Genomic DNA, 115,343 nt, shown 5'->3' on the forward strand with positions numbered 1-115,343 from the left:
TTTAAGAGCTTCTTCAAGTTCAGTGACCTTTTTTTGACTCAATTCTTTCGACTCATCTAGCTTTTGAATCTCTTGGTGGGTTTTGGTCTTTGTGGTTTGCAATAGCTGCTTTAAAGCACCTGTTTCTGACTCGATTTGATCTTTCAAACTCTTGATTTCATGTTGATATACAACCGAGCGTATGAGTGTACTTTCTGAATCAGCAACAATGTTCTTGCGCTCAGACTCAGACAAAACGCTTGTTAAGTCAGTTAAACGCTCGACTGTATTTTCATCTACTGAAAGAAGAAATGGATTGTTTTTGATTACCCTTTGCCTTGGGGAAGCTAAAACTAGCTGGCACGCTACCATGACCTTTTTGTCATTTCCCAAGAAGGCTTTGGCCATCGCAGGGTTTAAAAAAACACCGGATTGCAATTCATTTGAACCCGACAATGGGTACTCTATTCTTTGATTGCCTTGAAGTGTTTTTGCATTACGAAGCCCGGCCCAAGAACCCATATCATTAATGTTTAGCTCACCCCACACATCAATCTTACGGTCGGTTATTCCCCAACTTTCATAGAGCTTTTGATATAACTCATCATCCGTTAAATCCTTAACAACGCCGATACTATATACAGTATTCACATCAACCACGATTACACCGCCTGCTCAACAATAGCGTCAGTGAGGTGAAGTTGAGTTGTTTGAGAGTCTTTTAAGCGAACTTTAAGGGCATCGCACACGGAAAACAGCTCATCAACTTTTGTTATAATTCGATTTTGTTCCTCTAAAGGAGGAAGAGGGGTCGGATAGCCTTTGATAACATTAACGTTGACCCTTGGAGCTGCTCCACCAGTTGTATTATGTCGAGCTATTTCATTAACCAGAGGAGAATTTAGAACCAGTTCCAGAAACCTTGAAGTAATTAACCGTGAAGGACGAATAACTATCATTCTTTGTCCCAAGCAAAGTTCAACACCTGAAGGTACTCTGCACGCAACACCAAGTATTCCCCCTTCACGGCTATATAAAACATCATCACTTTCGGGTTTAAGTCTTTCTATTCTCTTCAGATATGTATCAGAGCTAACGTAACGGCTGGTAGATAAATCTAATGAGAATGGCGCCATTTGTGTAGTCCTAACACAAATTTCACCATTATCCGTCCATTTAGGCGTTGAGTGCGGACAATCAACAACCGCTAATACGATTTCTGCTAATGGATGAACAGTCCAGTTGCTTGGAAGTGCAAGTTTCTCTGAAAAGAATTCGAATGTATTTAGGTCAACTTTCCCAGTGTTCTTAGCTAAAGATGATATTGTCCTCTGCTTTTTAACAACAGTAACTAAATCATTTGGTTGCAGCTCATCGTTTGGATCTTGTGGGACAAGCTTACCCATTACCGCCAGTTGCAAGATGGTTTGTTTCAGTTGGTCGATGCTCTCTTCTGTAGTGAACAGGGTATCGAAGTGCTCCGCAACCATTTGCCAGTTTTGCATTAACTCTTCAGCGTTTGCAGAGTTGGTGAGCGTGTCTAACAGCGTTGTCACCAACACTTGATGTGCCGCAATGCTGGCTTCGGTTTGTTGCTCTAGTTGGTCGCAGAGTGTCATTAGTTCATCGACTTTTGCGACAATGCGGTGTTGATGAGTCATTGGGGGGACAATTGTAACTAACTCACTTAAATCACCTAAAGACACATTTGGCATTGCACCACCTCTAGCTTTATCCCTTGTTTTTTTTGAAACAAAAGATCCAAGCTGAAGTAGTAAAAACTTCGGTGTAAAAACGGTTGAAGTGCCTTTAATAATAGCTAAAGCTTGATTGGTATTTGCTGGCAAATCAGACTTTTTAACTAAACATGTTTTCCCAATAGTACCTGCAATCGAGAAAAGAATATCCCCTTCATCTAAGCTAGATCGGGCTAATGCATCATTAGTTTCATATGAGATATATTGGCTAATCGCACTATTAGTGATGCTTTCTCTATCAATATTTTCAACTTTTACAAAGTTTACCCCTGACGAAGTAAAGTCATAACCTACAGATGTAGGCGTAGTACCTTTTGTAATAACATAGGATAGGTTCGCTAGTTGAGAAAACGCCCACCCATCGGGCAATTCAAATGGACAATCTTCTTTCGTCAAAGATGGTAACTTCTTCAGTTTCTTAATCTTCTTATCTTTCACCAACTGCGCTTTCTCGTTCGCAATTCGTTCTAGTAAAACAGAAGCAGGGTCATCCGTTGGATCTTGTGGTACTAGCTTACCGCGCACCGCCAATTCTAAAATCAGCTCACGCAGTTTCTTAACGCCATACAGCTCTAGCTTTTTGCTGCTGCCACGCCCTGTGGTTGCTTTGGTTTTTACTGTTGAAGTCCAAGTATCGATATTGTCTGTAATCAATTGATTGATAGGTGCTTGGTCAAGGCTCATCATTCACCCTCACCTACAGATGATTTCAGTGCATCACCAAGAATGCCTTTCAGCTTGTTACGCAGCTCTGTAATCTCTTGTTGCTGCTGTTGATAGCCTTCTAGTAACTCTTGCGGATCATGACTTACCACTTCTTCTTGATATGGATTCTTAATATCTAGGTTGAAATTGCGCTCGATGATCTCTTCAATCGAGACTTTCCATGCGTGGTTGTTCTCTACACGGCTTGCAAAACCGTCTTCTTCATTGCCCCACCAATCAATCTCTTGTTGGAACTCTTCAAACTTCATTGGTTTGGTTTTGCTGTAGTTCTTCACACCTTCTGGGTATGGGTGCTCGTAGAACCATACTTCTTTTGTTGGCTTACCTTTGGTAAAGAACAGAATATTGGTTTTGATACCTGTGTATGGGTTAAACACGCCATTCGGTAAGCGAACGATAGTGTGCAGGTTACACTCTTCAGTCAGCATTTTTTTGATTTTGGTTTTAACGCCTTCACCAAATAAGGTGCCATCTGGCAATACCACGCCTGCTCGACCGTTGTTTTCATCAAGCACTTCAATAATAAGCTGTAAGAACAGGTCAGCAGTTTCACGAGTTTGCATCTCTGCAGGAAAGTTTTTCTCGATTCCATCTTCTTCTGTACCACCAAACGGAGGGTTGGTCGCAATCACATTGATGTTACTGTCCCAACTTGAAAGCGGCTTGTTCAGCGTATTACCGTGTTTGATTTGCACTGGAACTTCAATACCGTGCAGCATCATGTTGGTGATACACAGTAGATGCGGAAGCTGTTTCTTCTCTACACCGTGGATTTGCTTTTGCAGCGTTTGATGGTCAGCCGCCGTTTTCACGTAGTTGTTTTTAACGTGATCGAATGAACAAGCAAGGAAGCCACCCGTACCCGTTGCTGGGTCCATAATAGATTCGCCAAGCTTCGGATCTAAGCGGTCTACAATAAAACGAGTTACCGCGCGAGGGGTGTAGAATTCACCTGCATTGCCTGCGCTTTGGAGGTCTTTCAGGATTTGCTCGTAGATATCCCCAAACAAGTGACGTTCATCAGAGTCGGTAAAGTCAATTTCATTAAGCTTGTTGATGACTTGGCGTAGCAACGTACCGTTCTTCATGTAGTTGAACGCGTCGCTGAACGCTTCTTTTACCACAAAGCCACGCGGGTTCTTATCTACCGGCGCCGTCATGTTCTTTAGATGAAAAAACAGGTCATCGTTTACAAATTCCAGCAGTTTGTCGCCCGTAATACCTTCTGCATCTTCTGCCCAATTACGCCACAGATATTTTTCATCAATCGGTGTTTTGTAGTCATCCATTTCCAGCTCTAGCTCTTCTTCCTGAGCATCGAATACTTTTAGGAATAAAAGCCATGACATTTGACCAAGGCGTTGAGCATCACCATCAACACCTGCGTCTTTACGCATAATGTCTTGAATGGATTTAATTACAGAACTGATAGACATATTTTACTACTTTAGCTAACTGAAAATTGGGGCGAATTATAGCAGAACATCGCTCGAAAAAATCGATTTATGTCTATGAATGTAGGCGTATAATCACGCTAGAATTATAGATTCAATAAATACTTATAAGTCAATCATGTTAGTTGCTAATGAAAATAGAATGCCCCCATTGCCAAGCCGATAATGACATCGAGTTTGCTGAGAATATCTCCTGTAAAGAGTGCGAGAAGAGTTTTAAAGGCTTTAGCTTTAGTAAGCGAAGATGGGTATCAGCAAGTACCACATTGCTTATTGGTGCTTTTGGTGGTTACCAAGTGAATAATGCTTTCGATGAAGAACGCTATCCTCTGGAAGTGGAGTACGCGATCATAGATACCTGCGTGAATTCTTCCCAAAATATGGTCGATGTAAGCTGGTATGAAAACAAGCGAGATACTTGTTTATGTGCGATGAGTAAAACTGAAAAAGCCATCCCGTATTCGGAATATAAAGCTGACAACAAGCCGTTTATCGCAGCATTCATCCACAACTCTAAAAGCTGTTGAGTAAATAAACGAAAAAGAGGCGCTAGTGCGCCTCTGGGTATGTACAGCTATTTGTTTTTAGGGGTATTTCCTCGACCACCGCTCGATGGTTTGCCCGTCGTGCTTGGGTAATTTGGATTCGGCTTAGCACCACCTTTTGGTGTACTTGAAGCTGGTTTATTCATGATGAACTCCTATTTCCCTTGTTTTTGGTTGTGAGCAGCCGCGCGTTGAGCTCGGCCAGCAAAGTCACCTTTAGGAACTTGCCCACCATTTTGTTTTGCGGCATTACCTTGGATGCGAGCAGCGGCTTCTGGTGTCATTGGTGTTTTATTTTTAGACATGTTGTTTTCCTTTTTAACGTTTATTTGAGGTGTCTTCGCTAAGACAAAATCAGACTATCAACACCAGTGGGGACATATGGGGACAAAGCAACAACAAATTCAAAATGCACTCAATACGCTTGGTTGGAGCCATGCAAAATTTGCCGATGTACTTTATGAAGAGCTTTATGGCAGCGATGACTTTAAAGAAACAGATCATCAAGAAATCAATAAATTAGCACAAAAGCTTAAAAAACAACTTCAGCGTTCATCGACAAATGAAGCGATACTCGACCGGTACCTTCGTACACTCTCAGAACACCCAGACTATCAGGCGCTCAATTTAGGAATGATTCAGCCACAGTACGTGCCTCATCATTGTCTTGATGAGAATATGATGGCTCAATTGCGGGAAGTATCCATAGAGCTGGATGAGGAACAAACTTAAATTTCGGTAGCAACTACCTGAGCTGAAGAGAGCGCACGAGCTTTAGATATATCAAGCTCATATGCTTTGAGGTTGTCGTAGTATCTAGCATGAGATATGGCCAACTGAATGTTTCCGAAATAGACTTCATCGAGGCGCCCATTGGCATATTGAATCACCATAAGATCATCAACCTTATCAAGCGTCTTTTCTGAAATACGAACAAAGCCACTCTTCTGAGCTGTCGTTTTGACACTAATTCGTCTTCCATCTTGCGCCAAAACATCGAAACCATGTTGATTCACAACGTGAGAGATGGTGCCGTTCACTGTGAGAGCACAATAAAACTCTCCCAAACGACCAATCAGATGCCTTGCCTCAGTCGGCTTTACACCTAATTGCTCGACCTCGAACTTGATCAGTTCTAAGTACTTATCATGCAGATCTTTTACATTTTCTAGACTTAGGCCACCTGAAGCACTACTTACCTCGGTGTAAGACTCCGACAACCAAGGCTTACATGATGCGCACTCTTGGGAGAACTGCCCGGAGCTTTCGCCCTCAGCACGAGTCCAAGCCCTTAGAGAGTCAATTGTTGGTGCGCATATTTTGATATAGTCCCTAGAGGTAAACGCCCCATCACCTTGCCAGCTCTGTCTGGTTGTGACGTGTCGACAGGACGCTTTATGTAGGACGCGATACGCTTTACGTTTGGTACGAGTTGTATTGACAACAAACCCAGTTTCATTGAGCTCTACCCACTTCAAATACTCAGCATCATTATCGATAAATACTTTGTAATCCATCACAAATATCCACTATGCAGAGCGATAGATAGCTTCTTCTAGCTCCTTAACGGCGGCAAGATATTTAGGTTTACCACCAAAGCCTTTCTTGATGATTTCAATCGGTCGACCCATTTCATCGAAAGGTTTTACTTTCAATACATGAATATTTTCAATCTCTTGAACGCCTTCATCCGCGTACTTATCCAGTAGATTATTCAGTACCTGCTGTGCTGTTTCACCGTACTTAGTGAAGTAGTTGCGCTTTTTCACGTTCTCCGCTCGCTCTTTTCGAGTCAATGGCGGTTGGTCATATACAACGTGACAAATCATATCAAATGGGTCCATGTCTTTGCCCACTTCTTGCTCCAACGCTTCCCATATAATGCCGAGCTCAGCAAGTTCATCAATAATGGCTTGCTTGCGATCTGCATCATTCCATTTCTTGGTGAAATCATCCATTGACGCAAACTGCGTTGCCATTGCTTTGCGGGTATAGTCTTTAAATGATTCCGTTACCAATTTACCGTCACTGTCATAGTACTGGACACGCTCCGCGACCTTAGTTACCGAAACACCAGACACATAAAACTTGCGCACTTCTTCTTGAATCGGTTCATCTCCACCTTCAGAGGTGTTACCTCCATCCGTTGGGGTATCTGTTGGCGTCGTCGGTTTAGAAATTGTAGTGGGGTCTATATCATCCTCGAAAGACGAGTCATCTGCCCCTTTATCACCTGTACCATCGACAATATCGTTGAGATCATCTGGGTTTTCAAAATCTTCTGGTTTAGTAACTTTTACCCTTTCTGGTGTACCGTCAAAACGTTCATCTGCAAAGAGTTCTGTCGCCTTTTTGAAGTCAAGAATAGAGAACCACAGCTTACCAAATCGGTCATCAATACGCGTGCCCCGACCAATGATCTGCTTGAATTTGGTCATGGATTTGATCGTCGAATCAAGTACAACCAATTTACATGTCTTTGCGTCGACCCCCGTCGTCATCAATTCAGATGTTGTTGCAATCACCGGATATGCTTTTTTCGGGTTAATGAAGTTATCAAGCTGAGCTTTGCCGATTTCATCATCCCCTGTAATCTTCATTACGTATTTTTCGTTTTTCGCCATTTGCTCTGGGTTGCAGTTAGCAATGGCACGTCGCATACGCTCTGCATGGTCGACGTCGTTACAAAATACGATGGTTTTCGCCATCGGATCTGTACGTTTTAAATATTTAGTAATGGTTTGAGCAACTAATGCTGTTCGCTCATCTATCACCATTGTTCGGTCGAAATCTTTTTGGTTGTAGATGCGATCAGTGATGGTTTCCCCATGCTTGTCTTTCTGACCTTTGGTTGGACGCCAACCTTGTAAGTCTACATCGAGATCGACACGAACCACTTTGTAAGGAGCGAGGAATCCATCTTCGATCCCTTGCTTTAGAGAATAGGTATAAGCAGGCTCACCAAAATATTCAATATTAGAAACTTCGTCTGTTTCTTTTGGCGTAGCAGTCAAACCAATTTGAGTAGCGGAACTAAAATATTCCAGAATTTCTCGCCAAGCGCTGTCTTCAGACGCACTACCGCGATGACACTCGTCAACAACAATTAAGTCAAAGAAGTCAGGGCTCACGTTCTTAAAGATTTTCTTCTGCTCTTCCTGCCCCGTCATCGCTTGGTAGAGACCTAGGTGAATTTCAAAAGCAGGATCGATATTGCGGTTTCCAATTTTGGTCATGGCAGTACCAAATGGCTGGAAATCGTTGTTCTTCGTTTGGTCAACTAAGATATTGCGATCTGCCAAAAACAAAATGCGCTTTTTCGCACCGGACTTCCATAAACGCCAAATGATCTGAAATGCTGTGTAGGTTTTCCCCGTGCCCGTTGCCATCACCAGCAACACTCTGTTCTTTCCTTCAGAGACAGCTTCAATGGTTTTGTTAATCGCATTTAATTGGTAGTAACGCGGAGATTTACCGCTTCCATCATCGTAGTAAGCTTGTGTAATTAGCGGCAGTTGCTCGTCTGAGTAACCTTTCCATTGGCAGTATTTTTCCCACAACATTTGAGGGGATGGGAAGTCTTCGAGTCTGATTTCTGTTTCTAGTTGCGCAGGGTTCGTTTTGTCATGAAATACAAACCCATCACCATTACTAGCAAACACAAACGGAACATCCAGTAGTGACGCATAATCCAAGCCTTGCTGCATTCCCTTACCAATTTCGTGCTTGTTCGCTTTCGCTTCCACTACAGCAAGCGGCATACTTGGTTTGTGATACAGCACAATATCAGCAGACTTCACTTTCTTACGTGCGGCAATCTGACCACGAACCACAACTTTACCGTCACGCAGTTTTACTTCTTGGCGGATTTGGTTCATGTCATCCCAGCCATTTTCTTTAATAGCGGGAAGAATGAACTTGGAGATGATGTCGGCTTCAGACAGCTGAGACTTGGAGAACTTTTCGACCATACGACTTTGATTCCATACTGAATTGCGACGGATTATATAACAAAGTTCATATGGGTGAAGAATAAGAACGCAACAATAGTATGGTTAATGGGTAATCCGATCACAAATTGTAGGCTTGGGAGATTAAACATAGTCAAAAGCCGCTATCACTCGCTCTCGAAAGGCCCCTAACTTGATACGTTCTGATTCTTCAAAGGCTAAAAAATCACTATTCGTACTTTCAATAAAAGTACCTGTAGCCCACTCAAGTTTTCGAAAATCGTTTTTTCGTGATTCATACGTTGTGCCAGCCTCTTCCGAAGATGAGTTTGCACAACGTGGAATTACTGAGTTTTCAATACCAACAAACATACAAGACTCTGGGATATCTTCTTCTACACGTTCTGCGAACTTGACCAAGCTTTCTTCAGCAAAGGTATATAACCATGCTTCTTGGTTAGGTGAGTCATTAACTCTCAATATTCTCCCAAGGACTTGTCTAAAATAGAGTTCCGTTTTGACCGAACTCATATGGCAACAAACCTGCAGCCGAGGGATATCCGTTCCTTCACTTATCATTCCAACACTAACTATCCATTGAACATTCGAGTGACGAAAAGACTCAATTTCATTCAACGGATTATCATGATGATAAGTCACGATGCATGCCGATTGATTAAAGTGTTCAACAAGCCGCGTTTGAATATCTTTCGCGTGCTTGATAGAAGCAGCCACCACCAACCCGCCTGCGTTTGGCGAAATTTCCCTGATCTGCGCTAGCTTTTTACAGGCACTATTCAAGATGTAATCCATTGCCTCTTCATTGTGAATTACGCTTTGATAAGAAACATCGGATTCTTTAAGGCATTCCAAAATGGAAGCAAAATTCTGATTACTATTACCAATCTGGATACTCAAATGCTCGTTGTCTATCAAGGCAATTTTAGGTTGGCGACATACACCATCAAAAACTGCCTGTTGCAAGCCGTATTGATAATCGCAAACAAGCATGCCTTCTGGATCAGAATACTCAGCCATAACAATCGGTAAACGGTCAGAGCGCCAAGGAGTACCCGATAGAGCCAGAGTATAACGAGCAAAGCTTTGTATTTTTGACACAATCTCTAGCCCCCATGAATTTGACCGCCCCTCATAATCAAACGAGCAGTGGTGGATCTCATCAAATACGACTAATACCCGATATTTACTAACGGTGCTCCAGAAGTTTTCATCTAAAAAACGGATGGATTGATAGGTGTAAGAGCCCCCAAGAGACCCCAAGCCTCCATTAAAGGAACATTCCAATTTCCATGAAAAGGTGTTTTTCATCCCTTCGGCAACCGAAAGCGACGGTGAAAAACAGAGAACTAAGTCAATCATACCTTCTTGAAAAAGACGCTTAGCAACCTCTGCTGCCATGACCGTTTTACCCGCACCAGGAGTGGCTTGACAGAAAAAATGTGGGCGTCGATTTGATGAAAACTTATTGATAGCCTGATCTACGCACTCAGCTTGCCATGTTCTCAACATCTTTGGGCATTACCTTGCACCACTTGCATCCAGTTCGTTAGTGCATTAATTCTGCCCAATAGCTTAGCTGAGCGCTCTCTTGCCGAATTAAATAGTGGTTGTATCTCTTGCTTGTTGTTTGGAAAGCGCACTAGTAACGATTGATACTCTTCTATTTCCCCCAGAGTAATCGCTAGCTCACCTTCATGTTGTTTTTTCTCTTGCTCCAGTGTATTTAGGGAAGAATCGAGAATTTGACCAGACACTGATTCCTTAGTGGCCTTTCTTTTGCAGGGCGTTCTCGGCTCGATTATGAGTGCTTTGAAGTCGTTAGTTTGATGGTAGCGCTTGTCCCTGCGAGTCCCAGTGACAGAAAGCCAGCCTTTCTCCTCAAATGATAAAAGTTGCTTGTAAACATACTTTCGAGCGTCGTCCCTACTCGAAAAGGCTGAAGTACCGTTTAACAAGGCATCCCTAGCATCTATAACAGAGAAGTCATCCATCCCTTTTTCAATCAATAGGTTAAACATATCAGGGTTAATTCTGGTTACTTTCTTCATGTGACTCTTGCACGCAATAAAAACTTAGGATTGCTAAGTATACAAAAATCAGTAAAACTTAGACAATCTAAGTTATCTAAAGGTTGAAAAGAAATGTGTAAGTGCAGAAAGACAACCCAATCCCAGCGAGGCTCAAAGCTGCGCGTAAAAAAGCCAAGATCACCCAAAAAGATTTAGGGGTGAAAATTGGTATGGAACCAAGTTCTGCTAGTGGGCGAATGAACCATTATGAGAAAGGTAGACACGTACCAGATATTGGTACACTCGAACGTATGGCTGAAGAGTTAGATGTTCCCTTGAACTACTTTTTCTGTAGGAACGAGTTGAGCGCTGAATTGGCGTGTGCCATTGATAAGATGACTGATGAAGAGAAGGCAGCGTTGCTGACGAATCTAAAGAGCGAGGGTTAATAGTTAAGCTTTAAGTCCATTTTTGGTCAATAACATGCTCAGCGGAATTGCATCCGTAAATCGTGGAGCAAGTATCTTATCTTCCAAAGCAATGGCATTTACGTTGTAAGACGATCCAGAGTCAATTTGATGAAAACAAAGATCCTCTACAGGACAATTGAAGGGATTATCCAAATAGGGAAACTTAAATGAAAACGTACGCGACAATAACGCTTTATCTATCGTATCGACGTTCTCATTGAAACTCATAAGTAGTGCATCTTTCAAGAAGTGCTTCAACGCTCGGCACTCCCCTCGGCACATAACGAACAAAGGAAATAACACTTCGTTTTTTGTAAGCAATGGCGGCTCATCAAAGCCCATTCTCGCACTCAAGCCCGCGACAAATTTGGCAAAATGTTTTTTTTGCTCCAAGTCAAAGCCATAAGGTCCCGATCCACTCAAATGGCTGTTAGCTTTCAACAGCTTAAAATAATGAATCTTTCGTCTCCAACTTAATCGTGAATTCCATTGTGGCTCTGTCGCTATGACATCAGCATATGGCATACCGACCAACACAAACGAGACTTTTGCTTCTTCACTTATATATTTGAACGTATTAGCAATAGCTTGCCTTTCTTCTGCTGTAGAAAATTCCACAAGCTCTTGAATTTCATTGACGATAATCAGCTCAACAGATTTACGTTTAAGTTGTGTTACGACAGCCTCACCAAGGGCAATTTCATTAAGTCGACGGGTACCTCTTCCGCCGGACTTTCCATTTAAATCGACTAAAAACTGCGTAAGCGTACTCTGTTCATTTATACGACTCGGCACTCTGGTGCTAAGAACAGGTTGTTTGCTCCAAGTTGAACTCGCCGGAAAGCGTGATAAGTAGTTGTTAATCAGCGCGGTCTTTCCACTGCCGGTCTCACCTGTTAACAAGAAAGACTCAGGTTCACCACCAAGAGAGTGGTTAAAACGAAGTTGATCGAAAATAGAGTAGATTTCAGCAATTGCAGGGTATTCAATAAAGCAGGTTTCAAAGGATCTTAGCTGTTCAAACTGCCTAGATGTTAAGTTCAAATTAATACCCCTCAATATCTTCAAAATCATCATCAGATAACCGCTCTGAGACATCGAACACTACAGTGGTTTCTTGTTTAACTGGAGTCGTATTGATTGAGCTTGGCCCCTCTGACCCCACATCATTAAACTTTGCTAATTTCGAAGTGTTACCCGTTTTAGGCAAGCTAGACTTATTACTTTTTGCACTGTGGAGCCTATCGGTTTCTTCCTGAATACGTTTTTTCAGATATAGGAATGTATCCGCCAGTCCTTCATCATCAGCAAGCTGCTTAGTATTGAGCCTGCGTACTTTTTGTATTCGCTCATGTTCAAAAAGCGACAGCCCTTTTGTATATCCGCTGTTGTCTACCGCTGGAACTTTTATGTACCTCTTTTCCGATTCTAGATAAACATGAATATAGCTGATATCAGAAGGGTCTGTTTTGGTCTTAACAAACAGCTTTTTGCCATTGTTGGACGCCCAATATTTACGGTACTCAATAAGTTCTGAGGACTGATAGCGTAGGTTATGAAGCCTGATCCCTGCCACTCCAATGGTTCTGTGTCTAAGCAAACCTAGCTCAACTCTCAACTGCTCCTTCTCAGCACCACTGTAGTAAGAGGGAGTCCATTCCGATTGATTCCACTTGTGGTATGGAATGTCACGTTCTCTTGAATCAGGTGCCATATGGTAATAGTCGACAATCCACTTATGAAGTAGCTCAAGAAACACGGAAACTCTAACCACCGCATCCTTTTTAGGATTGTAATCTTGAAGTTGAGTAGGATTGGTGAATGTTTTTCCAGGGAGTGCGTTCACTAACCCTTTGTTCATCTGATCAAACAGCTTTTCTATCCCAGACTTTCGCCAAGGCTTAGCTGCTTGACTATATTGGATGTCAGACACTAGAGGCCGTAAAGAATCTTCCAAGCTTTGACTCCAAAATTCGGCACCATTATCGACAACTAAACAGTCAATCTTACCGTGGCAAGGCCATTCATTATCAATACATGGATATCTTTGCTTTACCCAACTCTTATCTAGTAGCGAGTTCAATAGTGCCTTCCTGACAGAGTCAAAACTAGGCTCTCTAAAGTTGATACTGCACCCTACGATACATTTACTGAAGCGGTCATATAGCATCGTCAGGTAGGGTCGCCCTAAAGGAATATCTAGCTCGTCATCAATCAAAATCACTGGAACTGGGGTGTGGTCAATTTCGACATATTCCATAGGTTTGGTCGCAGCGACTTGCTGACCAACCGAGCGAAACTCTCGGTCTGCGTATCGTTTGCCAAACCTTGCGATCGCTACCTCATAAGGAGGTAGGTCGTGTATTCGATTATAAAAAGCACGCTCTGAAATTGGCTTGATTTTTCCCTCGACAATCCCACGATTTATTTGAATCACACGACTCTTATAATATCGGTATGCATCTGCGACACTTAGCCGCTCACGTGTCAGGTATACGTTCTGAATTGCCTCGTCAATCAAGGATTGCGAATCCATTTCTTTTTGGCGGTTGCCCTTAAACGCATGCTTCGGAATAAGTGCACATGGGTCTTTACCCGCTTCAAAGTAGGACTTTTTCCATGTTGCTAAAGTTCGCCAACTCGGGGGAGTGAGCTGCAATTCCGATTCCACGAGACTTAAGATAGGGTTCAAGTTTTTCTCGATCCATCCACCTTTTAAACGCTTCTCCACGAAAGCGATGATTTTGATACGACGGATGACTTCTTGTTGTATCCTTTCCGGCTGACTGTCTAGGGTCGATAAGATTTCAACGGGCTCTTGAAATAGCTCTATTGGAAGCGATTGAGACTCTCCCTGTGAGACTTCAAACTCATCAAAGAACCCAAATATGTTATTGGAGTCCGATGACATAGTTAACACCAAACGTAGGTTTCGAGACCAAAGTTAATGCCGTTTAGGTCTGTTTTAACTTGTCCCGAAGAGATCCAAGGTAGAGTAGAGATAAGTGTGTCCTGCTCCGATAAACCGAAATACAAAGACACCTCTTGTAACTTCACCATTTGTTTACATTGAATAAACGCCAACACTAACTTTTGAAACTCAGTCACGGTTCGCAATCCAGAGTAACGGTGTAGTAGCTTGAAGTTATCTAAAGTTGGTCCCACTCTAATTTGCTTCTCAGTAACTAAGACTAAGCGTCTGTTAAAGTCATTCAATGCAACTCGTTGTTTCTCTTTAAATCGGTCCCTGAAGTCAGGTTTGAGAATCTGGCTAGAGTGTTTTACTTCGAAGAAAGTTGAATGGTCATCGTGATCTGTCGCCAAAAAGTCGGGGGTATATCGGCACTTTCGATTATTGAATTGATAGTGGAAGCCAAAAGGTTGGGAGGTGAAGCTTTTGATGTCTGCGTTGTATTCAAGGTGAAAACAGAAATCAAACTCTAAAATGGACAGAGTGCGAACGACAGCATCATTCTTCAAGCTCATGAACTTACAGATGTTGTGCACGTGGGATGACTTTTTGGTTTGGTCGAACATAGCAAAATGACTTTTGTTGTAAACCTACAACAAAAAATAGACTATGAAGACTTATGGTGCAAATATGAAGACTTATGATGCAGAAATGAAGAAAGCCTGCAATTTATGCGAACATATATTGCAGGCTTCATAAAGGGTGGGACCCCAGCCACATCCCGGCACACAAGTCACCCGCTGCGGCTGCTTCCTTCCGGACCTGACCGAGTTCACGAGCTATTGTTGCGAGAGGACCAGGGCCCCATAATTCTGTTTTGAGAGCGTGTCTCAAATGATGTGAGGATTATTCAGTATCGCCTCTCAGATTGCAAGGGCTAAAGCGACGAATTTAACCATTTCACTTCTGTTTGCACAAAACTCGGTCAATTCAGCCTATTAGGCCCCCGCCGGACAGGAATTTCCGTCACAACAATCACGCGACGCCTGCTTACTGGAGTACATGTTCTCATCAGCCAAATGCATGGCTTGCTCCAGACTCACGCTACGCTCACGTTTAGCTGAAACCCCGACAGAGATAGTCACTTCACTCAGTCCATTTAAAGCCTCATCTTTGACATCCAACTGACTGAGCTCCTCCATTGCTCTTTGCAATTGAACTTCGGTTGGGTATCCAAGCAAAATAAATTCATCCCCTCCGATTCGGTAGCTCCTACCCGCCCACACTCGATGTACTTTGAGAGACAGCAATTGCAGTACGCGATCACCAGCTCGGTGTCCGTAGGTATCGTTGATTTGCTTAAACTGATTAATGTCTAAATAAAGAATCGCTAAGTCTTTTGGTACACCTTGGCGGTACTTCACATGCAGAGCGCGACGATTTCTCAATCCGGTTAAGTTATCGGTATTAGACTGACGATATAAATACAATGTCACCCCAAGTACAAACACCAACACAAAGATAAACACTGCTTGAGTTTGTGTGGCCAAACGTACTTCGTATTCCAATGCAGTTCGCCAATCTGGCCTTAAATCGTATTGCGCGACAATTTTTTCAAGATCGAGCATAGAAATCGCGCGACTGAAATACGGCGCAAGAATTGCTCCGCGCTCGTTCGCCGCCAGCCCAACCGACAGCTCTGATTGGTAGAATTCACCAATCGCATCATCTTGCTCAATGGGGATAAGTTCGCTCAAGCGTAAGAAGTGGTTGAGCATCGCGGTATCCATTGCGATGTAATCAATCTCTCTTGCTAGCAGTGCTTCGAGCATCGCTTGCTGTGAATCAAAACGATTAAGCTCTTTTAACGGCAGCATTTGCGTCAAAATTTGATCGAAGAAATCGTCTTTCACTACGCCAATACGTTCGGAGATCAGCTGAGAGACATGAGAATAAACGTTGGGTTTGTAGCCAAGACGCTTAACCATCACGGACGTCGGAGAGTAATGAGGCTGCGGGAAATAACTGAATGCTCGTCTTTCTCGGCTGATCGTCAAAGGAGCAAGCATATCAAACTCACCCCGAATAAATTGATGATACATGGATTCCCAACTTTCACTTGGCTGACCAACAATCACGCAATTCAGATCCAGAATATCGCAGCTCTTAAGCACAACATCTGCCGTCATCCCCTCTACCGAGCCATCCTCGTTATAGACAACGTAGGGAAAAATAGACTCCAGTTTGATCCTAAACGGCTCATTTAAATCGATAGGAAGCTGTTTTAACGACTCTCGTAACGCGGTCTGACGCAACTCAAATTGGTACAGTGCTACTTGCTCTCGTAACAGCTTTTGCACCGATTCGCTATGAATGAAATCAGCAAAGCGATCAAGCTCGTCCAGATGGGTACCTTTCGCACTTACAATTGATACAGGCTTTATTGATATGTGATCGTTGAGCAGTTTGGCATCAAAGCCTTCAAGCAGCATAGGCTTGAGTTGGTTGATGGCATCAACAACGCCATCAACTCGATTTGCTCGTAGCAGCGTCAACGCTTCTTCATACCCTTGATAGGGAACCTGAATGACTTCGGGATAGTTTTGTTTGATCAGGTCTTGATAAATAGTGTCTTGGGGAACACCAACAACAGCGGTGTCTTTTAAACTAGTATCACTCACCCCATAGAGGTAAGTGTATTCAATATTGGTCGGACGCGAATAGCTAAACCGCGCTGCTCTCTCATCGGTGTAGGTAATGTTGGCGGCGAAATCACTTTCACCTGTCGCTACCGAATCAAGAATGGCATCGAAACTGGAGTAGTTTACGTATTGGATCGAGACATCAAAGTTTTCTGCTACTGCATCAAACAGGACTCGAGTAACGACATCATCCGCTTCTGTCGCAACTTTATAATAAGAGGGTGTTACAGGCTCTGCTTTGAGACTCAGGCTCAGTAAAAAACAAGCAAAAACCAACAGCCTTTGAACAACTTTAACCATGACTAACGTTTCTAAAATGCCTCTATATCCATAGAGATTAAGATTGAATTTTTATTTTTAAATACACAATAAATATGAAAGGCCGAACATATAACATCCGGCCTATTATTTCATAATCAGATCAGGAGTCTGCCGCACGGGTCACTATTTAGTCAGCGCGCTTACAACTATTTTATAACTCGGCCTGCTCATCACTACTACGTAAGATGTAGTCTGTCATCCATGCTGTACCAAGTAAGCATATCCAAACCACGAAAACAGGGTTTGGCACTTCAATATTCGGACTGACTACCAAAGCGGCAAAACCTACTGTCGGTAACGTCCAACACAGTAATTTACCCCAGCGTATTGAATTTTTAATCTTAGTCAGCGCTTCCATGGACGCTAAAATACCTGTGATACCTAATGCCAAAAGTACCGCATAAGGTAGGCCAGCTATCCACAATGGCAGCAACAATAACAACGACCACCAGCTGTGTTTTTCGGAAGGTCTCCAACTTCTCGCGGCCCACCACATCACCACAACGGACAGAGTCTGCAAAACAGTAAGCCATGGTGAACCATCTAACTTACCTGCTTGCTGCGTTACCATAATGCCAACTTGAAGTGTCAATACGATCAAACCTGCGGTGAGCAACACGCCCAATGAGCTGCGTCGAGAAAAAACCACCATGAGCAACGGAAACAGCACTAAGGTACCAATGGATAAAGCGATCGGCTGCATAGACAACGTAACACCATAGACAGTCATCGCACCCAGTAACACTAGGCCAGCGAAGCCCCCTTGCGGCAAGATCCACAGTGCAGGAATCATCAAAGCAATAACAGGAATGTCACCCTCACTTAAACTAATGGCACGCGCGCACACCACAGCAAGTATAGTCGTAACAAGAAATTGAAGTGTCGAAAAAATCATAGCGCCTCCTGGCTTCCCCAACCAACTTGGTAATTCAACGGCCAACCTCTTTCGGTTATAACGTCATTGAACGGGTCTAGATTCAAGCTAAGCTTGAGCTTATTTTTGCATTGCTAACCTACTCTTTGAGATCAATGTACAGCTCAGAAAAAAAGGGAACGTAAACGGTGTTATTTTGTGAGCAGTAAGTGATGTTAAGGAGCAAGAACTGATAGCGAAATACAAGTCTTGTGTATTACCATTCCTTGGTAAACAACAATGGACACTGTCAGTATGGACCAATTTTTAATGCAAATCTTTGCTGTAATTCACCAAATTCCCACAGGGCGAGTGTCGACCTACGGTGAAATTGCCAAAATGGCAGGCTATCCGGGCTATGCAAGGCACGTCGGTAAAGCGCTGGGTAACCTACCAGAAGGCAGCAAATTACCTTGGTTCCGAGTCATTAATAGCCAAGGAAAGATTTCGTTAAAAGGCCGAGATCTTGAACGACAAAAGAGCAAGCTAGAGGCAGAAGGCATCGAAGTGTCTGAAGTCGGAAAAGTATCCCTTAGAAAATATAAATGGCAGCCTTAAGCTGCCATTTTTTATTCGTTTTGTTTGAAGGTAGCGATTAACGCGTACCAACAAGGCGAATGTTCGCTTCGTGCGTTTGTTCTGCATCCGTGATAACTGGAATGCTAGTATCATTAATAAAGCGCAGCTTACCATCAACTTCGATACGAGCACGTAGGCTATAACGATGGTTAGGTTTAATATCGTTGCTGTTGTAGCTCAGTTCAAACGCTAGAGGCACTTGTTTACCTTCTGTTTCGAACGTTTGTTTCGCTAGAACTTTCGCAGGAGCATCCGCTAAAGAAACATCTTCAAGTGCTACCGTTACTACTGCGTGTGGAGGCAGTGCAATACGCTCGCGGTAAGCCACTGTACCTGTAATTGTCTTCATAGACGCCTCAGCCGATTCCATTTCTGTTGTTTGAGAAGTTTGGCAACCCACTAGTGCAGCACCGAATAGTAAAGAAGTAACAAGTAGTAGTGTTTTTTTCATAGTTTCCTCAACGGGTGTATCGATTCGCGCTAAGTATAGAGGGAGAATATTAAACTGTCTGCGTTAAATGGATTCATTTGACAATAGTTTGACTAAGTTAGAAATTACCAAACAGTTGATTTTGTTTCATAATTGAAGCAGTAATAAAAACAAGGTGAGGAGACATCATGAGTAAACCATTAAGAGAATTGCTCAGCCTACTACAACTCGAAAAACTAGAAGAAGGCTTGTTCCGTGGTCAAAGCGAGAACCTAGGTTTACCTCAAGTTTATGGTGGTCAGGTTATTGGACAAGCGTTATCCGCAGCACGTTACACCGTAGAAGAAGCCCGTACGGTGCATTCATTCCACAGCTATTTCCTTTATCCAGGCGATCCAGAAAAACCAATCATCTACGATGTTGAAAACCTGCGCGATGGCCGCAGCTTTAGTACTCGTCGAGTGAAAGCGATTCAAAATGGTCGCCCTATTTTCTACCTTACGGCCTCTTACCATGGGGATACACCTGGGTTTGACCATCAAAACGCGATGCCCGACATTCCGGGGCCAGAGAACTTTCCATCCGAATCGGAACTCGCAAGCCATATTGCTGAGTTTTTGCCAGAAAGACTGCGTAAAACATTCTGTGGAGAGAAGTCGATAGAGACTCGCCCAGTGAACATCGTCAATCCTCTCAAGCCTAAAAAGACAGAACCGAAGCAGTATCTATGGATTCGTGCTAACGGTGAGATGCCAGACAACCAGCTCATTCATCAATATCTATTGGCTTATGCTTCTGATTGGGGCTTTTTAACCACAGCACTGCACCCGCATGAAGTATCGCTGATGACGCAAAACTTCCAAGTGGCGACCATCGACCACTCAATCTGGTTCCACCGCCCTTTTAAGATGGACGAATGGTTGCTATACGCTATTGAAAGTCCAACCGCGAGCAATACGCGCGGTTTGGTTCGCGGTGAGATCTACAACCAACAAGGCCACCTTGTTGCTACCGCAGTTCAAGAAGGCGTAATGCGTTATACCAAGTAGCTTGTTGTAAATTGCAACGAAAGAAGGAGTGCCGAAGCGCTCCTTCCTAATATTCCCAATTACCTTAAATCAGATCACTTAACCGCCGTAAATAGGCAACTCCGTCGTGTACTTTATCGGTTCCATTGCAAAAGTTGATGTCACGTTCGACAAACCTTTTACGCTGTTGACGAGCCGCTTGTAAAACTCGTCAAAACACTTCATGTCTTTAACCAATACCTTCATCATATAGTCGTATTCACCCGCCATACGATAAAACTCCATCACTTCAGGGAAATCACTCACGGTGGTAACAAAATGGTGATACCAATCTTCAGAGTGATCACTGGTCTTTAATTGGACAAAAGCGATGAATGACAAATCAAGTTTTTCTGCATTCAGCAACGCGACTCGCTTTTCTATGTAACCTTCATCTTCTAGCTTCTTCATCCGCTTCCAACAAGGTGTTGTGGTTAAATTCACCCGCTCAGCTAAGTCGTTCAAAGACAAGGTGCCATCGGTTTGAAGTAAAGAAAGTAACGTTTTGTCGATTTTATCTAAGCTCATTCCTATAAAAACCTTACAAAGTAGAATTTTTTTCTATCATTAGTGAATATCAAAACAATAATAGCAAAGTTTTTCTCTACATTTATAGGTAGATTATTCCTATAGACAAAAACAACTACCCTACAAAATTCCGAGGAGACACGTTATGTGTACTGACCACAACTGGATCAACAACGCAGTGCGTAAGATTGAAGCTGATTTCCAACGCTCAGCAGACACTCATCTTTTCAAACTTGATCTTCCTTCTCTTGAAGGCATCGACATTTATTTGAAAGATGAAAGCACGCACCCTACAGGTTCATTAAAGCACCGTTTAGCGCGTTCGCTATTCCTTTATGCAATTTGTAACGGCTGGGTTGGTCCAGAAACCACGGTGATTGAAGCATCATCAGGCAGTACAGCGGTTTCTGAAGCTTATTTCGCGCGTCTCCTTGGTTTGCCATTTATTGCGGTAATGCCAAAAACCACAGCACGTAAGAAAATTGAACAAATCGAATTCTACGGCGGCAAAGCGCACCTTGTTGACCGTTCAGACCAAATTTATGATGAATCTCGTCGCTTAGCAAAAGAGCTAAACGGTCACTATATGGACCAATTTACCTATGCTGAACGTGCAACGGACTGGCGTGGTAACAACAACATCGCGAACTCTATCTTTAGCCAAATGGAGCTAGAAGATCACCCAATCCCTAGCTGGGTGGTGATGAGCCCAGGCACTGGCGGTACTTCTGCCACTATCGGCCGCTTTATCCGTTACCAAAAATACGACACAAAACTGTGTGTTGTTGACCCTGAGAACTCAGTATTCTTTGACTACTTCCAGTCTGGTAATGCCGATATCAAAGGTGAAAACGGTAGCAAAATCGAAGGTATCGGCCGTCCACGTGTTGAGCCGAGCTTCATTGCTGGCGTCGTAGACGAAATGCGTAAAATCCCTGATGCAGCAAGCGTGGCGACAGCACATTGGCTATCAGGTCTGATTGGTCGTAAAGTTGGCGCATCAACAGGTACCAACCTGTACGGCGTGTTACAGCTTGCATGTGAGATGAAAAAGCGTGGTGAAAACGGCTCTATCGTTACTTTGCTTTGTGACTCTGGAGAACGCTACCTAGATACTTACTACAATGCTGATTGGGTAAAAGAGAACATCGGTGATATCCAACCGTATCTTGCTCAACTTGAGATTATTCAAGCAGAAGGCTGTGTGGAACCCGCATGTTGCGGCCCAATCACTGAGTGATTTTCGCTGAGAATAAAGAAACAGCCCGCTGAAATGAGCGGGCTGTTTTGTATCTGCTTAAATGGTGTCTATTACTTTTTCTGACGCGCTTCAAATGCCGCCAACTGTTCTGGTGTCGCTTTTGGCTGGTGGTTTTGTTTCCACTCATCGTAAGTCATACCATAAACGCGCTCACGAGCATCATCGATGTCGATATCCACACCAAGATCTTCCGCTTCTGCCTTGTACCATTTGCTGAAACAGTTACGACAGAAACCAGCAAGTATCATAAGGTCGATGTTTTGCACGTCTTTGTTTGCATCTAAATGTGCAAGAAGACGACGAAATGTTGCCGCGTCCAGCTTGTCTTGTTCTTCTTGAGTTAGATTTTTGTATTTGAATTCAGCCACTTTACTTTCCTTTTATTTATCTCACAGCTCATAGCAGAGAAATGAGCGAGTTTGATCTGCTTAAAACTTGCGCCATCACAACAAATTTTCGCTCAACATCGCATACTCACCCAAAAGACTGATATGATAAATGCCACTTATCTTATTGATTAAATTAATACTAATTCTAAAAACAGTTCTTCACAAAGGTTATCGCCAAGTTATGAAAAACGCCATTCTAATATTATCGGCACTGACCCTGAGTCTGCCAACTTTCGCAGCTCAAGAGCAAACTCACCAATCCTACTTATACCTAGGCACAGGTAATGTTGGTTTTGACACTCCGAATTTTGGTTCTGATCGCGACAGTGGCTGGTCGACACCTCACATTACGGTTGGCTGGGGTTACCATGTAAACCAATACCTCGCATTTGAAGGGGTACTGCGTTATTCACAAAATGAACTTAAGAATGATGCTCTAAAAACTGACTTAGACCTTCACTATTACCAAGCAGGTATGTCTGCTGTTGTAACGAGTGATAACTTAGGCGATACGCCACTGTCACTATTTGGCCGCGTAACCGCGCTTGGCACTCAAGCTGAAATGTATGTTCCAAACGAACAAAAAGTCACAGACGATTCTGGTGCACTATTCAACATTGGTGCAGGTGTCCATTGGGATATGAGTAAAGATATTTGGCTACGTGCAGAATACATCTACAACGTTGCAGACATGGGCTTTGATGACTTCTACGACAGCTATGAAGGCGTGCAAGTGAGCTTGGGTAAACGCTTCTAATCGAACGCTCCAAGCTGGTTTTAAAACCCAAAATTGGAGACAAAGAAAAGCCGAGGTCATTGCCTCGGCTTTTGTGTTTTAGAGTTTGGTTAAGGGTGCGCGATACGTCCCTTCGTATCATGGCTAAGCGCTTTATTCAGCTCAGCTTCAACATAACCAGGGGAACGCGTCTTCGCAGAGATCAATCGATACATCGCAGGGATAACAAACAGTGTAACTAACGTCGCAAACCCCATACCGAAGAAGATAACGGTACCGACGGCCACACGGCTTTCATAACCTGCTCCTGTTGACATGATCAAAGGAATAGCACCAGCTAGCGTCGTAAATGCCGTCATCATGATAGGACGCAGACGGCGAGCTGCCGCATCAGTGATCGCTTTTTCAAACTCGATACCACGGTCACGTAGCTGGTTAGCAAACTCAACGATCAAAATACCGTTTTTGGTTACCATACCGATCAACATAATCATGCCGATTTGGCTGTAGATGTTCATTCCTTGACTCATGACGACCAACCCAAGGAAGCCACCAAATACGCCCATAGGCACGGTGAACATTACCACCAGTGGGTTGACGAAGCTTTCAAACTGCGCTGCCAATACTAGGTATGCAACAAGTAATGCCAAGGCAAATACAACGGCAACACTGGCTTGGTTTTCTTTAAAGTCTTTCGACTCACCAGAGTAACTGACCGAAATATCACCCGGCAGGTTATCAATCGCTTCTTGATCTAAGAAATCTAGCGCCTCACCTAGGGTGTAACCTTCCGATAGGTTAGCAGTAATGGTGATCGACTTCTGTTTGTTGTAGTGGGACAGACGAATTGATGCCGCCACTTCTTCGACTTTAGTAACCGTATCTAGGGTCACTAGCTCACCGCTGTTGGTGCGTAAGTAAATCTGGCTCAAATCAGCAGCATTGTTGAAGCTGTTTTCATCACCACGTAAATACACATCGTATTCTTCACCGCGATCAACGTACGTGGTCTCACTCTTACCACCTAGCATGATCTCTAAGGTATCCGAGATATCTTGAACACTGACACCAAGTTCTGCGGCACGACGTTTATCAACAGACACCAACAGCTCAGGCGTTTTCTCAGAGTAATCGATCTCCGCACCTTCCATCATTGGAGATTCTTCGGCTTTGTTCTTGAGCATTTCCGCCCAGACCAATAGTTCATCATAATCCGAACCACCAAGAACAAATTGAACCGGTTCACTCGAGCCACCACGGAAGCCTGGCATGAATGGGAACACACGAACGTCAGGTATCCCCCCTAATGACTTACGAACTTGGTTGAGCGCTTCTTGCGCCGTCACATCACGCTCATTCCAGTCTTCTAAAATCATGATAACGAAGCCCGTTTGGTCACCGGCTTGACCACCAAATGCTGGAGTTTGAATGCTGAATGACTTCAGGAAACCTTCACCCAACATTGGCATTAGACGATCTTCTACAATGTCCATGTTCGCAGACATACGGTTGTAGGAGGTCGCATCCGCACCGCGAACAAAAGCAAAGATGACCCCACGGTCTTCTTGTGGCGTTAGCTGCGCTGGCACTTGATTCATCAAGAAGTAACTGCCGCCCATACACGCCAAGATAACTACTGGAGCAGCCCAACGTACTTTTAGTGCGCCTTTCAGGGCATTGCGGTAACCAGACTCCAGCTTGGCAAACAACTTATCTACCGCTTGGTTGAAACGATTTGGCTTCACGTTTGCTTTTAGGATCTGGCTTCCTAATACTGGCGTTAGAGTCAGAGCGATCAAAGATGAGAAGATCACAGACATTGCCAGTAAGACTGAGAACTCGGTAAACAGCAAACCAACCATGCCATCCATGAACGAAATCGGCAGGAATACCATCACCAGAACCAAGGTGGTAGCAACAACAGCAAACCCTACTTCACGGGTTCCTTTATATGCCGCCAATAAAGGAGATTCACCTCGTTCAATATGGTGGAAGATGTTCTCTACCACTACGATGGCATCATCCACAACCAGACCAATAGACAGAATCAAAGCCATCAAGGTAATCAGGTTGATTGAGAAGCCAAAGTAATAAGCCGCAATGAATGAAGAAATCAGAGAAACCGGTACGGTTACCGCTGGAATAAGTGTGGCACGAGCCTGACCAATAAAGATGTACAGCACTAAGATTACGAGGCCACCTGTAATAAATAGTGTGCTATAAACCTCTTCAATTGAACGTTCGATAAAAACAGTCGCATCGTAGTCGATCGCAAGACGAGTACCATCTGGCAAGAATTGCTGGATTTCATCCACTTCTGAGCGCACGGACTTCGCCACTTCTAACGGGTTAGCATCTGATTGCGGAATCACACCCAAGCTTATGTTAACGATACCATCACTTTTAAAGGTCGAGTTTTCGTTTTCAGCACCGATGAACACGTCCGCAACGTCTTTTAGATAAATAGGTGTGTTATCGCTCGCTCGCTTAACGACCAAGTATTGAAAGTCTTCTGGTGTATTGTATGTACGCGCAGTACGAACAGACATCACGGTTGAATCGTTACGGACTTCACCACCCGGACTTTCTAAGTTCTCACTACGTAATGCAGCCGTGATATCAGAAGCCGTCACCGAGCGGCCAGCCATCAGGTCTGGCTTGAGCTTCACATACATTACCTTGTACAGACCACCCGAAAGGTCGATCGAGCTCACACCCGAGATCAAACTGAAGCGGTCCATCAACACACGCTCAGCGTAGTCGGTTAGCTGGGTACGATCCATCTCTGAAGAACTGAGGTTGATATATAACGAGGCTTCACCAGAACCATTGTTCTTGTAAACAACGGGATCGTCAGCTTCATCAGGCAAGGAGCGTTGAGCACGAGCTACCGCATCACGAACATCACTCACACCGGTATTTAAGTCATAACCTAACTCAAAAGTAATGGTGATACGTGACATGCTGTTGCGCGTCGTCGAGCTAATTTCATCAATGCCACTAATACCAGAAAGCTGATCTTCCAACACAGACGTTATCTGGCTTTCAATAATGGTGGCAGAAGCCCCTTCGTAACGCGTGCTAATCGAAACCACAGGGCTTTCGATATCTGGCATTTCACGCACTGCAAGCTTAGTAAACGACACAAAGCCGAATACACACAGCAGCATACTCAATACCAGTGCAGCGACGGGGCGCTTTACGGAAACGTCAGAGAGTAACATTAATTCGCTTCCTTAGCCGCTTTGCCTTTTGCATCTGGAGCATTCACGGTCTTCGATTGAGTTGGCGCAACAATTTCTGTTACTTCAACACCATCACGCATGTTTACGATACCTTGAACGACAATCTTATCGCCGATTTCGACGCCCGATTCGATCACCACTTCATTATCAACACGCGCACCAAGGAAGACTTCCTGACGCATTGCTTTGTTGTCTTCATCAATCACGTATACAAAACGCTTAGTACCTGAGTATTCCAGAGCTTGAACCGGAATGATTGGCGCTTCAATAGCCGGGAATACCAAAGAGGCATTCATTAACATGCCTGGCTTTAGGTGATTTTCTGGGTTATCAAACTCGATACGAACACGCAAGTTGAGGGTTTCAGCACTGATTCGAGTATCAATACCTGTAACCTTGCCGACAAATTCTTGATTGTTCCAAGCACTGGTTGTGGCATGCACTTCCATACCGACCGACAACATAGATAAGTAACGCTCCGGAACTTGAAGGTCCAACTCCATAACCGAAAGATCATCCAGAGTCAGTAACTCTGTGCCCGCACTGACCATCTTACCTTTACTAAAATCGATGAAACCTACTGTACCGGCAAAAGGCGCACTGATATGGAGATCCGCTAAGTTGGCTTTGGCTGCATCTAGGCGCGCTTCTGCAATTTCAACACTCGCCTTTTGCCCATCAATTTCAGTTTGAGTAATCGCGTTACGTTTTACCAAACGCTGAAACTCTTTTAACTTACGCTGCTCATCTTTTAGGTATGCTTTTGCCTCTATTAATGCAGCTTGTGCTTTATCATCATTAAGTTGAATCAAAAGCTGGTTTTGCTGAACGTTTTGATTGGCGTTAACGGCGATTTGTTTCACCTTGCCAGAAACCTCAGACGCAACAACCACAGACTTGGCTGATTCTAATTTGCCGATCAGTGACAAAGATTGGTTAATTTCATGCGTTTCTACTTGCTCAGTTACCACCGTAACTGTTGATGGACCACGTTTGGCAGCAAAAGCTGCTGGTGAAACCATTAAAATAGAAAGCGTTAAAACAGATAAAGTGGCTCTCATACTCATAATCTTGACTATTAATCGAATAAACTTATGTCATTAAACTGAATACAGTTTATCAGTAGATACGTCTACTAACGTCAAGTAGTGTAAATTCAAGTAAAAAGTAGGTTTTCCTTTTGTATAAACGACATACAAAACGCTGACTTTCTACCATCTTTGCCCAAAAAGGCAGCATTCAACGTAAAAACGTAAGAAAAACGCTTTACAGCCGGAGCGAGTTTGCTATGATGCGCTCCGCACTTGAGAGATGTGTTGGGAAAACAAACTTAAGTATAAAAATACCCTGGAGGGGTTCCCGAGTGGCCAAAGGGAGCAGACTGTAAATCTGCCGGCACTGCCTTCGATGGTTCGAATCCGTCCCCCTCCACCATATTCTTTCTTATGTTTTTCCTTTAAACGTGAGAACAACTTGGAAGCTAGGTTGGGAAACTAACTTTTAAGTATAAAAACACCCTGGAGGGGTTCCCGAGTGGCCAAAGGGAGCAGACTGTAAATCTGCCGGCACTGCCTTCGATGGTTCGAATCCGTCCCCCTCCACCATATTCTTTCTTATGTTTTTCTTTTAAACGTGAGAACAACTTGGAAGCTAGGTTGGGAAACTAATTTTCAAGTATAAAACACCCTGGAGGGGTTCCCGAGTGGCCAAAGGGAGCAGACTGTAAATCTGCCGGCACTGCCTTCGATGGTTCGAATCCGTCCCCCTCCACCATATTCTTTCTTATGTTTTTCCTTTAAACGTGAGAACAACTTGGAAGCTAGGTTGGGAAACTAACTTTTAAGTATAAAAACACCCTGGAGGGGTTCCCGAGTGGCCAAAGGGAGCAGACTGTAAATCTGCCGGCACTGCCTTCGATGGTTCGAATCCGTCCCCCTCCACCATATTCTTTCTTATGTTTTTCCTTTAAACATGAGAACAACTTGGAAGCTAGGTTGGGAAACTAACTTTCAAGTATAAAACACCCTGGAGGGGTTCCCGAGTGGCCAAAGGGAGCAGACTGTAAATCTGCCGGCACTGCCTTCGATGGTTCGAATCCGTCCCCCTCCACCATATTCTTTCTTGTGTTTTTCCTTTAAACATAAGAACAACTTGAAAAGCGTGTTGGGAAAACACTTTTTAAGTATAAAACACCCTGGAGGGGTTCCCGAGTGGCCAAAGGGAGCAGACTGTAAATCTGCCGGCACTGCCTTCGATGGTTCGAATCCGTCCCCCTCCACCATATTGAAAAAGCCAGCTCATTGAGCTGGCTTTTTTCGTTCTATAGCTATAGCTTTTCAATGGCTTACCTAACTATTTGGCTAAATCTAGCCTCACTCAACGCGCGATTCTTAGTGATCTTTCGTTAAGTAGTACGACACCTAGGTACTTTTAACTAGCTCTGCTTGAGAGCGAATCCAAGTGTTAGTTGGTTTATTTAGGTCAATGGAATCAAGCCATTGATCATCTCCGTTAGCTTTATCTTCACCATTCCTTACTGTGCGACTCATCGAACCCTATTAAAGTCGACTTCAACCACTCGTCCTGTCTCGATAGATTTAGAGTCTCTGATCTTCAGGCATAAAAAATCCCGCACGAAAGCGGGATTTTATTAAGACTAAATTGAATACTTAAGATAATTAACCTTGAATACCGACGATCAACCACGGTGCATTTGGCACAGTTAGGTCACGCTCTAGGTGCCAGATATCTTCGATTTCTTCTTCGACACCTTCTTCAGCATCACGGTAACGACCACTGAACTGTAAGCTGAGCTGTGCCTTACTTGCATCATAATCTGCACGAACAATTTCAGCATCAACGTACATCACATCTGTGTGCTGCTCACCATCTAACTTCGCACGTTCTGCTTTCAAGTCTTCAAACAGGCTTGCCGAAACGTATTCTTCAATCGTGTGCAGCTGATTGTGGTTCCAAGCACCTTGCAGAATTCGGTAATGCTCACGAGAGCCATTAATGAACGCTGCTTGGTCAAAGCCCGGTGGGTAGTTGTGCGGAATATCAGTTTGGGAGCCGAAACCACCAAAGCCGCCAGCATTTGTGTTTGGTTGTTGTTCAAAATTCTGCATGTTTGGCTGCTCGAACTTCGTGTTGTTACCACCAAAGGCTGGCTGCTGACGATGCTGATTCATACTGCCCTGCTTAGCACCAAGCATGCCTCGCATCAGTTTGAAGATAACGAATGCGATCAAACCAATGATTAGGATATCCATAAACTGGATACCTTCAAACGCACCACCAAAGAATGCTGCCAGAAGACCACCAGCAAGAAGACCACCAAGTAAGCCGCCCATCAAACCTTTTTTGCTTGATGATTTAGCACCTTGTTCTTTACCAATGGTGTTTGTGTTTTGTTGCTGCTGTTTAGGAGCAGGCGCGGTTTTGTAACTCTTACCAAAAGACTTACCACCACCAAATTTCTTCGCTTCTGCGATAGGCGTTACGGCAACAGTAAACATCAGTAGGGCGACAATCGAAAATAAACGTTTCATCGTTATCCTTAAAATTGACGATATGTACTTAATCATGCTGATTGATGATGAAGCAAACAAGCATCCATATCAGTAGCACGCTAAATATGAGATGTGACCATCATACTCCGTCAGATACAACAATGAAACATTCCATAATAGAAGACATGTATCAGAATATTGCCAAGCAATAGGTTTCTGACTGGTTTGTGTTATTGACGGTGATTCAGTAGCTGTCTATCATATTGAACGTTGTTCAATAAGTAGTTTTAGATTATGGCGCGCAGAAACGATCACACCAGAGAAGAGTTAGTCAACTTGACCCTTACTACGGTCAAAGACTTTTTAGACGAAAACTCTTACCACGAGCTCAGTCTTCGTAAGATTGCTAACATGATTGGTTACGTGCCAAGCACTTTAGTAAACATTTTCGGCAACTATAACTTGTTGCTTTTACACGCGGTTGCTCAAACGTTAGATGAGCTACAACAAAATGCAGTGAAAGCGACCAAGAACAGTAAAGATGCCCACCAGGCCTTATTTGAACTGGCTTATTGTTATCACGATTTCGCGCAAAAACACCCACATCGTTGGCAGTTAGTTTTTGAGCACAATATGAATGGCGCAGAACTTCCTGAATGGCATGCAAAACGCATCGACGGTATGACTGGCATGCTAGAATCCTTGCTTGCTCAAATCGCACCGCACCGTACTGAGTCTGAAGTACTTCAAGCGAGTCGCGTATTGTGGTCCGGTGTACATGGAATCACGCTACTAAGCGTTGATGATAAGTTTTTCTCTAGTGAACCTATTGATGGTAAAGAGCTTATTGATAACCTGATTTCAAACTATCTGATCAGCTGGTAATAAAGGATTATTCATGTCATCAGACAGCCAGTCGTCCTTGCTTAGGCAACGAAAGTTCCTTCCCTATTTTATTACCCAGTTTTTTGGTGCTTTCAACGACAATATCTTCAAAAATGTGCTGTTGCTGTTTGTCGCCTTTGCGGGGTCTAGTGCACTGCCCGTTTCTAGCAACTTATTTATCAACTTAGCTGCTGGCTTGTTCATCCTCCCGTTCTTTCTATTTTCCGCATCAGCAGGGGTGCTGGCCGATAAGTATGAAAAATCTTGGTTTATCCGTAAGGTAAAACTGTTCGAGATTGGCATAATGTTGCTTGGGGCTGTAGGTTTCATTACCGAGAGCTACGGTATTTTACTCCTACTGTTATTCCTGATGGGCACGCAGTCAGCATTCTTCGGCCCAGTCAAATATGCATTGCTACCACAACAACTTAACGAGAAAGAACTCGTTCCGGGCAATGCACTAGTAGAAGCTGGTACCTTTATTGCTATTTTGATCGGTACACTAGGCGCAGGGCTGATTGCTTCCGCAGATAACGCTAAATACCTTGCTGCATTTTGTGTGGTTATCTTTGCCCTTCTTGGCTACTTATCAAGCCGTTCAATTCCCTTTGCTTCCGCTAGCGCTCCCGATATTCAATTTAAATGGCAGCCATACAAACAAACCAAACACACGCTTTCTATTGCCAAGTCTGACCGCATCGTCTTCCAATGCATCATGGCAATCAGCTGGTTCTGGTTCTTAGGCGCGGCTTACCTCACCCAGTTCCCTAATTTCACGAAAGAGTATTTGAATGGTACAGAGAGCGCGGTTTCATTTCTGTTAGCTTTGTTCTCGGTCGGTATTGCTGTTGGCTCAATGGCCTGTAACTGGCTCTCAAACCACAGAATTGAAGTAGGAATCGTACCGATTGGTGCTCTAGGTATCACCATATTCGGCTTCTTGATGGCGACATCTATTCCTACAGACTTACCTCGATTTCATACCTTTGTTGAGTTTGTAAGCTTCGACGCTTTTTGGCCGCTGTTCTTCTATCTACTAATGATCGGAATCTCTGGCGGCTTGTTCATCGTACCGCTGTACGCGCTTATGCAACACAGAGCAAAAGAGACAGAGCGAGCACAAGTCATTGCGGGGCTAAACATCTTTAACTCGTTGTTTATGGTGGGTAGCGCAATATTGGGTATCGTCTGCCTAAGCGTGCTTGAAATGACCATCCCTCAATTGTTCGCTCTATTGGCTGTTTTAAATTTCTTAGTTGCGGCATACATTTTCCTGCAAATCCCAATTTTCGTTGTGCGCTTTGCTATGTGGGTAGTCACTCACACGATTTACCGCGTAAAACACAAGAATTTGCACCACCTTCCTGAGCATGGTGGTGCATTAATCGTATGTAATCATGTGAGTTATATGGACTCGCTACTATTAAGTGCGGTTTGCCCACGCTTGATTCGCTTTGTGATGGAAGAAGATTACGCCAACCTTCCACCTCTACGACGTTTTCTTCGCCGAGCTGGCGTGATTCCGATCTCGGCCAGCAATCGCACTTCTATTCGTCGTGCATTCAGTGATGTTGAGGCGGCACTAAGTGAGGGGCATATTGTGTGTATTTTCCCTGAAGGTCGTTTGACATCAGATGGTGAGATGAACGAGTTTATGCGCGGTATAGACATCATCCTTCGTCGTAGCCCTGTTCCAGTGATACCAATGGCGTTGAAAGGCTTATGGGGCAGCTACTTCAGTCGCGCAAAAGGCCGAGCATGTAAGGGCTTACCAACGCGTTTCTGGTCTAGACTGGAAATCGAAGCTGGTGCACCTGTCGATCCAAAACATGCCACAGCACAAGCTATGTTTGAGAAAGTAAAAGCACTTCGCGGCGACTGGCGCTAAACTCAAACAGAACAATTCTTAATTTTTGAACATGCGTTTAGCTTTTCTGAACGCACGTTCAATTCATTAAGACTTTCTGACCATAGGCGTTACGATATACTCTGCGCTTTAACTCACTACAACGAAGACACCCTTGAATACAAAGAATATCCCCTTTGGATTGGCACTGCTGTTTTGTTTAACCCCTTTTGTGTCCTCTCCTATCGCGCTTGTGATCGGTTTTCTTTTGGCGAGTTTTAGCCTAGTACCGACAGAGCTTCCTATTGCTTCATTTACCAAGAAGCTGCTTTCTTATTCCATTATTGGTTTGGGCTTTGGGATTCACTTTGACCAAGCTCTCGCGGTCACGTCTGATGGAATAGGTCTAATCATCGCGACCATCCTTGGCACACTTGTGATCGGCATGATGATTGCCAAAGCAATAAAACTTGAACGCACAACGGCATATTTGATTGCTTCTGGTACTGCCATTTGTGGTGGTAGTGCGATTGCTGCTGTCGCTCCAGCGATCAAAGCAAAGGACGAACAAATCGGTCTTGCACTTGCCACGGTTTTCGTTCTGAACTCACTGGCGCTGTTTATCTTCCCTGTAATTGGTCACGCTATTGGTTTGGATCAGCATACGTTCGGAACGTGGGCTGCGATTGCAATTCACGATACCTCTTCCGTTGTGGGTGCGGCATCTGCTTACGGTGAAGAAGCATTGACTACCGCAACCACATTGAAGCTTGCTCGCGCATTGTGGATCATTCCTGTCGCACTGATCAGTGCCGTGATCTTTTCTCGTGGAAACGGTAAAGAAGGTAAAAGCAAGTTAGTAATTCCTTACTTCATTTTCTGGTACTGCGCTGCTATTGCATTCAGCGACTTCTTCCCGCAATTTGAAGTGGTGTATCAAGGCATCTTTGCTATTGCTAAGCAAGCGCTTGTGGTGTGTCTGTTCTTGATTGGTTGCAGTATTTCAGTATCGAAGCTGAAGTCGGCAGGGGCAAAACCATTATTGTTTGGTGTCACACTGTGGGTGCTGATTTCTACAACATCACTCGGTTGGCTACTGCTGAGCTAAACCTTAATTAACTTTCTGTGGCTGGGTGAGCTCTGCTTTTTTCGCGCTCTGGTTTTTGTGTACCAACACTAAAGCTATCGCGACCAGAAAGGCGGTTAGCTCAGCCAATGAGCGCGTTAGTCCCTCAGTGCTCATCGCAAGGCCAATTTGTAGCAACACCGCTGCCACCAAAGCTAATTTGATCATCCTGAACCTTATTCTTTATTTCTTAATCTTTAAGCATAATTATGATTCAGAGTTATAAGGATTCGAAATTCCCTTTTCGACTAATTCATTGCTAAATCAACTAAGTTGGCTCTCCACCCATGAAATGAAAGTCTTCACTTTAGGGCGGTGCTCATATCCAGATGGACAGATCATATCCTAATTGAGTGTCCATCGCCGGGTAAGGGCTAACGAGCTCCCCCTATCTAAACGAATCTATATCGCCCCATCGCCACACCAACGTTGTTTCTTGCCGCTAACACCGCCATATCTCGATGGCTAACACAGTAGAAGTGTTGGAATGCATCTACCTCCAACGACATGTGTGAAACCCAACGTTGCCAAACATCAGAACCTAAGGCATTAGCGTTCTTCAGTGGAAAACGCCTAGTTCCGATCCTAACTTCTATTGCTGGTATGGCATTGGCCTTCGTTCTGCTTTACGTTTGGCCTGTGATTTACGATGCACTGATCATTTTCGGCACTAAGTTGGAAGCAATGGGCGCTGTCGGTGCCGGTCTTTTTGGTTTCTTCAACCGCCTGATGCTGACCATCGGCATGCACCATGCGCTTTACCCAGTGTTCTGGTTTGATGTAGTTGGGATTAATGACATTCCAAACTTCCTCGGTGGTGCACAATCTATTGCGAATGGCACTGGGGTTGTTGGCCAAACTGGTATGTACCAAGCAGGCTTCTTCCCTATCATGATGTTTGGCCTGCCGGGCGCTGCGCTTGCGATGTACCACTGCGCAGATAAAGAGAACAAAAACAAAGTATTTTCTATCATGCTTGCCGCTGCAATGGCGTCTTTCTTCACAGGCATCACCGAACCACTAGAGTTCAGCTTTATGTTCCTAGCGCCTGTGCTTTACCTAATCCACGCAGTACTAACGGGCATTTCTATGTACATTGCTGCAAGCATGCAATGGATGGCAGGCTTCGGTTTCTCCGCTGGGTTCGTAGACTTTGTGCTTTCAAGCCAAAATCCACTAGCAACCAAATGGTACATGTTGATCCCACAAGGTTTAGCGTTCTTCGCTCTGTACTACACGATATTCCGCTTCGCGATCGTTAAGTTCAACCTGCGCACTCCGGGTCGTGGCGAAGACATGGAGAAGGAAGTAACAGAAAACGTTGGTGAACTTGCAAAAGATTACATTGCCGCTATCGGTGGTGCAGATAACATCCTAGAGGTAGACAACTGTATTACCCGCCTACGCTTAACCGTAAAAGATTCCTCACTGGCTGACGAAGCAAAACTAAAACAGCTCGGCGCAGCAGGTGTAGTTTGTATTGGTAAAGGTGGCCTGCAAGTCATCATCGGCCTAGGTAAAGTAGATAAAGTAGCGGAGCAAATGAAAGTCGCCCTCGCTAACTAAAGAATTGTGGTGACTCACCATCACCACATCCCCCTGAAGTGCAATAACGCTTAGTCACCGTTTTGCACTTCATTTTTTAACCAGTCTTTTACCGCTTTGCGCGATACTTTAATTCCTCCAGCCAATAAGGTTTGAGGCATTACATAATACGCGACCGGCCATTTGAATTTTTCTAGCTTAGTTTGCAGGTGTTGCTCGTATTGAGCATTGTCCAATAATGAATCCGTCTGCATCACTGCTACTGGTCGATGTCCAAATTCCACATCTTCTACCGGTACAACGATACTCTGCGAAACACTCTCTATTTGGTTCAGTGTCGCTTCTATCTCTTCACAATGAACGTTTTCTCCACCAGAGATAAATTGGTTATCTGCTCGACCAATGATCTTGAGTTCATCCCCTTGCCATTCACCTAAGTCTTTGCTGTCGAACCAACCACTTTCATTCAGGAAAGAAGTAATATTACCTTGATGAAAATAGCCTGCTGCCAGCGTCTTGCCGCCGATATAAATACGTTGTTCCACCAGCTTAATATCGCGGTTTTGCAACAGATGCCCCGCATTGCTGATGCTATCGATTCGCTTAGCTGTTACGGTAGACGCAGCTTCTGTCATGCCATAACCTAACCAAGTTTCAATGCCTTGCTTTGTTGCTCGCAGTGCCAACTCATGGGCAACATGACTGCCGCCGAGTAAGACATGCGTGAGAGACAATTCGACTTGTTCATCCAGTAAACGCTTAAGCTGCGTCGCAACGAGAGAGGCATGAGAGACACCAAGAATATCATCAGCAAGATTCCCGTTTCCTACTTTGAGCGTTGCGCCTGCAAACAACCAACGATAAACGATCGCAAGGCCAGATACATGGTAGAGCGGCAGTGACAACAACCAAGTATTTCGTTGAGTAAATCGAAACTCCTCTAACAAACCTTGTGCTGAAGCAAAGTGCTGTAGATGGTTGTGAGCTACTGCTTTGGGCGTTCCCGTTGAACCGGAAGTAAATACGATAGTAGCGAGTACATCACGCGCATAGCCGTCAGTTGGAGTAACGACATCCGCGTTTATCATGTTCTGAATGGAAATAAACGTCGCATCGAGTTGTGACAACTGACGCCCTGAATAAGCATTCGCTAGGCTATCAGCAAACCAAACAAAACGTTGTTGATGAGTTTTGTAAAGTGTCTTGAGCTTGCCATGCAATGCGTCCAAAGGCTGCGGCATCGTCAACGCTACAATAGCGCCCAATTGCTGGGCAGCAAGGGAAAGCAACAATGCATCGACTTGATTCTTGCCGACTAAAGTCAAGACATCACCATTTGCCAGTCCCTGCTGCTGCAAATAATGCGCATATCGGTCAACGCGAGATGCTAATTGCTGCCAATTTATAGACTCTTTGGTTGTTTCCAGCGCAATAGAAAAAGGGCTCATTTGAGCCCAATATTTCCATGGTGCAATCGCAATCGTCTCTATGCTGAATGCCACACTAACTCCTGCTCTGATAGCGGAATAATTGGAAGTTCACATTTAGGCCACCCCTGTTCCAATTGCGCTTTGTACAAGCCAATTGTATCCAAGCCAGGGATTTCATTCGGCAGTTGCCATTGAGCTAAACGTGCTAACTGGTTCAGACCCAAGCTGGATTCAATACTTGAGCTTATCACAGCTTTGATACCCAGAGTTTTAGCCTTCTCAATCAGCTTAATACAAAACTCAACCGAGCCGATCAACGTTGGCTTAATAATGATGGTCTTCACACCGGTAAGATCTTCTAGGCAGAAGTCTTCACGACGAACCGCATCCTGTAGCGTTTCATCCCACGCGATAGCAATCCCCGTATTGATAGCAAACGACAGACTGTCACCCGGAGAGCGGCATGGTTCTTCCAAGAAGGTGATACGCTGACGCAGTGATGGGGCAATGTACTTAGCAAACTGCTGCGCTTTTTCTGGCGTCCAAGCACGGTTTGCATCAAGGCGAAGTGTCAGCTGCGGTATCGACTCAAGAAATAAGTTCACTAGCATACCGTCGCGAATCGGTTCGTATAGACCCACTTTTACCTTCGCAACTTTCTCGCCTTCCATTTCGTTCAGTTTAGGAATCAGCTCATCAGGGTCACCATTACACAGGGGCGCAGCTTGATACTGCCCTTGTGCCGGTAGACCGCCTTCTAGCTCAAGTTGAGCCATCGATAAGCCAAACGCCACAGACGGATACATGTGGTTGTAATCCACGGGTAAATCCGCTACCCAACGCTCCGCTTGAGCTTGCAGTTGAACACCCGCTTCCTCAGTGCCTTCAAGGCTAAAGCCCGTTAAAGGTGCAACTTCACCAAGACCAATTTTGTCGCCGTCAGTTAATTCAAGAATGAAGCCAACACGCTCAGTCAGTTTGTTGTCACGTAATATAACGCCACTGTCCATTGGTAGAGAGTAACGATAAATCTTCGCTTTACGCATAATTCGAATCCTATGTAATATCATATATTCTGAACTTTTTAGCGAGATAACCCGCTAGCCTCCCAGAGGGCGAGGCGCTCAGGACGAAAAACGAAACAGAGGAGCACAAAGGCTCCTCTTTCTTTACGGATTATGGGTTACGAGGGAACTTGTCGAAGTCTGGGCGACGTTTCTCGTTGAATGCGTTGCGGCCTTCTTGGCCTTCATCTGTCATGTAGAACATCATGGTTGCGTTACCAGCCAGTTCTTGCAAGCCAGCTTGACCATCACAGTCCGCGTTCAATGCGGCTTTCAAGCAACGCAATGCCATTGGGCTGTGCTGTAGAACTTCACGACACCAACGAACGGTTTCTTTCTCTAAGTCTTCTAGTGGTACAACCGTGTTTACTAGACCCATGTCTACCGCTTCTTGAGCGTTGTAGAAACGACATAGGAACCAGATTTCGCGAGCTTTCTTCTGACCTACGATACGAGCCATGTAAGACGCGCCCCAACCGCCATCAAAAGAGCCCACCTTAGGACCAGTTTGACCAAATTGTGCATTCTCCGCCGCAATCGTCAGGTCACACATCATGTGCAACACGTGACCACCACCGACAGCCCAACCTGCGACCGATGCGATCACTGGTTTTGGACAAGTACGAATATCGCGTTGGAAGTCTAATACGTTTAGGTGGTGCGTACCTTGGTCGTCTTTGTAGCCGCCGTAGTCGCCACGGATCTTCTGGTCACCGCCAGAACAGAACGCATCTTCACCTAGACCTGTCAGGATGATCACACCAACAGTCGAGTCATAACGCGCATCTGCCAGTGCATCAATCATCTCTTTTACAGTTTGAGGACGGAAAGCATTACGTACCTGTGGACGTGCAATGGTAATTTTCGCGATACCATCAACAGACTTGTGATAGTGGATATCCTCGTATTTCTCGCTGCAATCTTTCCATTGAACCGGAGCGTAAAGTTCTTCTTCAGAAATGCCTACTGTTTTAGCCATGGTGATTCCCATTGTTCTCGTTGCTCTCACTGAAAGTGAGAATGAATTATTTGATTAATCTGTATCGCAAACTTCTGGGGTTGCTCTTGATGAGCGTTATGCCCTGCTCCCTCAATTTGTCGATATGCCAACCCGCTCATTTCTGCCAGTTGACTGAATTTTTTGTCTTTAGCACCGCACACGTAATACAGCGGAACCGCTTGTTGTTGCAGTGCTGGTAGCAAATAACCTTGCTTAGCCAAAGAAGTCGCAAGCAACATATCTGCGACTGACGAGCCAAGATTAGCACTTCGTTTTGTCACCAAGGTTTGTCTTTGCTCATGGTTTAGTGAAGAAAAGACCAACTGTTGGTACCAATCGTTCAAAACACAAGCAAGAGGCTCAATTTTGAAACGCTTTGCCCAGCGAGTGTCATTCTTTAATCTGGCCTGCTTATCTGACTCGTTTTGTAGACCGAAGCTTCCTCCTTCAACAATGGCACCACAAATATTGAGATCTGAAAAACACTGGTGCGCAAGGCCATGCATAGCAATGCGTCCACCCATTGAGTAACCAATCAAAATAAGCGGTTGTTGTGAAGGAAATAGTAAAGATAGTGTGGAATTGAGCAATTTGCAGCAATCATCTAGATCACTGCAAAAAATAGATTGGCTTTGACCATGACCAGGAAGGTCAATCGTCACACGTTCGAATTGAGGTAACGCGTTTGAGCATAGATGCCAATCCGCTCCGCTACCTAACAAGCCATGCAAAAACACCAGAGTAGGCAAAGTGCTACCTTGGTGCTTTTCCGTTGCTGGAAAGTGCTCAGAATAGAGCATGCAAATTCTTATTGAACGATTTTAAATGCTCAACAGCTTGGTTAGACGGCGTTTGCACTTCAATCACCAATGCGCCTTGCCCTGAAGCAAAATGCTCAGAAACCATAGATTGGTATTCTGCTAATGAGCTTGGTTGACGATACTCTAAACCAAACTGCTTCGCGGCGTGCTCAAAGTCGTAACCATGAGGCATTTGGTAGAACGACTCACGATGTTCCTGCGGCACCGGCAGCAAATCAAAAATCGCGCCGCCATCATTGTTCGTAATCACCAACACGGACGGTAACTTACTGTGCGTAAACAACGCCAGTGAGTTCAACCCATACAATGCCGACGTATCGCCAATGAACATCAACATAGGATTGTTGCGTGCACGTTGAACACCACTTGCGGTAGCAAACAAGCCATCAATGCCTGAAGCACCACGGTTGGTAAACACTTCAGTATTGTCGAGCTTACCAAACATATCAATTAAGCGAACAAACAAGCTGTTACCCACAAACAGGTCAACACCTTTTGCGCGTTCTGCAACGTCAATGGCTAATGCAATCTCGCTTAGCTCACTCTTAGGATCAGAAACGAACAAACCTTTTGCATGCTGAGTCACTTGCTTAATGTCAGTCGCAAGGTCGTCTGCCCAACCAGTATATTCCGATTCAAACTCTGTGGTACGTTCTACCCAAGAGCTCGGTTGTTCAGCCCAATGCCATTGTGGCAAGTGGCTTTGATTATCACGGTCTAAACGTGGAGAAACATACCAGTATTGAATATCTCTACCATGTTGGCTACGCGAAACATGTTTATCGAGCCAATGGTTAAAACGCTTGGAGATGATTCGGCTACCAAATTGAACCACTAAATCACAGCTATCTAACTGGCTCGCCAATCTTGGATGCTGCAACCACATATCAAAATGGGCCCAATCCGAACTCACACCACTTTGAGGGTCAGCCAAAACAGGCCACCCCATTTGCTCAGCAAACGAACGTGCAGCCTGTGCTTGTGCTAAAGGCAAACTCCCAATGACCACGATACCTTTGTTGTCACCACAACTTGGAATCGCACTATTCGTTTTCGGGTTGAATCGTTGACAATAAGTCACGCGACTTTCTTTCCAACCAGCAACCGTATCGAGGTAATCTTGGTGAGTACTTTTTTCTACGTTTGAGTATAACGGCTCAGGGAAGGCACAGTTGATGTGTACCGCACTGCCTTTTAGCCGCTGCGTGAACATCACTTCGTCCACAGAGGTCAAAAGCCAGTTGAGTGGCGTAGACAATGTCGGGCTTGGCAAATTCAGACTGTCAGAAACATGCTGTGAGAAAATACCAAGTTGATTGATGGCTTGATTTGCACCACACCCTACCAACTCGACTGGTCTATCGGCAGTCAATACCACCAGCTTTTCACCAGTGAGTTTTGCCTCTGCAATAGCGGGCAACAGATTGGCGACGGCAGTACCAGAGGTCACGATCAATGCCACAGGCTCTCTACTGGCTTTTGCTAGTCCTAACGCCATAAAGCCCAAACCACGCTCATCAAAGTGCGTGTGAATGGTAAAATTTGGATTATCCGCCGCCTCCACCGTTAAAGGGGTGGAGCGAGAACCTGGTGCAATACAGATATGATTTACACCAAAGCGGTTTAATTCTGTCAGGATGGTTTCAGACCAAATTCGATTTAAAACAGCTTGATCAGCATTCATGATGCAACCCCAAGCGGTGGGTGGTCTGAAATAAGAGAAAGTAACGTTGACATTTTTTTATCTAACTCGGCCCATTCATGCTCTGCAATGGAACCTGGAACAATACCCGCGCCAGCAAACAGTTGAACTTGTTCTTCAAGGATCAACGCACTTCTGATTGCGACACAAAACTCTGCACGCTCATGGCTGATATAACCCATGGAGCCTGCATACCAGCCGCGTGCAAACGGCTCATTATCTAAAATAAACTGCATCGACTCTTTACGGGGCAACCCAGCAACAGCGGCTGTCGGCTGTAAAGCAGAGAGTAACTGAACACCATTAATGCCCGTTTTAAGATCCGCATGGATATTACGCTTTAAATGCTGCACTTTTCTCAGGCGAACCAAACGAGGATCAGTTTCAACTTCAACGCTTTCTGAGTGGGGTGAAAGACGTTCAATAATGTCGTCCACCACATACTGGTTCTCATTGAGGTTCTTAGAATCTTGAGATAGCCAGTTCGCCAATTCCATATCTTGAGTCGCATTCTCGCCACGGCCTATCGTACCGGCTAATGCTTCTGTATGTAGTTCGTGTCCGATACGCGAATACAAACGCTCTGGTGTGGATCCCATAAAGCTGTGTTTACTGTCTAAGCTCAACAGAAAATGAAAACTATGATGGTTGTAGAGGTAGCTCGCTTTCAATAGCTGCGCAGCAGAAAGTGTCGAATCTAAATGAACAGTCGATTTGCGAGCCAACACCACTTTTTTAAACTCGTCATTGTCGATACCAGTGAGCACCTTCTCTACCAAATCATTCCATTGTGGCTCCGTCGGAGCGTGATCAATCGAACGGATATGAGAAGAGATTGGCGCTAAGCTAGGCACATCAGAGACCAGCTTTTTCAAGCCTGCTAATGTACGAGTTTTATCTTCTGCGATATTCACCGCAAGTGACCATTGCTGGTCAAACCGAATCAACTCAATTTGCGGAAGAAAAAAGAAGGATGGCATACAGCGACGATTTTTCTCGTGCTGACCATCAAATGAACGACCGCCCCATACGCGTTGGCCTTCACCAAGGATCGTATAGGCAGGTCCAGGCTCGACAAAGGAGTGGAGTTGGCCTAGAGCAACAACTTCTTCACGAGTATCACGGGACTGCCAGTAAAACTTGGGAAAAAGTGGTTGTGCTTCAAGCCAGTCTATAAACGCGAAATTGGGTTTCTCGCTGAGTGGCTCGATTAAACGTGTTTGATTGCCTTCCGTTTGCTGAACTCGCTCGATAATTCTATTTACGGCTTGATGGAACTGTGACAAATCAACCTCGAAACGTGTGAGGATAAAGGATAACTGACGGCTACTCTAAGTTTAGACCCAAAGCAAATCAAGGTCGTATACGATCTTTTGCAAATTCCTGTGATACCAACAGAACAAAACTTAATCACCAAACGGATAATTTACAGATTTTTATTCTAATAAAAAACAAATTATTGTATTTTAATAAAGAAATTAACGATTTTTTAGGAATTAAACAATGCAAAATATCGGGATGTCGTCAAAACTCGACAATGTCTGCTACGACATTAGGGGTCCTGTACTCAAACATGCTAAACGCATGGAGGAAGAGGGGCATAAAATCCTAAAGCTAAACATTGGTAACCCCGCCCCATTTGGTTTTGACGCCCCTGATGAGATTCTAGTAGATGTCATTCGCAATCTGCCAACTTCTCAAGGCTATTGTGATTCCAAAGGCATTTATTCGGCGCGTAAAGCTGTCGTGCAGCACTATCAGCGCAAAGGCATCCGATCGTTAGATGTTGAAGATGTATACGTTGGTAACGGTGTATCAGAGCTGATCGTGATGGCGATGCAAGCGTTACTGAACAATGGCGACGAAATGCTGATCCCTGCGCCAGACTACCCGCTTTGGACGGCATCTGTTGCTTTGTCTGGCGGTAAACCTGTGCATTATATCTGTGATGAAGGGGCAGACTGGTACCCAGATCTTGAAGACATCAAAAAGAAAATCACGCCAAAAACCCGTGGTATTGTTCTTATCAACCCGAACAACCCAACAGGTGCGGTATACAGTCGTGATTTCCTACTAGAAGTTATCGAGATTGCGCGCCAACACAACCTGATCATCTTCGCTGATGAAATCTACGATAAAGTCCTTTACGACGGCGCGACACACACCTCGGTTGCAACGCTAACAGAAGATGTGTTGGTGATGACGTTCAACGGCCTTTCAAAAGCGTATCGCGTTTGTGGTTTCCGTGGCGGTTGGATGTTCCTAACGGGTCCTAAACATCTAGCACAAGGTTACATCAATGGCTTAGAACTGCTCTCTTCGATGCGTTTATGTGCCAACGTACCAATGCAACATGCGATTCAAACCGCATTGGGTGGCTACCAGAGTATTAATGAGCTGATCTTGCCGGGTGGTCGTTTGCTTGAGCAACGTAACCGAGCTTACGAACTGATCAACCAGATCCCTGGTGTTTCGTGTGTGAAGCCGAAAGGTGCGATGTATCTGTTCCCGAAAATCGACACCAAAATGTACAACATTAAGAATGACCAACAAATGGTGCTCGACTTCTTGAAACAAGAAAAAGTACTTCTGGTACAAGGTTCTGGCTTTAACTGGCCGAAACCGGATCACTTCCGTATTGTTACACTGCCGCACGTAGAAGATCTCGAAACCGCGATTGGCCGCTTTGAGCGTTTCCTATCAACGTATAGCCAGTAGTAATTACTGCTGATCTCTCATATGCTTAGAGGAGCTCCCAGTGAGCTCCTTTTTCGTATCAAATACCAATGTCACTTACGAACGGTTTGTGGGATCGGTACATAGGAGAGTGCAATGAAAGAAAGCCATTTTTTCGCCCACTTGGCCCGAATGAAACTCATCCAACGCTGGCCACTGATGCGCTCGGTCTCGCCAGAAAATGTCTCTGAACACAGCTTACAAGTTGCCTTCGTAGCGCATGCCCTAGCATTAATTAAAAACAAAAAATTCGGCGGCACACTAAACCCTGAACGTATCGCTATACTCGCCATGTACCATGATTCGAGTGAAGTACTCACTGGTGATCTACCGACCCCCGTCAAGTACTACAACCCTGAAATTTCTAAAGAATATAAGAAGATTGAAGCAGCGGCAGAACAAAAGCTGCTCTCGATGTTACCTGAAGAGTTTCAAGATGATTTCGCCCCCTACTTGCTTTCGCATTCCGCTCATGAAGAGGACGCTAAAATCGTTAAGCAAGCAGATTCTATCTGTGCGTACCTTAAATGCTTGGAAGAACTCAGTGCAGGTAATCACGAATTTGCCTTGGCAAAGAAACGCTTAGATATCACATTGCAAGAACGCAAAACACCGGAAATGGAATACTTCCTTCATACCTTTGCCCCAAGTTTTGAATTATCGCTGGATGAAATTAGCTAGTTGATGGAGAGAAATGTGTCATTTGAATTAAACGCTTTATGGCAAGAACGCCATGATGATGAACATAAAATCCGCCGCGATGACCATCGTAGCCCGTATCAACGTGATCGTGCACGCATTCTGCACTCTGCAGCATTTCGACGCTTACAAGCGAAGACCCAAGTGCATGGCAACAGCTTGGAAGATTTTCACCGAACTCGACTCACCCACTCTCTAGAAGCAGCGCAGCTTGGTACAGGTATTGTTGCCCAACTAAAAAAGAAGCAACCTGAATTTCGAGATCTACTGCCATCTGACAGCTTGATCGATTCATTGTGTCTCGCACACGACATTGGTCATCCCCCTTATGGGCATGGTGGTGAAGTCGCCTTAAACTACATGATGCGTGATCACGGCGGCTTTGAAGGCAATGCTCAAACCTTCCGTATCGTCACCAAGCTTGAACCTTATACCGAGCACTTCGGCATGAACCTATCACGTCGCGCTTTACTCGGTTTAATAAAGTACCCAGCTCTGCTTAGTCAAACGCGCTCCACACGCCTACCGGCCCCGGTTGAGCATCAACGCAAACTCAAAGCCAAAGATTGGAGCCCTGCCAAAGGCATTTATGATTGCGATAAGGATTTATTCGATTGGGTCATTGCGCCACTGACCGAAAACGACAAAGCTCTATTAAGCCAAATGCGTTGCCGCCCTGAATCAGACTTGGAGCACTGTAAAACTCGGTTTAAGTCTTTGGACTGCTCAATCATGGAGCTAGCGGACGACATCGCCTATGGCGTACATGATTTAGAAGATGCCATTGTGCTTGGTATGGTAACTCGACAGCAGTGGCAAGAAGGAGCAGCAAGCCAGCTTGCAGATTGCGGAGACCCTTGGTTTGAAGAACACATCGGTTCCATCGGTCAAATGTTGTTTAGTGGTAAACATCATCGACGTAAAGACGCGATTGGTGGCATGGTTAACGCCCTATTGACGAGTATCTCAATCAAAGTAGTTGATGAGCCATTCAATAACCACTTACTGGCTTGGAACGCCTGTTTTGAACCTCATATGGCAAAAGCACTAGAAGTATTGAAACACTTCGTGAGCCAATATGTGATTCAAATTCATCAAGTACAGATTGTTGAATACAAAGGCCAGCAAATCATCATGGATTTATTTGAAGCGCTCAGTGCAGATCCTGAACGCTTGCTACCCAAACACACTCAAGAACTTTGGAAAGAAGCAATGGATGAGAGTGAAAAAATGCGCGTCATTGCAGATTACATCTCAGCGATGACCGACGGCCATGCACAGAAGCTGCACCGTCAGTTGTTTTCTTCAATTGTCTTATAGAGAATGCTCTATAGATTCGCTACTCACCTTTCAGATAGTTCTTCTCAAATACGCCCGGAGGCATCTGGGCGATTTGAAATTCAATCATCTTCTCAAAAGCAATCAACAAAGGAGTAAGATCCTTGCTAGGTTGAAGTAACGAGAGCGCATGAAACCCCGCTTCTACCGTCGACAAGCTGTTATCAGAAGGCGCTTTACGAATCGTATAATGACCTTGTAAGTCTTCCGGTAGTTTAACCGTCGGGATAGCATGAAGGTTTGTCGACAGTTGCCACATCTTGTAGGCTTTCTTCCAAGTACCGTCGAGTAAGATTAAACGTGTTTTCTTATCGGGCACTTCTGCAACCGTCGCCAATTCAGAAAGGCACAACGATTGCTCTGAAGGGTAAAGAATGAAATGTTGGTAGGTTTCATCTTCAAGCAACGCATTCAAGGCCGCACTGTCAGAAAAGTCTTCTCCAATCAGGCAAGTACATTGATTTAGGCTCAAATTGAGAATCCGTGCCGTACCAAGAGGACGATGTTCTTCACTCGTATGCTGAAGAATGATAAGTTCAACCTCGCTTGCTAGCGGTACAATCCATTGGCAAATACAGGCTTTGCGCGATTTTCCACACTGAGAACAATAACGAGACATAGAGTGAACCTTTATACATTGCTGAGCATCATCAGCGTTATCTGTTTAATTCTTCAATTCGAACCCATGGCAAGCCTGACTGAATGGCATGCTTACAATATACGCCATGGCGAATGGTGGCGAATCGTAACAGGAAATCTCACGCATACCAACTTTGCTCATCTCGGCATGAATCTCGCTGGATTATGGGTTATTGGTTTTATCTTTCGACCGACAGCACGTAACTTCACCATCGTATTTTTGATTCTTTGTTCATTTGTCGGTGCGATGAATCTTTTTACCAATATGTCAGTTTATGTCGGGTTGTCAGGTGTATTGCATGGACTCTTTGGTTTCTGGGCGCTCAGTGAGGTTTTCGACGGCAGAAGAAGCAGTTTGGTGTTGGTAGGTGGCTTAATTGCAAAAGTCGCATGGGAGCAATTCTACGGCCCCTCCACTAGTACTGCAGCTATGATTGGCGCACGTGTTGCGGTTGACGCTCATTTGTTTGGTGCAATTGGTGGTTTAGGCATGGCTTGGTTGGAAAAGTTAATGCATCGCCGGATCTTTGGTTAAACCAGATAAGCGATCTTTGGCCTTCCTCAAATGTAAATCTGACCAAATAAAAAATCCCGAACCGGTAAAGAGGATTGGTTCGGGAAAGCAGTAATAGGAAACAGAAACTTCGCTTTTCAATGGCCAAAATGTATTTACAGCAAAATTCGCTCTTGGTTTTTCTTCACCGTTGCTTCCCCAATGCCTTTCACTTTGCTTAGGTCCGCTGCCGTTTTGAATGGACCGTGTTCTTCACGATACTCTACTATCTGTTCGGCTTTCTTCTCGCCAATACCATTAAGTAATGTCGCGATCTCTTCCGCTGAAGCGGTATTCACATTAACAGTAATCTCAATACCTTCGTATTTCGACGATTTCGACTTTGTTGTCTCACCGCCGGCCGCCCATCCCACTGGTGCCAATAGCATTAAGCACAGCGTTAACATCCATTTCATATTGAGTGCTCCTCCTGAGTTATCTTGTCAAAGTACTGACTACTCTAGATAAACCGAGCACGGCATTGAAGTGACTTCAGATAAAAATAAAACGGGCCGCTAATGCGACCCGTTTTAGTTAACATGCAAATTACATTCGTAGTGCTTAGTTGCTCACAACAAAGTACTCAATGTCAGTGTTTGCGCGTAGTACTGCGATAACAGAAGTAAGATCTTGTTGTGAAGAAGCACGTTGCATCTGCATTGCTACTTGCTCTTCTAAAGAAGCATCTAGTTCAGCTTTCACAGCATCAAGCTCGATAACCACGATGTTACCAGCAAGGTCTTTTGACTGGCCGTATACAGGCTTGTCATCAACTGGTTTCGCCATAGCAAATACTGTGCTCGCCAGTGGAGAACGACGGTCTACGGTTTCTTGCTCACCAAACGTTAGATTGTTTTCAGCAAGGATAGCCGTGTTGCCTTCTTTAAGCGCCGCAACCACTTTCGTACCTAGCTCGATGGCACCCTGTTCGCCTTTTACGCGAGACAATTCAGCAACAACTTGGTCTTTCACTTCTGCAAGAGGAAGTACGGTCTCGTCACGAGCATCTTCAACGCGAACAACAATGATGTGCTCAGGTGCGACTTCGATTGCTTCAGAGTTTAGACCATCTTCTTTCACTTCTGGGCTTAGAATCGCTTGCATTACTGCTTGATTCTTAAGCACTTCAGGCGCGTCAACTTGAGAAATGAAGTCTGTCGTTTTCACTTCTTGGCCAACCGCTTTAGAAGCGTCGTCTAGAGAGTCAGGGAATTCAAACGCCACTTTCTCTAGCTCGTTTTGTAGCTCGTAGAATTGATCAACTGCTTTTTGGTCAACCATCTCTTGTTTGATTTCAGCTGCGACTTCAGAGAAAGGCTTAGCAACAGAGTCTTTAAGCTCTTCAAGCTTGATGATGTGGTAGCCAAAGTCAGACTTCACTAGACCAGTCACGTCACCAGGGTTCTTAAGTGCGAACGCCGCTTCTTCGAATGCAGGGTCCATTACATCGCGCTCAATCCAACCTAGGTCGCCGCCGTTTTCAGCACTGCCAAAGTCATCAGATTTTTCTTCTGCTAGCTTAGCGAAATCTGCACCACCGTTAAGTTCATCAAGAATGGCTTGTGCTTTCGCTTCATCATCACCTTCAACTAGGATATGTGCGACGCGACGTTGCTCTTCTGAAGAGTATTTATCTAGGTGATCATCGTAGTATTTCTTAACTTCTTCGTCAGAAACTTGGATTTGCTTTTTCAGTGCTTCAGCTGATAGTTCAATGTAAGCGACTTTTACTTGCTCTGGGCGAGTAAACATATCTGGATTTGCTTTGTAGTACTCTTGAATTTCTTCATCAGTAAGATCTACTTTTTTAGCAAACTCAGCTAAGTCGATAGTCACAGTACGAACGTCACGAGTTTGTGTGAACAGCTTACCTTCTGACTGAACTTCACCTGGTAGAGTGAACTCACTGGTTTGTAGAGCGTTAAGCAGTTGCTCACGAACCAATTCACGACGCATGTACTCTGCAAATGAATCTGGAGAGAAACCAGCACGGCGCAAAGAAGCTTGGTAGATGTCTTGGTCAAATTGGCCGTTAGACTGGAACTGAGGCATGTCTAGAATCATGCTACGTACTTGAGCATCGCTGATGCGTAGACCTAGTGCTTCAGCTTGTTGATCAAGCAACACATCGTTGATCATACGATCTAGAACTGATTTGCGGAAAGATTCAACGTATGCAGGGTCTGCTAGCAACTGAGAGAAGTTGTCACCCAATTGAGCTTGCATGCGGTTACGCTCATTTTGGTAAGCCATTTCGAACTCACCACGAGCGATCTCGGTATTACCTACTTTCGCCGCAGAGTTGTTGTTGCCACCAACAATGTAGCTACCTACACCTGCAAATACGAAAGATAGAATGATAAGTCCAAGGATAATTTTGACCGCGATGCTATTCACGCCTTCGCGTAGTCGATCCATCATAATTTAACTGCTCTCCACAATTGAAGCCGACTGCTTCTAATAGAAAATGTAATGTCGCGATAATATCAGAAAAAGAAATGCGCATCAGTAGGATGCGCATAATTTAAGAAAGTTCGGCTCTTAGTTTGTAAATTTTTGTACAAATCTGACTGTTTGAACAAAAACTATGCAATGGCCGTTCGCCGAACCAGCTCTGCGTCATCGACGCAAAGAATTAGTTACAAGCGTCTTTTAGAGCTTTGCCAGCTTTGAAAGAAGGTACTTTAGCTTCTGCGATTTGGATTTCTTCACCAGTTTTTGGGTTACGGCCTGTGCGTGCTGCACGAGTGCGAACGCTGAAAGTACCGAAGCCAACAAGCGCAACTTGGTCACCAGACTGAAGCGTACCACTTACTGCTTCGATGAATGCATCTAGAGCGCGACCAGCTGATGCTTTAGAGATGTCTGCGTTTTCTGCGATTTGTTCTACTAGTTGAGTTTTATTCACTGTGATTTCCCCTTTGTGTCATCTGTGATTATTTTTGTGATGACGTTTCGTTCCATAATTAAAAAATATGCCCCACCCCTTATCCTTCAAGGGCTGGAAGCTATCGAACTTAACTTAGCTTCCAAAAAAAACGCTGACAAGCCTTTTTGAGCCTATCAGCGTAAAGTTTTACTTATTTTTGCTGCACATCACTATTTTTGAGACGGAAACTCAACGCCTGTCGGGTCTTGCTCTAGTGCAACTTTAAGAACTTCGTCGATCCACTGTACAGGGATAACCTTCAGATCAGCGATAACATTTTCTGGAATCTCTTCCAAATCACGCTCATTGTCCTTCGGAATCAGTACCGTTTTGATGCCACCGCGGTGTGCCGCAAGTAACTTCTCTTTTAGGCCACCGATAGGTAAAACTTCACCGCGAAGCGTAATTTCACCCGTCATACCCACTTCTGCTTTTACAGGATTACCCGTCAAGCTAGAAACAAGTGCAGTACACATTGCGATACCCGCACTTGGGCCATCTTTTGGTGTTGCACCTTCAGGTACGTGAACGTGGATATCACGTTTTTCGTAGAAGTCAGAGTTAATACCCAGTTTCTCGGCACGTGAACGCACAACGGTCATCGCAGCTTGGATCGACTCTTTCATTACGTCGCCAAGTGAACCCGTTTGCGTCAGCTTACCTTTACCCGGCATTGATTCAGTTTCGATGGTCAGTAGATCGCCGCCAACTTGTGTCCAAGCTAGACCCGTTACTTGACCGATACGGTTGCTATCGTCCGCTTTACCGAAGTCATGACGCTGAACACCTAGATACTCTTTTAGGTTTTCCATTGTCACGGTAACTGATTTCAAGCTGCTATCAAGCAGGATGTTCTTCACTGCTTTACGACAGATCTTAGAAATCTCACGCTCTAGGCTACGCACACCCGCTTCACGCGTGTAGTAACGAATGATGCCAATGATCGCTGAGTCTTCGATAACAATTTCGCTTGGTTTCAAGCCATTACGTTGAACTTGCTTATCAACAAGGTGACGTTTTGCGATGTTTAGTTTCTCGTCTTCAGTGTAACCAGACAGACGAATCACTTCCATACGGTCTAGTAGAGGACCAGGAATATCCATCGAGTTAGACGTTGCAACGAACATAACGTCAGATAGATCGTAATCTACCTCTAGGTAATGGTCGTTAAACGCGTTGTTTTGTTCTGGGTCTAGAACTTCCAGCAGTGCTGAAGATGGATCGCCACGCATGTCTGAAGACATCTTGTCGATTTCATCCAGAAGGAACAGTGGGTTTTTCACGCCTACTTTCGACATCTTCTGAATAAGCTTGCCTGGTAGCGAGCCAATGTATGTACGACGGTGACCACGGATTTCAGCTTCATCACGTACACCACCTAGTGCCATACGCGTGTACTTACGACCCGTTGCCGCTGCAATAGAGCGACCTAGCGATGTTTTACCAACACCAGGAGGACCAACAAGACAAAGGATTGGACCTTTCAGTTTGTTGATACGGTTTTGTACCGCCAAGTACTCAAGAATACGTTCTTTAACGCGCTCTAGGCCGTAGTGGTCTTCGTTCAGAATCTCTTCTGCTTTCGCAAGGTTCTTCTTAACTTTTGAACGCTTCGCCCATGGCACACTCACCATCCAATCGATGTAGCTACGCACCACTGTCGCTTCTGCTGACATTGGAGACATCATCTTAAGCTTTTGCAGCTCTTGTTCTGTCTTTTCACGCGCTTCCTGAGGCATTTTCGATTCATCGATCTTTTGCTTCAGGGTCTCGAACTCGTCAGGAGCATCTTCCATCTCGCCAAGTTCTTTCTGAATCGCTTTCATTTGCTCATTCAGGTAGTACTCACGCTGAGATTTTTCCATCTGCTTTTTAACGCGACCACGGATGCGTTTTTCGACTTGAAGAAGATCGATTTCTGATTCCATCTGACCCATAAGGAATTCAAGACGCTCAGTCACATCAACGATTTCAAGTACTTGCTGTTTGTCCACCAGCTTTAGAGGCATGTGCGCAGCAATGGTGTCTGCAAGACGAGCTGCTTCATCAATACCATTTAGTGAGGTAAGCACCTCTGGTGGGATCTTTTTGTTTAGCTTAATAAAGCCTTCGAATTGGTTGATCGCACTGCGAACAATCACTTCTTGCTCACGCTCTTCAAGCTCAGGCGTAACCACAAACTCTGCCTCTGCTAGGAAGAACTCGCTTTCTTTAAAGTGGTTAATTTTCGCGCGCTGTTGACCTTCAACCAACACTTTAACTGTGCCGTCAGGTAGCTTAAGAAGCTGGAGAATGGTTGCAACCGTACCTACTTCAAATAGGTCATCAACCGTCGGCTCGTCAGTATCAGCTTGCTTTTGTGCCACAAGCAGAACTTGTTTGTTTGTTTCCATTGCCGTTTCTAGACAACTAATCGATTTCTCACGACCAACAAACAATGGAATAACCATGTGTGGGTAGACCACTACGTCACGTAGAGGTAATACCGGGATCTCGATACGCTCGGAACGTTCCAAGTTCATATAATTCTCTCTTCCGCTTTCACGTTTAACGTATTACTTAACGAAGTATATGGGGTCTAATTATTTGGATTCAATAAGAGAAATAAAAAAAGGAGGTAATTACTTACCTCCTTTTTATTCATGGCTGAATTTATTCTGCTCCAGCTGCCTGGCTGTCGGCGTTGCTGTAAATAAGCAGTGGTTCTGATTCACCATTAATGACTGATTCATCAATCACGACTTTACTTACGTCCGTCGCGGATGGCAGTTCATACATGGTTTCCAGCAGAACGCTTTCTAGAATTGAACGTAGACCACGAGCACCTGTCTTACGCTCCATTGCTTTCTTAGCGATAGCACGTAGTGCGTCTTCACGGAACTCAAGCTCAGCGTCTTCTAGCTCGAACAATGCTGCGTATTGCTTGGTTAGTGCGTTCTTCGGCTCACATAGGATCTGAATTAACGCTTCTTCATCTAACTCAGTTAACGTTGTTGTTACTGGTAGACGACCAATAAACTCAGGAATCAAACCGTATTTCACTAGATCTTCAGGCTCTACCTGAGTAAATAGTTCACCGACGGTTTTGGTTTCGTTCTTAGAGCGCACTTCTGCGCCAAAGCCGATACCAGTACCTGTTGCTACACGTTGCTCAATCACTTTATCTAGGCCAGCAAATGCACCGCCACAGATGAACAGGATCTTAGATGTGTCCACTTGTAGGAATTCTTGCTGTGGATGCTTACGACCACCTTGTGGTGGAACCGATGCAACCGTACCTTCAATAAGTTTTAGTAGCGCCTGCTGAACACCTTCACCAGATACGTCACGCGTAATTGATGGGTTTTCAGCTTTACGAGAAATCTTGTCAATTTCGTCAATGTATACAATGCCGCGTTCAGCCTTAGCTACATCGTAATCACATTTTTGCAGAAGCTTCTGGATGATGTTTTCAACGTCTTCACCTACGTAACCAGCTTCGGTTAGTGTGGTAGCGTCAGCCATTGTAAATGGCACATCCAAGAATCGAGCTAGCGTCTCAGCAAGCAGTGTTTTACCACTACCCGTTGGACCAATTAGAAGGATGTTACTCTTACCAAGTTCCACACCTTCGCTCGTTGTATCACCATTGCGTAAACGCTTGTAGTGGTTATATACCGCAACTGCGAGCACTTTTTTCGCGTAATCTTGTCCGATCACATAGTCATCAAGGTGTTCACGGATCTGTTTTGGCGTTGGTAACGCCTCAGATTCTTTCTTAGGGAGAACATCCTTAATTTCTTCGCGAATGATATCGTTACATAAGTCGACACACTCGTCGCAAATGTAAACTGACGGACCTGCGATTAGCTTGCGAACTTCGTGCTGACTTTTGCCACAGAAAGAGCAGTACAGCAATTTGCCGCTGCCGCTTTCTTTGCTTTTATCTGTCATTCGCTAACCTCTTAGCCTTTACTCTTTATGAATTGAGTGTATATCAAATTTAGCCAAAATGCGCTGGCTAAATTACTCGCCGCGGTGGCTCAACACTGCATCCACAATACCGTATTCTACTGCCTGATCTGCCGACATGAAGTTATCACGATCAGTATCACGTTCAATCACTTCAAGAGGCTGGCCAGTATGCTCTGCCAATAGGTTGTTTAGCTTCTGCTTGATAGTCAGGATTTCCTGAGCATGGATTTGGATATCAGAAGCTTGACCTTGGAAACCACCAAGTGGTTGGTGGATCATCACACGTGAATTAGGCAGAACGTAACGCTTACCTGGCGCACCACCTGCAAGCAGGAACGCACCCATTGAGCAAGCTTGACCCATACATACTGTGCTCACATTTGGCTTGATGAACTGCATAGTGTCGTAAATAGACATACCCGCAGTCACGCTGCCGCCTGGAGAGTTGATGTATAGGAAAATATCTTTATCTGGATTTTCAGATTCTAGGAAAAGTAGCTGAGCCACGACAAGGTTTGCCATGTGGTCTTCCACTTGACCGGTTAAAAAGATCACGCGCTCTTTAAGCAAACGTGAGTAAATGTCGTAAGAGCGTTCGCCGCGGGAAGTTTGTTCAACCACCATTGGCACTAGCGCGTCAATAATTGGCGACATTGCATTTTTTTCTTGGTAGCTCATATTCTTATGTCCCTAAAATAAATGGCCCGGATGATGACTATCATACGGACCATTGTTAGCAGAATAGTCGACGTTAAGTCAACCTTCTACGCAAGATATTGCTTATTAAGCAGCAGGTTGTTGTTGGTTAAGTAGCTCGTTGAAGCTTACTTCTTTCTCAGTAACCTGTGCTTTAGCGATGATCGCGTCGATTGCTTGCTCTTCTAGAGCAACGTTACGCATGTTGTTCATCATTTGCTCGTTTTGCTCGTAGTAAGCAATAACTTCTGTTGGATCTTCGTAAGCTGTTGCCATCTCTTCGATAAGAGACTTCACTTTCTCGTCGTCAGCTTTTAGCTCTTCAGACTTGATTACTTCACCTAGAAGAAGACCAACAACTACGCGACGCTTAGCTTGCTCTTCGAACAGTTCACGTGGAAGCTGTGCAGCTGCTTCTGGGTTACCACCGAAGCGTTGTGCAGCTTGTTGACGTAGAACTTGGATTTCTTGGTCGATAAGTGCAGCTGGTACGTCGATTTCGTTTTGCTCAACTAGGCCGTCGATAGCTTGCTCTTTGATGCGGTTCTTAATAGCTTGCTTAAGTTCGCGCTCCATGTTCTTACGAACTTCAGCTTTAAGTGCGTCAACGCCACCTTCAGCAACACCGAACTTAGAAACGAATTCGTCGTTTAGTTCTGGTAGTTCGCGAGCTTCAACTTTGTTCACTTTGATTGCGAACTTAGCAGCTTTACCTTTTAGGTTTTCAGCGTGGTAATCTTCTGGGAAGTTTACGTCGATCTCGAATTCCATACCTTTAGTTTTACCTTCGATACCGTCTTCGAAACCTGGGATCATGCGACCTGCGCCCATCTCTAGTGGGAAGTTCTCAGCTTTACCGCCTTCGAACTCTTCACCATCAATAGAACCAACGAAGTCGATGCTTACACGCTTACCAGCTTCAGCAGCTTCTTCTACTTCAGCCCAAGTAGCTTGTTGCTTACGTAGAGTTTCGATCATCTCTTCTACGTCTGCATCGTTAACTTCAGTTGTTGGTTTTTCAACTGTGATGCTGTCTAGGCCTTTTAGCTCAACTTCTGGGTAAACTTCGAAAGTTGCAGCGAAAACTAGGTCAGCGCCTTCGTTGTTTTCAACTGGTGCGAAAGTTGGAGCGCCTGCTGGGTTGATTTTCTCTTTTACGATCGCTTCGATGAAGTGGCGTTGCATAACTTCACCAAGAACGTCTTGACGTACTGCTTTGCCGTACATCTTAGCAACCATTTTTAGAGGCACTTTACCTTTACGGAAACCATCGAAACGACGGTTTTTAGCGATGTTGCGTAGTTCAGCTGTTACAGCGTCTTCGATGTTTGCAGCTGGAACAGTAATGTTTAGACGGCGCTCTAGGCCCTCTAGCGTTTCAACAGTAACTTGCATTATATATAAACCTCTAAAGTGGCTCGGTCTTCCCGAGCTTATGAGCGAGACTCTGTGAGTTCACGCTTCATCCTTGTGTAGTGTTCTGTCCGAACACCTAAGTTAAAACCGAGTATCGATGCTGGAAACCAACACCAGACTAATCAGTGATATCCTCCGCAAACGCAAAAGGTATCTCCTATTAGCCTCAGGACAGAATTTTTAGACGCGACATTCTAGCGATCTGTCGCAATCCTGTCGAGCCAATAGCCACTATGTGGACATTGTCTGCGCTAAATTCTCAAATACGGGCTCAATTTTTGCGAAAAATGCCCTTTTAGCATCGCTTCGCCTTAGCCAGCATATCTAGAATGGGGACAATAGCGACTTTTTCAAGAGAATCGACTGCTTTTTTTATTGAAAAGCCTAAAAAGAGATCTTGCTCTTGTTTTACTCCACAGAGTTGAAAACTAAATCCCTATTCATCACTACAAACTATTAACATTTTCTTACGTCACCAAAGGAAGGGGTAAGGAGCGTAATGATGTCGCAGAAAAACCGTATTCTACTGATTTTTTTTGCCTTCTATTTACTTTGCGCTTTCATCGGTGGGCATTGGGTTTGGAGTCACAGCTACCGATCTTTGCTCGAAAAACACCAGTCTCAGCTGGAACGTTTTTCCAGTCATATCCAAAACAAATTAGACAAATACGCGCACATTCCCCATTTACTATCTAAAGATGAACCTTTGGTACAAGCACTACTAACCCCGAATAACAGTGCGCAGCTCGAAATCACCAACCGCTATCTAGAATCGGTTAATCACGTGATTGAAGCGGCAGACACCTATTTGATCGACCAATGGGGGACGACGATCGCCGCCAGTAATTGGCGCAAAGAGCGTTCATTTGTGGGGCGCAACTTCGCTTTTCGCCCTTATTTCAAGCAAGCCATTGTCGGTGAGAGAAGTGAATATTACGCCCTCGGCTCCACTTCGGGTAAACGCGGCTATTACTATTCCTACCCCATCGTCTATGCCGGTGGCGTAATTGGTGTCGTGGTGGTCAAAATGGATTTGAACAAGATAGAAGACAATTGGCAGCAGCCTAAAAGTGTTTTCGTCGCCAGTGACCCAAATGGCATAGTGTTTATGAGCAGCCGTAACGACTGGTTGTTCAAAAGCCTACAATCACTTGATGAAATAAAAGAAGCCGAAGTTTGGGCAAGCCGACAGTATTTAGACACTCATATTGAGTCACTTGGTTTTGTCGGTGACATGCTGCCGAAACATTCTGAGGTAAAGCAGGGCTACCCTTACAATAAAGGAACCTTGGTGATCTCTTCCCTGCCCCTTGACGAACTCAAACTGACGATCCGGGTACTCTCGCCTAAGCAAACGGTGGTTTGGTTCACCATGGGCTATTTGCTCGTTTTGACTCTAGCTTTTACCGTTTTATTCCTTCTAGGCCAACTGGTTTATCACCGCCAGCAGCGTCATCGTCAACTTGATCGAATTCAGCAAGAAGCCAATCAGAAACTTGAATATCAAGTCATGGCGCGTACCGCTGAGCTGCAAGCCGAAGTTGCCCAGCGTACCGAAACCGAACAGACCTTACGCTTGACGCAAGATGAGTTGATACAAGCCGCAAAACTGGCGGTACTTGGGCAAATGTCAGCAAGCATCAGTCATGAGCTTAATAACCCGCTCGCCGCCATTCGCAGTTTTGCTGAGAACGGGAAGCTATTTCTTCAAAAAGAAAAATGGGAACGAGTTGAAGATAACCTCACCCGCATTTCCGCACTCACCGACCGAATGGCAAACATCAGCCAACAATTGCGTTCTTTTGCCAAGAAAACCAGTGCGAGTGAACTACTTCAAACCCGCCTATTACCCGTCGTTGCGTCGGCAAAAGAGTTGATGAAGCCCGCGTTCAAATCGGCGCGAGTGACATTAGAAACGAATGTTCCAGAGCATGATATCGACGTCTACGTCAATACTATCCAGCTTGAGCAAGTATTAGTTAATCTGCTAACCAACGCGATTGAAGCAATGAAAGCCCAAGAGCAGAAACGAGTGGCGTTGTCTGTGGAACGTGATGAGACAACGAAAACTGTCTGGGTTCATGTCGATGACAACGGCTCAGGTTTGGGTGCATCCACACTTTCAGAATTGTGCGAACCGTTTTTGACCACCAAACAAAACGGTTTGGGGTTAGGGCTTTCAATCTCCCAACAAATCTTAGCCGGGATGAACGGTAAATTGAGTGCTCAGAATAGAGAACAAGGTGGGGCTCGATTCTCACTCTGTTTACCTATTGTTTCACCACACGCCAAACCATAGAAGGATGAGACCATGTGTCAGGTATTTTTTATTGATGACGAAGCCGATCTCAGACTGGCGATAGAACAAACCTTCGAACTTGCCGATATTGACGCCAAGTTTTTCTCCGATGCAGAATCGGCTTTAATTGCGATGCAGCAAGGCGAAGAAGCTGGCGTCGTTGTCACTGATATCTGTTTGCCGGGCATTTCCGGAATGGATTTGCTGACCACACTCACTCAGCGCGATGCAAACCTCCCCGTCATCATGATCACCGGACATGGCGATATATCCATGGCAGTACAAGCTCTCCATCAGGGCGCTTACGATTTTATCGAGAAACCTTTTGCGCCAGAGCATCTAGTAGAAACCGTTAAGCGGGCTATTGAGAAGCGAAAGCTCACCAACGAAAATGAAAAACTGCGACAGTCACTCAAAGCCAGCAAAACCCTTGGGCCAAGAATTATCGGCGAAACTCCTAGCATTCAAATGCTGCGCGAAACCATCAGTCACATCGCGGATACGAACGCCGATATTTTACTATTTGGCGAAACAGGAACAGGCAAAGAACTGATTGCTCGTTCGCTGCATGAGCAAAGTGCTCGCCGCAATCAAAACTTTGTCGCAGTAAATTGCGGCGCAGTACCGGAAAACCTAATTGAAAGCGAGTTGTACGGTCACGAAAAAGGCGCATTTACCGGCGCAGAAACCCGTCGTATCGGCAAATTTGAATTCGCTCAGGGCGGCACTCTGTTTTTAGATGAAATCGAATCTATGCCGATTCAGGCACAAATTCGATTACTACGTGTTCTTCAAGAAAGAGTGATTGAACGAGTAGGATCAAATGAATTACTGCCATTGGACATCAGAGTCATTGCCGCAACCAAAGTCGACTTAAAGCAAGCCGCTGAAGAAGGCTACTTTAGACAAGATCTGTATTATCGTCTCAATGTAGTCACGCTCGACTTACCACCCATGCGCGAACGAAAAGAGGACATTCCTGCGCTGTTCCACCACTTTCTGTTAGTCGCTGCATCACGTTATGGTAAAACCTCACCTAGCCTTTCGTCACAAGATCTCGCTCAATTAATGGCCCATGATTGGCCCGGTAATGTTCGTGAACTGCGCAACGCAGCCGAACGCTTTGTCTTACTGGGTAAACTGATACAACTTGGAGAGACACCCTCTCATCCAACAACGGCATCAAGCCTTGCAGAACAAGTGGCAGAATTTGAGAAAGCAGCAATAGAGAGTGTTTTACTAGAAAGCCGCGGCAGTATTAAGCAAACCATGAAACAATTGAATGTGCCTCGAAAAACCCTGTATGACAAAATGCAACGCTATCAGATAGATAAAGATCTATATAAATAAAACGCAGTTTGCGGTTTGTTGTTATATCCAACTTGAATCATACTTTTTATAACAACGAAAAGATGGCTCATACGGATATGACAGAAAAAATTAAAATACCGGTGATCACTGATACAGTAATGGTCGACGGGCATTATCAAGAAGAAAGGCGTTCTGGCGAAGATAGGCGCAAAAACAAAAAGAAGTGGCTTGGCTACGAGCGGAGGATCAAACCCGATCCGAGAAGGCCAACCTATAAATCCATAAACGAAGAGGTGTGAACAGTCACACCTCTTTTGCTTTTGTGGCTAAAAACCATTACTTAGTGATGATTTCTGGTCCCATCAGCGTGGTTGGTAGCCAAGTCGAAACCCAAGGTACATACGTTACGATAATGAGGAATAAGAACATCACCGCCACCCAAGGCAAAGCCGCTTTCACCACGTTCATCATCGACATTTTCGCTACCCCGGCAGTTACAAACAAATTAAGCCCCACAGGTGGCGTTATCATGCCTATCTCCATATTCACCACCATCATAATACCAAGGTGAATAGGGTCGATACCTAGTGCGATTGCAATTGGAAAAACCAAAGGTGCGACGATAATCAACAACCCTGAAGGCTCCATAAACTGACCGCCAATCAGCAGCAACACGTTGACCACAATTAAGAAGGTGATTGGGCCGAGCCCCGCAGACAGCATAGATTCAGTGATCATTTGCGGGATGCGTTCTTCCGTCAGTACATGTTTAAGAATCAAAGCATTGGCAATGATGAACAACAGCATGATGGTCAGTTTGCCGGCTTCATAGAGCGTGTGCTTGGTGTCTTTATGGACAAACGTTTGGAAGATCTTTACCAACGCTGGTTTGGTATTATGTTTATCCGCAAATGGTCCCATGTCTTTATAGATAAAGTTGGCAATCAAAAACGAATAAACTGCTGCCACCGCCGCAGCTTCTGTTGGTGTGAAGATACCACCGTAAATACCACCAAGAATGATCACCACCAACAACAATCCCCAACTGGCGTCTTTAGCGGCATCGAAGGTTTCTTTCCAACCGACAAAAGGTTGTTTTGGCAGGTTCTTAATCCTCGCGGCGATGTAGATAGCAATCATCAACATCACACCCGCAAGCAAGCCCGGTATCACACCGCCGAGGAACATACGCCCCACCGATACATCCGTCGCAGCGGCATACACAACCATCACAATTGAAGGTGGAATCAAAATGCCCAATGTCCCCGCATTACAGATAACACCCGCCGCAAACTCCTTCGAGTAGCCGTTTTTGATCATACCGGCGATAACGATGCTACCAATCGCGACTACCGTTGCTGGAGATGACCCCGAAAGCGCGGCAAACATCATACACGCCACAACCGACGCCATCGCTAAGCCACCACGGAACCAGCCGACAATGGCGATCGCGAAGCGGATAATACGTTTGGCTACACCACCGGTAGACATAAAGCTTGAGGCTAAAATAAAGAAGGGAATCGCTAAAAGGGTGTAGTGACCAGCAAACGCATTAAACAGAGTTTGAGCAACAGAGGCCAAAGACGCATCCGAGTGCATCAATAAGAACAGAATACTAGAAAGGCCCAGCGAGACAGCAATTGGCACACCAATCAGCATGAAGCCAATCACCATCAAGAATAAAAACAGAATATCCATGGTTTATTGCTCCTTGCGATCTGATGAAGAGGAACTATTTGGAATGGCATCCGCCGCTTCACTCAGCTCTTCTTTTAACGCTTCTAACTCTTCTTCCGCTTCATGACCTGCAATTAGACGGTCGAGTTTACCTGTCGCAATTTGCCATGTAATTTGTACAAAACGGAACGTCAGCAGCGCCATACCAAGTGGCAGCGCAAAGTAAGGAATAAATCTTGGTAGCTTTTCGTAGCGTTCACCTTCATTAAGCCAATCGGCCAAGAATTGAAACATCTCTGGCATTGGAATGTCATCGGTCTCATACCATGCACGCTCCGTCGCAAATGGGTACCAGTAATTCCAAGAACCAATCAGTAGTAGAACCGAAAACGCTAGGCAGCAAACAGCGGCAAGCAACGCGAGTATTTTACGTTTAGGCTCAGAAACCATATTGATGATGACATCGACACCAATGTGAAAATGTTTCTTGACGCCATAAGACGCACCAACCAACACCATCCACGCGAACATGAATACGGTCAGCTCCAGCGCCCAAAGTATATTATCGTTAAAGACATAGCGAAAAATCACATTGGCAAACGTCAGCAACGTCATTGCACCGAGAAAAAATGCAATCAGCGTTTCTTCTAAGGCGTCAGTGATTCGCCCTGCCTTGGCAAAAAAAGTCTGTTCCATAATTACATCACATCATTATTGGGAGAAAAGGGCCCTCTTCCCCAGAACGCTGAGTACATGAGGGCCAATCGTAGTGCTCGTGTAATATTTATTGTTGGTTAGACGCTATTGCGGCATCAATGAGATCGGTACCGATGTCTTTCTCAAACTTTTTCCACACAGGTTGAAGTGCAGTCACCCATTCTTGGCGTTGCTCAGGCGTTAGAGTTCGAACTACCCCACCCGCTTCAATGATGTTGTTCTTATTCGCAAGGTTAACTTGTGTCGATTCTGCATTGCGCTGAGTTGTTACCTCTTGAATGATGGTATTGAGCTGCTCGCGTTGATCATCTGGGAGTTTTTTCCAGAAGTCGTTTGACGTTACAACAAGGTAATCCAGAATGCCGTGGTTGGTTTCAGTGATGCCATCTTGTACTTCGAAGAACTTCTTACCGTAAATGTTCGACCACGTATTTTCTTGACCATCTATAACTTTGGTTTGAAGACCGCCGTACACTTCTTTAAATGACATTTTTTGCGGGTTCGCACCAAGTTGCTCGAACTGAGCGACCAAAACGTCTGATGCTTGCACGCGGAACTTCAGCCCCTCGGCATCGCTTGGCAGCATTAATGGCTTGTTGGCAGACATCTGCTTCATACCGTTGTGCCAGAAAGCGAGACCTTGTAAGCCACGACGCTTCATTGCGTTCTTTAGCTTCTCGCCAGATTCTGAGTTTTGGAAACGGTCAACAGCCGCCACGTCTTCGAATAGAAAAGGAAGGTCAAAGATGCGGTACTTTTTGGTGAATTTCTCAAACTTTGAAAGAGAAGGGGCAGCGAGCTGAACATCACCATTAAGGAGCGCTTCAAGCACCTTGTTATCATCGTACAGTGTCGAGTTAGGGAAAACCTGCATACAGACTTTACCGTTCATCTCTTCGTTCACGCGCTTTTCTAGCAGCGAAGCTGCAATGCCTTTCGGGTGTTTATCAGTGTTAGTTACGTGGCTGAACTTGATGACGGTTTCACCAGGGTCACAATTTGCGGCAGCGTTAAAACTAGTGACAGCAAGAGCAGAGACAGACAGAAGGGTTAGAGGTTTAAACATTATTATTCTCCTTGTTGAATCACATCCCATCCTTTCCATGAGTACCTAAATGGGTAGAGGGTGATGGGTACGGATGTTCAACAAGGGGCAAGTTGCAGGCCAAGTTAATTAGTCCCTATTATTCAGTAATTTAAATAATAAAGAATAATCAATGGTGAAGATAAGGGGTTAAATCCACCCACGAGAACAGGCTCTATGGGTGGGAAATGACACATTTTAGGAAGAGCAGCTGATTTCCATCGTCTTACCCCACTCAGGAGGTAACTTAGCATAATCATCAAACTCGGGCTGTTCATCAAATGGGTGCTTTAGCAACTCAGCGAGACGATTTACTTCACTGAAATCTCCCTCCTCTGCCTTATCAATGGCAAGCTGCGCAAGGTAGTTACGTAAGATGTATTTCGGATTCACTTGACGCATGCGTCCACATCGTGTGGCTGCGTTAACACACTCACCTCGTTCATCAACCTCTAATTCGCAGCGAGCAAGATACAAATCCACCCATGCATTAGCGGCTTCGCGATCAAGGAACAAATCGATCACAGCTTGAGGCGACTTAACATCGAGATTAGACAACTCACGGAAGAAGCGAGTGTAGTCAGCTTTGTTTTGGTTCAACAGCTCAAACATAGCTTCGAACAAACGTCCATCTTCGTCCACCTTAGTATGGAGACCGAGTTTGGCTCGCATCAGTGCACTGAATTTCTGGCTCAGGCGAACTTCAAATTTACCAAGCGCCGCTTCAAGATCTTCTCGCACCACCAACGGCGATAATGCATGTGCTAAGGCAGATAAGTTCCACAGCGCGATGCGTGGCTGCTGCTCAAACGCATAACGACCTTGGTAGTCTGAATGGTTACAAATGTAATTTGGATCATAATCGTCGAGGAAGCCAAACGGGCCATAGTCGAAAGTTTGTCCGAGTATCGACATGTTATCGGTATTCATCACGCCATGCGCAAAACCGTAAGCCTGCCAGTAGGCAATCATCTCTGCGGTTTTCTCCACAATAGACTCGAACATAGCTGCGTATGGCTTCTCCGTTTGGGAGCATGCAGGGAAATGCCATTCAATCACTTTGTCAGCGAGCAGCTTTTGCTCAGCAAGTTGATTGGTATAAAAGAAGTGCTCGAAGTGACCAAAACGGATGTGCGTTTCTGCTACGCGAATCAACAACGCACCATATTCCATCTTCTCGCGATAAACGGGGGTATCGCTGTCCATCATACCCAGTGCTCTGGTGGTCGGAATGCCTAACCCAGCCATCGCTTCACTGCACAGATATTCACGAATAGTAGAACGTAATACCGCTCGACCATCCCCCATTCGCGAGTACGGGGTAAGCCCTGCTCCTTTGAGGTGAATATCAAACCAAGTGCCATCATTGTGCTGCATTTCAGCGAACAACAAGCCGCGACCGTCCCCCAAGTCTGGGTTATAAACCCCAAACTGATGACCTGCGTACTTCATTGCTAAAGGCGCGAAAGGCACAAAATCCGTTTGCCCAGAAAATACCTTCAAAAGCTCGTCACTCTCTTTCACTGGTAAACCAAACTGTTGAGCAAACTCGCCATTCCACACCACCCAACGCGTATTGTCTAAAAGCTGCGGAGTAACATAGGTGAAAAACGCAGATGGTAGTTCACTAAATCGATGGGTGAAATTGACACCTTCTAAGATAGGCATGATGGTTCCTCAAATACGGCTTCCTGTTAGAAAGTATACGCCCTGTATGCCATAGCTTTCAGCCACGAATTATTCATGGGTATTTCAGAAAGAGCAGATCAAAGAAACCACTTTGGAGAAAGGAGTAAAAATAAGCGGCCCCGCTTTACTGCATCGTTAACGGGGCTGCCATGATGGCTTAGCCTCGAAACTCGTAAGCATCGCTCTGAGAGTCTGGAACACCCTTAAACTGAGCGCGTTCGATATCCAGAATCGTTCGATAACTCAAAGATAGAAGTGCGATTTGGAAGGCTCCAAAAATACCGAAAATAACGCCAGATACGACCAATGCGAAAAGATGGGTGAACTCAGCGAACACAAATTGACTAACCGATCCCACAACCAAAGGAATTAGCCCCATCAAAATAAAAATCTGCTTGTTGAAAGGGCGACTTTGTCGCCATGCATTACCAAGGCTTCTCGGTTCACGATCTAACGCCGTTGCAGGTAACACTAAGGACCAACGGGAAAGAACCCAGTATCCCGGAACACTCAGCAGCAAGGTAACAAGGTTCATTGTGAACTCACTGATCTCTCCGCCGTCAAAGACGATAAAAAACGTCACGAGAAATATTGGTAACGCGATGATCAAGCCCATTGATAAACCGAACAAAATCCACCAGCTAATAAACCGTAACTCTCGCATGGATAAGCGCATCACATCGAGAACAGAACGCATGTATTCATGAGCAAGATAAATACGGTGGATGCGAACCGCCGCCATTGCCGCAACTAGCGGGTACAAAAGGAAAGTCGTAATAAAGAAACCAGCACCAAAGTTAGAAAAGTCAGGCTCTTGCGATCCTTGAACTAGGGCTTCTTGGTATTGGGTAATAAAGATCGTGTGAACCACGATCAAAGGAATACAAGCGACAACTATCGCGAGCAGATTTGCTCTGACCATTACTACTGCTTCTTGGCAAATAGCCGCAACAGAAAACGGATTCTCTGGCATAAAAAACATCCTTAATTTTTATAAAAACCTTGCCATAGATTACCCCTCAAAATGTTCAGGCACACAAAAATTAAAATGAACCTGATCACATAACAAACAGTTCACAATATTGATATTCGCTTTGGTTAAATAAAAAAAACCACTCGATTGAGTGGCTTAAAGGATATTCAGAATGAAGGCTAACGAGCAACGTATTACATAGTATTAGCCCGTTAGAACATTGTCTTCAGGGTACTTGATCAGAGTAGGCTCAGGACGCGCTAACATATACGCAAGCGTCAAAGGCCCAATACGTCCGATGATCATCACCACAATCATGATGTATTTGCCGGGTTCTGAAAGATCAGCAGTCAAACCAGCGGTTAAACCAACGGTAGCAAATGCAGAGATGGTCTCGAACATCACCTTATCGAAGCTCGCCTTCTCGGTCAGCATTAGTAAGAACATCGCCGTCGTTAAAATTGCACCACTCACAACAATGATCGCCAGTGACTTAGTCACCGTCTGCCAGTTCACCGTACGTTTGAAAATCACCACGTGCTTTTTCTGACGCAGGAACGCCCATGTCGCCATAAAAGCGACAGCAAAGGTAGACACCTTAATACCGCCCCCCGTCGAAGTTGAGCCTGCACCAATCAACATCAGCACAATCATTACCAACAAAGCGGGTTGGGTAAAGTGTGCCAAATCGACACTGTTAAAGCCTGCGGTTCGCGCACTGGCTGATTGGAAGAAGGCCGCAAGCCACTGCCCTGCCATAGGTAAAGACTCCATCGTATTCGGGTTGTGTCTTTCCAATAACCAGAACATGATTGTTCCCACCGCAAGCAATGCCGGCGTCGCAATCAGCATGATTTTGGTGTGCAGGTGCAAAAAATGAAAACCACGACGCCAATGCAGCCATAGATCACCAATCACGGTAAAACCCAAGCCACCGAAGATGAACAAACCTGCTAGCGTAAAGATCACTACAGGGTCGTTGACAAAGCTCATCATACTGTCTGAGAACAACGCAAACCCCGCGTTGTTGAATGCAGAGATAGAATGGAACAGCGCATAGAACATACCCGTCTGCCACCCCATCTCAGGAACCCAACGGAAAGAAAGGAAGATAAAGCCAATCATCTCAGCGATAAGGGCGAAGATAACAATTTTCTTCACCAGCTTACGTAAGTTAACTTGACGATCTTGACCTAAAGCGTCTTTGGCTAGCGCTTGTTGACGGAGGCTCAACCGTACACCAAACATGTACAACAAAACGGCAGAGAGCGTCATTTGCCCTAGCCCACCGACTTGCATCAAAAACATCAGCAAAATTTTGCCTGCCAATGTGAAGTGCTGCCCCGTATCAACCACCCCCAAGCCAGTAACACTGATGGCCGAGGTTGCGGTAAACAACGCATCGGTCAGCGATAAACCCGTAACAGAGAACACAGGTAAAGTAAGCAAAACAGCAGAAGGCAATAACACACCGAGAAAGCTCAGCAATATAATGCGCGGCTCGCCACCTTTCGCTTTATCTCGTTTGCCATCTGGGACGTAAAAAACGCCTCTCTGGTGAAATTGGCTCATAATGATTTCAGCTTGCTTGCTAATTTATCTTGAGGACCAACAACAATAATGAGGTCGCCGATTTCTAGTGTTGTGGTGAGCTCAGGAGCTTTGGTGATTTCCGGGCCACGTTTAAAGCCGAGTACTTGAACGCCTTCCACTTTACACAATGCAAGATCGCCAAGAGTCTTGCCCATCCAACGAGAGCCAATCACAAACTCGGTCATCGCTAAACCACTGCCCAATGGGTGGAATTCCAGTACGCGTTTGTCGAGCATCTTACGTGCAACACGAATACCCATATCACGCTCTGGCATGATGATGTGGTCTGCACCAATTTTTTGCAGTACGCGAGCTTGGAAGCGGTCGTTCGCTTTAACCCAAACCGATTTTACCCCCGCCTCTTTAGCAATTAGAGTGGCTAGGATGCTGGCATTTACGTCGGCACCAATCGCGATCATGACCATGTCATAGTCATCGAGTTTTAATTCAGCGACCGTATCTTCTTGAGTACAGTTTGCAACAATGGCTTGGCTAACAAAGCCTGCCGCTTCTTTTACTCGGTCTTCATTAACGTCAACCGCCAAAACTTGTGAGCCAGAATCTTGCAGTTCTTTACACACGGCTAAGCCAAAACGACCTAAGCCAATTACAGCAAATTGCTTATCACCAGTTTTCATTTGTGCCTCATTTATGCGTTGAATAGCAAGCGCGAGAGTCTGCGCCTATTCCTTATCATCTGCAAACTAGACGACAAAAAATTGACAAAAGATTAACTGAGACACTCGCGCGATAACTTTTTAAAGCGTAGACACTACCAACGACTTTTCCTAATTATTGGCAGTTAAATCAAAAGAATAGCCACCAAGTTCACACTTAATGGAGCAGTCATATTCATCGTCGACTTAAAACCGCCTCTTCGCACCGCCTCACACCAACTTGGTCCGCATTCTCAAGAACACACTGACTAAAAATGAAAAATAATGTATTGAAATCAAAAACAAAGAAGCCGCATCGAAATGCGGCTTCTTTTATATTTCATGTATTCGTACAAGAACGATGGTGTGGATTATTCAGAATCGCGCTTGTCAGTATTGTCTCGACGAGGACGGTCATTGTCCTGTGGTTTACGCTTGTTCTTCGGTACGTAGTTCAAAATGGAAATTGGCACTGGTTTTCTTGGTGCAAATCCTTCGATTTCCACACGTTCAAGCAAGTGACCTAGACGGCTTTCAATCATGCATAGGTTTTTGAAGTCATCTTTTGATACCAGTGAAATCGCTTCACCTTGTGCACCAGCGCGGCCCGTACGACCAATACGGTGAACGTATTCATCCGCTGGGAATGGCAAGTCGTAGTTAATAACAACAGGTAGGTTGTCGATATCAATACCACGAGCCGCAACTCCCGTTGCCACTAAGTACTGGATTTCACCCGCTTTAAACTGCTCAATCAACTCTTGGCGAACGCGTTGGTTACGACCACTGTGGAACGCCTCTGCCACGATACCACGCTTCTCTAGTTGAGAAACCAACTTCGCCGCGCCGTGTTTTGTCTCGATAAACACCAACACTTGCGACCAATCGTTTTCCGTCAGCATATGGCTCAGTAGTGACGACTTCATGTCTTTATCGACGGTAGTGATCCACTGCTTGATGTTCGACTTAGATGCGCTGTGCTTCGCAATGGTGATCTCTTCAGGGTCAACGATGGCGTTTTTCGCCAAGTCACGAACTGGGTTTGATAGCGTCGCTGAGAACAACAAGCTTTGAATATCTTCTGGCATGCAATCGACGATCTTATCAATCGAATCGATAAAGCCCATATCCAACATCTTATCGGCTTCATCCAGAACCAGCATTTCCACTTCATCAAAGTGAATGGCACGTTGGCCGTAAAGGTCAATCAAACGGCCTGGCGTGCTTACGACAATATCCACGCCTTCAATCAGCGCTTGTTTCTGCGGTGCATAATCCACACCACCAAACATCGCCATAGAACGAAGCGATAAGTTTTTTCCGTATACCTCGATGCTCTGGTGCACTTGAAGTGCCAACTCACGTGTCGGGGTCAAAATGATCGCACGAGCGCGCTTCTTACGCTGAGTTTCCCCTTTGCTGAGTTTTTCTAAGATTGGTAGTACAAAGCCAGCAGTCTTACCGGTACCAGTTTGTGCTGCGGCAATCAAATTGCTGCCACGCAAAACAATCGGAATGGCTTTTTGTTGGATAGAAGTCGGTTTTTCATAACCCAGCGCCTTCACTGCATCAGTGATAGGTGCGCTTAAACCAAGCTTAGAAAATGGCATAGAAAAGTCTCAACAGAGGAAATGGGCGCGTAGTGTATCAGAATCCGAACTAAGTAACAGAATCATTCATACCTGAACAAGCCGGAGACGATAAGCAAATTCTATCCTTTTAATAAGGCATCTGATTGTTACAGCGTGATGATTTATTGACCACCTCACATTTCTTCCCCTTGAACCTCGTTATGCTGCAAGAGTGTGCATCACTGGAAAACTTCATGGATATTTTATTACTGGTTGGATTAATCGCGCTTAATGGTGTTTTTGCCATGTCTGAGATAGCGTTAGTCACAGCCAAAAGCGGCCGACTGAAAAAGTTTGCCCAACATAGCGCTTCTGCCCGCCTCGCTCTGCAATTAAAAAATAACCCAACGCAATTCCTCTCCACAATCCAAATCGGCATCACCGTGATTGGTATCCTCAGCGGTATTTTTGGTGAAGCCACCCTTTCAGTTCCCTTTGAGCATTGGCTTGTCGCACAAGGCGTAGAACGAGAGGTCGCCACCATCCTTGCCACCGCCATTGTCGTCGTCGTGATCACCTACTTCGCAATCGTAGTGGGTGAGTTGGTTCCGAAACGCTTCGCTCAAAACAACGCAGAGAGTATTGCTGTTCTTGTGGCCTACCCTATTCATTGGTTGGCCAAGTTAACGACTCCGTTTGTCATGTTACTGACGCTATCGACAGAGTCTTTACTGAAATTACTACGCCAAAACAACACCGGTGAAGTCGTAACAGAAGAAGATATATTTGCTGTGGTCAGTGAAGGTTCTGAATGTGGTGCAATCGAGCCTCAAGAACAACTGATGATCCGTAATCTTCTGCACTTGAATGACCGCTTGGCGCTCTCTTTAATGACGCCACGCTGTGACATTCACTATCTCGATCTGGATTTACCACTCGATGCGATACTGAAGAATTTACGTCAAACTCAGCATTCCGTTTGGCCGGTATGTAAAGGCGGCTTGGATAACATCATTGGGACCATTTCTTCTAAAGCGTTGCTCGATGAGTATGACGAGCTATCAATATCGCGGTTAGCAAAATTACTCAAACGTTCACGTTTTGTTCCTGAGTCCATGAAAGGGTTACCGCTGCTCAACTACATGCAACAAACTAGCACCGAAATGGTCTTTATCGTTGACGAATATGGCGACGTGCAGGGCCTAGTGACGCACTACGATTTGCTAAAATCTATCGCCGGTGAGTTAGGTATGGCACCGCAACAAATCTGGGCGAAAAAGCAGAAAGACGGCAGTTGGGTAATGGACGCGTTGATTCCAATGAATGAGCTGAAATACAAACTTGAGCTCAGCAGCATTGAGGGAGAAGAAAGCGAGGGTTTCCAAACCTTAAATGGTTTTCTGACTTGGTTAATTGGGCGCGTGCCTGCTCAAGGAGAAACGGTTGAATATCAACAGTGGCAATTTGACGTGTTGCAGGTTAAGAGCAATCGGATCACACAAGTTAAAGTAACGGAAATGGTGAGAGAACTCGAAGCTGAGCAATAAGACTAATTACGAGTTTACGAGTGTTTGACTCAAACAAAAAACAGCCTCTCGATAGAGGCTGTTTTACTAAATGAGATTCACGATCTTAGTTTCGATTAGAATAAGTACGTTGCGCTAACATACGCACTACGGCCTTTTTCTGAGTAACCGTAATAATCGTCTTCATCGTCCAGCTCGACATCAAAGATGTTGTTCAAGCCCGCTTTGAGGTTCAATTGCTGGAAATCGTAACCCACACCAAGACCGACTAGCGTATAACCATCCACCGTTTTGTTTTTACGGCTTAGGTTCGTGATCACTTGTTCACCGATGTAATTCACACGAGCAAACGTTGTAAATGAATCAAACACTTCCCAGTTGACGTCTAGGTTCGCTAGGTGCTCAGGTGTTTGCATGAGCGTATCACCTGTACTCTTGTCTTTAGCGTCCGTGTAAGTGTAGTTACCTTTCAGGTTGATGCTGTCTGTAATGTCATACCAACCTTCAAGCTCAATACCTTTGATCTCCGCTTTACCAATGTTTTGGTAAGTGAAGATTGGCATAGGGCCATCCATACCAACAACCTTAGTTAAGTCACGTTCGATCTTGTTCTTCAAGTCAGTGTAGTAGTACATCAGACCTACACCCATTGATGTTGATTCGTACGCAAGACCTGCTTCGTAGCTTTCTGACTCTTCCGGTTTAAGATCATCATTACCCGTTAACCAACAACGGTTACCACAACTGATTACGCGAACTTGGTCGCTGCTTTCCATCATGCCAGGAGCTCGGAAGCCACCACCAGCACCGCCTTTCAAGACAAACTCATCGGTGATGCTGTAAACGGCATAAGCACGCGGGCTAAAGTGACTGCCATAGACCTCATGAAAATCTTGACGGCCACCCAATGTTAGCGCCAGTTTGTCGAGATCAAATTCACCTTGAACAAATACCGCACCTTGATAGTTATCGATATCGCCAGATGGAACATCACGGTTGTTTTTCAGCTCAGAAGTACGGTATTCACCACCGAATACCCACTCATGCGAATCACGCCACAAACCAGAAAGTTTGAAATCGAGAGTATTATTTTGTAAGTCGACATCCGCAGCGCCGTTAGTGTAAGCCGTACTTGCATCATCAAGCTGCATGCTCTCACCGTAGAGACGTACTTGTGAATCGACCGTATCCCATGCACCTTCATGGGTTAAACCGTAATTCCAACGTGTAGAATCTTGAGTATTTTTTTGCTCACCTGAACGCGGGTGAACCCAATCGGCTTCACGCTCATCTTTGGTGTAGATGACATCTGCAATCAGGCGTTGCTCTTCGGTCAATTGCCAAGCAAGCTCACCAAAAACATTAGTGGTATCTTTCTGCTCTAGCGCATCGAAATCTGGATTCGTGTCCGTGCGCCACGGGTCACGCGCAGAACTTTCAACAATGATGCTGCCTTCTACGTTTTGCGTCAGTTCACCGCTGGCGTAAGCATGACCTTTAATGTCATCACCACCATCTCCTTCAAGAATATTTTCGTACTGTAGCCCAACAGAGCCTGAGAACTCTTCGGTTGGTGACTTCAAGATAACGTTTACCACGCCGCCCATAGCTTCAGAACCATAGAGAGAAGAAACCGGACCACGAACTACTTCAATACGCTGAATCGCCGTTAAAGGGATACTCGATAGGTCAAAGTCATTACCTCGAATAAGCGCATCTTGTGAGTTAATTCGACGACCATTGATCAAGATTAGCGTGTGCTTGGAATCCAAACCACGAATACGGATAGTATTACGACCATAAGCGGTGCTGCTCAAAACACTCACACCCGTCGCACTACGAATCGCTTCTGAGATATCTTTCACTGGCATCTTTGAGATGTCTTCTGCGGTGATAACCGAAACAGAAGCTGGTGCGGTCAATTCTGAGTGTTGGGTAAGGGTTGCAGTAACAACCATACGTTCCATTTCCAACACTTCATCTTGATCATCAGCAACAGCATAACCACTTAGCGCCGTCAAAAGTGCTCCTGCGAGCATAGAAGGCATAAATGTGGGCTTTTTAACTAAACTTTTCACTGCATATCCTTATATCTATTTTATAAATAAATTGAGCTCGCAAACTCTAATAAACGAATGTATAAATGACAATTGTTATTACTCGCATTAGCATTTACATTTGAGCTGTATTGTATTTTTGAACTGCAACAGGTTGAAAAGTGACACTATTGAAAAACGACAAGCTAGTTAACATTCTTGCCCCTCTCTGTCTTCACTTAGAAAGTGCCAGTCCAACGGTTCACATCGTAAAAGCCACACCCGATATGTACGATAAAGTGGGCCTTCTCGAGGAAGAGCAACAAATTCATAAAGCCGTTAAAAAGCGTCAGCGAGAATTCCGAGCCGGACGTCAATCCGCTCGAGAAGCCATAAAGCGATTGGTATCAAACGATTCTGAATTAGCTCAGGTACCCATTCTTTCAGGCAAAGCTAGAGAGCCCTTATTCCCGAGCCTCATCAGCGGCAGCATCAGTCACACCGACAGCCTATGCCTCGCAGCGTGTGCGTTAAAAAGTGAAGTACCGAGTTTGGGTATTGATGTGGAAAACAATACCTCTCTCGCCTCGCACCTTTTTTCTAGCATCTACACCCAGAGCGAAAAGGCATTAATGGAGACGTCCAACACCCTCCCCGATGCACTGATATTCAGCATTAAAGAGAGCCTGTTTAAATGTCTCTACCCGTTTGTTCAGGTGTATTTCGACTTTCTAGATGCACAAATCACCCTGCAGCCGGACGCTGAAAACGCCGGTCAATTTCACTTCGAACTGATTGGAGAGAATCGAACTTTATTGCAGGCTAACCTGCCGAATCTCTCTTTTCATGGCCACTATTGCTTTACCGAGCAATACGTTTTCTCGTTGTGCTTTTTTTCCTCATGAATGTGTCATTATTTTTGTTCAATAACCTTTTTGATCACCATTTGTTGTCGAGCATTAACCAGCGGCAACCGTTGTTCTAAAAGCGCTTTCCACATTGGGGGTACTGTGACACCCTTGGCATCTAACTGACGCGTTTGTAGACCTAAATACCAATAGGCATCCACCAGCTGCTCAAGGGAAGTAAACGCGTAAGGGTTCACCGGTGGCTTTTTCGGAATAATGTCGAGAAACGATTTCTTTTTAAGATGAGGCTGCGTCGTTGTATAAATACCCCGCTCAGTGCTGCCCCATTCACTTGGTAAAATGTGTGGCCAAACTGATACATATTGTTCGCCAAACTTCTGTTTCGCTAGGTCACCAAAAGTTTTATGTTTGGACATGAACCCTAAGGTTGGGGAACGCTTAAGAATGTGTCTTGCTCCAACAAGCACCACCACACTCTGTGCCTGTTTCTGTTGCAGCTTTTCAACGCCGTCCACTAAGGCTTGGTCACGTTGAGCATTCAACTTACTCAGTTCAGAAGGATGTTGAATGGCTTGCCAATTGAACGACGGCTCCGTCAGCACGACTTTGATCGGCACGTTGCGCTCAGCATTCGCTGCTCGTAATCGATGAAAAAATTGGCCGTAACACGGATGCATCCATGCAGGAAAGGCGATTGAATCTAACCATACGGCAGCCAATTCAGTGTCGGTGACCGCCTCTCCCAATAAGAAGTTGTTAAGCAGCGCTTGATGCTTAGCGTTACCAAACTCGATGAACAAATGCGTGAATGCCCCATCCAATTGAGGATCGAGCAACACCTCGGTCATTTGCTCAAATAAATCTGCATACCAATGTGCCTCGCCAAGCGCCAAAATAGCGCCTGATTCCAACTTATTTTTGAAGAAAGTCAGAGGGGAAATCATCCCCTCCAACATCGCACTTGGCTTAGATTGAGCTGTCGAATCAAACATCGAAATTCTCTCTCAACTCTTTCACCATATGCGTACCGATTTCACGCAGCATATCTGGGCGCATCATGTCACGGTGAATACAGGCCACATCAATCACTTTCAAGTCACCGTCCATGTACTTGAACCATCCATTGCGATCCAAAAAGGCCTCTTCTGGTGGCTTCTCAGCATTAAAGAACAGCACATCGCCTTGATATTGATAGTCAATGGCATCACGGACACGTTGGTTGTTGTTGATTACGACGTCGATCATCGCCGTGATGGTTTCAGTACTTAAGTGCGCCATAGACGAGCCCGCATCCTGCAAGATATCGATCACTTCTGGCTTCGTAATACTGGAATGCGCGGCTTCATCAAACTCAACGCCGGCCATACGAATCAGTGCGCCGAGCGCTTGCTCTTCTCCCGGTGGATGGATGGTTTGCCACTGCTCTGCAGGGTAAGAATCTAACAGCGTAACCAAACCTACTTCTTGGCCTTGTTCTTGTAAGATGCCCGCCATTAGGTGAACAATCATGCCACCAATTGACCAGCCCAGAAGATGGTAAGGACCAAAAGGTTGCTCTTCACGAATCGCGGCAACGTAGTCTTCTGCCATTTCTTTCATGCTCTTTGGCAATGGTGCAGAAGGGTCACCCAGATTACGAGCTTGCACGCCATAGAGTGGAACATTGGATGGAATGATCGGCGTTAAAGCCGCGTAGCACCAACTTAAGCCACCCGCAGGGTGTACACAGAAAATGGCCGCTTTCCCTTCACGTTTACGCAGTGGTAACAACATGTTCAGGGCATCATCACTTTCACTGCCATTCAACTTGGCGGCAATCCCAGAGACAGTCGGCGATTCAAATACGGCTGCCAATGACAGTTCAATCCCCATGATTTCTTTCACATGGGCAATCAACTGTGCGGCAAGCAAAGAGTGGCCGCCTAGTTCAAAGAAGTTGTCGTCAACGCCTACCGCAGGTAAATCAAGCAGTTGGCAGAACAGCTTACACAAACGTTCTTCAACAAGGTTGCTTGGCCCTTTTGTACCGACCTGACCAGACAAATCTGGCTTCGGCAACGCGTTGCGATCTAGCTTACCGTTTGGCGTTAACGGGAAAGTATCCAACGTCACAAAGTAGCTCGGCACCATGTACTCTGGCAGTGGTTCGGCAAGGAATCGTTGCAGCAAGTTGCTATCAACACCCTGTTCTGGATCTTCTGCCGTAACATACGCAACGAGACGTTTGTCGCCATCGGCATATTCCTGCGCCAATACCGCGACTTGCGCGACACTTGGGTGATTCGCTAAGGCGTTTTCAATTTCTTCAAGCTCGATACGGAAACCTCGAATCTTGACCTGAAAATCACTACGGCCGCAGTATTCAATCGCCCCGTCTTTTCGCCAACGAGCCAAATCACCAGATAAGTACATTCGGCTGCCTTTTGGTCCGAATGGGCTTTCAATGAAACGCTCTGCGGTCAGTTCCGGCTGGCCGTGATAACCCAACGCCAATTGTCGACCCGCAATATAAAGATGACCGACGACACCCGGCGGTACTGGATTTAATGCATCATCCAAAATGTAAATTTGGGTGTTCCACACAGGGCGGCCTATTGGTGTCGAATTACCTTGAGCATTCGCCTCACTTGGCCAATAAGTCACATCAACAGCCGCTTCTGTCGGACCGTACAAGTTGTGCAATGGCGCACTAAAGTCTTGGTAATAATGATTCACCAATTCCATCGGTAGCGCTTCACCACTACAAAAAACTTGGCGTAAACTCTGGCACAAATTGGCATCGGCTTGTTGGACGAAGATTTGCAACATTGAAGGCACAAAGTGCAAGGTCGTGATTTTCTCTCGATGGATAAGATCTTGCAGATAAATAGGATCTTTATGCCCTTCCGGTTTTGCGACCACCAAGCATGAACCGACGATCATTGGCCAGAAAAACTCCCAAACAGAGACATCAAAACCTGCGGGCGTTTTTTGTAATACCCGGTCTTTGGCATCAATTGGATATTGGTCGTGCATCCACAGCAATCGGTTGACGATTGCATCATGGGTGACCACTACCCCCTTGGGTTTGCCCGTAGAACCAGAGGTATAAATCATGTAAGCCGGAGAGTGAGGCTCCGGATGCACTTGTGGTGGTAATGCTTCGACCACTTTATAAATGGTTGGCAACGTCGCGTCATCAACCAACTTCACCTCCACACCTTGTGGCAATTTGCTTTGTAGCTCGGTCGTCGAGAATACAAACTTCGGTGCAGAAGATTCCAACATGTAGTGGATTCGGCCTTCTGGGTAATCTGGATCGATCGGTACGTAAACCGCACCAGCAGCAAGAATCGCCTGTTGTACAACAATCAGTTCTTCACTTCTTGGGACGCAAACTGCAATACGATCTCCCAGCTCAACCCCTTGCGCGGTTAACCAGTTAGTCAAGGAGTACACTTTTTTCGCTAACTGCTCATAACTGAGCTTTTGTCCTTCAAAAATGAGGGCGGGAGCATGAGGCGTCAGAATACGTTGCCTTGCCAGCAAGGCAGCTAGGGTCGTTTCTGGCACCTCGTGGTCAGTATCATTCCATGTTTCGATGACTTTTTCTCGCTCACCCGAGAGCAAAATACGGACATCGCTGACAGGACATTGAGAAGCATCTTTAGCTTGTGCGCTTGCAAAAAAGTCGCTCATAAAGTGGAACAAGCGCTGCTGGTGCTCTTTAATGTCTTGGTCAGAATACAGCTCTGGATTGGCATCCATATCTATGTGAAGTTGACCGTCAAGCTCGTAACAATAGAAGGAAATATCATCCACTGGCCCCGCCGACAAGTTATGCGCTTTCGAAGCCAACTCGCCAAATTTATGCTCATACTCAAACGGCATGATATTCACCAAAGGGCCAAATAGATTGCGGTTGTCTTTAACTAGATTCAACTCGCGGTGCAGCTCTTCATAGCGGTACCCTTGGTGACGACGAACAGATGAGAACTCTTGGTTTACCTGCTTAACTAGCGTTTTGATGTCCGTACCTTGAGTAAAACTCACGCGCACAGGCAAGATATTCACTCGCATCGCTGGCGTTTGAATTGCCACTGACCCTAAGCGCCCCATCAGCGGCACACCAAGCACCACCTCGTTGGAACGCGTCATACGATGAACATACGCAGCAATGGAAGCGATCAGCACACTGTACCAGTGCGTTCGGCATTGCTTCGCCAACGATTCCATATGCTGGAAGTCTTCTACTGGCATCGCCCCTTTCAAGCGTAAGAAGTGATCCGATGTCACTGTCGGTTTACCCGCTAAGTTAACCGTATCAGAGTGGTCGGCATAACGTTGTAAGTAGAAGGTACGGTCTTTTTGGTATTTTTCCGACGCTTTATAGTCGTTGTCTTCTTTAAGCAACGCGTGTTGATCCACCAATTGGATCTCGTCAAACTGCTCTCCCTTCGTAAGTTGGCCATAGATATGAGCAATACGCGAAGCGATCAACGACATGCTGTAGCCGTCAATAGCAATGTGGTGAAGTGACAGGAACCAAACAAACTTATCTTCTGCAAGCTTAAGCAGCGCCATAATAAACAGTGGGCCTTGCTCCAAATCAACGGGCTGCTTCAACTCTTTCTTCATCCAATCGACTGCAGACTCGAGTGGCACATCATGTTGCGAGAAGTCGATTCGCTCTACCTGCCAGTTTTGTCTATCAATCACCATGCGAGGACCTTCGGTGGTGGTGACAAACTTCGCGTGTAACGAGTCAACTTCATCAATGGCGGTTTTTACCGCTTCAACAAAACAAGATTCACCCACCTTGCCATCAATCACTAAGTATTCGCCAGTCTTGTAAATTGGGTTGTCCGGATCGCGCAACTGAGCAAACCAAATCCCTGCTTGGGCATCCGTAAGCGGCAGCAATTGCTCCGCTGTATAAGGTAAATCGTACATGTCCATTCCTTTGTTACTCTTCCTCGTAGGCTGTTAAGTCAGCTTCTTTTCAATCAGTTGCCACCAATCTTGCAAACTGGGCTTGGCGGCAAGTTCCATAAAACTCACGTCTAAACCAGCTTGCTGCCAGTCACCGACCAGTGACATCATACGAACCGAATCTAAACCGAAATCCAGCAGGCTATCTTCCGGCGTCATTTCATCGACTGGCACTTCTAGCAATGCCGCTAACTGCTGAGTTAAATGTTGCTGAGATTGAGGAATGGAAAAGTCATCACCGACAAATTCATCTGCACTGCTGATTTGAGATAGCAATTGCTGCTTATCCAATACATAGCCACAGCGACCTGCGACATAATTGAGTGCCATTTCATGATCGTTCGCTGAGAAATCTGCGACAGCATCAGAAACCATAAAAGCTTTAATATCGGTCATGAACGCTTCGGCAGCGGTTTGCAAACAGCCAATGTGGGCATAAATACCTACGATGATCAGCTGGTCACGACCAGTTTCATCCATCATGGATTTAAGCGGAGTACGCTGAAACGCACTGTAACGCCACTTGGTGTAAACAATGTCTTGTTCAGAAGGCGCAAGCGCAGGGAAAATACGCGTAATGTCATCATCCGCTTTCAGACCTGGTCCCCAAAAGTCCGTTAGTAAGGCACGGTCTTCTTGGCGTTGGTCACCCGGTTGAGCGGTGTAAACCACGGGGATACCCGCATCGATACACGCCTGTTTAATTTGCTTAATATGATGAGTGAGCGTTTGGATCATCTCACTATCGACATCATAGAAATTGAGAAAATACTGCTGCATATCGTGAATCAATAATACAGCGCGCTTTGGCTCTACAGACCAATTTACGCGGTTTTCTGGCATTGGCTTAGATAGTGAATAACCAGAGATAGATGGAATGGCCATGGGGCTAATCTCCAAAATTTTATTTATACACACGACACCGTTGATATCGTGGTGTGGTGGTTCGATTAAATCAGTTCTAGAAGTTTGTTTTTGTTGATCTTTCCTACTGGCGTTTTGGGTAGAACATCAACAAAGATCACGCGATCTGGAATTTTGAAATCCGCCAATCCTCGACCTCGCAAGAATCGCTTGATTTCAATAGCCTTGGGATTTTTCGCTCTACACACCAATGCCGCGCAACTGCGCTCACCAAGGTATTCATCCGGGATCGCAATCACCGCCGCATCGTGAACGGAATCATGAGCAAGAAGGTGATTCTCCACCTCTTCGGCCGCAATTTTTTCACCACCACGATTGATTTGATCCTTATCCCGCCCCACAACTTGCAAATTTCCTGCTTCAGTCATAACGACGATATCCCCAGTACGGTAATAACCAAGCTCGGTAAAAGAACGCTGATTGTGTTCCGGTGCATGGTAATACCCCTGAATGGTGTAAGGACCACGCACGAACAAAATCCCCGCAGTCCCTTTCGGAACCGGATTACCTGCTTCGTCTAGTACCAAAAACTCATCTGCAGGTGACATAGGACGGCCTTGCGTAGTGACAATTTCTGACTCGGGATCATCCAAACGGGTGTAATTTACCAGCCCTTCAGCCATGCCAAACACTTGTTGCAAAGTACAACCAAGCTCTGGCTTCACTCGTTTTGCCGCCTCTTCACTAAAACGTGCGCCACCGACTTGCAGTACCTGGAGTGACGCAATGTTTTGCTGGGTTCTTGCTGCTTCATCTAGCCATAACAACGCCAATGGAGGGACCAAAGCCGCGACAGTGATTTGGTGTTTTTCAATCAAAGAAAAAGCCGTTTGAGGGCTGGCATCTGGCGCTAGCACGACCATGCCACCAGCCATAAAGCAGCCCAACGCACCAGGCGAACTTAATGGGAAATTATGCGCAGCAGGTAAAATGCATAAGTAACGAGTGCGAGCAGAGAACTGACAAACGTCATTACTCGCACTAACGCTGTAAAGGTAATCGCTGTGGGTTCTTGGGATGAGCTTTGGCGTACCCGTTGTCCCACCAGAAAGTTGGAAAAAAGCAAAGTCTTCGGCGACATCAGATTGAGCACCAACCTCTTCCAAAAACAGTGTGTTTAGCGCTTGGGCACCGGTAGGCATTAAGCTCTCTTCACCAGCCCACACTAGTGTTTTTAAACTCGGTAAATCTGCGGCCACTTGTTGAGCTATCTCAGCGGTTTTGACGCCCAATTGAGGTGCGGTAATCAATACTTTCGCTTCAGTAAAATGACAAAAGTATCGAATCTCCGAATAGCGATGCGCAGGTAACGCTAAAACCGGTTGAACCCCAATTTTAAGCAAGGCAAAGAAACTCAAATAAAACTCACCAACGTTGGGCAAATGCAAAACTGCTTTATCACCTGATTTTAGATTGAGCTTGTGCTGGAACCCGGCAGCAAGTTTGTCAACTTGTTCGACTAACGTTTGGTAAGTCCATTGCTGTTCGCCAGCAGCCAAAGCCACGCATTCTGAATAACGCTGCGCGCTCGCCTCAAGCATCTCTGGGATGGTTTGCTGCGTCCAAAACCCTGCATCGCGATACTTTTGAGCCATCTCTTGCGGCCATGGGGTAAATCCTGATGCCTTCATGCACGGGCGGTTCATTGAACCACCTCCATGTTCTCACGGATTTCAATGCCCAATGCGTTAAGCACGGTTCGCATCTTGTTGCCGGTTTCTTCAAGTTCACTTTGTGGCTCTGAGCCAGCAACAATGCCAGCACCCGCGTAAACGCGAAGACGTTTTTTCTCGACCTCAGCACAACGGATCACGACAACCCATTCTCCATTGCCGCGGGCATCCACCCAGCCAACCAATCCGGTAAAGTAACCACGGTCAAAGGGCTCTACATTGCTGATAAAATCATAAGCCTGGGCTGTAGGGTAACCGCATACCGCAGGTGTCGGATGCAATGCACTCGCGAGTTTTAATACGCTGGTATTGGCATCTGAAACCATGCCCTCGATACGAGTCGAAAGGTGTAACATCGCTTTGGTTTCAATCACCGATGGCACCATCGGGACATACAAATTGTGGCACCAAGGTTGGAGCGCTTTCTCGACGGCATCCACAACCACCGCATGCTCGTGAAGATCCTTGCTGCTTTCCATCATCAACTCACCTTGTTGTTGGTTCATTGATTCGTTGTCACTGCGACGACGGGAGCCTGCTAGCGGGTTGGAGCAAACATGAGGGCCTTTGCGCGAAACAAGAAGCTCAGGGCTAGAGCCCATTAAATATGCATCGGAATGGCTTCCTCCAATGCGAGTCGAAAAAGTGTAGCCACCGGGATTCTGTTTGAGTAACGTTTTGAGGAAACGAGCACGGTCAATATCCTCTTCCGTCTCGACTTGCATGGTGCGAGATAAGACGACTTTGTCGAGTTCCACATCCTCTCGACAGCAACTCTTTACGGCTTGCTCGACGCTACGCATGTAATCACTAGGATCGGGAATGGGTTGAATGGAAGATGGATGGCAATCCGTTAACCCATCCACATCCGACACTTTATCCGGTCGGATTGGTGATGTAGTAATCAGACGTTCAGGGACAATAAAATGTACTGGGTTGTGTTCAGAAAATGGGATCACACCTACAGCGATAGGGTTTTCATTGCCCTCTTCCTTCGCCGATTCCAATAATTGGCTGATGTGAGTATCTAATTCTGAGAACCTGACTTGTTGGGAAAATTCGGCAGCAATCCCTTGAGTCAATAACGTCACTGTAGGAGAGCTAAAGAAGAACGAAGCATCATCCGTATGGGCATTAAGAAACTCTGTGAGCATAGTGCTGCTTCCCGTTGAGTTACGAAGCATAATCATCTCTCAAACTGTATTAAACATGGCGTTCCAAATGAGATTCCTTCTCATTTAAGAGGTGAGACTACACACACAAAATCATTTATTCAAACACTTTTGATAATAATTATCATTCGTATTATTTATAATTTTATAAATTAATCCCGTAGTATTAATATGGGAAAACGCAAATAATTCTTTAGTCTTATCAGTAAAATAGCCTCAAAATGACGCATAAAAAATGGCTGACGCCTTATGCTGTCAGCCATTGATTGTTGTGATAATTCTTACTTAGAAATGCCTATTAGCAATATTATCCATTCTCAGAAAACCCATACTTCTCATCACTCAGCGCTCGTATCTCGTTGAAGCGATCTTGCATCTTGCCTCCGATCAAATCGACACGCCTTTGCATCTCATTCACCCATTCACGATCTGCCATCACTTCGCGTGGAAATACGGTCGAACGCGCATTCTCACCAAGGTACAGAAACGCATCAAACAGCTCCCCGACTGGGGCATCCATCTTGTCCATTGCCGCCAGTTTATAGCGCGCTTTAGGTAATAAATCGATGAATCGAAGTGGCTCAATAGGACTATTCGTCACTTCAAGTAGCGCTGGCGATTTTACATTGTGGAAAGTTTGCACGACTTCGGGCTCTGTCATCGGCCAAATCAAATACGTACTATCAGGAAACGCTTGCTCTAATCGAGTCGCAAGCGGCCAAGCGCTGGCTTGCGTTTTCGCTACATAGTCTTTCGGCGCATTGACCAGATGGAAAGCCCCGAAAATCAACAGTGCTTTTTCATTGTTCTCAATTCGCTCTTGAGCAATTTGGTAAAAGTAATCCGTTTTACTCGTCGCCGCTTGTTTCCAAACTTTTGCATCCGCGACACCATCCCATTCAAAGGGCGCTTCCGCGAGATGCACCTGAATTTTTTTGCCTTCAGGTAACAACAAATTCCGCGCTCTGATCACCTTGAAGAAGTTGATATACGCATCTGGCATCCAAGCCATAAAGTAAATCGAACCACGTAGCACCTCATTCAACTGTGATTCGCTGACCTCACCGCCTACCAGATATTTATCCAATACAGGTTGATATTTCGCATTACCAAATTCGACCACAATATGGGTGACTTGGTCAGAGAAGGTATCGGTCGAAACCAGTTCCGTTGCGTATCGTAAAAAAGCGTCATTCCAATGGTAATCGCCAATCCCAACAAAATGGTGTTGCTCGAATGCCTTCAGAATTGCAGCATCAGCGGGCTTAGCTTGCTCAACCACTTGTTCAATTTTTTGCTCCGGCAAATCGACCTCTGCAAAGTGCGGTAAATACTCACACCCTGAGACCCCAACCAACCCTAAAACCAGTACCAAGGGCTTGATTTTCCAGCCTAATGTCTTCATTGAATTCTATACCTCCTTGTTAACATCATGACAACGATAACAAAAATCATTATCATCTATCCAACTTAGATTTCATATTTGTATCGCGAAAGGGAGAAGGTGATGCGTGAAAACCGCTCAGAATTCTACGGCAAACTGTGCTTGATCACAGGTGCCGGACAAGGGATTGGCCTAGCATGTACTAAAAGCTTATTAGACCAAGGGGCGCATGTTATTGCTTGCGATGTGACTCAAGCAACATTGGATGAACTACAACAAAGCTTATCGACCAACCAGCAACAATGCACCACATTACTTCCGTTTGATCTATCCGATCCACATGCGATCCTCAATGCCTGCCAGAACCTCCAGCAGGACAACCTCATCCCAGAGCTCATCATCACTTGTGCTGGCACATTACACCTCGCCTCTATTCTCGAACTGCCGTTTGAAGCGCTCAATAAAACCCTAGATATCAACTTAAAAGGCACCATGCTACTCACCCAACAGCTTGCAAAAATGTTGGTCGAAAACAGCAGAAAAGGCGCGATTGTCGCAGTCGGATCAAATGCCGCAGACACACCACGCGTGAAGATGTCCGCCTACTGCACATCTAAAGCTGGCCTGCACATGTGGATGCAATGTTTGGGATTAGAACTGGCAGAGCATGGCATTCGCTGCAACATTGTTAGCCCCGGCTCGACCAGAACACCAATGCAAGAGCAAATGTGGAATGAATCTTATGGCGAGCGAGAAACGGTTCAAGGCAACTTAGCGTCGCATCGAATTGGCATCCCGTTAAACAAAATTGCCGAAACCAAGGACATCACCAATGCGATTGAATTTTTACTCAGTGGTAAATCGGGCCATATCACCATGCATGATTTGAGAGTGGATGGCGGAGCAACCTTATGATTCTCTGCCAAAATATCGGAAAGTTTAACCGTAAAATTTGGGGTGCATGCCCTTCTCTAACTTGCGCCTCACTTTATAGGACACATCAGCTAATGTGATTTTGCCTGAGTTCTTGCGGTCAATCCCTGCGTTTTGGCGATAAGCGATCGAGCCTTTCTTGAAAAGCACATGTGTTGGCGGTTGGCCGATTGCAGCAGGATAAAGGATCGCCATATACACATCCTCAAGACACGCCATGTCATTTCGGTATGGCATAAAGTACGCTTTGACATAGTCAAGCTGCTCCAGAGCACTCATTTTAGCCAACTTCTTTGTACTTGTTCCTAGAGCTTCTGCGGTTGAAGGCATAAATTGAATTAACCCTGTTGCACCGCTTCCCGATCCATTTTTAATACTTGGGCTAAATGTCTCTGCTGTTTCAAATGCCATGCAAGCCATCAAATGATTAGGATCGATATTGAGCTCTTTAGAAATGTCGTTAACCTTGATTTTGAACTCTACCGAGACGCGATTTCCCCAAGCAAGGGCACCGGTAGTTGGAACCGAAAAAGACGCTGAAGAAACATCACTTTTTTTAAGGGATAAAGATGAAGGTGAAAAAATGTTCAGGTTTTTCGAATTCTTATCTATCAACCTGTTTTGAAAGGAAAAAACCTTATCTTTTTTGTGCTTAAGCTTTTCGATTTTTAATAGCTGATACAATCGCTTAGAAACCGTTTTCACGATACAACCACATTTGGAAAACATGTCCCAAACTGTAATCCATTTCTCACTCTTTTAATATCAGTATCAGTTATGAGGCACAAAAATGTGAGGTAGATCTGCAAGCTTTATAAGAAATGGAAAGTTTATAAATAATGTTGTTTGAAAAGTATACTCAGCGTTTTTCTATACGTTGAAAACAATGAGAAATTTGTTTATGAGTTCAATCTGAAATGGGTAGTGTTTATTCCTAGTCTAGCGCCCCTTAAACAGCACCCCTCTATGATGGCCAAGGTAATATTTATGGCTATTGTGGACGTGAAAAAACATGTCTTCGTGTAGACCAAGAGCTTCTGGTTTTTCTAGGTAACGTGATATTAAAACTTTTCCTTTATCATCAAATGATATGAAACCGAGATCGAATGCTTTATCCAGATTAGGAAGTAGCAATAATCCGTTGAACTTATCTAATCGTTCTTCGTTGTTGGAATCTCGCCACGGTTTAATATGCGACGCTAACAGTAATTGGGTATTCTTAAACCCGGTAACAGTGCAACCTCCCCACATATCAATGAGCTTGTTTCTAAAATGACCTTGTCCCATTCTGGTGTTTACCAAAATTGTCTTTTCAGTTGTGCTTAGTTGCTTGTCATTCATTATGTGTCGGATATCTGCATTCACATCAATTTGGGCTAAGTCAGCAAGAAAGGTGTCGTAGTGAGACAATGCTGCACTATACATACCCTTGCCTTTTATATCGCGCACTTGAAACTCTGGTAACTGCACCGCTTGTTTCTTATAACTCTTAAAGTCTGAATAAGACTTTATTTCTGTGATAGATGCTTCTATTTTTCCGGCATCCATCAACCAGTTAGAAATTGAACCACGGACTGCTCCTAAGTAGTTCTTTGCCGTTTTCTCTGATTTACCCAAATCAAGTAACCATTGATAAAACAATGAAGATAAGTCTGATAAGTTGGAAACAAGTGCTTCTTTCAATTCATTCGAGACTATGTAGCTATTCATATATTCGAATAGCTCATCATCAACGTAAGCGTATGAAATGGCCTTTGATGAGTACCTTTTTGTATTTTCTATGGAATAGCCTTCATTATAAGAGTGATGCCAGAACCCCTCACTTCTCAAAAAGAAAAAAGGGTTCTCAGGTGTGTTTCGATCATTCCCTATTGCTAAGTTTTCGAAGTGATGTGTGAATCGCTCTTTAAGAACAGAATTAAGTTCAATCTTGTTTGAAACGATATGTCCAGCCTGCATCAAATCCATAACGGCAAGAAGCATACACACTTTGTGAGGACTCTTTTTTCCGTTTGAACTATTCACGTTCAAATTACTGAATTTATCAGCATAATGTTGGAGAGACACTACTAATCCTTCTCTTGCTTTGAAATAACCACAGTCTGCCAATGAACATCATCACGCTTGAGTTGGTCGTCACTGTCCGAGACATGCCTTACCATAAGCGCACTGTTCTTTGCCAGTTGTTCTAACTCTTGAACAGAGACAGGGTAAGCTTTGCGCCCATCAGTGAACTCTCCATGGCGAAGACTAATGACCAATCGGCCATTAGGCGCAAGCAGATTAGAGAGCTTACGAAAAGCACGCTCACGATGAGAAGTCGCAAGATGCATCCAAACCGCACTCACCAATATCAGATCAAAGCGAAGCCCCAAGTTGGTGGTTTTCTCAAGAACAGGCAAGGTATCATCAAGCCAAGTAACCAAATCACCCGTCGCAACTTTACCAAGCTTTAGTAAAGATTCCGCAGGCTCAAGAGCAATCACCTCACAGCCTTGCTCCGACATCCATTTCGCATCTCGCCCAGACCCCGCTCCCACATCCAATATCCGATCGCCTGCATGAGGCCAAAAAGCCTGCCAGCTCGCGTGAACATTCTCAAATGTCGTCGAGTTGTATTGCTCCACTAATGAGCTCGCATTTTGGTTATAGAAATTGAAGGTAGAGGACATAAAGGTAAGACTGCAATTGAACTGAACACATAGTAAGTGCTATTGATTGCAAAGACTAGAAGGTAGTGCAAAAGTTGTAGGAGACGTTGCTTCAAAGTTCACTCGCTAAAAAGTGGACCAAACGAGCACCGAGAGTAAAGCGATTTGCTTGCGATGCAATCATACCTATTCGGGAATCTACAATTTCTTAGTTTTATATCCAACTTCTTGGCAAGATAAACAAAAAATTGGTTTTCAAGTCCTTGCCATCATTCCAATTGATTGATTTTTATTGAAAATAAAATGGCATACTTTCTGCTGATTAGAGTGATGATTGGTTTTCACTTTAGGTATCAGTGTGTCATACAAAATTCTTCCGCTTTCGGAAGTGATGTCTCATGAATTCGGTTTGATAGAAGGCGATCTCCATAACCTTGTGGAAGCTGATGTTGCCTCTGTCACCCCTTCTCATCTTACTTTTGAACAGCTAAAGCAACATCTCTACGAAGGCAAGCTCGTACTCGTGAGTGATACGCCTCAAACTCCCGCGTTACTCAGCTACAACGATCCAGTTGGTTCTAAAACTTGGAGGCTAAACTCTGAGGTTATCCCAGCATTCTCTGATGATGCCGCTGATAATTTGTTAGCAAAAACGAAAATCACCAGAACAACGGGAGGGTACAGCTCTTGTATTGGGGATACCTCGGCGCTAGAGCGGGTTTATACGCCGCAGCCAATCGCAGCCGAAAGTGAAGAGGAAATCACCAAGGAATTTGAGTACAGCTTTGAAGTTGGCTGCTCAGATACCACCGTAAGGAAAATGGTGCACAGTGACTTTGCTATAGCGAAAACTGAAAATGAGAACGCGGTGACCCGCTGGGAACAAGCCAATACCGAGCAAGGTACCCGCTACACGGCGTTATGTGCATTCGATGAGCCAAAACGCCTAAATATCCATATTGCTGATGACAATCTAGGACTGACGCCATTGGAAGCCGTCACCTTACAAAAAGCTGGTAGCCATAAGGTTGATGAAGGGTTCATACCTGTCGTCCCTGCCGTGCGTTTGGGTGAACGCTTAGGGTTGCCTACAGAAGGCTATTACTACCACTTTAATGATGGCGAACTTGTCCAAGAATACAAAATTCTTGGGGAAAAAAAATGGGCGTTTTACGCTACGCAATCTACACAAGACACGCTAAATGACGAGCGCGGCTTTACCAAAGATCAAAGCGCCATTTTGGTGTATTGGAAATTAGCCGACAAAATCATCGAGAATCAATACATCATTTATCTTGAGCGCCAAATCACGCGTGAAGAGCTAGATAACCTCAGCGAAGATTGGCTGAGTGAAAACGGGATAAAGTTGGATATCCCCACACTGTTTGATGTGGTCAAACAGCCGGAAGAAGAACGCTCAGAAGATAACAACGATGAAGCGGAAGCAGAACAAACCGCAGCAACGCACATCGTAGTTGCGGGAGAAACCTGGCAGAGCATAGCTGAACTGTATGGTATGGGAGCTAAAGCCTTGCTCTCGCTTAACCCAGTGTTTGAGGCCGATCCTCTGTCACTCGCGATCGGTGATGAAATTGTTGTTGCTGAGACACAGCAGCAACAAATACCGGACAAAAAGAACACCTTTCCGCCACTGCGCCCGCAAACCTACAACAACATCCGCAACAGTCATTACCAGCACAGCGATCCATTGCTTGGGTTGACCAAATATCGAGCCATCAACGCCGCCGATTGCGTAGAAGGCGATGTGGCCATCCTTAACTTAAAAGACGTCATGAGTTCGCTCGTGTTCGCTAAATCCTGCACCAGACCAAAAGGATGTATTGAAATTGGCGATCAGCAAGAGTCCATCAGTAACTTTGGCTCATGGTCGTTTTTTTCACAAGCGAACGCAGCCGTTCCCGCGGTAATTCCAGCCATTCAGGCGACACAAGCACAGATGGCCATAGGCAGTTCCGCAGCTGTCGCCGGTTCACCAGAACAAACGCAACAAACCCAAACCGCGGCGATGCAGTTAGATAAACTGGCCGGCACATTGAAAGACAAAATCGTCGAGGGCTACCGCTGGCAAGTAGAAGGCATTGGCGCTCTATTTGCAATGCAACAAAGCTTATTTGGTGATAACACCCAATACACAGACCAAGATTTACGCCAAGTGACTACGGCGCAAAGCCGAATTCGTGTCCACATAACAGAGCCAAAAGATGGGGAGTTTTATCCACACGTGCAGGGTTATCATGTAGACGACACGCGCATCCCCATCAAATACGTAAAACAGGGAAATAATGGCCAGCTGTCCGTTGCGATTGAAAAGAACGGACCAACCATCTATTGGACGCCAGAAGAAAACGGCGAAGCAAGTTGGCAAAGCACGCCAGATCATAGTGATGGGTTTGAAAAAGACGATATACTGGTCACGCCAATCCACTCGGATAGCGATGCGAACGTCACCGTCACGCCTGCGCCAGAAGAGAAAGACTGGCGTGATGCGATCTTAGTGCTCCCTGAAAGCTCAGGTATTGCACCGCTTTATGTGGTTTATAAAGAAAGCCCGAGAGATAAGCCTGGTGTTGTTACAGGCAAAGGCGAAGACATCTTTGGAATTTGGTTAGCAGATGCGGGTAAAGACTTAGGTGCTCCAATACCCTCCCAAATCGCTGATAAGCTAAGAGGAAGAGAGTTCAGTAGCTTTGATGCGTTCCGAAAAGCATTCTGGTTAGAGGTATCTCAAGACAGCGGTTTAAAGGGACAATTTAATGCACAAAACCAAATTCGAATCGGGTTAGGGAAAGCACCGAAAGCAAGAAGTCGAGATAAAGTAGGAAAGAGAAAATCTTTTGAGCTACATCATGTAGATGAAGTGCAGAATGGCGGCAAGGTTTACGACTTAGATAACTTAAAAGTGACCACACCCAAAAATCATATTGATATTCATAGAGGTATGAAGTGAGTAAAAAATGCATAACGGACTATAACGAAGCCGAGTTCTTGCGCTTTGTGGAAGATATTTTTAAAGAGAATGCATCAGATTCAGATGACGTTCTTGACGAGCTGCTCGATATTTTTGAGGAAATAACCGGGCACCCTGATGGAACGGACTTAATTTACTACCCAGAGAACCCTGGTGAAGATACTCCTGAAGGGATAGTAAGAATAGTGAAAGATTGGCGTGCTAGCCAGGGGCTTCCTTGCTTCAAAAAGTAATGAAAATTGTTATTGAAAAATTCGACAAACAGACTGAATTACTCGTTTCAGCGTTAGCTATTGAAAAAGAACACCTTGATGTCATTGCTCAAGTATTAGGGTTAAAAGAAGATGATATTCAGTTCCTAACAAGTGGAGCTGGCGGCTTTGATATTAGTGACGCGCAAGCTTTAGACATAGAGAAGTTGATTGATAAATGCTTCTATGACCCAGAGTATGATTATCAGTTAGGTACTACTGACTAAATATGAGAAAACCTCTGTTCCAATGAATTTATCACAAATAGTACTAGACAATAGGCATTTAGATCCTGATTTAACGATTTACATTGATAGTGCATGGAGCCCTGAATCTAGCATTTTACTTTGCACAGAGCCAGAGGATGGAAGCTCACCGGAGGGGTATGACTACTTCTTAGAGGTATTTATACTGCAAGAATTATTTGAAGATGTCCCTGAAATCACCGTCGAGAGAATCATCAAATATGCTCAAGATGATGCTTAATATTAGTTTTACTTTGCTTCAGTGAGTAAACAGAAGGCGTCACAATGACGCCTTTCTCGCTTATCGCGATTGAACTTTTTACAAATTTAGCACAGACATCACTACTGTATTTTTGGACAGAAACGTGTCATGCATTTCGCTAAATTAGCAGCACGTAAATTACTTGAAGTATTGCGTATCTTGCAAACCTGTTAGCCCAATTACCTCATGCACGACACTAACTCAATCATGAAACCACGCTAGATGCTTGGTCACGCGACCGTTTAATCAAAACAACATCTCTAGATGTTCGATTATTGATAGCTGATAATCTATTAAAAACCTCTAGATGCGGATGGGTATGACTCAATAAACGAGGTGCGATCATCATCCCCCATACTAAAATACTCACAAATGGTTGATTAAAAGCTAGAGCCGCAGTACCTCCAAGGAATCCAGTTAGATCCCATTTAGATAATCTCTTTTGGTTTGCCTCTAGCTTTCCGATTTCCGTTCTTAGTTCCATTAGCTTAAGCGATAACTCTTCTTCGGTCAGGTTAGAAAAACTTTCCAATATATCTGTAGCAAATGGTATTTCCCTTCCTGAAAAAACTCTATCCAGCTCCAAAACATCCATGTCATTATTTATGCTATAAACTTTATTTAGAAGCATCCCTATCTCTGCTTCTTTAAGAATAGGATTTTTTCTCTGAAATCCGGCATAACAACCACCGATGTATTCACATGCCTTAAGCCATTCTGGATGGTTTGGGTCATCGTAAGGAACGTAATGTGCGCCAAGACCTAAAGAATATTCGTAATTTGCTGTTAGCCAACCCAGCATACTCGTTTCCTCAGGAGCATACATGTTTGACATAAATTGTCCCATTCCAACATATGAAATTCCCGTGGGGCCAAGTTTGTTCACAACATACTCCATTCCTTGCCAAGAACTGCTTACGGAATTTGCTAGCCTGAGCGCAGCTTCAGATCCTTCCTGTTTAAGGACACGAAGAAAATGGAACTGCTGTTCAGTGGTCAGCGTATGCCCCAATATGCCTGAACGATTTCGCATTCCGATAATAGTAGAAGATGCTAAAGCTCTAGGAAACACAATAGCACTGGGATCAACATCCAGAATCGTAGTTATTAACTCAATGGAATAGCGCTTTATATTTTGTGTGATAGTAAATTTTAACCGCTGCCTTCTTACCAACTCCTCTAATTCGAAGCGATTGATTGAGAACATTTTATAAAAATCTACCGAAAGTTTCAGGTTATCATTGAACGGCAGCGCAATAATCACCGTCTTATACAGTGCCAGATATTCTCGAATGTTTTGCCTTGAAAAAACACTGGCATCGACAAAACAGCTAGTTGACTTGAGAATTGACGTAGGGATAAATTCTGATTGAGAAAATTCAAGGTCCGAAAATACCTTGGTTCTGTTGTCTACCCAAAAATCTTGGTCCTCCTGGTATTTATCCAAAACAACTTTTGGGTAAGATTTAGGTAAAAAAGACTTTGCTTTTAAAAGCAAACTGTTTGGATCATAACCCAATATTTTTCTGACAGTTTCATCTTCTGATGGATACTCGGGTATCACTTTATCAACCGTCACGACTAACTCATAGTCATCATATCCCAAACTTGCCAATAGGATCTTTAGCTCGTTGGTTTCATCTTCATTTGGTTCAAAGCGCAGCTTAAGTTCAAAGATGTTAGTAGCCAATTTAAAATCAAAGTGGAATGGATGATATTTTTCTGGCAAATGAATATTTAGCTCATTTGCTGCTTCTGGGCCTGTGAACGGGTGCCCATGCAGACATATTTTTTTCCATGTGTCACTCAACGGAATGCGTTCAGCACTTTTATCAACATCCCGACAAAACTCTGGCCTAGGTATGCCCGCGACACGCACCTTTTCATAGCGTTCAATTAACTCTTCTTTTAGGGGAGTAGAAAGATTAGGCACTAGCGCATAAATTTTGTCGTTATGCAAATACAAGCCTTGATGATCGATATCAGCACTTTGAATAATAAATCTTTCATAGTTATTAGCTACCGACTGAATGACTGAGCTCGTGTACAGACATTTTTTCTTATTCATTGATTCTGTTCCTACTCGAGGTAGATCGTAAATTAGATGGTTCGCCTCGCACCCAAACTGCACTCTGCACAGTTGTTATACTCCTGTAGGTGCCAACATTTTGGTCATAAAACCAACTGATACAGTCCTTTCTATTCCGACTGATTTACGAACAATTGAGTCCGGTTTTATCTTTTTATCATCATTACTTTTTGTAGGTCTAAGTTAACTGTAAATCTATGTTCGTACTATGGCCTACAACACGTTTTGGGGCAATTATCAGTTAGCTTTTTAGACTGAAGAAATACCGTCCCCAAGAAAAACACGTCTTCATCATTAGATTGATTTCATCACCTGGAAAAACATAGCGTCATTAGTTAGCTCTGCAGAACTAAAAAACAAAAAAGCCCCACTTTCACAAGCAGGGCTTTGGTATTAAATTACTATCACTCAGTTTCGGCTCTGAGCCTTAACGCTCTTCGCTTCTTACCAGTTCCGCTAATGTAGATAAGCGTTGCTCGCTTTGTTTGACGTATGGGTTTGCTTCGTCCCATGCGTAACCGGCGAGGATCGCGCTAATCATTTGTTTGATGCGTGGATTCGGTTCTTGGTAGAAGATGACATCTTGTAGCTTACCGTTGTACCAACCTTCTACATAGGTGCGGAAGGTGTTCACTCCAACCATCAGGCGGTCGGCGTAATCTGCTTGCCAATCCACGGCTTCACCGTTGAGCTGGCGCTCAATACAGTCTGCTGCAAATTGAGCTGACTTCATCGCGATGGTCACGCCAGATGAGAACACTGGGTCAAGGAACTCACCGGCATTGCCAAGCAAGGCATAGTGCGATGTTGCAAGGTGTTTTACATTGGCAGAGTATCCACCGAGCTCACCGGCTGGGTTCGGGTAGTTGGCTTGATTAAGCAACTCTGCCAAACCAGGTTCTTCGCTTGCTAGCTGTTTAATGGCTGCGATTTTGTCTTCTGGATAGTTTTCAAAAAACGCTGGCTCACCGACCACACCAAATGAACAGGTGCCGTTGGAGAATGGGATCAACCAATACCAAACATCATGGTTATCTGGATGCACAGAAATCAGGATCTTGTTGCGATCGTATTCAATGTTCTCGGCAGTGATATTGTCTTCAATGTGGGTAAAGATCGCCTTTCTTGGTGGCAAGCAAGACGGCTCTTCCAGCTCTAACAATCTTGGAAGCACACGCCCAAAGCCGCTGGCGTCTAATACGTAATCGGCTTCAATTTGATACGCTAATTCGTTTTCATCGATAACAGAAAGAACCGACTTTGAGCCTTCAAATTCGATGCTTTTCAGTTCGTGCTGGTAACGAATTTCAACCCCTTGCTGCGCGGCACTGTCTGCCAGTACTTTATCGAAGTGACCACGCTGGACTTGGTAGGTTGTACCCGGCCCTGAGGTGAACTTATCGGTAAAATCAAATTGGGTGTAAACGCCGTTGCGGCGAAATGCAGCCCCGTCTTTATATTGGAAACCAGTTTGGTTGACAGCCTCTAACATACCCGCTTGCTCTACAACTTCCATGCACGCTGGAAGCAGGCTTTCACCGATAGAGAAACGTGGAAAGGTGGCTTTTTCAATCACAACAACATCGATATCTCGTGCGTTGAGCAATGCTGATACGGTAGAACCTGACGGGCCCGCACCAATAACGACGACTTGCTTTTGCTCTGTTTTCATTCTGTTTTCTAGTTTGCTTGTAGTTTTAATAATGTGTGACCAAGGCCAATGTTGTCTGTTCTTTCTGCCACGGTTAAGCCTGCAGCTTCAACAATCTCAAGGAAGTCATCACTGCGATAGAAGCGGCTGTTACCATTTGCAAGGCAAGTAAAGTACAGCGACGTGGCATTCAAACTGTAAGAGGCACCGGCGTATTTTTGCGCGTCCCAGAACAATTCGAGAATGTATACGGTATCGCCTTGTCGTAGTTGCGCTTTGACTTTCTTTAAAATATTGAGAATTTCGATTGGAGAGAAACAATCGAGGAACTGGCTCATCCACCAAATGTCGGCATGCTCAGGCAAGGTTTGAGCTTTGTCCAGCATGTTAGCAGGGAATGGTTTGATGCGATCACTTAGCTGGTTATCCGCTGCGTTCGACATCGCCACTTCAAGCTGCTGTGGTAAATCGACAATCGTCACTTGAACGTCTTGATTGTGGTTACAACACTGCATCGCCCACTTACCTGTGTTACCACCGATATCGACAATGTGGCTTGGTTTGTTGGCAAACACTTCTTTTAGTAGCAATGGGAAGGAACGGTCTGAGTAGAAATGATCAAACTTGAACCAGCTCTGCTTCGCTTGCTCTGGTAAGGTCGATAGCCCTTGGTAAATGGTTTCCCAATCACCCAGTTCTTTTAAGCCTGACGGTTTGCCCTCTTTGATCGCATCGGTTAGGTGCATCATTGCGGCATAACAAACGTCCGCTGTGAAATCCATGTTGGCTTGCGTCATGCCATCATAAAGCAAATAGAAGCCAAGGTTTGCCAATGAGTAGTTAGGTTTTTCCCACAGCACGATATGCGCGCTAATGGCCATGTCTAACAGCACTTTGACGCCATATTCAGATACGCCTGTTTTCTCTGCGATCTCTACGGCATTCATGCCTTTTGAGCCCGCACTATCCAACGCAGCTAAAATCCCAAGATCTCGAAGTGTTCTCGCGGTCTGGAAAACAATAGGGGCGAAAGATAATTTTTGAGCTTCTGTTTTTGCTTCAAAAGCGTTGAATGGATCAATATTTTGATTTAACACGAAAAAACCTAACTACTATTAATAAAATTATTGTTGAGACTCAGCACCTAAAAGTGCGATGGCTCTCTGAATATCAACATTCAGGTTGTTAACCCAACGATTGTAATTACGGTGAATTTTGCCATCACTCGCTTTTAGATTTACTGAGTTGAGATAAATAATTGAATAATATTTGTTGTTATATGGAATTTTTACTTCAGCAAAATGGCTACGAACGTGAATTTTGGCAATTAATACACCTGGGCTCACTTCTTCTATCGTCCAACCACGATTAGTTGCCGATTGCACAATCGCAGCTTTTACTTGTTTATTTTGAAGATCATAAGCAACTGGAGTATCCTCCACATTCATTACAGGTTGTACTCTTCCACAACCGACAAGAAGCACTGTTAATAACACAGAGATAAGCAGCTTTAAGCGAGACATGGTCGTTTCCTTTTATTGTGACTCTGGTGAAACCCAGATTCTATCGAGCTGTAAAATAAACAATTTAAACAAATATGCCAAACTCGAAGATCAAAATTTCGTTTAATATCGATGCATTATCCGCCAATTCATTGGGTTTAAATCAACCAGAAGAATGGGAGCAGTGGGCATCGGACTGTATATGGCCTGAAGAGGGCAAATTACACGTCGCAGATATCCCACCAATGATGCGCCGACGTATGAGCGCATTAAGCAAACTTGCGGTACAAACCGCGATTGGTTTACTCAAACAGTACGATGTGGATTACTTGGTTTTTGCGAGTCGCCATGGTGAGTTACATCGCAGCGCAGCGTTGATTGAAGACATTATCCAAGGCGAAGAAGCTTCCCCAATGGCGTTTTCTCAGTCGGTGCACAATACCGCAGCGGGCTTGGCAACCATTGCGACTAAGCAACCTATCCCATTGACGTCGATTGCGGCATCAGAGAACACTTTTCAAAGCGCATTGATTGAAGCGTGGTTGTTTCTCGCAGAAAACCCAGACAAAAAAGTACTGTTTATCGACTTTGATGAACCCTTGCCTGATGCTTACTCGGAGTTTGAGACCCAGCAGTATCAAGGTTATGCCGTCGGTATGGTGTTGTCTGCTGGTGACGATTTTAAGATAGAGCAAGTCGCAACAGAAAAAAGCGGACACACGTCCCAACCTTGCCCGCTCCCACAAGGATTAGCTTTCTTAAAACACTATCTTTGTGAAGATCCAAGCTGGTTGATTCATTCGCCACAGCAAGCGTGGGAATGGCATCGTCGATGAGGGTTTTGAATCAATATTGGCGTGTCTTTGCTACTGGCTTTTGTTTTTCCGTATTTGGGCTTGGCGGTCTAGTACTCAGTTTTATCGTCATTCCACTCATTGGTTTAACCACCTCCGATCAAACCGCCAAGGAATATAAAGTCCAAGGTGCGATACAGTTTGCTTTTAATACCTTCTGTAAATTGATGAAATTTACTGGCGCAATCGATTATAAGATCATCGGCGCAGATATTATTCAACAAGATCAAAATTGCCTTATTGTTGCCAACCACCCAAGTTTAATTGATTACGTTCTTATCGCATCTCAATTAAAGCGTTGCGATTGTTTAGTAAAGTCAGCGATTTGGGCCAACCCATTTATGAAACACATTGTGAAAGCTGCGGGTTATATTCCTAATGAAGCTCCTGATGATTTATTAACAATGTGTGAAGAACGTTTTGATAATGGCAATGTATTGCTCATTTTTCCGGAAGGCACAAGAACCACTCCTGGGGTAAAATCAAAATTACAGCGTGGTGCTGCACAAATAGCAGTAAGAACGCAGCGAGATTTAAGAGTTGTACATATTACGGTGACGCCTAGCTTCTTAACAAAAGAGAAAAAGTGGTATCAAGTTCCGGCGACAAAACCCTTTTTCAAAGTGGAAGTGAAGGATAAAGTTGAGATTGAGCCTTTTATAAAGCAAACTACGTCCCCAACAATAGCGGCTCGTCGCTTACAGCAGCATTTAGCTGATACTATTTTTCCAGAATTATAAGCAGGTCCCAGTGGAACAATTACACAACAATATCAAGCAACTTATTATTGACGCATTGAACCTAGAAGATTTAACCGTCGACGATATTGAAACCGAAGCGCCGCTGTTTGGTGATGGTCTAGGCTTGGATTCTATTGATGCACTTGAGCTTGGCTTAGCGATTAAAAAGCAATATAACATTGTCATTGACGCTGACGATTCAAATACACGTGAGCACTTTGCTTCAGTAGCTAACCTTGCGAAGTACATTTCTTCTCAAACTTCTTCCCAAGATAATGAATAGTTTTTAGGTATATTCATGACAGATGTAAATAAAGATCAAGTATTTGAACAAGTTAAAGATGCACTGGTAGAACTGTTTGAAATCGACGCTGCGGATATCCAGCCAGAAGCACACCTTTACACCGATCTCGACCTAGACAGCATTGACGCGGTAGACCTTGTGGTTCATCTGCAAAATGTCACTGGTAAGAAAATCAAGCCAGCTGAATTCAGCACCGTTCGTACGGTGGATGACGTGGTAACGGCTGTCGCTGAACTTCTTAAGGAAAGTTAATGCGCCAATTGCTGACTGGTCTGTCTGCAATTGTCCTGTTTGCCTACCCTTTTGCTGTTTACTTCGGCATTGATCGATTTGGCTTAAACCTCGTTGGGGGCTTGTTAATTGCAGCGTTGCTCTTGCGATTATTGGTTGCAAACAAGACCCCGCTGAAAGAATTTAAGTTTCTTGCTTTCACCACTGGCATTGTTGGTATCGTTCTGGTCACCCTTGGGGTTGTATTTAAGCAACACGGGTGGCTGAAGTTCTATCCTGTCGTGGTGAACCTTTGCATGCTTGGGGTGTTCGCCCTCAGCTTAAGACAGCCTCAAACCATCATTGAGCGATTGGCTCGGCTTCAAGAACCAGATTTGCCTGAAAGCGGCGTACTCTACACACGTAAAGTCACTCTGGTGTGGTGCGCATTTTTTATTATGAATGCGGCAACTGCACTGTATACCTGCTTTGAATCCATCGAGATTTGGACGTTATACAACGGCCTGATCAGCTACCTACTTGCAGGCAGTTTATTTGCCGGTGAATGGATAGTGCGCCAATTTGTACGAAAGGAACACTAGATCGTATGAACACCCGTTCTTCTGACTTCTCTTCTATTGCCATGTTAATGCGCGCTCAACGTCCTGAACCATCGGTCGTCGCCTTCGAGTCCGCTCAAGAAAAAACATGGGATGAATTTCAGCGCAGTGTTTCCGCTCTTAAAAGACAACTCGACGCCAATCCATCACAGCGTATTGCTCTTTGCTTTGCCAATAGCTACCTGTTTGCCATCAGTTTTCTTGCTTGTTGCCATGCCAATAAAGCCATCGTTTTGCCAGGGAACTACCAACCAGAAGCATTAAAAGAACTTGATGAACATTACGACCTCGTCCTTCATGATGCTGACGTTTCGGTACCAGACAGCTTGACCACACGTTGTGTGACGGAAGAAGCGGATGACCGCTCGATGGAGTGGCACTCGCTTAACGCCAGCGCTCTGAGCATCACTTTGTTTACGTCCGGTTCTAGCGGTAAACCCAAAGCCATCGCGAAAACACTTAAACAACTGGATGTCGAAATTGCGATTCTTCAATCCTTATGGGGAGAGAAAATCGCTGGCTGTCAGATTGAAAGTACGGTCTCTCATCAGCATATTTATGGCTTACTTTTCCGCGCGCTTTGGCCACTTTGTGCTGGTCGCGCTTTCGCTACCCACAATCTGGAGTTTCCAGAGCAAATTGTGAATCATGCCACCAGCAATACCGCTTTAATTAGCAGCCCTGCTCTGCTCAAGCGTCTCACCGAGGAACATAAACCGACGGCATTGCGCTGCGTTTTCTCCTCTGGTGGCCCATTACCGAATGACGCCGCACAACACAGTGCTGAGATTTTTGGTGACTATCCAGTCGAAGTATTTGGTAGTACAGAAACGGGCGGTATTGCTTATCGTCAACAACTTACTGCTACACAACCTTGGACGCTGTTCCCTGGAGTTGAAGCGGCATTAAACCATGAAAATTGTTTAAAGCTTCGCTCACCGCACATCGATGAAAACGCTTGGTATCAAACCGCAGATGAATGCTATTTCCATGATAGTATTTCTTTCGAATTACGCGGCCGCACAGACCGAATCGTTAAGGTCGAAGAAAAACGTGTGTCTTTGGTTGAAGTAGAAAAACGTTTAGAACAACTGCCTTGGATTAAGGAAAGTGCTGTTATTCCTATGGAGCAAGCAGGACGATTGTCGCTTTTTGCTGTCATAGTATTGAACGAGCAAGGCCAGAAGACGTTAAGTGAGCTGGGCAAAGGCAAGTTTTGGCTGGCACTGAGAAAAGCGCTACGTAACTGGTTAGAGCCGATTGCGATACCACGCAAATTCCGAGTGCTGGATGAAGTGCCACTTAACAGCCAAGGTAAGCGACAAGTCGCTGAAATAGAAAAACTATTCCAAGAATAATTAAGCATCGAACATGGACAAAAGAAAACCAACGCTCAAGAACATAGACGTGTTAGATCAGACAGCAACCATTGAGATGCTTGTCGACGCTGACATCATGGATTTCCAAGGGCACTTTACGCATTTCCCCCTACTGCCGGGCGTAACTCAAATCGATTGGGCGCTGTTTTATGCCGTCGAATACCTCAATACGCCTGCAGTATTTAAAGGGATGGAAGTGATCAAATTCCAAGAACCTATCCTGCCAGATATGCAGGTTAGCTTATCGCTGTCTTGGGATTCTGAACGTGAAAAGCTGGCGTTCAAATATACTTCTCAACCCGCTGAACAGACGATTGTTCACTCATCTGGCAAAATGAAATTGGGTAGCTAGTGTGAGCGGCGCAAACTCCTATCAACCGTGCTTTCTGATCCCTTGCTATAACCATGGTAGCACCATCGCAGCCGTTGTAGATTCTCTCGCGTCATTTTCCATGCCCATTTTGGTCGTGGATGACGGCAGTGAAGAGGCGACAAAACAAACACTGGATGCGTTAGCAAACGAAGAGAAAATCACCTTAATTCGTCTGACCGAAAACCAAGGGAAAGGCGGAGCGGTAATGGCTGGTATTCAACAAGCCTACGCGGATGGCTTTAGTCATGCGATTCAAATCGACGCCGACGGTCAACATGATCTTGATGCTCTACCTAATCTGCTTCAAGCGTCACAAGATAAGCCAGATAACTTGATTTCAGGTCAACCGATTTACGACGACAGCGTACCAAAATCGCGTCTATATGGCCGATACGCGACCCATATCTGGGTATGGATTGAAACCTTGTCTCTGTCGATTAAAGACAGCATGTGCGGCTTTCGTGCTTATCCTCTCGAAGCTACGGCCAACGTCCTCAAGAAGAATAAGATTGGTAAACGAATGGACTTCGATATCGAGATCCTTGTTCGCATGTATTGGGATGGCACTGATATCGACTTTGTTCCGACTCGGGTGATTTACCCTGAAGGCGGTATTTCTCACTTTGACGCGTTGTGGGACAACGTCAAAATCAGTTGGATGCATACTCGCTTGTTCTTTGGCATGTTGCCACGCATTCCATCTTTGTTAGCTCGAAAACGTCAATCTAAAGACATCGAACAAAAGCACAATCAAAGCGATGCGCATTGGTCGAAACGCAAAGAGCAAGGCACCGTTTTAGGCATCAAGACGCTTCTGGCGATCTACCGTCTGTTTGGCCGCAAAGCGTTCGACTTCATCCTGAAGTTAGTGATGCGCTATTACCACCTTACTGGTAAGTCTTCACGTCAAGCATCTGAGCTTTATCTCAACCAATTACAGACTTACGCGAAACAGCAAAGTTTAGTGTTACCACAGCCACTCGATAGCTATCATCATCTTTTGTCATTTGGCCGCACCATGCTGGATAAGCTGGCCGCGTGGCAAGGTGACTTTGACGTGAGTAATCTCACCATTCACGGTCAGCACCACTTCGAAGCAATGGCAGAGAAACAACAAGGTGTGGTCATTCTGGGCTCACACCTAGGCAACATAGAACTGTGCCGCGCACTTGGTCGTCGCCATTCTCATGTCAAAATTAATGCTTTGGTGTTCACCGAACACGCTGAGCAGTTCAATGCGGTCATGAAAGCCGTAAACCCGAGCTCAGAACTCAACGTGATTCAAGTCAGCTCAATGGGGCCAGACACCGCCATTTTGCTACAACAAAAAATTGAGCAAGGTGAATGGGTTGTGATTGTGGGAGATCGCACTTCAACCAGCGTTGAAAGCCGCGTGGTTTGGGCAGACTTTTTAGGTAAATCCGCCCCCTTCCCTCAAGGCCCATTTATGTTGGCCTCGGTACTGAAAGCGCCGGTTTATTTGCTGTTTGGCCTACGAGACGACAATGCCATCACCCCGCACTTCAATGTGTACTTCGAACATTTTAGTGACCAAATCGTCCTACCACGCAAAACGCGCCAAGCAGCGTTAGATAATGTGGTACAGCAATACGCGCAACGATTGGAGCACCATACTCTGCAAGCACCGTTGCAGTGGTATAACTTTTTCAACTTCTGGACTTTAAGTAATCAGCGACATGACAACGAACACTAATCAAAACATTACCTTCGGCGCACAAGCTCTTTCTATCGAAGATGTGGTTGCGATTGCACAAGGCGCAAACGCAAGCATGAATGCGTCACCAGAATTTACGTCTAAGATCGATCGTGGCGTCGCTTTTCTAGAGAAATTGCTGAAAGAAGAAGGCGTCATTTACGGCGTGACCACAGGTTACGGTGACTCGTGTACCGTCGCGATTCCACCAGCATTGGTTGATGAGTTACCGCTGCACTTAACTCGCTTTCATGGTTGTGGCTTAGGTGAAATCCTTTCCCACGAACAAGCAAGAGCCGTTCTTGCGACGCGTCTGTGTTCATTATCGCAAGGTGTATCGGGTGTTTCTCACGATCTACTTAACCAGATCGTAAACCTAATCAACCATGATGTTGCTCCACGTATTCCGCAAGAAGGCTCCGTAGGCGCAAGCGGTGACCTAACACCGCTTTCTTACCTTGCTGCAGCATTGATTGGTGAACGCGATGTGCTTTACAAAGGTGAAGTACGTCCAACCCAAGAAGTGTTTGCCGAATTAGGTATTAACCCAATTACGCTTAAGCCAAAAGAAGGGTTGGCGCTAATGAATGGCACATCGGTCATGACGGCGCTGGCTTGTATCGCTTATAAACGCGCAGAATATCTTGCGCAGTTGTGTACCAAGATAACGGCAATGGTATCGGTGGGCATGCAAGGGAATGATTTCCACTTTGATGAAGCCTTGTTCGCCGTGAAGCCACACCCAGGCCAACAACAAGTTGCCGCTTGGCTACGTAAAGACCTTAAAGCCGAGCGCCCACCACGCAATAGCGACCGTCTTCAAGACCGTTACTCTCTGCGTTGTGCTCCGCATGTGATTGGTATGGTGCAAGATTCTCTGCCTTGGTTACGTCAGTTGATCGAAAACGAACTCAACAGTGCTAACGACAACCCAATCATTGATGGTGACAACGAACGTGTACTGCATGGCGGTCACTTCTATGGCGGCCACATCGCAATGGCCATGGATACCTTAAAAGCGAACATTGCTAACCTTGCTGATTTGTTGGATCGTCAAATGGCACAGCTGATGGATTACAAGTTCAACAACGGCCTTCCGTTTAACCTGACCGGTGCAGAGGGCGAACGTAAACCAATCAACCACGGTTTCAAAGCAGTACAAATCGGCATCTCCGCATGGACAGCAGAGGCGCTGAAACACACCATGCCTGCAAGCGTGTTCTCTCGTTCAACAGAGTGCCACAACCAAGACAAAGTCAGCATGGGCACCATTGCTGCACGCGATTGTATGCGTGTACTGGAACTAACCGAACAAGTTGCAGCCGCGTCATTGCTGGCAAGTGTGCAAGCGGTAGAAATTCGTCGTCGCCATAACGAGCTTGATGAGCACCACATGAGCAGTAACTTGAAGATGATTCGCGATGCGGTACTGGAAGAGTTTGAGTTTGTTGTCGAAGATCGTCCTTTAGAGCATGATCTGCGTAACTTCATTGCTAAAATTCAGCAACGTCAATGGTCGTTGTACGCGGAGGCGTAATGCAAGAACAAGTCCTTTACCCTTTGGAAGCTGAGGTGACGATGATCACCTCATTTCAAGATGCAGATCCAATGGGTGTGATTTATCACGGAAACTTCTTTCGCTATTTTGAAGAAGCACGTCGTGTCCTAATGGAAAAGATTGAATACAGCTACCGCGATATGAATGAGTCTGGCTACATGTGGCCAATCATTGATACGCGCGTGAAGTACGTAAAAGCGATTCCGTTCAATCATGAAATTCGTATTACCGCAAAGCTGACAGAGTGGGAGAACCGCTTGCGCGTCGACTACGTGATCTACGATGCCAACACTGACCAACGTATGTGTAAAGCGCACACGACCCAAGTCGCGGTATCGATTGAGAAACAAGAGATGTGCTTTGCTTCACCTGCCGTATTCATGGACAAAATTGAACAATGGCACAAGCATGGGAGCCTTGCTTAATGCGCAAATGGTTATGCTCTTTATTGATGCTGTTCTCTGTTTCTGCTTGGGCTCAAGTGACTGATTTAGAATCCCTTCAACAGCAGTTATCTCAGAACGAGATAGTACGTGGTGACTTTAAACAAAGCCGCCACCTTGAAATGTTCAATCAACCGCTAACATCAACCGGTAAATTTACGCTCAGTAAATCGCATGGCTTATTGTGGCAACAACAAGTGCCATTTGCTGTGAACTTAGTGCTTACTCAAAACAAGTTGCGTCAAACGTTTGGGGATCAAGTTTCAAAGATCATTACGGCCCAAGAAAACCCAATGGCGTTTTACTTCAGCCATGTGTTTCTTTCGGTATTCCATGGCGATACAGCAGCGCTAAAAGCGCAATTTACGCTTAATTTCTCTGCTCAAGAAAACGGTAAATGGCAACTGGCTCTAACGCCTAAACAAGCGCCCCTCAATGCGGTATTTAAAGTGATTACCCTTTCTGGTGAACAACATATCGACCAATTAATGCTAGAAGAACTGCGTGGTGACAAAACAGAAATCGAGTTCACTCAACAGACTTCACTACCACTGGAAATGACGGATGCTGAAAAGGCTCAATTTGACTTCTAAATTCCGGCTAGGTTCGCACTCACTGGCTTTGGTTTGGTTGGGGATTGTAGTGCTTGCAAGTTCGCTGTTGCTGACGCAATGGCTTGGTAGCGAGCACTCACCAATTGAAACTAACATTCTTAAGCTATTGCCAGAAAATCAGCAAAACCCAATTGCTGAGCAAGCCTTCGACGCGGTTTCTAGCAGCATGAGTGATAAGGTTATTTTTGTTTTGTCGGCGCCAGATAAAGCCAAACTTTTTCAGGCTGCGGCAGCATTTGAGCAAGGCTTACAACAAACTCAGCACTTTACTGAAATTGTCGGCAAAATCTCACCAGACAAGCAAAAAGCATGGGCAAGTTACTATTTCAAGCATCGCTTTCAGCAACTCACTCCTGAACAACGCGTACGATTAACAACAAATCCTCAAGCGCAAGTTCAGCATGTGATTCAATCTCTCTACAATCCCTTTTCTGGTGTGACAGGACAAGAGTTACAAACCGACCCGTTCTTACTCTTCCGTGATTATTTAGGTCAGGTAACTCAACAAACCTCAGCGTTTTATTTAGAAAATGGGTATTTGTTTACCGAGAAGAAAGGCCAATCTTATTTGTTGATCACGGCGACATTGGGTGGCTCACCTTACGCATTATCAACCCAATTGGCGGTGCCTGAAATTGACCAATTGGAACACACCATTGCTAACAAATATGGCGTACAAACGGCACATACTGGTGTGCTGTTTTATGCCGATTTTGGAACCCAGAGCGCGAAGTCAGAAATCAGTACCATCGGCGTATTCTCTCTGCTAGGAATTGTGGTGCTGTTTCTTGTCGTCTTCCGTAGTGTAACGCCATTGGCTTTAGCACTATTGTCTATCTCGGTTGGACTTGCCGTCGCACTAGGTATCACGACATGGATTTTTGGCAGAGTTCACCTGTTTAGCTTGGTTTTTGGCGCGAGTCTGATTGGGGTTTCCATTGACTACGCTTTCCATTATCTAACAGAACGATTAGCCACTGGTAATCAATGGGACAGCCGCTTGGGGCTGAAACACATCTTTGTTGCAATCACACTTGGGCTTGTCACCAGTTTGATTGGCTATTTAGGTATGCTGGTCGCGCCTTTTCCCGGGCTGCAGCAGTTGGCTCTGTTCTCATCGATTGGTTTGATTGCCGCCTATGCGACCGTCGTGGCTTGGTATCCGATATTGGCGACAAAGCCCTCTCAATCGGCCGCAATTTTACCGGGTAAACGCTTGCTCTCAGTTTGGTTAAACTTATGGCAGCGCCCTGCTTTCAAATTCGGTTTGCCTGTGTTGTGTTTAGCCATCAGCGGATACTATCTTGCTCAACTCAAATACGATGATGATATTCGCCAACTGCAAGCCATGCCAGCGACGTTAAAGCAACAAGAAGCCTTGATAACACAAGTGAGCGGCATGCAGGCATCACAACAAATGTTGGTCGTTACTGCTGACTCAGATGAAGCCTTAATGCAGCGCTTGGAAAGCCTTGAGCTGATTTTAGTTAACTGGCAAAAAGAGCGCCTTATCAAAGGCCATCAGAGTTTGGCTCAATACTTAGGTTCGAATCAGTGCCAACAACAAGATTTCAACTTAATCAGCCACTTGTACCAAACTCAGGGGCCAGCATTAGCCGCAGGATTACAACTGACTAAAGTGCCAGAGTTACAAGCTGAATTTGCACCAATCACGCTATCACAGTACCTCAGTAACCCGGTATCAGAACCGATTCGCTTTCTGCATTTAGGTGAGATTGAAGGTAGATCAGCCGCCGTGATTACACTGAATGAAGTTAAGAACCTCGGGCTGGTGCAAGCGTTCGCTCAATCACAAGCTGACGTCACTTACCTAAACAAAGCAGAAGAAATTTCTACCCTGTTTGGCGAATACCGAATCAAAATCATGGAGCTATTGCTGGCAGCGACAGCCTTAATTTTTGCGGTATTAGTCAAACGCTACGGCTTTAAACACGCTTGGCGAATCTTGTTACCGTCTGCCATTGCTTGTGCCGGTGGTCTGGCATCCGCCGCGGCCGCGGGTTCAACGCTCAATCTGTTTAACTTACTTGGCCTGATTTTGATTCTTGGCATTGGTATCGACTACACATTGTTCTTTGCCGAGAAGGCTCGCAGTCTCAGCACCTTGCTTGCGATTACGTTGTCAGCCATTACCACGGTCTTATCTTTTGGTCTACTCTCGTTGAGCCAAACGCATGCCATCCATAGCTTTGGTATCACGGTATTAAGCGGTATTTTTATCGCGTGGCTGCTCTCTCCTATCGCCATCATGACGGAAGATAAATCACAATGAAGATAACCACGATGCTCCGAGTTGCTGTTGGCCTCACGCTAAGCATTCTGCTCAGTGCGTGTAGCTTAGTTCCTCAGCAGTCAACGCCAACGGTGGAAATAACCAAAGGCACCCAAGTCTCTCTTCCAGCCCCGAGCGCACTAGGCTACCAGCTCACAGCAAGCCAATTGATCACCGCGACTTGGTCGATTGATGGCAAAGAGAAGCAAGAGCAATTACCCGTACAACTGCAAGTCAGCGACGCTGATGTGGTCTTGGCTGGTTTTTCCTCATGGGGAACTCGCGTCTTGTCACTGCAATACGATGGCACACAAATCAATACTGAAATTTTAAACGGGCTACAAGGCACCTTACCGGAGCCAGAGCAGGTACTATTCAATCTAATGATCACGCTGTGGCCGAGTTCCGCTTGGGAAGCGCCGCTAAATAAGGTAAGGTGGCGAATGATTGATGATGGATATTCCCGAACCGTATTTGATAGCAACGGTGAAAAGATCATAGAGATACACTATGCAAACGCTGACAAGTTAAAAGGTCAGATTGATTTTCACCACCTCAAACATGGGTTTTCAATCTCCATTCAAACACTGCAATATCAATTAAATTAGAACGACCTTAGTAAATCTATATGCCAACTCGCTCTCCTCAACCTTTGTATATTCAGGCCTGTGGTTTTCATTCCGCATTGGGCAAAGATGAAGACGTTATTCATCGGTGCCTAGCTGGAATCCAACCATCTAACATGGTCATTGATGCGGATATTCTGAACTCTGGCCGCCAAACAGTGATTGGCCAAGTGGCAGAGTCGTTACCTGAGATGCCGCCTGAGTTAGTCCCATTTGATACTCGCAACAACCGTCTGGCACTATCTGCACTTCGCCAGATTGAAGGGCCTGTGCGCGATGCCATAGGACAGTATGGCGCAGAACGTGTTGCCGTTGTTATCGGTAGCAGCACGTCAGGCATCACCGATGGCGAGGTGGCATTTGCAGAAAAACTCTCCGAAGGAGACTTCCCTGCAAGCTACCACTATCGCAAGCAAGAACTTGGCAATTGCAGTGACTTTGTCGCCGCCTATTTTGGTTTAACCGGACCTTGTTATGCAGTTTCCACAGCTTGCTCTTCGAGTGGCCGCGTATTTATTACTGCTCAACGCCTGATTCGAACCGGGCTTGTAGATGCGGTAATTGTCGGTGGTGTCGATACGATTTGTCGCCTAACACTTAACGGCTTCAACGGATTAGAAGCTCTTTCAGAGCAGCACTGCTCACCTTTTAGTACTAACCGTAATGGCATCAATATTGGTGAATCGGCTTCTATCATGTTGCTAAGTTCTTCTCCAACCAAAGTGGCCTTACTTGGCACAGGTGACAGCTCTGACGCGCATCATATCTCCGCCCCTCACCCTGAAGGTGTTGGCGCAGAACAAGCGATGATGAAGGCACTCGAAAACGCGGGCTTATCACCAAGTGACATTGGTTACATCAACGCCCATGGCACAGCAACACCACTGAATGATTCGATGGAAAGCAAAGCCATCCATCGTTGCTTTGGCGATGCAGTCCCTGTCAGCTCAACCAAACCCTTAACAGGTCACACGTTGGGTGCTGCCAGCGCCACAGAAGCGGCCATTGCGTGGCATATTTTAAATTACGACCTCGACCTTCCGATTCAGTCTTGTGAAAATAAAGCCGAAGACATCGAGGTTTCGTTGGTAGAAACAGCAACGAAACTGAATGGTAAGGCCATTTTAAGCAACTCTTTTGCTTTTGGTGGTAATAACGTTAGTCTCATTTTTGGTTACGCTCATGACTAAACTTCCCCCAATTGAACAACTGCTTCCGCACGATAAACCGATGATTCTGGTTGATCGTGCTTTAGACGTTCAACAAGACACCATTCATTGCCAAGTTGATATCGGTGACCACAATCCATTCTTCAACCAAGAAAGCCTTTCGGTGCCTGCTTACGTCGGTATCGAGTTCATGGCTCAATCTGTCGCCGCTTGGTCCGGCTATCACGCGCTTACTCAAGGTGAAGAACCGCCCATCGGTTTTTTGCTTGGCAGCCGACGCTACGTGGCAGATTGCGATGCGTTTATGCAGGGGCAAATACTCGACGTATACGCAGAAAAAATGATGGAAGACAATGGCATGGCAGTATTTTCGGCTCGAATTGAGTGGCAAGAAAAGACCATTGCGACCTGCCAACTGAACGTTTACGTCCCATCAGAAGAAAAATTAAAAGAAATGAAAATCAGGAGTCAACAATGACCCGACAAGTCCTCGTAACAGGTGCTAGTAAAGGCATCGGTAAAGCCATCGCCGTTCAACTTGCGAAAGACGGTTTTGATATCGTCGTGCATTACATGGGCGATCAACAAGGCGCACAAGATACTTTAGGTACCATACAACAACATGGTGGCAACGGCCGCCTAATTCAGTTTGATATCAGTAACCGTGAAGAATGCCGCAACAAGCTAGAAGCGGACATTGCCGAGCATGGCGCATACTACGGCGTAGTTAACAATGCAGGGATTACTCGCGACACCGCCTTCCCTGCAATGACAGAAGAAGAGTGGGACGGTGTAATTCATACTAACCTAGATAGCTTCTACAATGTGCTGCACCCTTGTGTGATGCCAATGGTACAAAAACGCAAAGGCGGCCGCATTGTAACGCTGGCTTCGGTATCTGGCTTGATGGGCAACCGCGGCCAAACCAACTACAGCGCAGCAAAAGCAGGCGTGATTGGTGCAACTAAGTCATTGGCTCTTGAGCTAGCAAAACGCAAGATCACCGTAAACTGCGTGGCGCCCGGTCTTATCGATACTGGCATGGTTGACGAGCACGTAAAAGAGCACGCGATGCCACAAATCCCTCTGCGCCGCATGGGTGAACCAGAGGAGGTCGCTGGCCTTGTGAGTTACTTAATGTCAGACATCGCGGGCTACGTGACTCGCCAAGTCATTTCAGTAAACGGAGGCTTAGTATGAGTCGTCGAGTCGTTGTAACAGGTATGTCCGGCGTTACTGCTTTTGGTAACGATTGGTCTGCAGTAGAACCTAAACTACGCGATTGTCAAAACGCCACTCAATACATGCCCTCTTACGAGCAATATGATGGTTTGAACACCAAACTGGCAGCCCCAGTCATGGATTTTGAACTGCCTAAGCACTACAAGCGCAAACAAGTTCGCGGCATGGGTCGTGTTTCTAAACTTGCTACCGTAGCCACCGAAAACGCATTAAACCAAGCAGGCTTAATTGGCAACGAAGTGCTGACAAACGGTCAAACTGGCATTGCTTACGGCTCTTCAACAGGCAGTACCGATGCGATTGGTGCCTTTGGTGTCATGCTTAACGAGAAAACCACCAAAGCCATCACTGCAACCACCTACGTACAAATGATGCCGCACACGACTGCAGTTAACGTTGGGCTGTTCTTCGGCTTACGTGGTCGAGTGATTCCGACCAGCAGCGCCTGTACTTCTGGCAGTCAAGCGATTGGTTACGCCTACGAAGCTATCAAACACGGCTACCAAACCGTTATGGTTGCAGGTGGCGCTGAAGAGCTTTGTCCGACAGAATCGGCTGTCTTCGACACCCTTTTTGCGACCAGTCTAAAAAATGAAGAGCCGAAAAGCACACCGAGGCCTTATGACACTGACCGCGACGGCCTAGTGATCGGTGAAGGTGCGGGTACGTTGGTTTTAGAAGAATACGAACACGCCGTTGCACGTGGTGCGACAATCTATGCAGAGATTATCGGCTTTGCAAGTAACTGCGATGCGGCACACGTGACGCAACCTCAAATGGAAACCATGCAGATCTGTATGGAAATGGCGTTACAGAATGCGGGCATTCCTGCGGATAAAATCGATTATGTTTCCGCTCACGGAACGGCAACCGACCGAGGAGATATCGCAGAAAGTAACGCGACTGAAAATGCACTCGGTAAAGTGCCAATCAGTTCTTTAAAGAGCTACTTTGGCCATACTCTAGGCGCTTGCGGTGCTATCGAAGCCTGGTTAAGTCTTGAGATGATGCATACAGGTTGGTTTAGCCCGACCCTCAACTTAGATAATCTCGATCCACAATGTGGTGATCTCGATTACTTATCCGGTCAAGGCCGTGAACTGGAAGTGGAATACTTAATGAGTAACAACTTCGCGTTCGGTGGCATCAACACTTCGATCATTTTTAAGAAGATTTAATGACCCGTCCTGATATGGGTTGACACTTTTTACGTTAAAACGCTCGATGCACTTCATCGGGCGTTTTGTATTTTAGCGCTGTATGAGGCCTCATCTGATTATAGATTTCTACTGACTCAGCGACCATTTTTCTCGCCTGAACAATATCTTTGGGCTTTCGCAAGAGGTATTCCATTTTCAAAATGCCGTTTACTCTCTCTGCCAATGCATTCTGGTAACAGTCATACCCATCCGTCATTGAACACACTACCTTGTGCTTAGCATGTAAGTCTTGGTATTCCTTTGAGCAGTACTGGGAACCTCTATCTGAATGATGGATTAAGCTTCCTTTACTTCGACGTTTTTTTAACGCTCCTATAAAAGCTTGTTTTACAACACTCGTTTGCATGTTGTCATCCACACTGTAACCGACGATTTTCCTAGAGTAGGCATCGGTAATCAGGCTGACATAACTATTCCCTTCATAAGTAGGAAGATAGGTAATATCAGCGACCCACAACTCTTCAGGCCTCTCTGGCTTAAAACCATCCTTTATTCTATTTGGGTGGCAGTAAAACCTATGATGGCTATCTGTTGTTCGGTGGTAAGCACGCTTGGTTTTCACAAGCAGGCGATGATGTTTAAGCAGTGTAAAAAGATAGTCCCTGCCTACAGTCATTCCTGCTTGTTCCATCAGATACTTCAGCTTCCTAGTTCCTATGCGGGCTTGTTTAATACGAGTCTCACGAACAAAACTCAGAAGTACTTCATCGCGTCGCAACTTACGAGCATCAGTAAGGCATTGCTTGTAATAGGCTTGCCTAGTGATATTTACGATTTGGCAAAATTTAGTCACGTTAAGCAGAGCTATGTTTTGCTCTTGGACGACGCACCTTTGTGCTTTTTTACGACTCGAACACCGTGGTCTCGTTCCATAACTTTGACCACTTCTTCAAAGAAGTCGGCTCTTAGCTTGGTATCTTCGAGCAGCTTTTCCAGCTCTTTGATACGTTGCTCTGGTGTAGGAGGTGAATTGAGTTCAGACATAGGCAACCCTTTTTTCAAAAATCGAGGAGTGCCCCTAGACCAATTGAGTCGACCGTGTTTTCGGAGCCACACTAATACTGTAGAACAACCTTGTATGCCGTATTTCTCTTGAGCCTGTTTATAAGTCAGTTCACCTCTTTCAACTTGGTCAACAACATCCAATTTAAAAGCGAGGGAATAGTCACATTGAGTTCGTCTAGTTACTGATTTCATAACACTCTCCAATTTCCTGATTGGGAAGTGTCAACCTTATTTAGGACGGGTCATAACCCGTTAAAAAAGCGCTAGTAGAGACTAGCGCTTTTTTATTAAATTGGCTAAAACGACAAAGCCCCGATAACTCGAGGAGTTATCGGGGCTTTTGAATAAATGGCACGCCCTATAGGATTCGAACCTATGACCACATCCTTAGAAGGGACGTGCTCTATCCAGCTGAGCTAAGGGCGCGCTACAGGGACAGGATTATACGAGTTCAAGCGCTTAAATCAACGTGTTTTCATAACATTCTGATCTGAATGCCTAAAAAAAGGGCATTGAAACGAGAAATGTTCAAAAACACCACAAAGCAAACGTTTGCGGATGGATGTTAAATAGATTTTCTGCGACAATGCGCCGCAAATAATTTCCCTTCTCAATTTAAAAGGAAAGTCATGACTGCTCAAAATATAGATGGAACTCTCATTTCCCAAACTGTTCGATCCGAAGTTGCAGCAAGAGTGAAAGCTCGCGTTGGAGCGGGCCTACGTGCACCAGGTCTTGCAGTTGTTCTAGTTGGTGAAGACCCAGCTTCTCAAGTTTACGTTGGCAGCAAACGCCGTGCGTGCGAAGAAGTTGGCTTTGTCTCTAAGTCTTTTGACCTTCCTGCGACTACGTCGGAAGAAGAGTTGCTATCTCTCATTGACGAGTTGAACAATGATGCAGAAATCGACGGTATTCTTGTTCAGTTGCCACTTCCTGCTGGCATCGATGCAACGCATGTTCTTGAGCGTATTCACCCAGAGAAAGACGTGGATGGCTTCCACCCTTATAACGTGGGTCGTCTAGCGCAGCGTATTCCTAAGCTTCGCTCTTGCACGCCAAAAGGCATCATTACTCTTCTTGACCGTTACAACATCGAACTACGTGGCAAGCACGCGGTTGTGGTTGGCGCATCAAACATCGTTGGTCGTCCTATGACACTTGAGCTGCTACTTGCAGGCTGTACAACGACAACTTGTCACCGCTTTACGAGAGATCTAGAAGGCCACGTTCGCCAAGCAGACCTTGTTGTGGTTGCGGTTGGTAAGCCAAACTTCATTCCTGGCGAGTGGATAAAGAAAGGGGCTGTTGTGGTCGATGTAGGCATCAACCGCCTTGAATCTGGCAAATTAGTGGGTGACGTGGAATACGATAAAGCACGTGAAAACGCGAGCTTCATTACTCCTGTACCGGGCGGCGTAGGCCCTATGACGGTAGCCAGCCTAATTGAGAACACGATGCTCGCTTGCGAGCAGTTCCATACGAAGAAATAAAAAATTACCGATACTGAAAGGGCTCCGAAAGGAGCCCTTTTTGTTTTGAGTAATAACCCCCTCTAACTCCTCCTTGAAAATGGGGAGGGCTAGACAGAGCTTGCTTTTGGTTCACTGGATTATTCAAATGCAGCAACCGGATTTAGTTCAGAGCAGCAACCCCCTCTAACTCCCCCTTAAAAATGGGGAGGACCTGACTGAGATCGCTATTCGTTCGCTAACTTATTCAAATGCAGCAACCGGATTTAGTTAGGAGCAGGCCCCTAGCTCCCCCTTGAAAATGGAGAGGAACGGACTGAGATCGCTATTCGTTCGCTAACTTATTCAAATGCAGCAACCGGATTTAGTTCGGAGCAGCACCCCTTCTAACTCCCCCTTGAAAATGGGGAGGAGCGACTGAGATCGTTATTCGTTCACTAACTTATTCAAATGCAACTACCGGATTTAGTTCGGAGTAATAACCCCCTCTAGCTCCCCCTTGAAAATGGGAAGGACTGGACTGAGATCGCTATTCGTTCGCTAACTTATTCAAATACAGCTACCGGATTTAGTTCGGAGCAGCCCACCTTCTAACTCCTCCCTGAAAATGAGGAGAACTGGATCGCTCTAACAGATGCAATCAAAGCAAACATTATATGAATTCTCGATTATCGCTTCACACTAAGCGCACTCCGCTCTAGTCCCCTCCCCTTTCTAAGGGGAGGGTTAGGGAGGGGTTGAGAACGCAAAGGAAGCACAAGTGCAACAACGAACGTTTAACTTGAAGTATCAAAAGAAAATCAGAAGCCAGCTACGCTCGAATATGCCAAAACCTGAAGAAGTACTTTGGCAAAGAATTAGACGAAAACAACTCGGTGTAAAGTTTCGTAGGCAACACGGTATTGGTCGCTACATCGTTGACTTCTAT

At 45.1% G+C, this 115,343-nt stretch carries 99 protein-coding genes, 7 tRNA genes, 1 other RNA gene and 3 pseudogenes (2 of these 110 only partly in view); 50 read left to right on the plus strand and 60 right to left on the minus strand.

The features are described from left to right. The 3 genes in view from C1S74_RS05825 to C1S74_RS05835 are tightly spaced (at most 11 nt apart) and all read right to left on the minus strand, a layout consistent with a single transcriptional unit that may run on beyond the window. Positions 1-630, minus strand: partial view of an McrB family protein gene (locus C1S74_RS05825; protein ID WP_045403640.1) — the start only. Its footprint begins 1,569 nt before the window's first position; only the first 630 of its 2,199 coding nucleotides appear in the window; it begins with the start codon at positions 628-630; the stop codon falls past the left edge of the window. 11 nt (positions 631-641) lie between these two features. Then, positions 642-2,420 (minus strand): restriction endonuclease subunit S, encoded by a 1,779-nt coding sequence (locus tag C1S74_RS05830; RefSeq protein ID WP_045403638.1) that lies wholly within the window; start codon positions 2,418-2,420, stop codon positions 642-644. Then, positions 2,420-3,898 carry an N-6 DNA methylase gene (locus C1S74_RS05835; protein ID WP_045403585.1) on the minus strand — a complete coding sequence of 493 codons (1,479 nt, stop codon included), beginning with the start codon at positions 3,896-3,898 and terminating at the stop codon, positions 2,420-2,422. The genes C1S74_RS05830 and C1S74_RS05835 overlap by 1 nt, the downstream gene beginning before the upstream one ends. 149 nt (positions 3,899-4,047) lie before the next feature. On the opposite strand from C1S74_RS05835, the gene C1S74_RS05840 reads away from it, so the two are divergent. Continuing rightward, positions 4,048-4,443, plus strand: coding sequence for a hypothetical protein (locus tag C1S74_RS05840; protein ID WP_045403582.1), 396 nt, complete (start codon positions 4,048-4,050; stop codon positions 4,441-4,443). 173 nt (positions 4,444-4,616) lie between these two features. On the opposite strand, the gene C1S74_RS05850 is transcribed toward C1S74_RS05840, so the two are convergent. Then, a complete protein-coding gene (locus tag C1S74_RS05850; protein ID WP_096030954.1) occupies positions 4,617-4,766 on the minus strand; it encodes a hypothetical protein in 150 nt (49 codons plus the stop codon). 76 nt (positions 4,767-4,842) lie between these two features. Here C1S74_RS05850 and C1S74_RS05855 point away from each other — a divergent pair, with 76 nt between their 5' ends. After that, positions 4,843-5,193, plus strand: coding sequence for a hypothetical protein (locus tag C1S74_RS05855; protein ID WP_045403580.1), 351 nt, complete (start codon positions 4,843-4,845; stop codon positions 5,191-5,193). Here C1S74_RS05855 and C1S74_RS05860 read toward each other — a convergent pair. The 4 genes from C1S74_RS05860 to C1S74_RS05875 all read right to left on the minus strand — a co-directional run bounded on the left by C1S74_RS05860 (position 5,190) and on the right by C1S74_RS05875 (position 10,480). Next, entirely contained in the window at positions 5,190-5,978 is a 789-nt protein-coding gene (locus C1S74_RS05860) for a DUF6998 domain-containing protein (RefSeq protein ID WP_052437325.1), read from the minus strand. The two genes, C1S74_RS05855 and C1S74_RS05860, sit on opposite strands and share 4 nt — an antisense overlap. A 12-nt stretch (positions 5,979-5,990) precedes the next feature. Next, positions 5,991-8,432, minus strand: a complete 2,442-nt coding sequence (gene hsdR / locus C1S74_RS05865; RefSeq protein WP_045403577.1) for an EcoAI/FtnUII family type I restriction enzme subunit R — start codon at positions 8,430-8,432, stop codon at positions 5,991-5,993. 123 nt (positions 8,433-8,555) lie between these two features. Next, the gene (locus C1S74_RS05870) at positions 8,556-9,941 is read right to left on the minus strand and encodes a DEAD/DEAH box helicase (protein WP_045403574.1); all 1,386 of its coding nucleotides are present in this window, start codon (positions 9,939-9,941) and stop codon (positions 8,556-8,558) included. Beyond that, on the minus strand, positions 9,935-10,480 hold the full coding sequence (locus C1S74_RS05875) for a hypothetical protein (RefSeq protein WP_045403573.1): 546 nt from the start codon (positions 10,478-10,480) through the stop codon (positions 9,935-9,937). The genes C1S74_RS05870 and C1S74_RS05875 overlap by 7 nt, the downstream gene beginning before the upstream one ends. Positions 10,481-10,581: 101 nt before the next feature. Between C1S74_RS05875 and C1S74_RS05880 the strand changes: the two genes are divergently transcribed. Then, on the plus strand, positions 10,582-10,890 hold the full coding sequence (locus C1S74_RS05880; protein ID WP_045403570.1) for a helix-turn-helix domain-containing protein: 309 nt from the start codon (positions 10,582-10,584) through the stop codon (positions 10,888-10,890). Between the two features lie 3 nt (positions 10,891-10,893). Here C1S74_RS05880 and C1S74_RS05885 read toward each other — a convergent pair whose 3' ends face one another. The 6 genes from C1S74_RS05885 to C1S74_RS05910 all read right to left on the minus strand — a co-directional run bounded on the left by C1S74_RS05885 (position 10,894) and on the right by C1S74_RS05910 (position 17,740). Beyond that, positions 10,894-11,988: a TniB family NTP-binding protein gene (locus C1S74_RS05885; RefSeq protein WP_181137093.1), complete on the minus strand. Its 1,095-nt coding sequence runs from the start codon at positions 11,986-11,988 to the stop codon at positions 10,894-10,896. Further along, positions 11,957-13,822, minus strand: a complete 1,866-nt coding sequence (locus C1S74_RS05890) for a Mu transposase C-terminal domain-containing protein (protein WP_045403567.1) — start codon at positions 13,820-13,822, stop codon at positions 11,957-11,959. The genes C1S74_RS05885 and C1S74_RS05890 overlap by 32 nt, the downstream gene beginning before the upstream one ends. Positions 13,823-13,824: 2 nt before the next feature. Further along, positions 13,825-14,448, minus strand: a complete 624-nt coding sequence (locus C1S74_RS05895; protein ID WP_045403563.1) for a TnsA endonuclease N-terminal domain-containing protein — start codon at positions 14,446-14,448, stop codon at positions 13,825-13,827. A 139-nt stretch (positions 14,449-14,587) separates the two neighbouring features. Then, an RNA gene (ffs, locus tag C1S74_RS05900) (signal recognition particle sRNA small type) lies at positions 14,588-14,684 on the minus strand. Between the two features lie 136 nt (positions 14,685-14,820). Further along, the gene (locus C1S74_RS05905; RefSeq protein ID WP_045403560.1) at positions 14,821-16,824 is read right to left on the minus strand and encodes a GGDEF domain-containing protein; all 2,004 of its coding nucleotides are present in this window, start codon (positions 16,822-16,824) and stop codon (positions 14,821-14,823) included. Between the two features lie 172 nt (positions 16,825-16,996). Further along, a complete protein-coding gene (locus tag C1S74_RS05910; RefSeq protein WP_045403557.1) occupies positions 16,997-17,740 on the minus strand; it encodes a VP0952 family biofilm-associated protein in 744 nt (247 codons plus the stop codon). 273 nt (positions 17,741-18,013) lie between these two features. On the opposite strand from C1S74_RS05910, the gene C1S74_RS05915 reads away from it, so the two are divergent. Further along, entirely contained in the window at positions 18,014-18,316 is a 303-nt protein-coding gene (locus tag C1S74_RS05915) for a DNA base-flipping protein (protein WP_038876030.1), read from the plus strand. Positions 18,317-18,353: 37 nt separating this feature from the next. Here C1S74_RS05915 and C1S74_RS05920 read toward each other — a convergent pair whose 3' ends face one another. Continuing rightward, positions 18,354-18,788 carry a YbaY family lipoprotein gene (locus tag C1S74_RS05920; RefSeq protein ID WP_038875861.1) on the minus strand — a complete coding sequence of 145 codons (435 nt, stop codon included), beginning with the start codon at positions 18,786-18,788 and terminating at the stop codon, positions 18,354-18,356. Positions 18,789-18,955: 167 nt separating this feature from the next. Between C1S74_RS05920 and tesB the strand changes: the two genes are divergently transcribed. Next, complete coding sequence (gene tesB / locus C1S74_RS05925; RefSeq protein ID WP_045403554.1) at positions 18,956-19,816, plus strand: acyl-CoA thioesterase II; 861 nt, start codon at positions 18,956-18,958, stop codon at positions 19,814-19,816. Positions 19,817-19,894: 78 nt separating this feature from the next. Here the strand turns inward: tesB and C1S74_RS05930 are convergent, their stop codons facing one another. Next, on the minus strand, positions 19,895-20,362 hold the full coding sequence (locus C1S74_RS05930) for an Lrp/AsnC family transcriptional regulator (RefSeq protein ID WP_039978205.1): 468 nt from the start codon (positions 20,360-20,362) through the stop codon (positions 19,895-19,897). 145 nt (positions 20,363-20,507) lie between these two features. Between C1S74_RS05930 and C1S74_RS05935 the strand changes: the two genes are divergently transcribed. Further along, positions 20,508-21,602, plus strand: coding sequence for a PLP-dependent cysteine synthase family protein (locus C1S74_RS05935; RefSeq protein WP_045403551.1), 1,095 nt, complete (start codon positions 20,508-20,510; stop codon positions 21,600-21,602). Between the two features lie 71 nt (positions 21,603-21,673). Here C1S74_RS05935 and C1S74_RS05940 read toward each other — a convergent pair whose 3' ends face one another. Continuing rightward, positions 21,674-21,991, minus strand: a complete 318-nt coding sequence (locus C1S74_RS05940) for a DUF1244 domain-containing protein (RefSeq protein ID WP_005431642.1) — start codon at positions 21,989-21,991, stop codon at positions 21,674-21,676. A 202-nt stretch (positions 21,992-22,193) separates the two neighbouring features. On the opposite strand from C1S74_RS05940, the gene C1S74_RS05945 reads away from it, so the two are divergent. Further along, complete coding sequence (locus tag C1S74_RS05945; RefSeq protein ID WP_038866614.1) at positions 22,194-22,769, plus strand: porin family protein; 576 nt, start codon at positions 22,194-22,196, stop codon at positions 22,767-22,769. Positions 22,770-22,858: 89 nt separating this feature from the next. Here C1S74_RS05945 and vmeF read toward each other — a convergent pair whose 3' ends face one another. Together vmeF and C1S74_RS05955 are read right to left on the minus strand one after the other, a co-directional pair. Then, positions 22,859-25,972: a multidrug efflux RND transporter permease subunit VmeF gene (gene vmeF / locus C1S74_RS05950; protein ID WP_045403549.1), complete on the minus strand. Its 3,114-nt coding sequence runs from the start codon at positions 25,970-25,972 to the stop codon at positions 22,859-22,861. Continuing rightward, positions 25,972-27,060, minus strand: coding sequence for an efflux RND transporter periplasmic adaptor subunit (locus tag C1S74_RS05955; RefSeq protein WP_045403545.1), 1,089 nt, complete (start codon positions 27,058-27,060; stop codon positions 25,972-25,974). Before C1S74_RS05955 ends, vmeF begins: the two co-directional genes overlap by 1 nt. Before the next feature lie 282 nt (positions 27,061-27,342). Here C1S74_RS05955 and C1S74_RS05960 point away from each other — a divergent pair. From C1S74_RS05960 to C1S74_RS05985, 6 genes are all read left to right on the plus strand, one after another. Beyond that, positions 27,343-27,427, plus strand: a tRNA-Tyr gene (locus C1S74_RS05960). An 85-nt stretch (positions 27,428-27,512) separates the two neighbouring features. Beyond that, positions 27,513-27,597: transfer RNA gene (locus C1S74_RS05965), tRNA-Tyr, on the plus strand. An 84-nt stretch (positions 27,598-27,681) separates the two neighbouring features. After that, positions 27,682-27,766: transfer RNA gene (locus C1S74_RS05970), tRNA-Tyr, on the plus strand. Between the two features lie 85 nt (positions 27,767-27,851). Continuing rightward, positions 27,852-27,936, plus strand: a tRNA-Tyr gene (locus C1S74_RS05975). 84 nt (positions 27,937-28,020) lie between these two features. Beyond that, positions 28,021-28,105: transfer RNA gene (locus C1S74_RS05980), tRNA-Tyr, on the plus strand. Between the two features lie 84 nt (positions 28,106-28,189). Continuing rightward, positions 28,190-28,274, plus strand: a tRNA-Tyr gene (locus C1S74_RS05985). Positions 28,275-28,671: 397 nt separating this feature from the next. Here C1S74_RS05985 and C1S74_RS05990 read toward each other — a convergent pair. After that, entirely contained in the window at positions 28,672-29,544 is an 873-nt protein-coding gene (locus C1S74_RS05990; protein WP_045403735.1) for a Tim44 domain-containing protein, read from the minus strand. 255 nt (positions 29,545-29,799) lie between these two features. On the opposite strand from C1S74_RS05990, the gene C1S74_RS05995 reads away from it, so the two are divergent. From C1S74_RS05995 to C1S74_RS06005, 3 genes are all read left to right on the plus strand, one after another. Next, positions 29,800-30,390: a TetR/AcrR family transcriptional regulator gene (locus tag C1S74_RS05995; RefSeq protein WP_045403733.1), complete on the plus strand. Its 591-nt coding sequence runs from the start codon at positions 29,800-29,802 to the stop codon at positions 30,388-30,390. Between the two features lie 13 nt (positions 30,391-30,403). Then, positions 30,404-32,278 carry an MFS transporter gene (locus tag C1S74_RS06000; protein ID WP_045403731.1) on the plus strand — a complete coding sequence of 625 codons (1,875 nt, stop codon included), beginning with the start codon at positions 30,404-30,406 and terminating at the stop codon, positions 32,276-32,278. A 133-nt stretch (positions 32,279-32,411) separates the two neighbouring features. Further along, entirely contained in the window at positions 32,412-33,344 is a 933-nt protein-coding gene (locus C1S74_RS06005) for a YeiH family protein (RefSeq protein WP_095760217.1), read from the plus strand. Positions 33,345-33,347: 3 nt separating this feature from the next. On the opposite strand, the gene C1S74_RS06010 is transcribed toward C1S74_RS06005, so the two are convergent. Both C1S74_RS06010 and C1S74_RS06015 read right to left on the minus strand, forming a co-directional pair. Then, on the minus strand, positions 33,348-33,530 hold the full coding sequence (locus C1S74_RS06010; protein ID WP_038865532.1) for a hypothetical protein: 183 nt from the start codon (positions 33,528-33,530) through the stop codon (positions 33,348-33,350). A 96-nt stretch (positions 33,531-33,626) separates the two neighbouring features. Continuing rightward, a pseudogene (locus tag C1S74_RS06015) lies at positions 33,627-33,913 on the minus strand (transcriptional regulator); the annotation flags it as partial. Here C1S74_RS06015 and C1S74_RS06020 point away from each other — a divergent pair. Continuing rightward, positions 33,903-34,928: pseudogene (locus tag C1S74_RS06020) on the plus strand (PTS transporter subunit EIIC); the annotation flags it as partial. The pseudogenes C1S74_RS06015 and C1S74_RS06020 overlap by 11 nt on opposite strands. Positions 34,929-34,978: 50 nt before the next feature. Here C1S74_RS06020 and menE read toward each other — a convergent pair. The 6 genes from menE to C1S74_RS06050 form a co-directional block, all read right to left on the minus strand. Continuing rightward, entirely contained in the window at positions 34,979-36,409 is a 1,431-nt protein-coding gene (gene menE, locus C1S74_RS06025; RefSeq protein WP_045403729.1) for an o-succinylbenzoate--CoA ligase, read from the minus strand. Next, positions 36,394-37,383, minus strand: coding sequence for an o-succinylbenzoate synthase (gene menC, locus C1S74_RS06030; RefSeq protein WP_045403727.1), 990 nt, complete (start codon positions 37,381-37,383; stop codon positions 36,394-36,396). Before menC ends, menE begins: the two co-directional genes overlap by 16 nt. Before the next feature lie 130 nt (positions 37,384-37,513). Further along, a complete protein-coding gene (gene menB / locus C1S74_RS06035; protein ID WP_042604634.1) occupies positions 37,514-38,380 on the minus strand; it encodes a 1,4-dihydroxy-2-naphthoyl-CoA synthase in 867 nt (288 codons plus the stop codon). Between the two features lie 26 nt (positions 38,381-38,406). Further along, positions 38,407-39,201 (minus strand): 2-succinyl-6-hydroxy-2,4-cyclohexadiene-1-carboxylate synthase, encoded by a 795-nt coding sequence (menH, locus tag C1S74_RS06040; protein WP_045403725.1) that lies wholly within the window; start codon positions 39,199-39,201, stop codon positions 38,407-38,409. Next, positions 39,188-40,906, minus strand: coding sequence for a 2-succinyl-5-enolpyruvyl-6-hydroxy-3-cyclohexene-1-carboxylic-acid synthase (menD, locus tag C1S74_RS06045; RefSeq protein WP_045403724.1), 1,719 nt, complete (start codon positions 40,904-40,906; stop codon positions 39,188-39,190). The genes menH and menD overlap by 14 nt, the downstream gene beginning before the upstream one ends. Further along, positions 40,903-42,210, minus strand: a complete 1,308-nt coding sequence (locus C1S74_RS06050; protein ID WP_045403722.1) for an isochorismate synthase — start codon at positions 42,208-42,210, stop codon at positions 40,903-40,905. Before C1S74_RS06050 ends, menD begins: the two co-directional genes overlap by 4 nt. A 217-nt stretch (positions 42,211-42,427) precedes the next feature. On the opposite strand from C1S74_RS06050, the gene C1S74_RS06055 reads away from it, so the two are divergent. The 3 genes from C1S74_RS06055 (at position 42,428) to C1S74_RS06065 (ending at position 45,679) form a co-directional block, all read left to right on the plus strand. After that, positions 42,428-43,642, plus strand: a complete 1,215-nt coding sequence (locus C1S74_RS06055) for a pyridoxal phosphate-dependent aminotransferase (protein WP_005437583.1) — start codon at positions 42,428-42,430, stop codon at positions 43,640-43,642. A 114-nt stretch (positions 43,643-43,756) separates the two neighbouring features. After that, positions 43,757-44,341 carry a 5'-deoxynucleotidase gene (gene yfbR / locus C1S74_RS06060; RefSeq protein ID WP_038865545.1) on the plus strand — a complete coding sequence of 195 codons (585 nt, stop codon included), beginning with the start codon at positions 43,757-43,759 and terminating at the stop codon, positions 44,339-44,341. 3 nt (positions 44,342-44,344) lie between these two features. After that, positions 44,345-45,679, plus strand: a complete 1,335-nt coding sequence (locus C1S74_RS06065; protein WP_045403721.1) for an anti-phage deoxyguanosine triphosphatase — start codon at positions 44,345-44,347, stop codon at positions 45,677-45,679. Between the two features lie 19 nt (positions 45,680-45,698). Here C1S74_RS06065 and C1S74_RS06070 read toward each other — a convergent pair whose 3' ends face one another. Then, on the minus strand, positions 45,699-46,316 hold the full coding sequence (locus C1S74_RS06070) for a tRNA-uridine aminocarboxypropyltransferase (protein WP_045403720.1): 618 nt from the start codon (positions 46,314-46,316) through the stop codon (positions 45,699-45,701). 3 nt (positions 46,317-46,319) lie between these two features. Here C1S74_RS06070 and rrtA point away from each other — a divergent pair, with 3 nt between their 5' ends. Next, positions 46,320-46,871 (plus strand): rhombosortase, encoded by a 552-nt coding sequence (rrtA, locus tag C1S74_RS06075; RefSeq protein ID WP_038879420.1) that lies wholly within the window; start codon positions 46,320-46,322, stop codon positions 46,869-46,871. 134 nt (positions 46,872-47,005) lie between these two features. On the opposite strand, the gene C1S74_RS06080 is transcribed toward rrtA, so the two are convergent. The 7 genes from C1S74_RS06080 to tig all read right to left on the minus strand — a co-directional run bounded on the left by C1S74_RS06080 (position 47,006) and on the right by tig (position 55,863). Beyond that, entirely contained in the window at positions 47,006-47,305 is a 300-nt protein-coding gene (locus C1S74_RS06080) for a ComEA family DNA-binding protein (protein ID WP_038865551.1), read from the minus strand. 145 nt (positions 47,306-47,450) lie between these two features. Then, entirely contained in the window at positions 47,451-49,310 is a 1,860-nt protein-coding gene (ppiD, locus tag C1S74_RS06085) for a peptidylprolyl isomerase (protein ID WP_045403715.1), read from the minus strand. Between the two features lie 214 nt (positions 49,311-49,524). Further along, the gene (locus tag C1S74_RS06090; protein WP_005430934.1) at positions 49,525-49,797 is read right to left on the minus strand and encodes an HU family DNA-binding protein; all 273 of its coding nucleotides are present in this window, start codon (positions 49,795-49,797) and stop codon (positions 49,525-49,527) included. A gap of 191 nt (positions 49,798-49,988) precedes the next feature. Beyond that, positions 49,989-52,340: an endopeptidase La gene (lon, locus tag C1S74_RS06095; RefSeq protein WP_038879414.1), complete on the minus strand. Its 2,352-nt coding sequence runs from the start codon at positions 52,338-52,340 to the stop codon at positions 49,989-49,991. A gap of 130 nt (positions 52,341-52,470) precedes the next feature. Continuing rightward, a complete protein-coding gene (gene clpX / locus C1S74_RS06100; protein WP_038865557.1) occupies positions 52,471-53,751 on the minus strand; it encodes an ATP-dependent protease ATP-binding subunit ClpX in 1,281 nt (426 codons plus the stop codon). Positions 53,752-53,823: 72 nt separating this feature from the next. Beyond that, positions 53,824-54,450, minus strand: a complete 627-nt coding sequence (gene clpP, locus C1S74_RS06105) for an ATP-dependent Clp endopeptidase proteolytic subunit ClpP (RefSeq protein ID WP_005430931.1) — start codon at positions 54,448-54,450, stop codon at positions 53,824-53,826. 105 nt (positions 54,451-54,555) lie between these two features. Then, positions 54,556-55,863 carry a trigger factor gene (gene tig, locus C1S74_RS06110; protein WP_038865559.1) on the minus strand — a complete coding sequence of 436 codons (1,308 nt, stop codon included), beginning with the start codon at positions 55,861-55,863 and terminating at the stop codon, positions 54,556-54,558. 523 nt (positions 55,864-56,386) lie between these two features. On the opposite strand from tig, the gene C1S74_RS06115 reads away from it, so the two are divergent. The 3 genes from C1S74_RS06115 (at position 56,387) to C1S74_RS26850 (ending at position 59,793) form a co-directional block, all read left to right on the plus strand. Then, the gene (locus tag C1S74_RS06115; RefSeq protein ID WP_045403714.1) at positions 56,387-58,183 is read left to right on the plus strand and encodes a sensor histidine kinase; all 1,797 of its coding nucleotides are present in this window, start codon (positions 56,387-56,389) and stop codon (positions 58,181-58,183) included. A gap of 12 nt (positions 58,184-58,195) precedes the next feature. After that, positions 58,196-59,533, plus strand: a complete 1,338-nt coding sequence (locus tag C1S74_RS06120; protein WP_045403712.1) for a sigma-54-dependent transcriptional regulator — start codon at positions 58,196-58,198, stop codon at positions 59,531-59,533. Between the two features lie 77 nt (positions 59,534-59,610). Continuing rightward, positions 59,611-59,793 (plus strand): hypothetical protein, encoded by a 183-nt coding sequence (locus C1S74_RS26850; RefSeq protein ID WP_038879460.1) that lies wholly within the window; start codon positions 59,611-59,613, stop codon positions 59,791-59,793. Positions 59,794-59,830: 37 nt separating this feature from the next. On the opposite strand, the gene C1S74_RS06130 is transcribed toward C1S74_RS26850, so the two are convergent. The 8 genes from C1S74_RS06130 to C1S74_RS06165 form a co-directional block, all read right to left on the minus strand. Next, a complete protein-coding gene (locus C1S74_RS06130; RefSeq protein ID WP_039978295.1) occupies positions 59,831-61,192 on the minus strand; it encodes a TRAP transporter large permease in 1,362 nt (453 codons plus the stop codon). Positions 61,193-61,195: 3 nt separating this feature from the next. Beyond that, entirely contained in the window at positions 61,196-61,867 is a 672-nt protein-coding gene (locus C1S74_RS06135; protein WP_038865567.1) for a TRAP transporter small permease, read from the minus strand. Positions 61,868-61,955: 88 nt separating this feature from the next. After that, complete coding sequence (locus C1S74_RS06140; RefSeq protein WP_038865570.1) at positions 61,956-62,954, minus strand: TRAP transporter substrate-binding protein; 999 nt, start codon at positions 62,952-62,954, stop codon at positions 61,956-61,958. Positions 62,955-63,170: 216 nt separating this feature from the next. Beyond that, positions 63,171-64,640 carry a protein adenylyltransferase SelO gene (locus C1S74_RS06145; RefSeq protein WP_042604610.1) on the minus strand — a complete coding sequence of 490 codons (1,470 nt, stop codon included), beginning with the start codon at positions 64,638-64,640 and terminating at the stop codon, positions 63,171-63,173. Between the two features lie 178 nt (positions 64,641-64,818). Beyond that, positions 64,819-65,634: a hypothetical protein gene (locus C1S74_RS06150; protein WP_045403711.1), complete on the minus strand. Its 816-nt coding sequence runs from the start codon at positions 65,632-65,634 to the stop codon at positions 64,819-64,821. A 204-nt stretch (positions 65,635-65,838) separates the two neighbouring features. Beyond that, positions 65,839-67,206 carry a TrkH family potassium uptake protein gene (locus tag C1S74_RS06155; protein ID WP_045403710.1) on the minus strand — a complete coding sequence of 456 codons (1,368 nt, stop codon included), beginning with the start codon at positions 67,204-67,206 and terminating at the stop codon, positions 65,839-65,841. Continuing rightward, positions 67,203-67,865: a potassium channel family protein gene (locus C1S74_RS06160; RefSeq protein WP_045403709.1), complete on the minus strand. Its 663-nt coding sequence runs from the start codon at positions 67,863-67,865 to the stop codon at positions 67,203-67,205. Before C1S74_RS06160 ends, C1S74_RS06155 begins: the two co-directional genes overlap by 4 nt. Positions 67,866-68,254: 389 nt before the next feature. Beyond that, a complete protein-coding gene (locus C1S74_RS06165) occupies positions 68,255-69,493 on the minus strand; it encodes a DEAD/DEAH box helicase (protein ID WP_045403701.1) in 1,239 nt (412 codons plus the stop codon). Between the two features lie 182 nt (positions 69,494-69,675). Here C1S74_RS06165 and C1S74_RS06170 point away from each other — a divergent pair, with 182 nt between their 5' ends. Further along, on the plus strand, positions 69,676-71,001 hold the full coding sequence (locus C1S74_RS06170; protein ID WP_045403699.1) for a hemolysin family protein: 1,326 nt from the start codon (positions 69,676-69,678) through the stop codon (positions 70,999-71,001). A 95-nt stretch (positions 71,002-71,096) separates the two neighbouring features. On the opposite strand, the gene C1S74_RS06175 is transcribed toward C1S74_RS06170, so the two are convergent. Beyond that, a complete protein-coding gene (locus C1S74_RS06175; RefSeq protein WP_045403698.1) occupies positions 71,097-73,058 on the minus strand; it encodes a TonB-dependent receptor domain-containing protein in 1,962 nt (653 codons plus the stop codon). Between the two features lie 149 nt (positions 73,059-73,207). On the opposite strand from C1S74_RS06175, the gene C1S74_RS06180 reads away from it, so the two are divergent. Beyond that, positions 73,208-73,921: a 4'-phosphopantetheinyl transferase family protein gene (locus tag C1S74_RS06180; protein WP_425275332.1), complete on the plus strand. Its 714-nt coding sequence runs from the start codon at positions 73,208-73,210 to the stop codon at positions 73,919-73,921. 8 nt (positions 73,922-73,929) lie between these two features. On the opposite strand, the gene C1S74_RS06185 is transcribed toward C1S74_RS06180, so the two are convergent. The 6 genes from C1S74_RS06185 to C1S74_RS06210 all read right to left on the minus strand — a co-directional run bounded on the left by C1S74_RS06185 (position 73,930) and on the right by C1S74_RS06210 (position 84,030). Next, the gene (locus tag C1S74_RS06185) at positions 73,930-74,877 is read right to left on the minus strand and encodes a hypothetical protein (RefSeq protein ID WP_045403695.1); all 948 of its coding nucleotides are present in this window, start codon (positions 74,875-74,877) and stop codon (positions 73,930-73,932) included. Then, a complete protein-coding gene (locus tag C1S74_RS06190) occupies positions 74,870-78,817 on the minus strand; it encodes an enterobactin synthase subunit F (RefSeq protein ID WP_045403692.1) in 3,948 nt (1,315 codons plus the stop codon). Before C1S74_RS06190 ends, C1S74_RS06185 begins: the two co-directional genes overlap by 8 nt. Before the next feature lie 33 nt (positions 78,818-78,850). Continuing rightward, positions 78,851-79,741, minus strand: a complete 891-nt coding sequence (locus C1S74_RS06195) for an isochorismatase (RefSeq protein WP_045403689.1) — start codon at positions 79,739-79,741, stop codon at positions 78,851-78,853. 65 nt (positions 79,742-79,806) lie between these two features. Next, complete coding sequence (locus tag C1S74_RS06200) at positions 79,807-81,426, minus strand: (2,3-dihydroxybenzoyl)adenylate synthase (RefSeq protein WP_045403687.1); 1,620 nt, start codon at positions 81,424-81,426, stop codon at positions 79,807-79,809. Further along, a complete protein-coding gene (locus C1S74_RS06205) occupies positions 81,423-82,643 on the minus strand; it encodes an isochorismate synthase (RefSeq protein ID WP_052437327.1) in 1,221 nt (406 codons plus the stop codon). The genes C1S74_RS06200 and C1S74_RS06205 overlap by 4 nt, the downstream gene beginning before the upstream one ends. 289 nt (positions 82,644-82,932) lie before the next feature. Continuing rightward, positions 82,933-84,030, minus strand: coding sequence for a hypothetical protein (locus C1S74_RS06210; protein WP_045403685.1), 1,098 nt, complete (start codon positions 84,028-84,030; stop codon positions 82,933-82,935). Between the two features lie 102 nt (positions 84,031-84,132). Between C1S74_RS06210 and C1S74_RS06215 the strand changes: the two genes are divergently transcribed. After that, the gene (locus C1S74_RS06215; protein WP_045403682.1) at positions 84,133-84,924 is read left to right on the plus strand and encodes a 2,3-dihydro-2,3-dihydroxybenzoate dehydrogenase; all 792 of its coding nucleotides are present in this window, start codon (positions 84,133-84,135) and stop codon (positions 84,922-84,924) included. Between the two features lie 24 nt (positions 84,925-84,948). Here the strand turns inward: C1S74_RS06215 and C1S74_RS06220 are convergent, their stop codons facing one another. From C1S74_RS06220 to C1S74_RS06230, 3 genes and pseudogenes are all read right to left on the minus strand, one after another. Next, entirely contained in the window at positions 84,949-85,671 is a 723-nt protein-coding gene (locus C1S74_RS06220) for a transglycosylase SLT domain-containing protein (RefSeq protein WP_045403680.1), read from the minus strand. A 210-nt stretch (positions 85,672-85,881) separates the two neighbouring features. Next, complete coding sequence (locus C1S74_RS06225; RefSeq protein ID WP_045403678.1) at positions 85,882-87,009, minus strand: HNH endonuclease; 1,128 nt, start codon at positions 87,007-87,009, stop codon at positions 85,882-85,884. 20 nt (positions 87,010-87,029) lie between these two features. Next, a pseudogene (locus C1S74_RS06230) lies at positions 87,030-87,614 on the minus strand (class I SAM-dependent methyltransferase); the annotation flags it as partial. A gap of 337 nt (positions 87,615-87,951) precedes the next feature. On the opposite strand from C1S74_RS06230, the gene C1S74_RS06235 reads away from it, so the two are divergent. Genes C1S74_RS06235 through C1S74_RS06250 form a run of 4 tightly spaced genes read left to right on the plus strand, consistent with a single transcriptional unit; the run spans position 87,952 to position 91,319 of the window. After that, on the plus strand, positions 87,952-90,561 hold the full coding sequence (locus C1S74_RS06235; protein ID WP_103415325.1) for a T6SS effector antibacterial DNase: 2,610 nt from the start codon (positions 87,952-87,954) through the stop codon (positions 90,559-90,561). After that, the gene (locus C1S74_RS06240) at positions 90,558-90,815 is read left to right on the plus strand and encodes a bacteriocin immunity protein (RefSeq protein WP_045403674.1); all 258 of its coding nucleotides are present in this window, start codon (positions 90,558-90,560) and stop codon (positions 90,813-90,815) included. The genes C1S74_RS06235 and C1S74_RS06240 overlap by 4 nt, the downstream gene beginning before the upstream one ends. After that, a complete protein-coding gene (locus tag C1S74_RS06245; protein WP_231572668.1) occupies positions 90,800-91,060 on the plus strand; it encodes a DUF7683 domain-containing protein in 261 nt (86 codons plus the stop codon). The genes C1S74_RS06240 and C1S74_RS06245 overlap by 16 nt, the downstream gene beginning before the upstream one ends. A gap of 22 nt (positions 91,061-91,082) precedes the next feature. Then, positions 91,083-91,319 carry a hypothetical protein gene (locus tag C1S74_RS06250; RefSeq protein WP_045403671.1) on the plus strand — a complete coding sequence of 79 codons (237 nt, stop codon included), beginning with the start codon at positions 91,083-91,085 and terminating at the stop codon, positions 91,317-91,319. 226 nt (positions 91,320-91,545) lie between these two features. Here C1S74_RS06250 and C1S74_RS06255 read toward each other — a convergent pair whose 3' ends face one another. From C1S74_RS06255 to C1S74_RS06270, 4 genes are all read right to left on the minus strand, one after another. After that, complete coding sequence (locus C1S74_RS06255; RefSeq protein ID WP_045403669.1) at positions 91,546-93,408, minus strand: hypothetical protein; 1,863 nt, start codon at positions 93,406-93,408, stop codon at positions 91,546-91,548. A 448-nt stretch (positions 93,409-93,856) separates the two neighbouring features. Further along, positions 93,857-95,101: an NAD(P)/FAD-dependent oxidoreductase gene (locus C1S74_RS06260; protein ID WP_045403667.1), complete on the minus strand. Its 1,245-nt coding sequence runs from the start codon at positions 95,099-95,101 to the stop codon at positions 93,857-93,859. An 8-nt stretch (positions 95,102-95,109) separates the two neighbouring features. Next, positions 95,110-96,177: a class I SAM-dependent methyltransferase gene (locus C1S74_RS06265; protein WP_038879344.1), complete on the minus strand. Its 1,068-nt coding sequence runs from the start codon at positions 96,175-96,177 to the stop codon at positions 95,110-95,112. Positions 96,178-96,204: 27 nt separating this feature from the next. Then, complete coding sequence (locus C1S74_RS06270; RefSeq protein ID WP_038879342.1) at positions 96,205-96,603, minus strand: hypothetical protein; 399 nt, start codon at positions 96,601-96,603, stop codon at positions 96,205-96,207. A 74-nt stretch (positions 96,604-96,677) separates the two neighbouring features. Between C1S74_RS06270 and C1S74_RS06275 the strand changes: the two genes are divergently transcribed. From C1S74_RS06275 to C1S74_RS06355, 17 genes are read left to right on the plus strand one after another with little or no spacing between them, the layout of a single operon-like run. Next, positions 96,678-97,418, plus strand: a complete 741-nt coding sequence (locus C1S74_RS06275) for a beta-ketoacyl synthase chain length factor (RefSeq protein WP_045403665.1) — start codon at positions 96,678-96,680, stop codon at positions 97,416-97,418. Further along, a complete protein-coding gene (locus tag C1S74_RS06280) occupies positions 97,415-98,176 on the plus strand; it encodes a lysophospholipid acyltransferase family protein (protein ID WP_039975620.1) in 762 nt (253 codons plus the stop codon). The genes C1S74_RS06275 and C1S74_RS06280 overlap by 4 nt, the downstream gene beginning before the upstream one ends. A 10-nt stretch (positions 98,177-98,186) precedes the next feature. Next, the gene (locus C1S74_RS06285) at positions 98,187-98,459 is read left to right on the plus strand and encodes a phosphopantetheine-binding protein (RefSeq protein WP_038865613.1); all 273 of its coding nucleotides are present in this window, start codon (positions 98,187-98,189) and stop codon (positions 98,457-98,459) included. 15 nt (positions 98,460-98,474) lie between these two features. Beyond that, positions 98,475-98,732: an acyl carrier protein gene (locus C1S74_RS06290; protein WP_038865615.1), complete on the plus strand. Its 258-nt coding sequence runs from the start codon at positions 98,475-98,477 to the stop codon at positions 98,730-98,732. After that, a complete protein-coding gene (locus tag C1S74_RS06295) occupies positions 98,732-99,292 on the plus strand; it encodes a COG4648 family protein (RefSeq protein WP_038865617.1) in 561 nt (186 codons plus the stop codon). Before C1S74_RS06290 ends, C1S74_RS06295 begins: the two co-directional genes overlap by 1 nt. Before the next feature lie 5 nt (positions 99,293-99,297). After that, positions 99,298-100,668 (plus strand): AMP-binding protein, encoded by a 1,371-nt coding sequence (locus C1S74_RS06300; RefSeq protein WP_045403663.1) that lies wholly within the window; start codon positions 99,298-99,300, stop codon positions 100,666-100,668. Between the two features lie 13 nt (positions 100,669-100,681). Beyond that, a complete protein-coding gene (locus tag C1S74_RS06305; RefSeq protein WP_045403661.1) occupies positions 100,682-101,041 on the plus strand; it encodes an ApeI family dehydratase in 360 nt (119 codons plus the stop codon). Position 101,042: 1 nt separating this feature from the next. Beyond that, complete coding sequence (locus C1S74_RS06310) at positions 101,043-102,776, plus strand: glycosyltransferase family 2 protein (RefSeq protein ID WP_045403659.1); 1,734 nt, start codon at positions 101,043-101,045, stop codon at positions 102,774-102,776. Next, entirely contained in the window at positions 102,760-104,313 is a 1,554-nt protein-coding gene (locus C1S74_RS06315; protein WP_045403658.1) for an HAL/PAL/TAL family ammonia-lyase, read from the plus strand. Before C1S74_RS06310 ends, C1S74_RS06315 begins: the two co-directional genes overlap by 17 nt. Continuing rightward, a complete protein-coding gene (locus tag C1S74_RS06320) occupies positions 104,313-104,759 on the plus strand; it encodes an acyl-CoA thioesterase (protein WP_038879318.1) in 447 nt (148 codons plus the stop codon). Before C1S74_RS06315 ends, C1S74_RS06320 begins: the two co-directional genes overlap by 1 nt. After that, entirely contained in the window at positions 104,759-105,370 is a 612-nt protein-coding gene (locus C1S74_RS06325) for a LolA family protein (RefSeq protein ID WP_038865630.1), read from the plus strand. Before C1S74_RS06320 ends, C1S74_RS06325 begins: the two co-directional genes overlap by 1 nt. Next, on the plus strand, positions 105,342-107,684 hold the full coding sequence (locus C1S74_RS06330; RefSeq protein ID WP_045403656.1) for an MMPL family transporter: 2,343 nt from the start codon (positions 105,342-105,344) through the stop codon (positions 107,682-107,684). Before C1S74_RS06325 ends, C1S74_RS06330 begins: the two co-directional genes overlap by 29 nt. Then, positions 107,681-108,292, plus strand: coding sequence for a DUF3261 domain-containing protein (locus C1S74_RS06335; protein WP_045403653.1), 612 nt, complete (start codon positions 107,681-107,683; stop codon positions 108,290-108,292). The genes C1S74_RS06330 and C1S74_RS06335 overlap by 4 nt, the downstream gene beginning before the upstream one ends. 20 nt (positions 108,293-108,312) lie before the next feature. After that, entirely contained in the window at positions 108,313-109,500 is a 1,188-nt protein-coding gene (locus C1S74_RS06340) for a beta-ketoacyl-[acyl-carrier-protein] synthase family protein (RefSeq protein WP_045403652.1), read from the plus strand. After that, positions 109,493-109,957 (plus strand): hotdog family protein, encoded by a 465-nt coding sequence (locus C1S74_RS06345; RefSeq protein WP_038879310.1) that lies wholly within the window; start codon positions 109,493-109,495, stop codon positions 109,955-109,957. The genes C1S74_RS06340 and C1S74_RS06345 overlap by 8 nt, the downstream gene beginning before the upstream one ends. Next, positions 109,954-110,679: a 3-ketoacyl-ACP reductase FabG2 gene (locus tag C1S74_RS06350; protein ID WP_045403650.1), complete on the plus strand. Its 726-nt coding sequence runs from the start codon at positions 109,954-109,956 to the stop codon at positions 110,677-110,679. Before C1S74_RS06345 ends, C1S74_RS06350 begins: the two co-directional genes overlap by 4 nt. Next, positions 110,676-111,899, plus strand: coding sequence for a beta-ketoacyl-ACP synthase (locus C1S74_RS06355; protein ID WP_045403649.1), 1,224 nt, complete (start codon positions 110,676-110,678; stop codon positions 111,897-111,899). The genes C1S74_RS06350 and C1S74_RS06355 overlap by 4 nt, the downstream gene beginning before the upstream one ends. A 34-nt stretch (positions 111,900-111,933) precedes the next feature. Here C1S74_RS06355 and C1S74_RS06360 read toward each other — a convergent pair. Both C1S74_RS06360 and C1S74_RS06365 read right to left on the minus strand, forming a co-directional pair. Next, positions 111,934-113,138 (minus strand): IS3 family transposase gene (locus tag C1S74_RS06360; RefSeq protein WP_103415250.1). Its coding sequence is split into 2 segments (ribosomal slippage): positions 111,934-112,769 and positions 112,769-113,138, totalling 1,206 coding nucleotides; the frame shifts between segments, so codons are not numbered across the junction. Between the two features lie 157 nt (positions 113,139-113,295). After that, positions 113,296-113,372 (minus strand) — tRNA-Arg (locus C1S74_RS06365). A 203-nt stretch (positions 113,373-113,575) separates the two neighbouring features. On the opposite strand from C1S74_RS06365, the gene folD reads away from it, so the two are divergent. Next, positions 113,576-114,436 carry a bifunctional methylenetetrahydrofolate dehydrogenase/methenyltetrahydrofolate cyclohydrolase FolD gene (folD, locus tag C1S74_RS06370; protein WP_045400858.1) on the plus strand — a complete coding sequence of 287 codons (861 nt, stop codon included), beginning with the start codon at positions 113,576-113,578 and terminating at the stop codon, positions 114,434-114,436. A gap of 739 nt (positions 114,437-115,175) precedes the next feature. Continuing rightward, positions 115,176-115,343 carry the beginning of an endonuclease domain-containing protein gene (locus C1S74_RS06375; protein WP_082039060.1) on the plus strand. Its footprint extends 216 nt past the window's final position, so 168 of the gene's 384 nt are visible here — the first part of the coding sequence; it begins with the start codon at positions 115,176-115,178; its stop codon lies beyond the right edge, outside the window.

Source organism: Vibrio hyugaensis, from assembly GCF_002906655.1.
Classification (GTDB): domain Bacteria; phylum Pseudomonadota; class Gammaproteobacteria; order Enterobacterales; family Vibrionaceae; genus Vibrio; species Vibrio hyugaensis.

Coding starts and splice junctions, on each gene's coding strand:
- menC (WP_045403727.1), bottom strand. CDS start 37,383: ATGCGTAAAGCGAAGATTTATCGTTACTCTCTACCAATGGACAGTGGC.
- hsdR (WP_045403577.1), bottom strand. CDS start 8,432: ATGGTCGAAAAGTTCTCCAAGTCTCAGCTGTCTGAAGCCGACATCATC.
- menB (WP_042604634.1), bottom strand. CDS start 38,380: ATGGCTAAAACAGTAGGCATTTCTGAAGAAGAACTTTACGCTCCGGTT.
- C1S74_RS06080 (WP_038865551.1), bottom strand. CDS start 47,305: ATGAAATGGATGTTAACGCTGTGCTTAATGCTATTGGCACCAGTGGGA.
- C1S74_RS06295 (WP_038865617.1), top strand. CDS start 98,732: ATGCGCCAATTGCTGACTGGTCTGTCTGCAATTGTCCTGTTTGCCTAC.
- C1S74_RS05920 (WP_038875861.1), bottom strand. CDS start 18,788: ATGAAAAAAACACTACTACTTGTTACTTCTTTACTATTCGGTGCTGCA.
- C1S74_RS06070 (WP_045403720.1), bottom strand. CDS start 46,316: ATGTCTCGTTATTGTTCTCAGTGTGGAAAATCGCGCAAAGCCTGTATT.
- clpX (WP_038865557.1), bottom strand. CDS start 53,751: ATGACAGATAAAAGCAAAGAAAGCGGCAGCGGCAAATTGCTGTACTGC.
- C1S74_RS05955 (WP_045403545.1), bottom strand. CDS start 27,060: ATGAGTATGAGAGCCACTTTATCTGTTTTAACGCTTTCTATTTTAATG.
- C1S74_RS06055 (WP_005437583.1), top strand. CDS start 42,428: ATGCAAAATATCGGGATGTCGTCAAAACTCGACAATGTCTGCTACGAC.
- C1S74_RS05840 (WP_045403582.1), top strand. CDS start 4,048: ATGAAAATAGAATGCCCCCATTGCCAAGCCGATAATGACATCGAGTTT.
- C1S74_RS06355 (WP_045403649.1), top strand. CDS start 110,676: ATGAGTCGTCGAGTCGTTGTAACAGGTATGTCCGGCGTTACTGCTTTT.
- C1S74_RS05830 (WP_045403638.1), bottom strand. CDS start 2,420: ATGAGCCTTGACCAAGCACCTATCAATCAATTGATTACAGACAATATC.
- C1S74_RS06350 (WP_045403650.1), top strand. CDS start 109,954: ATGACCCGACAAGTCCTCGTAACAGGTGCTAGTAAAGGCATCGGTAAA.
- clpP (WP_005430931.1), bottom strand. CDS start 54,450: ATGAGCTACCAAGAAAAAAATGCAATGTCGCCAATTATTGACGCGCTA.
- C1S74_RS05890 (WP_045403567.1), bottom strand. CDS start 13,822: ATGTCATCGGACTCCAATAACATATTTGGGTTCTTTGATGAGTTTGAA.
- C1S74_RS06065 (WP_045403721.1), top strand. CDS start 44,345: ATGGAGAGAAATGTGTCATTTGAATTAAACGCTTTATGGCAAGAACGC.
- C1S74_RS06120 (WP_045403712.1), top strand. CDS start 58,196: ATGTGTCAGGTATTTTTTATTGATGACGAAGCCGATCTCAGACTGGCG.
- C1S74_RS05915 (WP_038876030.1), top strand. CDS start 18,014: ATGGACCAATTTTTAATGCAAATCTTTGCTGTAATTCACCAAATTCCC.
- C1S74_RS06010 (WP_038865532.1), bottom strand. CDS start 33,530: ATGATCAAATTAGCTTTGGTGGCAGCGGTGTTGCTACAAATTGGCCTT.
- tig (WP_038865559.1), bottom strand. CDS start 55,863: ATGCAAGTTACTGTTGAAACGCTAGAGGGCCTAGAGCGCCGTCTAAAC.
- C1S74_RS05835 (WP_045403585.1), bottom strand. CDS start 3,898: ATGTCTATCAGTTCTGTAATTAAATCCATTCAAGACATTATGCGTAAA.
- C1S74_RS06155 (WP_045403710.1), bottom strand. CDS start 67,206: ATGAGCCAATTTCACCAGAGAGGCGTTTTTTACGTCCCAGATGGCAAA.
- C1S74_RS05995 (WP_045403733.1), top strand. CDS start 29,800: ATGGCGCGCAGAAACGATCACACCAGAGAAGAGTTAGTCAACTTGACC.
- ppiD (WP_045403715.1), bottom strand. CDS start 49,310: ATGATGGATCGACTACGCGAAGGCGTGAATAGCATCGCGGTCAAAATT.
- C1S74_RS05910 (WP_045403557.1), bottom strand. CDS start 17,740: ATGATTTTTTCGACACTTCAATTTCTTGTTACGACTATACTTGCTGTG.
- yfbR (WP_038865545.1), top strand. CDS start 43,757: ATGAAAGAAAGCCATTTTTTCGCCCACTTGGCCCGAATGAAACTCATC.
- C1S74_RS06260 (WP_045403667.1), bottom strand. CDS start 95,101: ATGAAAACAGAGCAAAAGCAAGTCGTCGTTATTGGTGCGGGCCCGTCA.
- C1S74_RS06185 (WP_045403695.1), bottom strand. CDS start 74,877: ATGTTTGATTCGACAGCTCAATCTAAGCCAAGTGCGATGTTGGAGGGG.
- C1S74_RS05990 (WP_045403735.1), bottom strand. CDS start 29,544: ATGAAACGTTTATTTTCGATTGTCGCCCTACTGATGTTTACTGTTGCC.
- C1S74_RS05875 (WP_045403573.1), bottom strand. CDS start 10,480: ATGAAGAAAGTAACCAGAATTAACCCTGATATGTTTAACCTATTGATT.
- C1S74_RS06345 (WP_038879310.1), top strand. CDS start 109,493: ATGACTAAACTTCCCCCAATTGAACAACTGCTTCCGCACGATAAACCG.
- C1S74_RS06270 (WP_038879342.1), bottom strand. CDS start 96,603: ATGTCTCGCTTAAAGCTGCTTATCTCTGTGTTATTAACAGTGCTTCTT.
- C1S74_RS05895 (WP_045403563.1), bottom strand. CDS start 14,448: ATGTTCGACCAAACCAAAAAGTCATCCCACGTGCACAACATCTGTAAG.
- C1S74_RS06150 (WP_045403711.1), bottom strand. CDS start 65,634: ATGCCAGAGAATCCGTTTTCTGTTGCGGCTATTTGCCAAGAAGCAGTA.
- C1S74_RS06340 (WP_045403652.1), top strand. CDS start 108,313: ATGCCAACTCGCTCTCCTCAACCTTTGTATATTCAGGCCTGTGGTTTT.
- C1S74_RS06215 (WP_045403682.1), top strand. CDS start 84,133: ATGCGTGAAAACCGCTCAGAATTCTACGGCAAACTGTGCTTGATCACA.
- C1S74_RS06195 (WP_045403689.1), bottom strand. CDS start 79,741: ATGGCCATTCCATCTATCTCTGGTTATTCACTATCTAAGCCAATGCCA.
- C1S74_RS05855 (WP_045403580.1), top strand. CDS start 4,843: ATGGGGACAAAGCAACAACAAATTCAAAATGCACTCAATACGCTTGGT.
- C1S74_RS06000 (WP_045403731.1), top strand. CDS start 30,404: ATGTCATCAGACAGCCAGTCGTCCTTGCTTAGGCAACGAAAGTTCCTT.
- C1S74_RS05905 (WP_045403560.1), bottom strand. CDS start 16,824: ATGGTTAAAGTTGTTCAAAGGCTGTTGGTTTTTGCTTGTTTTTTACTG.
- tesB (WP_045403554.1), top strand. CDS start 18,956: ATGAGTAAACCATTAAGAGAATTGCTCAGCCTACTACAACTCGAAAAA.
- C1S74_RS06145 (WP_042604610.1), bottom strand. CDS start 64,640: ATGCCTATCTTAGAAGGTGTCAATTTCACCCATCGATTTAGTGAACTA.
- C1S74_RS06200 (WP_045403687.1), bottom strand. CDS start 81,426: ATGAACCGCCCGTGCATGAAGGCATCAGGATTTACCCCATGGCCGCAA.
- C1S74_RS06220 (WP_045403680.1), bottom strand. CDS start 85,671: ATGTTTTCCAAATGTGGTTGTATCGTGAAAACGGTTTCTAAGCGATTG.
- C1S74_RS06335 (WP_045403653.1), top strand. CDS start 107,681: ATGAAGATAACCACGATGCTCCGAGTTGCTGTTGGCCTCACGCTAAGC.
- C1S74_RS06320 (WP_038879318.1), top strand. CDS start 104,313: ATGCAAGAACAAGTCCTTTACCCTTTGGAAGCTGAGGTGACGATGATC.
- C1S74_RS06190 (WP_045403692.1), bottom strand. CDS start 78,817: ATGTACGATTTACCTTATACAGCGGAGCAATTGCTGCCGCTTACGGAT.
- menH (WP_045403725.1), bottom strand. CDS start 39,201: ATGCTCTATTCTGAGCACTTTCCAGCAACGGAAAAGCACCAAGGTAGC.
- folD (WP_045400858.1), top strand. CDS start 113,576: ATGACTGCTCAAAATATAGATGGAACTCTCATTTCCCAAACTGTTCGA.
- C1S74_RS26850 (WP_038879460.1), top strand. CDS start 59,611: ATGACAGAAAAAATTAAAATACCGGTGATCACTGATACAGTAATGGTC.
- vmeF (WP_045403549.1), bottom strand. CDS start 25,972: ATGTTACTCTCTGACGTTTCCGTAAAGCGCCCCGTCGCTGCACTGGTA.
- C1S74_RS05930 (WP_039978205.1), bottom strand. CDS start 20,362: ATGAGCTTAGATAAAATCGACAAAACGTTACTTTCTTTACTTCAAACC.
- C1S74_RS06325 (WP_038865630.1), top strand. CDS start 104,759: ATGCGCAAATGGTTATGCTCTTTATTGATGCTGTTCTCTGTTTCTGCT.
- C1S74_RS06300 (WP_045403663.1), top strand. CDS start 99,298: ATGAACACCCGTTCTTCTGACTTCTCTTCTATTGCCATGTTAATGCGC.
- C1S74_RS05870 (WP_045403574.1), bottom strand. CDS start 9,941: ATGTTGAGAACATGGCAAGCTGAGTGCGTAGATCAGGCTATCAATAAG.
- C1S74_RS06330 (WP_045403656.1), top strand. CDS start 105,342: ATGCTGAAAAGGCTCAATTTGACTTCTAAATTCCGGCTAGGTTCGCAC.
- lon (WP_038879414.1), bottom strand. CDS start 52,340: ATGAACTTGGAACGTTCCGAGCGTATCGAGATCCCGGTATTACCTCTA.
- C1S74_RS06315 (WP_045403658.1), top strand. CDS start 102,760: ATGACAACGAACACTAATCAAAACATTACCTTCGGCGCACAAGCTCTT.
- C1S74_RS06205 (WP_052437327.1), bottom strand. CDS start 82,643: ATGATTATGCTTCGTAACTCAACGGGAAGCAGCACTATGCTCACAGAG.
- C1S74_RS05945 (WP_038866614.1), top strand. CDS start 22,194: ATGAAAAACGCCATTCTAATATTATCGGCACTGACCCTGAGTCTGCCA.
- C1S74_RS06280 (WP_039975620.1), top strand. CDS start 97,415: ATGAGGGTTTTGAATCAATATTGGCGTGTCTTTGCTACTGGCTTTTGT.
- C1S74_RS05850 (WP_096030954.1), bottom strand. CDS start 4,766: ATGTCTAAAAATAAAACACCAATGACACCAGAAGCCGCTGCTCGCATC.
- C1S74_RS06115 (WP_045403714.1), top strand. CDS start 56,387: ATGTCGCAGAAAAACCGTATTCTACTGATTTTTTTTGCCTTCTATTTA.
- C1S74_RS06140 (WP_038865570.1), bottom strand. CDS start 62,954: ATGTTTAAACCTCTAACCCTTCTGTCTGTCTCTGCTCTTGCTGTCACT.
- C1S74_RS05885 (WP_181137093.1), bottom strand. CDS start 11,988: ATGATGATTTTGAAGATATTGAGGGGTATTAATTTGAACTTAACATCT.
- C1S74_RS06275 (WP_045403665.1), top strand. CDS start 96,678: ATGCCAAACTCGAAGATCAAAATTTCGTTTAATATCGATGCATTATCC.
- C1S74_RS05860 (WP_052437325.1), bottom strand. CDS start 5,978: ATGGATTACAAAGTATTTATCGATAATGATGCTGAGTATTTGAAGTGG.
- menD (WP_045403724.1), bottom strand. CDS start 40,906: ATGAATGCTGATCAAGCTGTTTTAAATCGAATTTGGTCTGAAACCATC.
- C1S74_RS06255 (WP_045403669.1), bottom strand. CDS start 93,408: ATGAATAAGAAAAAATGTCTGTACACGAGCTCAGTCATTCAGTCGGTA.
- C1S74_RS06170 (WP_045403699.1), top strand. CDS start 69,676: ATGCTGCAAGAGTGTGCATCACTGGAAAACTTCATGGATATTTTATTA.
- C1S74_RS06210 (WP_045403685.1), bottom strand. CDS start 84,030: ATGAAGACATTAGGCTGGAAAATCAAGCCCTTGGTACTGGTTTTAGGG.
- C1S74_RS06160 (WP_045403709.1), bottom strand. CDS start 67,865: ATGAAAACTGGTGATAAGCAATTTGCTGTAATTGGCTTAGGTCGTTTT.
- C1S74_RS05935 (WP_045403551.1), top strand. CDS start 20,508: ATGTGTACTGACCACAACTGGATCAACAACGCAGTGCGTAAGATTGAA.
- C1S74_RS06305 (WP_045403661.1), top strand. CDS start 100,682: ATGGACAAAAGAAAACCAACGCTCAAGAACATAGACGTGTTAGATCAG.
- C1S74_RS06250 (WP_045403671.1), top strand. CDS start 91,083: ATGAATTTATCACAAATAGTACTAGACAATAGGCATTTAGATCCTGAT.
- C1S74_RS06130 (WP_039978295.1), bottom strand. CDS start 61,192: ATGGATATTCTGTTTTTATTCTTGATGGTGATTGGCTTCATGCTGATT.
- C1S74_RS06290 (WP_038865615.1), top strand. CDS start 98,475: ATGACAGATGTAAATAAAGATCAAGTATTTGAACAAGTTAAAGATGCA.
- C1S74_RS06165 (WP_045403701.1), bottom strand. CDS start 69,493: ATGCCATTTTCTAAGCTTGGTTTAAGCGCACCTATCACTGATGCAGTG.
- C1S74_RS06135 (WP_038865567.1), bottom strand. CDS start 61,867: ATGGAACAGACTTTTTTTGCCAAGGCAGGGCGAATCACTGACGCCTTA.